96 protein-coding genes and 1 tRNA gene (1 of these 97 running past the window's edge) are annotated in these 115,343 nt (G+C 71.9%); 44 read left to right on the forward strand and 53 right to left on the reverse strand.

Features of this window, described 5'->3' with window-relative positions; translation table 11 throughout:
* Positions 1-939 precede the first annotated feature (939 nt).
* The 6 genes from AB4Y83_RS12030 to AB4Y83_RS12055 form a co-directional block, all read right to left on the reverse strand.
* Entirely contained in the window at positions 940-2,469 is a 1,530-nt protein-coding gene (locus AB4Y83_RS12030) for a hypothetical protein (RefSeq protein ID WP_442297020.1), read from the reverse strand.
* Positions 2,470-2,668: 199 nt separating this feature from the next.
* Positions 2,669-2,968 (reverse strand): hypothetical protein, encoded by a 300-nt coding sequence (locus tag AB4Y83_RS12035; RefSeq protein ID WP_442297021.1) that lies wholly within the window; start codon positions 2,966-2,968, stop codon positions 2,669-2,671.
* Between the two features lie 172 nt (positions 2,969-3,140).
* Positions 3,141-3,440: a hypothetical protein gene (locus AB4Y83_RS12040; protein WP_442297022.1), complete on the reverse strand. Its 300-nt coding sequence runs from the start codon at positions 3,438-3,440 to the stop codon at positions 3,141-3,143.
* Between the two features lie 284 nt (positions 3,441-3,724).
* A complete protein-coding gene (locus AB4Y83_RS12045) occupies positions 3,725-4,657 on the reverse strand; it encodes a hypothetical protein (RefSeq protein WP_442297023.1) in 933 nt (310 codons plus the stop codon).
* Complete coding sequence (locus tag AB4Y83_RS12050; RefSeq protein ID WP_442297024.1) at positions 4,654-6,423, reverse strand: caspase family protein; 1,770 nt, start codon at positions 6,421-6,423, stop codon at positions 4,654-4,656. Before AB4Y83_RS12050 ends, AB4Y83_RS12045 begins: the two co-directional genes overlap by 4 nt.
* A gap of 11 nt (positions 6,424-6,434) precedes the next feature.
* The gene (locus AB4Y83_RS12055) at positions 6,435-10,994 is read right to left on the reverse strand and encodes a hypothetical protein (protein ID WP_442297025.1); all 4,560 of its coding nucleotides are present in this window, start codon (positions 10,992-10,994) and stop codon (positions 6,435-6,437) included.
* A 237-nt stretch (positions 10,995-11,231) separates the two neighbouring features.
* Here AB4Y83_RS12055 and AB4Y83_RS12060 point away from each other — a divergent pair, with 237 nt between their 5' ends.
* The 6 genes from AB4Y83_RS12060 to AB4Y83_RS12085 all read left to right on the forward strand — a co-directional run bounded on the left by AB4Y83_RS12060 (position 11,232) and on the right by AB4Y83_RS12085 (position 15,046).
* Positions 11,232-12,209: a CpaF family protein gene (locus AB4Y83_RS12060; RefSeq protein ID WP_442297026.1), complete on the forward strand. Its 978-nt coding sequence runs from the start codon at positions 11,232-11,234 to the stop codon at positions 12,207-12,209.
* A complete protein-coding gene (locus AB4Y83_RS12065) occupies positions 12,206-13,198 on the forward strand; it encodes a type II secretion system F family protein (RefSeq protein WP_442297027.1) in 993 nt (330 codons plus the stop codon). The genes AB4Y83_RS12060 and AB4Y83_RS12065 overlap by 4 nt, the downstream gene beginning before the upstream one ends.
* Entirely contained in the window at positions 13,195-14,025 is an 831-nt protein-coding gene (locus AB4Y83_RS12070; protein ID WP_442297028.1) for a type II secretion system F family protein, read from the forward strand. The genes AB4Y83_RS12065 and AB4Y83_RS12070 overlap by 4 nt, the downstream gene beginning before the upstream one ends.
* Before the next feature lie 75 nt (positions 14,026-14,100).
* Positions 14,101-14,304, forward strand: coding sequence for a DUF4244 domain-containing protein (locus tag AB4Y83_RS12075; protein WP_442275802.1), 204 nt, complete (start codon positions 14,101-14,103; stop codon positions 14,302-14,304).
* 41 nt (positions 14,305-14,345) lie between these two features.
* Positions 14,346-14,669 (forward strand): TadE family type IV pilus minor pilin, encoded by a 324-nt coding sequence (locus tag AB4Y83_RS12080; protein ID WP_442275803.1) that lies wholly within the window; start codon positions 14,346-14,348, stop codon positions 14,667-14,669.
* Positions 14,666-15,046: an Rv3654c family TadE-like protein gene (locus AB4Y83_RS12085; protein ID WP_442297029.1), complete on the forward strand. Its 381-nt coding sequence runs from the start codon at positions 14,666-14,668 to the stop codon at positions 15,044-15,046. The genes AB4Y83_RS12080 and AB4Y83_RS12085 overlap by 4 nt, the downstream gene beginning before the upstream one ends.
* An 81-nt stretch (positions 15,047-15,127) precedes the next feature.
* Here AB4Y83_RS12085 and AB4Y83_RS12090 read toward each other — a convergent pair whose 3' ends face one another.
* The 7 genes from AB4Y83_RS12090 to AB4Y83_RS12120 all read right to left on the reverse strand — a co-directional run bounded on the left by AB4Y83_RS12090 (position 15,128) and on the right by AB4Y83_RS12120 (position 22,744).
* Entirely contained in the window at positions 15,128-15,592 is a 465-nt protein-coding gene (locus AB4Y83_RS12090) for an RrF2 family transcriptional regulator (RefSeq protein WP_442297030.1), read from the reverse strand.
* 379 nt (positions 15,593-15,971) lie between these two features.
* A complete protein-coding gene (locus tag AB4Y83_RS12095; protein WP_442297031.1) occupies positions 15,972-16,982 on the reverse strand; it encodes a sulfate/molybdate ABC transporter ATP-binding protein in 1,011 nt (336 codons plus the stop codon).
* Complete coding sequence (gene cysW, locus AB4Y83_RS12100) at positions 16,979-17,785, reverse strand: sulfate ABC transporter permease subunit CysW (RefSeq protein WP_442275806.1); 807 nt, start codon at positions 17,783-17,785, stop codon at positions 16,979-16,981. Before cysW ends, AB4Y83_RS12095 begins: the two co-directional genes overlap by 4 nt.
* On the reverse strand, positions 17,782-18,750 hold the full coding sequence (gene cysT, locus AB4Y83_RS12105) for a sulfate ABC transporter permease subunit CysT (protein WP_442275807.1): 969 nt from the start codon (positions 18,748-18,750) through the stop codon (positions 17,782-17,784). Before cysT ends, cysW begins: the two co-directional genes overlap by 4 nt.
* Positions 18,747-19,778, reverse strand: coding sequence for a sulfate ABC transporter substrate-binding protein (locus AB4Y83_RS12110; protein WP_442297032.1), 1,032 nt, complete (start codon positions 19,776-19,778; stop codon positions 18,747-18,749). The genes cysT and AB4Y83_RS12110 overlap by 4 nt, the downstream gene beginning before the upstream one ends.
* Before the next feature lie 201 nt (positions 19,779-19,979).
* Positions 19,980-20,198: a DUF5818 domain-containing protein gene (locus AB4Y83_RS12115; protein WP_442297033.1), complete on the reverse strand. Its 219-nt coding sequence runs from the start codon at positions 20,196-20,198 to the stop codon at positions 19,980-19,982.
* A 218-nt stretch (positions 20,199-20,416) separates the two neighbouring features.
* Positions 20,417-22,744 (reverse strand): DEAD/DEAH box helicase, encoded by a 2,328-nt coding sequence (locus tag AB4Y83_RS12120; RefSeq protein ID WP_442297034.1) that lies wholly within the window; start codon positions 22,742-22,744, stop codon positions 20,417-20,419.
* 176 nt (positions 22,745-22,920) lie between these two features.
* On the opposite strand from AB4Y83_RS12120, the gene AB4Y83_RS12125 reads away from it, so the two are divergent.
* The 5 genes from AB4Y83_RS12125 to AB4Y83_RS12145 all read left to right on the forward strand — a co-directional run bounded on the left by AB4Y83_RS12125 (position 22,921) and on the right by AB4Y83_RS12145 (position 29,640).
* The gene (locus AB4Y83_RS12125) at positions 22,921-23,292 is read left to right on the forward strand and encodes an anti-sigma factor antagonist (protein ID WP_020145193.1); all 372 of its coding nucleotides are present in this window, start codon (positions 22,921-22,923) and stop codon (positions 23,290-23,292) included.
* Positions 23,289-24,875 (forward strand): DUF7059 domain-containing protein, encoded by a 1,587-nt coding sequence (locus AB4Y83_RS12130; RefSeq protein ID WP_442297080.1) that lies wholly within the window; start codon positions 23,289-23,291, stop codon positions 24,873-24,875. The genes AB4Y83_RS12125 and AB4Y83_RS12130 overlap by 4 nt, the downstream gene beginning before the upstream one ends.
* Before the next feature lie 76 nt (positions 24,876-24,951).
* Positions 24,952-25,698: a TetR/AcrR family transcriptional regulator gene (locus AB4Y83_RS12135; RefSeq protein WP_442275811.1), complete on the forward strand. Its 747-nt coding sequence runs from the start codon at positions 24,952-24,954 to the stop codon at positions 25,696-25,698.
* Between the two features lie 85 nt (positions 25,699-25,783).
* Positions 25,784-27,514: an ABC transporter ATP-binding protein gene (locus AB4Y83_RS12140; protein WP_442297035.1), complete on the forward strand. Its 1,731-nt coding sequence runs from the start codon at positions 25,784-25,786 to the stop codon at positions 27,512-27,514.
* On the forward strand, positions 27,514-29,640 hold the full coding sequence (locus AB4Y83_RS12145; protein ID WP_442297036.1) for an ABC transporter ATP-binding protein: 2,127 nt from the start codon (positions 27,514-27,516) through the stop codon (positions 29,638-29,640). Before AB4Y83_RS12140 ends, AB4Y83_RS12145 begins: the two co-directional genes overlap by 1 nt.
* Positions 29,641-29,743: 103 nt before the next feature.
* Here AB4Y83_RS12145 and AB4Y83_RS12150 read toward each other — a convergent pair whose 3' ends face one another.
* The 3 genes from AB4Y83_RS12150 to AB4Y83_RS12160 all read right to left on the reverse strand — a co-directional run bounded on the left by AB4Y83_RS12150 (position 29,744) and on the right by AB4Y83_RS12160 (position 33,144).
* Complete coding sequence (locus AB4Y83_RS12150; RefSeq protein ID WP_156415490.1) at positions 29,744-29,899, reverse strand: hypothetical protein; 156 nt, start codon at positions 29,897-29,899, stop codon at positions 29,744-29,746.
* 101 nt (positions 29,900-30,000) lie between these two features.
* The gene (locus tag AB4Y83_RS12155; RefSeq protein WP_442297037.1) at positions 30,001-32,001 is read right to left on the reverse strand and encodes a hypothetical protein; all 2,001 of its coding nucleotides are present in this window, start codon (positions 31,999-32,001) and stop codon (positions 30,001-30,003) included.
* Positions 32,002-32,025: 24 nt separating this feature from the next.
* Positions 32,026-33,144 carry an AfsR/SARP family transcriptional regulator gene (locus AB4Y83_RS12160; protein ID WP_442297038.1) on the reverse strand — a complete coding sequence of 373 codons (1,119 nt, stop codon included), beginning with the start codon at positions 33,142-33,144 and terminating at the stop codon, positions 32,026-32,028.
* A 284-nt stretch (positions 33,145-33,428) separates the two neighbouring features.
* On the opposite strand from AB4Y83_RS12160, the gene AB4Y83_RS12165 reads away from it, so the two are divergent.
* Complete coding sequence (locus AB4Y83_RS12165) at positions 33,429-33,974, forward strand: murein hydrolase activator EnvC family protein (RefSeq protein WP_082619592.1); 546 nt, start codon at positions 33,429-33,431, stop codon at positions 33,972-33,974.
* A gap of 262 nt (positions 33,975-34,236) precedes the next feature.
* The gene (locus tag AB4Y83_RS12170; RefSeq protein ID WP_056773829.1) at positions 34,237-34,767 is read left to right on the forward strand and encodes a hypothetical protein; all 531 of its coding nucleotides are present in this window, start codon (positions 34,237-34,239) and stop codon (positions 34,765-34,767) included.
* 80 nt (positions 34,768-34,847) lie between these two features.
* Here AB4Y83_RS12170 and AB4Y83_RS12175 read toward each other — a convergent pair whose 3' ends face one another.
* From AB4Y83_RS12175 to AB4Y83_RS12245, 15 genes are all read right to left on the reverse strand, one after another.
* Positions 34,848-35,525: a peptidoglycan recognition protein family protein gene (locus tag AB4Y83_RS12175; RefSeq protein ID WP_442297039.1), complete on the reverse strand. Its 678-nt coding sequence runs from the start codon at positions 35,523-35,525 to the stop codon at positions 34,848-34,850.
* 135 nt (positions 35,526-35,660) lie between these two features.
* The gene (locus AB4Y83_RS12180) at positions 35,661-38,252 is read right to left on the reverse strand and encodes a hypothetical protein (protein WP_442297040.1); all 2,592 of its coding nucleotides are present in this window, start codon (positions 38,250-38,252) and stop codon (positions 35,661-35,663) included.
* Positions 38,253-38,434: 182 nt separating this feature from the next.
* Positions 38,435-38,866, reverse strand: a complete 432-nt coding sequence (soxR, locus tag AB4Y83_RS12185; RefSeq protein ID WP_442297041.1) for a redox-sensitive transcriptional activator SoxR — start codon at positions 38,864-38,866, stop codon at positions 38,435-38,437.
* Positions 38,867-39,430 carry an AAA family ATPase gene (locus AB4Y83_RS12190; protein WP_442297042.1) on the reverse strand — a complete coding sequence of 188 codons (564 nt, stop codon included), beginning with the start codon at positions 39,428-39,430 and terminating at the stop codon, positions 38,867-38,869.
* Between the two features lie 72 nt (positions 39,431-39,502).
* Entirely contained in the window at positions 39,503-40,396 is an 894-nt protein-coding gene (locus AB4Y83_RS12195; protein WP_442275815.1) for an FHA domain-containing protein, read from the reverse strand.
* Positions 40,393-41,691 carry a VWA domain-containing protein gene (locus AB4Y83_RS12200; protein WP_442275816.1) on the reverse strand — a complete coding sequence of 433 codons (1,299 nt, stop codon included), beginning with the start codon at positions 41,689-41,691 and terminating at the stop codon, positions 40,393-40,395. Before AB4Y83_RS12200 ends, AB4Y83_RS12195 begins: the two co-directional genes overlap by 4 nt.
* The gene (locus AB4Y83_RS12205; RefSeq protein ID WP_442297043.1) at positions 41,684-42,976 is read right to left on the reverse strand and encodes a protein phosphatase 2C domain-containing protein; all 1,293 of its coding nucleotides are present in this window, start codon (positions 42,974-42,976) and stop codon (positions 41,684-41,686) included. Before AB4Y83_RS12205 ends, AB4Y83_RS12200 begins: the two co-directional genes overlap by 8 nt.
* Positions 42,973-45,378 carry a tetratricopeptide repeat protein gene (locus tag AB4Y83_RS12210; protein WP_442297044.1) on the reverse strand — a complete coding sequence of 802 codons (2,406 nt, stop codon included), beginning with the start codon at positions 45,376-45,378 and terminating at the stop codon, positions 42,973-42,975. The genes AB4Y83_RS12205 and AB4Y83_RS12210 overlap by 4 nt, the downstream gene beginning before the upstream one ends.
* A complete protein-coding gene (locus AB4Y83_RS12215; protein WP_442297045.1) occupies positions 45,375-46,613 on the reverse strand; it encodes a hypothetical protein in 1,239 nt (412 codons plus the stop codon). The genes AB4Y83_RS12210 and AB4Y83_RS12215 overlap by 4 nt, the downstream gene beginning before the upstream one ends.
* Positions 46,610-47,596: a glutamate ABC transporter substrate-binding protein gene (locus AB4Y83_RS12220; protein WP_442275820.1), complete on the reverse strand. Its 987-nt coding sequence runs from the start codon at positions 47,594-47,596 to the stop codon at positions 46,610-46,612. Before AB4Y83_RS12220 ends, AB4Y83_RS12215 begins: the two co-directional genes overlap by 4 nt.
* Entirely contained in the window at positions 47,593-48,930 is a 1,338-nt protein-coding gene (locus AB4Y83_RS12225; protein WP_442297046.1) for a hypothetical protein, read from the reverse strand. The genes AB4Y83_RS12220 and AB4Y83_RS12225 overlap by 4 nt, the downstream gene beginning before the upstream one ends.
* Positions 48,927-50,588 carry an AAA family ATPase gene (locus AB4Y83_RS12230; protein ID WP_442297047.1) on the reverse strand — a complete coding sequence of 554 codons (1,662 nt, stop codon included), beginning with the start codon at positions 50,586-50,588 and terminating at the stop codon, positions 48,927-48,929. Before AB4Y83_RS12230 ends, AB4Y83_RS12225 begins: the two co-directional genes overlap by 4 nt.
* A gap of 53 nt (positions 50,589-50,641) precedes the next feature.
* Positions 50,642-51,202, reverse strand: coding sequence for a hypothetical protein (locus AB4Y83_RS12235; protein WP_442275823.1), 561 nt, complete (start codon positions 51,200-51,202; stop codon positions 50,642-50,644).
* 200 nt (positions 51,203-51,402) lie between these two features.
* Positions 51,403-52,662 carry a toxic anion resistance protein gene (locus AB4Y83_RS12240; protein WP_442275824.1) on the reverse strand — a complete coding sequence of 420 codons (1,260 nt, stop codon included), beginning with the start codon at positions 52,660-52,662 and terminating at the stop codon, positions 51,403-51,405.
* A 324-nt stretch (positions 52,663-52,986) separates the two neighbouring features.
* Positions 52,987-53,766 (reverse strand): dioxygenase family protein, encoded by a 780-nt coding sequence (locus AB4Y83_RS12245; protein WP_442297048.1) that lies wholly within the window; start codon positions 53,764-53,766, stop codon positions 52,987-52,989.
* A gap of 292 nt (positions 53,767-54,058) precedes the next feature.
* On the opposite strand from AB4Y83_RS12245, the gene topA reads away from it, so the two are divergent.
* From topA to AB4Y83_RS12270, 5 genes are all read left to right on the forward strand, one after another.
* Positions 54,059-56,857 carry a type I DNA topoisomerase gene (topA, locus tag AB4Y83_RS12250; protein WP_442297049.1) on the forward strand — a complete coding sequence of 933 codons (2,799 nt, stop codon included), beginning with the start codon at positions 54,059-54,061 and terminating at the stop codon, positions 56,855-56,857.
* A gap of 189 nt (positions 56,858-57,046) precedes the next feature.
* Entirely contained in the window at positions 57,047-57,520 is a 474-nt protein-coding gene (locus tag AB4Y83_RS12255; RefSeq protein WP_442275827.1) for a GNAT family N-acetyltransferase, read from the forward strand.
* Between the two features lie 12 nt (positions 57,521-57,532).
* Entirely contained in the window at positions 57,533-58,324 is a 792-nt protein-coding gene (locus AB4Y83_RS12260) for a PIG-L deacetylase family protein (protein WP_442297050.1), read from the forward strand.
* Positions 58,325-58,378: 54 nt separating this feature from the next.
* Entirely contained in the window at positions 58,379-58,846 is a 468-nt protein-coding gene (locus tag AB4Y83_RS12265; RefSeq protein WP_442297051.1) for an SCP2 sterol-binding domain-containing protein, read from the forward strand.
* Positions 58,847-58,857: 11 nt separating this feature from the next.
* Positions 58,858-60,069, forward strand: coding sequence for an acyl-CoA dehydrogenase family protein (locus AB4Y83_RS12270; protein ID WP_442297052.1), 1,212 nt, complete (start codon positions 58,858-58,860; stop codon positions 60,067-60,069).
* 81 nt (positions 60,070-60,150) lie between these two features.
* Here AB4Y83_RS12270 and AB4Y83_RS12275 read toward each other — a convergent pair whose 3' ends face one another.
* The gene (locus AB4Y83_RS12275) at positions 60,151-61,545 is read right to left on the reverse strand and encodes a GntP family permease (protein WP_442276928.1); all 1,395 of its coding nucleotides are present in this window, start codon (positions 61,543-61,545) and stop codon (positions 60,151-60,153) included.
* Positions 61,542-62,072: a gluconokinase gene (locus AB4Y83_RS12280; protein ID WP_442276927.1), complete on the reverse strand. Its 531-nt coding sequence runs from the start codon at positions 62,070-62,072 to the stop codon at positions 61,542-61,544. The genes AB4Y83_RS12275 and AB4Y83_RS12280 overlap by 4 nt, the downstream gene beginning before the upstream one ends.
* 158 nt (positions 62,073-62,230) lie before the next feature.
* Between AB4Y83_RS12280 and AB4Y83_RS12285 the strand changes: the two genes are divergently transcribed.
* On the forward strand, positions 62,231-62,935 hold the full coding sequence (locus AB4Y83_RS12285) for a FadR/GntR family transcriptional regulator (protein WP_442276926.1): 705 nt from the start codon (positions 62,231-62,233) through the stop codon (positions 62,933-62,935).
* 160 nt (positions 62,936-63,095) lie between these two features.
* Here AB4Y83_RS12285 and AB4Y83_RS12290 read toward each other — a convergent pair whose 3' ends face one another.
* Entirely contained in the window at positions 63,096-65,318 is a 2,223-nt protein-coding gene (locus AB4Y83_RS12290) for an NADP-dependent isocitrate dehydrogenase (RefSeq protein ID WP_442276925.1), read from the reverse strand.
* Positions 65,319-65,486: 168 nt separating this feature from the next.
* Between AB4Y83_RS12290 and AB4Y83_RS12295 the strand changes: the two genes are divergently transcribed.
* A complete protein-coding gene (locus tag AB4Y83_RS12295) occupies positions 65,487-66,893 on the forward strand; it encodes a serine hydrolase domain-containing protein (RefSeq protein ID WP_442276924.1) in 1,407 nt (468 codons plus the stop codon).
* Positions 66,893-67,492, forward strand: a complete 600-nt coding sequence (locus AB4Y83_RS12300) for a GNAT family N-acetyltransferase (RefSeq protein ID WP_442276923.1) — start codon at positions 66,893-66,895, stop codon at positions 67,490-67,492. The genes AB4Y83_RS12295 and AB4Y83_RS12300 overlap by 1 nt, the downstream gene beginning before the upstream one ends.
* Positions 67,493-67,795: 303 nt before the next feature.
* On the opposite strand, the gene AB4Y83_RS12305 is transcribed toward AB4Y83_RS12300, so the two are convergent.
* Positions 67,796-69,898 (reverse strand): MMPL family transporter, encoded by a 2,103-nt coding sequence (locus AB4Y83_RS12305; protein ID WP_442297053.1) that lies wholly within the window; start codon positions 69,896-69,898, stop codon positions 67,796-67,798.
* Positions 69,899-69,961: 63 nt separating this feature from the next.
* Here AB4Y83_RS12305 and AB4Y83_RS12310 point away from each other — a divergent pair, with 63 nt between their 5' ends.
* Positions 69,962-70,534 carry a MarR family winged helix-turn-helix transcriptional regulator gene (locus AB4Y83_RS12310; protein ID WP_442276921.1) on the forward strand — a complete coding sequence of 191 codons (573 nt, stop codon included), beginning with the start codon at positions 69,962-69,964 and terminating at the stop codon, positions 70,532-70,534.
* Between the two features lie 3 nt (positions 70,535-70,537).
* Here AB4Y83_RS12310 and AB4Y83_RS12315 read toward each other — a convergent pair whose 3' ends face one another.
* The 9 genes from AB4Y83_RS12315 to AB4Y83_RS12355 all read right to left on the reverse strand — a co-directional run bounded on the left by AB4Y83_RS12315 (position 70,538) and on the right by AB4Y83_RS12355 (position 78,696).
* Positions 70,538-71,470, reverse strand: coding sequence for an anti-sigma factor domain-containing protein (locus AB4Y83_RS12315; protein ID WP_442297054.1), 933 nt, complete (start codon positions 71,468-71,470; stop codon positions 70,538-70,540).
* A complete protein-coding gene (locus tag AB4Y83_RS12320) occupies positions 71,454-72,026 on the reverse strand; it encodes an RNA polymerase sigma factor (RefSeq protein WP_442297055.1) in 573 nt (190 codons plus the stop codon). The genes AB4Y83_RS12315 and AB4Y83_RS12320 overlap by 17 nt, the downstream gene beginning before the upstream one ends.
* A gap of 23 nt (positions 72,027-72,049) precedes the next feature.
* On the reverse strand, positions 72,050-72,808 hold the full coding sequence (locus AB4Y83_RS12325) for a class F sortase (RefSeq protein ID WP_442276918.1): 759 nt from the start codon (positions 72,806-72,808) through the stop codon (positions 72,050-72,052).
* Between the two features lie 30 nt (positions 72,809-72,838).
* Complete coding sequence (locus AB4Y83_RS12330) at positions 72,839-73,660, reverse strand: DUF4397 domain-containing protein (RefSeq protein WP_442276917.1); 822 nt, start codon at positions 73,658-73,660, stop codon at positions 72,839-72,841.
* Positions 73,661-73,781: 121 nt separating this feature from the next.
* Positions 73,782-74,459, reverse strand: a complete 678-nt coding sequence (locus AB4Y83_RS12335) for a fasciclin domain-containing protein (RefSeq protein WP_442276916.1) — start codon at positions 74,457-74,459, stop codon at positions 73,782-73,784.
* Positions 74,460-74,577: 118 nt separating this feature from the next.
* Positions 74,578-75,825 carry an NAD(P)/FAD-dependent oxidoreductase gene (locus AB4Y83_RS12340; protein ID WP_442276915.1) on the reverse strand — a complete coding sequence of 416 codons (1,248 nt, stop codon included), beginning with the start codon at positions 75,823-75,825 and terminating at the stop codon, positions 74,578-74,580.
* A gap of 168 nt (positions 75,826-75,993) precedes the next feature.
* A complete protein-coding gene (locus tag AB4Y83_RS12345) occupies positions 75,994-76,830 on the reverse strand; it encodes a TspO/MBR family protein (RefSeq protein WP_442276914.1) in 837 nt (278 codons plus the stop codon).
* A 72-nt stretch (positions 76,831-76,902) separates the two neighbouring features.
* A complete protein-coding gene (ddaH, locus tag AB4Y83_RS12350; protein ID WP_442276913.1) occupies positions 76,903-77,673 on the reverse strand; it encodes a dimethylargininase in 771 nt (256 codons plus the stop codon).
* Between the two features lie 48 nt (positions 77,674-77,721).
* Positions 77,722-78,696: a LysR family transcriptional regulator gene (locus AB4Y83_RS12355; protein ID WP_442276912.1), complete on the reverse strand. Its 975-nt coding sequence runs from the start codon at positions 78,694-78,696 to the stop codon at positions 77,722-77,724.
* 185 nt (positions 78,697-78,881) lie between these two features.
* On the opposite strand from AB4Y83_RS12355, the gene AB4Y83_RS12360 reads away from it, so the two are divergent.
* A complete protein-coding gene (locus AB4Y83_RS12360; RefSeq protein WP_442297056.1) occupies positions 78,882-79,643 on the forward strand; it encodes a MerR family transcriptional regulator in 762 nt (253 codons plus the stop codon).
* A gap of 91 nt (positions 79,644-79,734) precedes the next feature.
* On the opposite strand, the gene AB4Y83_RS12365 is transcribed toward AB4Y83_RS12360, so the two are convergent.
* A complete protein-coding gene (locus tag AB4Y83_RS12365) occupies positions 79,735-80,217 on the reverse strand; it encodes a hypothetical protein (protein WP_442276910.1) in 483 nt (160 codons plus the stop codon).
* A 192-nt stretch (positions 80,218-80,409) separates the two neighbouring features.
* On the opposite strand from AB4Y83_RS12365, the gene AB4Y83_RS12370 reads away from it, so the two are divergent.
* The 6 genes from AB4Y83_RS12370 (at position 80,410) to AB4Y83_RS12395 (ending at position 88,584) form a co-directional block, all read left to right on the forward strand.
* Positions 80,410-81,444: an aspartate-semialdehyde dehydrogenase gene (locus AB4Y83_RS12370; protein WP_442276909.1), complete on the forward strand. Its 1,035-nt coding sequence runs from the start codon at positions 80,410-80,412 to the stop codon at positions 81,442-81,444.
* A 90-nt stretch (positions 81,445-81,534) separates the two neighbouring features.
* Positions 81,535-82,194, forward strand: a complete 660-nt coding sequence (gene tmk / locus AB4Y83_RS12375; RefSeq protein ID WP_442276908.1) for a dTMP kinase — start codon at positions 81,535-81,537, stop codon at positions 82,192-82,194.
* Positions 82,191-83,351, forward strand: coding sequence for a DNA polymerase III subunit delta' (locus tag AB4Y83_RS12380; protein ID WP_056773724.1), 1,161 nt, complete (start codon positions 82,191-82,193; stop codon positions 83,349-83,351). The genes tmk and AB4Y83_RS12380 overlap by 4 nt, the downstream gene beginning before the upstream one ends.
* A gap of 189 nt (positions 83,352-83,540) precedes the next feature.
* The gene (locus AB4Y83_RS12385) at positions 83,541-85,094 is read left to right on the forward strand and encodes an alpha/beta hydrolase (protein ID WP_442276907.1); all 1,554 of its coding nucleotides are present in this window, start codon (positions 83,541-83,543) and stop codon (positions 85,092-85,094) included.
* The gene (locus AB4Y83_RS12390) at positions 85,088-86,896 is read left to right on the forward strand and encodes an alpha/beta hydrolase (RefSeq protein WP_442297057.1); all 1,809 of its coding nucleotides are present in this window, start codon (positions 85,088-85,090) and stop codon (positions 86,894-86,896) included. The genes AB4Y83_RS12385 and AB4Y83_RS12390 overlap by 7 nt, the downstream gene beginning before the upstream one ends.
* Complete coding sequence (locus AB4Y83_RS12395) at positions 86,827-88,584, forward strand: alpha/beta hydrolase (RefSeq protein ID WP_442297058.1); 1,758 nt, start codon at positions 86,827-86,829, stop codon at positions 88,582-88,584. Before AB4Y83_RS12390 ends, AB4Y83_RS12395 begins: the two co-directional genes overlap by 70 nt.
* A gap of 85 nt (positions 88,585-88,669) precedes the next feature.
* Here the strand turns inward: AB4Y83_RS12395 and AB4Y83_RS12400 are convergent, their stop codons facing one another.
* On the reverse strand, positions 88,670-89,596 hold the full coding sequence (locus tag AB4Y83_RS12400; protein WP_442297081.1) for an NADP-dependent oxidoreductase: 927 nt from the start codon (positions 89,594-89,596) through the stop codon (positions 88,670-88,672).
* Between the two features lie 246 nt (positions 89,597-89,842).
* Here AB4Y83_RS12400 and AB4Y83_RS12405 point away from each other — a divergent pair.
* The 3 genes from AB4Y83_RS12405 (at position 89,843) to AB4Y83_RS12415 (ending at position 91,861) form a co-directional block, all read left to right on the forward strand.
* Positions 89,843-89,916: transfer RNA gene (locus AB4Y83_RS12405), tRNA-Thr, on the forward strand.
* Between the two features lie 341 nt (positions 89,917-90,257).
* A complete protein-coding gene (locus tag AB4Y83_RS12410) occupies positions 90,258-91,388 on the forward strand; it encodes a hypothetical protein (protein WP_442297059.1) in 1,131 nt (376 codons plus the stop codon).
* Positions 91,385-91,861 carry a GNAT family N-acetyltransferase gene (locus AB4Y83_RS12415; RefSeq protein ID WP_442297060.1) on the forward strand — a complete coding sequence of 159 codons (477 nt, stop codon included), beginning with the start codon at positions 91,385-91,387 and terminating at the stop codon, positions 91,859-91,861. The genes AB4Y83_RS12410 and AB4Y83_RS12415 overlap by 4 nt, the downstream gene beginning before the upstream one ends.
* A 172-nt stretch (positions 91,862-92,033) precedes the next feature.
* On the opposite strand, the gene AB4Y83_RS12420 is transcribed toward AB4Y83_RS12415, so the two are convergent.
* Entirely contained in the window at positions 92,034-93,269 is a 1,236-nt protein-coding gene (locus tag AB4Y83_RS12420; protein WP_442297061.1) for an MFS transporter, read from the reverse strand.
* Between the two features lie 188 nt (positions 93,270-93,457).
* The gene (locus tag AB4Y83_RS12425; protein ID WP_442297062.1) at positions 93,458-95,953 is read right to left on the reverse strand and encodes an HAD-IC family P-type ATPase; all 2,496 of its coding nucleotides are present in this window, start codon (positions 95,951-95,953) and stop codon (positions 93,458-93,460) included.
* Between the two features lie 174 nt (positions 95,954-96,127).
* Here AB4Y83_RS12425 and AB4Y83_RS12430 point away from each other — a divergent pair, with 174 nt between their 5' ends.
* From AB4Y83_RS12430 to AB4Y83_RS12440, 3 genes are all read left to right on the forward strand, one after another.
* On the forward strand, positions 96,128-97,576 hold the full coding sequence (locus AB4Y83_RS12430) for an NAD-dependent malic enzyme (protein WP_442276900.1): 1,449 nt from the start codon (positions 96,128-96,130) through the stop codon (positions 97,574-97,576).
* A 17-nt stretch (positions 97,577-97,593) separates the two neighbouring features.
* On the forward strand, positions 97,594-98,925 hold the full coding sequence (locus AB4Y83_RS12435; protein ID WP_442276899.1) for an MFS transporter: 1,332 nt from the start codon (positions 97,594-97,596) through the stop codon (positions 98,923-98,925).
* A 132-nt stretch (positions 98,926-99,057) separates the two neighbouring features.
* Positions 99,058-99,420, forward strand: coding sequence for a hypothetical protein (locus AB4Y83_RS12440; protein WP_442297063.1), 363 nt, complete (start codon positions 99,058-99,060; stop codon positions 99,418-99,420).
* An 81-nt stretch (positions 99,421-99,501) separates the two neighbouring features.
* On the opposite strand, the gene AB4Y83_RS12445 is transcribed toward AB4Y83_RS12440, so the two are convergent.
* The 3 genes from AB4Y83_RS12445 to AB4Y83_RS12455 form a co-directional block, all read right to left on the reverse strand.
* On the reverse strand, positions 99,502-100,728 hold the full coding sequence (locus AB4Y83_RS12445) for an MFS transporter (RefSeq protein ID WP_442276897.1): 1,227 nt from the start codon (positions 100,726-100,728) through the stop codon (positions 99,502-99,504).
* Positions 100,725-101,186 (reverse strand): MarR family winged helix-turn-helix transcriptional regulator, encoded by a 462-nt coding sequence (locus AB4Y83_RS12450; RefSeq protein WP_442276896.1) that lies wholly within the window; start codon positions 101,184-101,186, stop codon positions 100,725-100,727. The genes AB4Y83_RS12445 and AB4Y83_RS12450 overlap by 4 nt, the downstream gene beginning before the upstream one ends.
* Positions 101,187-101,492: 306 nt before the next feature.
* Positions 101,493-102,041: a TetR/AcrR family transcriptional regulator gene (locus tag AB4Y83_RS12455; protein ID WP_056773673.1), complete on the reverse strand. Its 549-nt coding sequence runs from the start codon at positions 102,039-102,041 to the stop codon at positions 101,493-101,495.
* A 231-nt stretch (positions 102,042-102,272) separates the two neighbouring features.
* Between AB4Y83_RS12455 and AB4Y83_RS12460 the strand changes: the two genes are divergently transcribed.
* Entirely contained in the window at positions 102,273-102,512 is a 240-nt protein-coding gene (locus AB4Y83_RS12460; protein ID WP_056773671.1) for a hypothetical protein, read from the forward strand.
* A gap of 8 nt (positions 102,513-102,520) precedes the next feature.
* Positions 102,521-104,029 carry an MFS transporter gene (locus AB4Y83_RS12465; RefSeq protein WP_442297064.1) on the forward strand — a complete coding sequence of 503 codons (1,509 nt, stop codon included), beginning with the start codon at positions 102,521-102,523 and terminating at the stop codon, positions 104,027-104,029.
* Between the two features lie 251 nt (positions 104,030-104,280).
* Here AB4Y83_RS12465 and AB4Y83_RS12470 read toward each other — a convergent pair whose 3' ends face one another.
* Entirely contained in the window at positions 104,281-104,799 is a 519-nt protein-coding gene (locus AB4Y83_RS12470; RefSeq protein WP_020145122.1) for an inorganic diphosphatase, read from the reverse strand.
* Positions 104,800-104,955: 156 nt separating this feature from the next.
* On the opposite strand from AB4Y83_RS12470, the gene AB4Y83_RS12475 reads away from it, so the two are divergent.
* The 5 genes from AB4Y83_RS12475 (at position 104,956) to AB4Y83_RS12495 (ending at position 110,462) form a co-directional block, all read left to right on the forward strand.
* Positions 104,956-106,590, forward strand: coding sequence for a D-alanyl-D-alanine carboxypeptidase/D-alanyl-D-alanine-endopeptidase (locus tag AB4Y83_RS12475; RefSeq protein ID WP_442297065.1), 1,635 nt, complete (start codon positions 104,956-104,958; stop codon positions 106,588-106,590).
* Positions 106,591-106,713: 123 nt separating this feature from the next.
* Positions 106,714-107,820, forward strand: coding sequence for a zinc-dependent metalloprotease (locus AB4Y83_RS12480; RefSeq protein WP_442297066.1), 1,107 nt, complete (start codon positions 106,714-106,716; stop codon positions 107,818-107,820).
* Between the two features lie 21 nt (positions 107,821-107,841).
* Positions 107,842-108,840 carry a tRNA lysidine(34) synthetase TilS gene (gene tilS, locus AB4Y83_RS12485; protein WP_056773658.1) on the forward strand — a complete coding sequence of 333 codons (999 nt, stop codon included), beginning with the start codon at positions 107,842-107,844 and terminating at the stop codon, positions 108,838-108,840.
* 230 nt (positions 108,841-109,070) lie between these two features.
* Entirely contained in the window at positions 109,071-109,622 is a 552-nt protein-coding gene (gene hpt / locus AB4Y83_RS12490; RefSeq protein ID WP_020145118.1) for a hypoxanthine phosphoribosyltransferase, read from the forward strand.
* A 15-nt stretch (positions 109,623-109,637) separates the two neighbouring features.
* The gene (locus tag AB4Y83_RS12495; RefSeq protein ID WP_442276891.1) at positions 109,638-110,462 is read left to right on the forward strand and encodes a DUF1028 domain-containing protein; all 825 of its coding nucleotides are present in this window, start codon (positions 109,638-109,640) and stop codon (positions 110,460-110,462) included.
* 106 nt (positions 110,463-110,568) lie between these two features.
* Here the strand turns inward: AB4Y83_RS12495 and AB4Y83_RS12500 are convergent, their stop codons facing one another.
* On the reverse strand, positions 110,569-112,731 hold the full coding sequence (locus AB4Y83_RS12500; RefSeq protein ID WP_442297067.1) for a GTP-binding protein: 2,163 nt from the start codon (positions 112,729-112,731) through the stop codon (positions 110,569-110,571).
* A 346-nt stretch (positions 112,732-113,077) separates the two neighbouring features.
* On the opposite strand from AB4Y83_RS12500, the gene ftsH reads away from it, so the two are divergent.
* Together ftsH and folE are read left to right on the forward strand one after the other, a co-directional pair.
* On the forward strand, positions 113,078-115,180 hold the full coding sequence (gene ftsH, locus AB4Y83_RS12505; RefSeq protein ID WP_442297068.1) for an ATP-dependent zinc metalloprotease FtsH: 2,103 nt from the start codon (positions 113,078-113,080) through the stop codon (positions 115,178-115,180).
* A gap of 3 nt (positions 115,181-115,183) precedes the next feature.
* A protein-coding gene (gene folE, locus AB4Y83_RS12510) for a GTP cyclohydrolase I FolE (protein ID WP_056773646.1) crosses the window boundary here: on the forward strand, positions 115,184-115,343 show its 5' portion. 413 nt of this gene lie beyond the right edge of the window; 160 of the gene's 573 nt are visible here — the first part of the coding sequence; the start codon lies at positions 115,184-115,186; its stop codon lies off the right edge, out of view.

Consider the following 115,343-nt stretch of genomic DNA (forward strand, 5'->3'; position numbering starts at 1 on the left):
AGATCCTTCGCTACCTGGCGCTGCGGAACACCGTCCGCGACCAGCCGCCGGATCAGAGCCCAATCCTCCACTGAGATCACCCAACCAATCTGTCTGGGTGGCCTCGTTTTCGACCGTCGCTATGGCCTCGTTTTCAAGCGTCGTCGACAACCGTTGCCCTTAACGCGGTTCCAACTCCCGGGCAGTGCCCACATCGTCGCTGCAGGGTCGCTCCTGGGTGACTTGGCGACAAGGCCCACAGTTGCCGTATCGCAACATCGGAGGCCCTTCCGATGCGCGTCGAAGGCGCTCATCGACGCGAAGAGCTGGCCGCAGCCGGAGCAGCAGCCGATGCGCTCGCCGTGAGTGGCGACGCTCCCGCAGTGCGGGCATGGCTCGGTCATGATTCCTCCGGAGGGCGCTTCTTGGTGCTGCAACTCGCCTGTGCGGTCCTTGCAGCGCTGGCGGGTGTACGGATATCCCCCATGGTCTGTGCGGCGGTCTGACCCGACTTCGCGGTGCTCACTGGGACCACACCCGAGGTGCGGGCACGCGGCGGCCCTTCGCGATGGCACGCAACCTGCACGGCAAGCACGGCACCCGTGGGCCTGCCTGGCCCCGAATGCCGCGACCCGCAGTCCGGGCAGGCAGTCGGCGGCGTCTCAGGGAGAGGCTTCGGGTCAGGTGAAGCACGCTTCCGCTCGGGGTGCTTGGGTTCGGGCGACGCAGGCCCGGCCGGGGTGATCGCGAGCCCTGCGCATCGTCGAATCCCGCGGTGTCCACGAGCGACTGGGAAGCCAAGCCCTCTGAGTGCCAACCCGAGCTGCGTCGCGGTGCCGGTTGGGACGCCTTTGGCCTCAGCCCACGAGAACCAAGATGCCCACGCGTCTCCGGCGGGCTCCCACAGAAGCTCGTTGACGAGGCAGCGTGCGTCGACGAACCGGGCGACCTCGAGGGCGCTCACTGCTCGGCCGCCCTTGCGTTAGTCATGGTTGCTCCCGATCTCGTGGAAGCCGTTTGGGAGAGATCGGGGCTCAAGCGCCCGTAGCGAGCCGATGTGGGGGCGTCTGCCCTGTTGAGTCCTCGGATGTCAGTGCCAGAAATGTCAGTAGGTGAAGCCGTCAGGTGCGCGCACGCGTCACGCGCATGTGCGCGGTGGTGGGTACTGACATTTCTGGCACTGACTCTGAGCGCGGCCGGGTCGATTCCGTCGGCCAATCGGTAGCTCCACAGGGTCCCTGGGCTGCCCCCATGCATGATCTCTTGCTCGACGCAGGTCAGCACCCCGAGCATGTGGAGCGCCTGCAACTGTCGGTCGACCGTGGCTCGCGGCTTGTCAACACGCTTCCGCACCTCTGCCGTCGTGGCACCTGGGTGCGCCGCCACGTCGTCCACGATGAGCAGCCGCAGCGGCGGCATCGAGTCCCGAGCGCACCGGATCGCCAGCCGCAGCGCGTCCGTGCGTTCCATCCCGATTGCAACCCCGCCACGTATGAGCTGCTGTAACTGCCTGACGAACCGGGTCGGCATCTCAGGGGCCATCGCGTCGACCACGTGGCCCCGGTAGTCGAAGTCGACGGCGGTACGAGCCAACGTCACCAGATCGGCCGCAGCGATCAGGCGGTCATCCTCGTCTGTTGTCGTCCTCACCGGGGTCGTGCCGATCCCCGCAATCACCCCCGCGATCGCCGCAGCCAATTCGTCGCGCATCTGCACCTCGGAGCCGGTGTTGCCGAGCGTCCGTCTCGCAGCGGACTCCCGACCCAAGTGGGAGTCGATCCGCAGCAGCACGAACCGGTCACCCATCTGCGCAATCACGGAGTGCGCCGAGTCCCACGCCGTCGTCACCGCGCCAACAACGACGATCCGGCCCGCCCAGTCCATAGCCCTGCCCCCGTCGGTTCCGACGTTGCGTGTCCAGCGCCCGTCATAGACCTCCCTGAACGCCGCGAGGACCTCACCACGCATTTCTCGATTCATCGACAGGATCGACGTGACGTCCTTGATGACGAGGACCCCACGGTCACCGATCTGCCGCAGCAGCCCACCTGTCGCGTCCTTGGCGCGCTCCTTCTGGCTCGTGGCGGACAGCAGCGCACCGGGCGAGGAGACCGTCGATGTGACGTGTGCGCCGATCCCGGCGAGTGCCTGAACCGTCTCCGTCTTCGCGTTCCCCGAGCCGGACACGATGAGCAGCCAGAGGGGGTCACCGTCGAGTCGCTCGACCGCAGCAGCAGCAAGGACAGCGTCGATGGCGTCGAGGTCGTAGTCCGCCCCGAGCCAGCGCGTGAAGACGGCGTGCGCGTTCGCGAGGGACATGGTCGGGCCTTCCGGCTCGGGAACTTCCACGTCGGCGTAGTCCCGTCCGTAGAGGGGCTCGTTGTGGGGTCGGGGCAGCGGGACCGACGTGTCGTCGCCGCTGCCGACCGTGTCGACTACCGCTCCCCAAGCCGTGCCTTCGGTCGGGCCGGTTGCGCTCCTCGCGGTCATCAGTTCGCGCCTCGCACGCTGTAACGGGCATGCTCGAGCTCGGCTCGTACGCCGGGCATCCGTTCGTCATCGACGAACCACCCGCGGTTCACCGCGGACCAGGAGGCGGCGGCTTCTTGATCCATGAGCCCTTGACGAATCGGATTGCGCATCAGAGTGTTTCGCCAGTCGCTTGTGGCGATGGCGTAGTCAATTCGCCTCACGTGGACCATCGGGCCTCGCGTCGGGCGGCCACAGCGCGGTCGGCCGCGGCGTCACGCTCAGGGATCCGCGCCATGGTCTGCACAAGGGTGAATGCTCGGTGATGACGACGAGCGGCATCGTCGTCGGCCAGCCCGCGACCGCGCTCGATCCCGTGGCGCAACCCAGCCTCGTAGCCATCACACCAGATCAGGAATTCGGCCGGCGTCAGTCCCATGATGTCCGTCGGTTCATCGGCGACGTCGGCGGTCCGTGCGACTGTGGGAGCGCAGGTGCGGTCGTCGGCGGCGCCAGTCATAGCGGGTCACCACCGTCGACCTCAGCCCCGGGATGACCGTCGCGCTCCTCCTTCGCACGGCGTGAACGCCGGGCCAGTGTCAGGAGGGCAACGGCCCTCTCGACCTGGTCGTCGCTCAGGACATACAAGGGGGGCGCGATCGGGGACGCGACCGCCCTCGGCTGCTCGCCCATCACCGGGCCTCGATGTCGTCGGCGCGGTCGGGGTCGAGGATGGCGATTTGGGCGTCGGGGCCGAAGGCGAGCAACCCCGCCCTGACCCGCGTCAGCGGCAGCGCCGCTAGCGAGCTGCAGACTTCGTCGAGGTCGAGCCTCACGCCGCGCTGGCCGGGGACAACGTAGGCCCGGACGTACCCGCGGCGGACCCAGTTGCGTACGGAGTTCTCGTTGCATCCGAGCTGGTCAGCGACGGCGGCGACGGAGAGGAGGTTCGTGCTGTTGGAGAGTTCTGACAAGGGGATGCGTCCCTTCACGGGAGGTGTGCATCCGGCCCTACTGCCAGCAACGCTCGGTTCGAGATGTTCTCGCTGTCCCTCACATCTTACTGCTCGAAGCCCACTCCGAACGGAGGTTCCCGACCAATTGCTAAGTTACGCAAGGGAATTGGTGTCAGCTGGGCTGTGACATCCGGAAGATGTATGTATGCGGCTAGGTTTGGACGAGCCGTCGCACCCGGGAACACGCGTCCCCGTTCCGCTTGTCCACGAGCGCAGCCGGGTGACGCGAGAAGGCCTCGTCCGGCTGCGCTCCACAGTGGTCAGTCTGATGCGGTGAGTGCGTCGTAGATGGTCTTAGCGACGTCTGGGTCGTCCAAGTAGCCGCTGATACCGTGCCTGTTATCGGTGTGGTTGTCGACGTCGATTTTGTTACGCACTGCCGGCGTCACATTGACACGAGGCGGTGAGAGTGGCCACAGGGCGACGACGTCGCGAGGGTCTGCGGCGTTGAACCAGTCCGCGACGGGCGGCCGGCTCACAGGCGCGAGAGCCGTCCTGATGGCCTTGACGCCCAGCGGGCAGCCCACGGTGACCAGTAAGGGCACCTGCCACCCTTGGGTAGCGGCTTCCTTGCGCAGGATGTTGTAGGCGACCACGCTGCCTAGGGAGTGCCCCACAACGATGGTCTCGACGCCCGGGGTGAGGGCTTGGCGGACGCCGCTGTCGATGACGTCGCGGATGCCGGGGTTGCGCAGGTACTGGTAGACGTCGCGGGTGACTAGAGCGAGGGTGGCGGCGCCTGCGCCGGGCACGTGCTCGTCGAGCACCTGCAGCACCGCGTGCATCCACGCCGTCGGCCGGACGCCCTTCTCGACCGTAACCGGCCCGGTCGCCCGGAGTGAGTCGGCGCCGTCGCGTCGTGGAACCCCGGCTGCAGCCTCCTGGATCTGCTGGTCGGTGATTCCGACCGCCTGGCGGGCCTCATCTAGAACGTCGGCAAGGAAGTTCTGCTCGTCGGTATCGTCTTCGGTGCCCTTGATGACGACCGCGGCGGCGGTCCCGTCGGTCACGCCTCGGGACATCTGGTCGAGGGTGTCGCCGTAGTAGGGAAAACGCACCGACTCTGGGCTGGTCGGCAGTTCCCGACCGTTCGGGAGACCCCGGTTCAGTGCTTCGAGCCACTCGGTCTTGAGGGCGGCGGGGTCCTTGTCCTGTTGGGAGCGTCCATGAATCAGGACGAGCTCACGGGTCATCGGTCCTCCAAATCGGTCATGGCGCTGCGCAGGTGCTGGCGTGCCGTGGCGGCGAAGATGCTCCACGGCGAGGACATGAGGTGTGGCGACAGCCGGGCCAAGAGCTCTTGGTCGCCTGCCTGACGTGCGCGGGCCAGCGCCCAACCCTGTGACAGGGCCGGGTACATGGGGCTGGTCAAGATCGCGGCGTTGGGTTCGTCATCGAGTGAGGATCCCCTGCCGGAAGTGAGCATCGCAAGGTCGTACCAGACCACCCCCAGTTCGCGACTCAGGACTCGACGCATCTCGTCCAGACGGGGCCGCCTGCGGCTCAGGTCGTGGTAAGCGTAGGTCGCGTACAGGGCCAGCGAAGGGTCGAGACTCTTCTGGACCTGCATCTGGCGCGCCAGCGCGCCCGCGGACTCCTCGTCCTCAAGGTGGAATACACCCTGACGGGTTGCGGCGGCGATGACCGACCGCAGCCGCCTCAGGTCCCTCAAGCGATCCTCGTACGCGGGCCGCAACGACGTGTACAAGGCAGGCTCGTAGGACACGTCCACGAGCTCGTCCTCATCGAACAGCAGGCCGCCGATGAACTCCCCGATCGCGGGCAACATCGCCACGCTGCCGTTGTCGAACTCGAGCAACACGTTGCACGCGCCCCCCCGCTCCTGGTGCACCCGGACGAACTGCCCCCCGGGCAAGAGTTCGGTCGCGTTGCGCGGTGCCCACGCATCGACAACTCTCCTGCCCTCGACGGTGAACCCGCACGCCGTCTCGAAATGATCGCGGACCGGCGGCTGCTCCCCGCGCAGGACGTCTCGCTCGAAGACCGCCACCGCCGGGTCGACCGCTCGATCATTCTCGAGAACGTCGCTGACGCTTGGAGGTCTGCTTCGGCCAGGCGTCAGCACCGCATCCAGGACCTGCTCGCTATACACGTCGACGGGCATGGGGAGGTCGGCCACGTCCACGGAGCGTGCGGCCGGTGGGAGGCTGGCAAGTGCCAGCTGTGAGAGCCACGTCCCGTCGGCGCTGACCCGAGTCTCCGGGATCTGCCAGGTTGTCCAAGGCACCCTCAGCTCGCGAAGTCGTGCGGGCACCGCGGTTTTGAGGTACGTCTTCAACGGCGCCGGCCAGACCCGGCCCTGTCCGGGGTCCTCCCCCGGCTGAAGGACGTCCGGGGCGCTGCCCTGCAGCGCATCGACCAGCGTCTGCGTGTAGACCGCCATGTACGTCACGGGGGTCTGCGGCCCGCCGACTCCCACCTCGAGGGCGGGCCGTCCGAGTGTGCACGCATAGAACCGGTCAACCGCTGCCTCGTCCGACCCGCCGCCACGGTTCGGGAAGATCGGGGTCCCGGTGACCGCCTGGCCCACGATGCCGGCCGCGGGTGTCCGGCACGCGTCGGAGATCAGCACCACATGCGGGATCCCGCAGTACTCCGCCAGGTCCGCGCTCCCGCGCACGTTAACCGCCTCGGAGGCGTCGTCCGGCGCGTCCGACAGCAGCCAGTACTCGTTGTAGCCGACGTTGACCCCGTGGCCGCTGAAGTACACGATCAGCTGTTCCAGACTGGCCAGGTCCACCAGGTCGCGCACTGCGGACGAGATTGCCTTGACGTGCACCGGCCCGACCGTGTCGGTGATCCGGATGACCAACTCGTCCGGGATTCCCTGCCCCCGCGCCCACCCCGCCATCAGGTTCACCCCCGCATCGACCGCCTGCAGCACCGGTAGACCACCGCCGGTCCTCGAGACCCCCACCAACACCACGGCACGCTCCATGACAGCCCTCCTCAGTCGTTCTCGTCCGTACAGGTGGCGTCCGTGCCGCTGGAGAGTGTCTCGCTTGCAGTGGCGATCTGGTCGAGCACCGCTACGACCACGGCCGCAGAACTCTCGTCAAGTTCCAGAGTCAGGGGGCCGACGTCGCGTTCCCCGGCCAGGACCCGGCGCACGGCTGACGAAAGGGGTGCTTGGTGAGGGTCTTCGGTCATCAGATCGAGCATGGGGGTGAGCTTGGCCGCGGCGTCGGTGTCCCCGAGGGCGGCGGCGGCGGCGAGTCCGACGCCCAGAGCGACCTCAATCTCGTTGGCGCCTTCGCCCTCGCCAAGCGCGCCCAGGTGCGTGAGGGTGCGCCAAGCGTCAGGGTCGACGGGTTGGGTGCCGTCGAGGGCGGCCAGGGTGCGGGTCAGAATGGCGGCCTCGGCCTCGTCCAGATCGCCAGTGAGGGTGTCGGCGTCGCGGTTCCCGGCGGCCACGAGGCGCAGTGCCGCGGTCAGGGGGCGCCAGTAGGGAGACTCGGCCCATGAGTCGAGCGCGGCGTCCATGACGGTGGCAGCGTCGGGGTTCCCGCCTGTTGAGGCGACGACCGCGGATACGACCGGTCTCCACCGGCTCAAGTAATCCGCGGCACCCTGGTCCGGTGGCAGAGCACGGGCGGCGGCGAGCACCTCACCCATCGCTGTGTCCGGGTCGGCGGCGCGGGCCGGCAGCCGCCCGAGCAGGTCGGCCAGGTGCACGCCGGGCACCTGATCCACGATCTGGCACACGTCGGCGAACGTCGCCGGGACCGTCTCCGGGTCGGCGCCGGACATGAGCTGGGCCAGAGCGCGCAGGTGCTGATCGAGGCTCCCATCGCCGGCCTGGTACATGATGATCGCCCCGGCCAGTAGGTGTGCCCACGGTAGCGCGATCGGCTCGCCGGTGTCCTCGAGGTAGCCGGCGAGGATGTTGTGGCTGTCAGCCACGGCGCTCGGGTCTTGTATGGCATAACTCAGGCGCAGCGCGTCCGTCGCGAGCCGCACAGCGGCGTCGAGGTGCCCGAGCTGGTCCTCCACCTGCGAGAGGGCAGCGATCGTAATACCCAGGACAGCCATATCGTTGTTGGCGTCGGCTACCTCGCGGCACCACAACAGTAGGTTGCGGGCCTGCGTGAAACGCCCAAGCCACAAGAGCGCTTGGTAGTCGTTGACCGCCGACGAGACGATCTCCAGCTCGGGTGCACCACGACTCCGCAGGGACGCGAGCTTCTCGGCGTTGAGGTTCAGGGCGTCCTGCCAGCGCCCCAGGTTTGCGGCAGCGCTCCGGCCGATGCTCAGCAAGTTCTCGCGGACGCCGAACGGGAAGACCGCGCCGTCGGGGTCGCCCTCGGGGGGCAGTTCGACCATCCGCGTGCGGAGTCGGCTGACCTCCTTGAAGACTTCCTCGCTGCCTCCAAGGGCTTGAAGGAGCATAAGCCGCATGCCCTCGTCGAGGAGCTGGCTCCACGGCCCGTAGCCGGCTCGCCGGGTGTGCTCCTTCTTGGTCTCGACGAGTGCAAGCGCCTCCTCGAGGTGCCCGGCATCCCGGTACAGGATGACCAGGTCGCCGGCGATGGCCGAGGCCATGCCATGGTCCTCGCGAGTGGCGGCGGTCTCGAGCAGCGTACGCAGCAACGGTTGGGCCTCCGCCGGCCGCATCAGCGCGAGCAACCGCGCGTGGGTCCGCCCCAGGGACAGCTCGGCGTCAGTGCCTTTGGTGGCATCGGCGGCCGCCCGGAGGAGGGGTAAGAGGGCGGCTGCAGTCTGCGGGGAGCGGTCCCGGCCTAGGACTTGCTGAGCGACATTGTCGAGGTCGCCCCAGCGGTGCCGGCGGGAGAGGTACGGCATGGCTGAGCGCGCGGTGGTCAGCACCATCCGGCCGAGGCCCTCGCCCTCGCCGTGCGCAGCCCGGGCGACCTCCAGGACCTGCGCGAGCTTTAGGAATCGGGCGAGGACAACCTGCCAGAAGTCGGCGGCGAGCTCCTCGAGGGCGGCGGTGGCGTCCGGGGGTGTGGCGGCCCGGACCGCTTCGGCGACCCCGGGGTGGACCCGGTAAGTGATCGGGCGGTCCTCGGCCGCACCTTCACCGCCGCCACCGCCGGTGAAGGTCGGTGTGGCGTCGCCCGCGCTGGTATGGCTGGTCGTGGTGTCGATGTTGACCAGGGCCTGCTCTAGCAGCGGCGCCAGCGCCTGTTCGAGGGGTGGGGTCTCGCCGGACTGGCCGAGCGCGGACCAGACGACCGGCCACACGTCTTCGAGGACGGACGGGGTGCGGTCATCCTCCTGCAGGCACGCGAGCAGGGTGAGTAGGGCCGCGGCCGGCTCGGGCAGGTCCGCGGTGGTGGCGCGGGTCCAGCCCGCCAGCACGGTCAGGTAGTCGGTGTCGGTGGCGGTCGGCTCCCCGGTGTGCAGAAACGTCTCGAGTCGGGTGCCGGTGGTCAGCCAGGCCCGGTCGGCCTCGTCGAGCCGGGCGGCCAGCGTGGTCGGGTCGGCGGCCTGACCGTCGGCCAGCTCGATCAGCTTGGGGTGTCCCTGCAACACCGTCAGGGTGCGCGCCAGCAGCGCCGACGCCTCCGACCCGGAGAGCGCTCGGGTGCCGCTGCCGGCGTCGGGGGTGGCGGTGTCGAGCAGCGCGCGCAGGTGCGGCCACTCCCGGGCCAGCAGCACCGACTCGGCCAGCGACAGCGCGTGGACCGGCTCGACCACCAAGCCGGTGGCCGAGATCTGCGGTCGGGTCCGGCTCGTCATGACAACGCGCGAGCCTCCGGTGTGGCTGGTCACGGCGGTGACGAACTGTTCCCAGCGCGGGTCGCGCCACTGCCCGTCGCCGGTGAGCAGGTGCTCGAGGTTGTCCAGCACCAGCAACACCCGCGTCTGCTCAAGGAACTGGGTCAGCGTCGGCAGGAACGCGGCCAGCTGCTCCGGGCTGGTTACCAGGTGGACCATCGCCAGGCCCGGGATCTGACGTTCTAGGTCGAGTGCGAGGCCGGTGAACGCTGCTGCCACGTCGGTCTCCCCGAGGGGGCCTTGGTACCAGATCAGCCGCTGGAACGAGTCCTGGTGGGTGTAACTCAACTCGAGCGCGCAGGCAGTCTTCCCGGCGCCGGCCATTCCATGAAACAACACCCCGATCTTCCCGGACTGTGGCGCGAGCGCGGTGCTGGCCCGGGTCATCGGCCCGACCCGGCCGACGAACCGCTCCGGCTGGTCCGGGAACACGGCCAGCTTGATGCGCTCCGCATCGAACACGAGCGGCACACCCTCGGGGGCGGACAGCTTTAGTTCCAGCGCCCGGCGCCCGAACAGGGTCGGCGTCCCCACTGACAGCGCCGGTGCGCCGGTGGTGACCCCGCCGGCGGCAGGCAGTGCCCGGGGTAGCGCCAGCCCCAGCGCCCGCGCGACCGGCTGGCCCTTGCCGACGACCATCGAGAAGAACTGCCCGGTCAGGTCGATCGCGAAGTCGTCCACCACCGAGAACCGCATCGCGAGCACCGCGCAGTCCAGCCGGTCCACCAACGCCGCAGCCACCACCGGCAGCCCTGCAGTACCGGTACCGGCCCGGGCAGGGCGGACGCTGGTCTGACCGATCGTGGAACAGTCTGTGCCCCCACCGGTCATGTCCCTACCGGCGTGAGCTGCATCCGACGCCGGCGCGGCAGCACCCCCGCTGTCGTTGTCGCGGTCGCGGAGGCCGAGCAGCCGCAGGTGCTCGTTCGCGGTCACCGCCGCCGACTCGCACGACGCCAGCGTGATCAGCTTCAGCTGATCCGCGGTTGCGTCCAACAGGTCGACCAGGTCGCGGCTGCTCACCAGGTCGCGCTTGCCCGTGTCGGTTTCCAGCAGCAGCCCGTCCGGCAGCCCGTGCCCGGACAGGTGCACGATGTCCCACCCGGCCTCCTCCAGCAGCGCATCCTCCAGCCGGTCCCTGGTCGCCCCGTACTGCAGCACCTTCAGCTCCACCGCCCGGTTGTTCGCTGTGGCGATCTGATGCACCAGACGTGCCAGCGCGTACCGCTCCCGGCGCAGGTTCAACGCCCCGGCGTCCTCGGGCAGGCTGAACACCCCCAGCATCCGCAGCCGGGCGCCCACCGCCCGTTTGGCCCGCACCGGCCGGTCCGGGAACAGGTCGGTCACGAAGGTCACCCGCTGCGCGGCCAGTTTCCGACCCCCCACCCGGGCCAGCTCCCACGGCAGAAACGCCAACAGCCCGGCCCCGCCATCCTGGCCGGCGGTCGCGTCACCGGACGCGGCACCGGCGGGAACCATCAGACGCACCGGCCCCGGACGCGCCGCCAAGGCGACCGCCACTGGACCGAACAAGTTGTCGGTCACCCAGTCGCCTACCTGCGCGACGAGTTCCGCCTCCGAGGCCAGCCGCCGGTCGGGCGCCGCATGGGACCGCAGATACCACTGCAGATCCGTGAACGCCTCGAACTGCCACGCTGAGCGGTCCACATCCACCGTGTGGTCAGATAGGAACACCCCTGCGTCATCCGACAACCGCCACCGCCACCGCGTCGGACCCGCGAAGTCCAGAACCTCCAACTGCGACACAGCCTAACCCCCGTGCCCATCCGGCGGTCCGAGAGCCCGGGCGCCATATCTAGCCTCTCAGCAGGACCGCGAAATGGCTGTCCGAATGGCTAATTTCCGATAACCGCCCCTCGCGCTGCCAGCCCGTCGTTTGCCGCGACGAAGACGCGGAGCGCCCCCGGGTTGATTTGGAGACGGCGACGATCGGCGGGTGTCTGGTCTGCATCGCGCTTGGGACGCCCGGGGAGCACATCACGGATGTGTCAACAGCCGCATCGAAGCGATATATGTCCAAACCTTGGTTTCGACGAGGCCAGTCCGTGGGTCGACGGGCAGCTCCCGTCCGGCGCTCGGCTCCACGCGATGCTGCCGCCGCTCGTCGACGGTGGCCCGCACATCACGATCCGGGTGCCGCCCGCGGATCCGGTGTCCCTCACCGAGCTCTGCGGTCGCGCGATGATGCCCCCGGAGTGGGAGCCCGTGCTGCGCGCCGTGGTCGCCCGGCGGCTCGCGTTCGTCGTCTCGGGCGGCACGGGAGCCGGCAAGACCACCCTTCTGGCGGCACTCCTCGGCTGCAGCGACCCGGTGGAGCGGCTGCTCGTCGTCGAGGACGTGCGCGAGCTGACGGTCGACCACCCTCACCTCGTCCGGCTCGAGGCCCGACCAGCCAACGTCGAGGGCGCCGGCGAGGTCACGTTGACGACGCTTGTGCGGCAGGCGCTGCGCATGCGCCCCGACCGGATCGTCGTCGGCGAGGTCCGTGGGGCCGAGGTGCGGGAGCTGCTGGCCGCGCTCAACACCGGCCACGAGGGCGGGTGCGGCACGGTCCACGCCAACGCCCCGGCCGACGTCGTGGCCCGGTTCGAGGCGCTCGGTGCCCTGGCGGGCCTGGCGCCCGATGCGGTCCGGGCCCAGCTGGCGGCTGCCATCGACGTCGTCGTGCACGTGATGCGCGACCGCGGAGGGCGGCGCGTCGCCTCGGTGGCGGCGCTCTTCCGTCGCGACGGCAACCCCTGCATCGTGCCCGCGCTCGAGTGGGACGGACCCGGTCACGAGCCCCGGTGCGGTCCGGCGTGGCCGGCGCTCTCCGGCCGGCTCGGGCTGGAGGCGGAGCCCGTTCGCCCGACCGTGAGGACGCCCCCGGCTCTGACCTCGACCCCGCCGCCGGACCCGGTCTCGCGGCCCACGGTCCCGGCCGCGCCACCGATCCCGGCCTCGGCCGCGGAGGCGTCGTGAACGCCGGTGCCGTCGGGGCGCTGGCCGCGCTCCTGCTCGGTCTGGCCGTGCTCCTGTGGCCGAGCGGGGTGTCCGCTCGGGCGACCGCGGTCGACCTCTGGGGAGGTGAGTCTCCAGGAGGTGAGGCGGGCGCTGGGCTCTCCGGGGGCTTGGCCGGCGGGCCCGGTGGTGGGCCCGGGCGGCACGCCGTACTCGGCTCGGCAGCCGACGGGTTCGCAGCCGGCCATGGTGGAGCAAGCCTGTGGCAGCAGGACCCGGTCGACCTCTACCGGCGCTGGCGACTTCGCCGACGGCCGGGAGCGCTCGTCGACGACGTCCTCGACCTGCTGCGCGGCATCGGTCCGGCCCTCGGGGCGGGCCTGACGCCGAGCCGCGCCATCGAGCTCGCGGCCACCTCGACGCTCGGTGCCGAGCGGGTCCAGCTGGCCCGACAGGCCCAGGCCCGACAGGACCAACGGTCCCGCGCGCGCAGCAACCGGCACGCGGCCTCCCTCTCGGCTCCCCGCCGACCGTGGTCGTCCGGCGGCACCGCACGCGGCGATGACCGGCCGGCCGCCGACATCGACCGGCTCATCGGCAGCCTTCTCGACGCGAGCCACCGCGCCGAGCCGACCTCGCCGGTCTGGGCCGAATGGGCGGCCCGCAGCGCATCCGCTGAGCTGGCACTCGTCGCGGCTGCCTGGCGCCTGTCCGAGACCACCGGCGCCCCGCTCGCCTCCGCGGTMGACCGCGCGGTGGGTGGGCTCCTCGACGCTCGCACCCGTCGGGGCAAGGTCGCGGTCGCCGTGGCCGGGCCCCGGGCCACGGTCACCGTCCTGACCCTCCTGCCGCTGACGGGCCCGCTCTTCGGGCTGGCCTGCGGCATCGACCCGGCGACGCTCTACCTCGGGTCTCCGATCGCGACGGTGTCCGTCGTGGCGGGGGTTCTTCTCGTCTGGGTCGGGCGGGTCTGGTGCTCCCGAATGGTCCGTCGGGCGGTGCGGCCATGAGCGCACTCGTCGTTGCTCCTGCCGCCGATCCTGGCGTCGTCGAGGCGATCGCCGAAGCCGTGGCCCTCACCGACGTGGTCCTCGGCGGGCGTCTTCTCGGAGTCATGGCAGCCGGCCTCGCTGCCGGGGCCGTGCTCGTCCTGCTCGGCGGTCGCGGTCACCCGGTCGTCGGCGCCGGCCACGAGACGCCGAGCATCGCCGTCGGGTCAAGTCCGACAGACCCGACCCGCTCGACGGATCCGACCGGTTCGACCAAGGCAACCCGCCCGACCGCTTCGACCCACCCGACCGGTTCGACCTACGGCATCGGCTCTACGGACCGCTCCCCAGCCGCGAACCGCGGTGGCGCAGTGCCGGCCCCGTCCGGCAGCACGAAGGACGACGGGAGGCGGGCCACCGACGCCGAGGTGTCCTCTGCCCTCGCTCTGCTCGCCCTGGCGTACCGGTCGGGCCTGCCCACGTGGGACGTGCTCGAGGCGGTGGCCACCGGGCTGAGCGGGCGCGCGTCCACGGACCTGCGGCAGGTCGCGGCTGCCCTGAGGTGGGGAGCGACCGAGGCCGATGCCTGGGCCTCCGTCGGCCCCACGTGGTCGCCGGCCGCACGCGCGGTGGCCATCGCCCACCAGGCGGGCGTGCCGCCCGGAGCGATGTTGCTCGCTGCCTCGGACGACCTGCACTCCGCTGAGCTCGAACGCCTCGAGGTCTCGGCGGCCAAGGTCGGCGTCCGCCTCGTCGCCCCGCTCGGTCTCGTGCTGCTCCCGGCGTTCTGCCTGACCACGGTGGCGCCGCTCGTCATCGCCCTCGCGGGTGACCTGCTCGCTGCCTGACGTGGCACCCGAGCATCCCTCCACCAGGGGACACAGCGTCCCGGGCACCCTGCCCGGGCGAGGAGAGGAGAACCCATGACCCATCAGCTGATTCGACGGCTCACGCGTCGCCGGATGACCTCCGGACGCCGCGACCGCGGGATGACGACGGCGGAGTACGCCGTCGGCATCATGGCGGCCTGYACCTTCGCGCTCGTGCTGCTCGGAGTCGTCAAGTCCGACGCGGTGCGCGGAGCCCTGGCCGGCATCGTCCAGAGCGCCCTGGGGATCGCGGGGTGAGGTCGCGTCGCCCTCGACCCGCACCGGGTCGGGAGCGCGGGATGGTGACGGCGGAGCTCGCCGTCGCCATCCCGTCGGTCGTGCTCCTGCTCGGCATCTGTCTCGTCGCGGTCAACGCAGCCGTCGACCAGATCCGGTGCGTCGACGCTGCCCGGGTCGCCGCACGAGCGGCGGCCCGTGGCGACGACCCGGCGCGGGTCCGTGACCTCGCCGTCGAGACGGCGCCCACGGGCGCTCGCGTGCAGGTCTCCGGCGTCGGTGGGGGAGTCCGGGTCGTCGTCTCGGCCCGCACCGGCGGCTGGGGGCTGCTGCCCGGCTGGGAGCTCAGCGCCTCAGCCGTGACACCCGTCGAGTCGCCGTCATGACGACCGTGCCGATCGGGCGGGTCGGGCCGACACGTCCCCAGGGCGAGCGTGGCGCGGCGAGCGTCCTCGCGCTGTCGGTCGTGGCCGTGGTGCTGGTCCTCACCATGGGCGGTCTCGTGGTGGCGTCCGTGGTGGTCGCCAGCCACCGGGCTCGGGTGGCCGCCGACCTCGGCTCCCTGGCCGCCGCATCGGCGATGCAGGACGGTGCGGACGCGGCTCAGGCGTGTGCGGTGGCGCACCAGGTGGTTCGCGCTAACGGTGCAGCGACACAGTCGTGTTCGTCGATGGGGGCAGACGTCGAGCTGCGCGTCACTGTCCGGGCGCGACTGTGGCCCGCGCCTGCCACGGCCCGCGCACGTGCAGGCCCCCAACGCTGACGGCTGGGGGCTGACGTCCGGCACGATGACGGCGGAGCACTGACTGCCGAACAGTGACGGCAGAGCGCTGACGGTCGGACGTCAGCGGTTCTGCCAGGCGTCGGGGGCGGTGAGCAGCTGACGCACCCGGTCCGGTAGGTCGCCGGTGCGGAGGTCCTCGAGGGAGGTGTCGTCGAGCACCTCGCGCAGGCTCGCACGGACGGCCACCCAGAGGCTCGGCAGGTGGGTGGCGACACCTTGGTACTCCGTCTCGTGCGGTCGCAGTCCGCGCACCTCGGCGAGCGGACCGTCGACGGCGCGGAAGATGTCGGCGACGCTGATCTCCCCACGCGGCCGCCCGAGCACGTAGCCGCCGCGGGCACCGCGACGGCTCAGGACGAGGTTCCCGCGGCGCAGGTCGGCGAAGATCGCCTCGAGGAACTTGCGCGGCAGCTCCTGCCGGGTCGAGAGGCTGTCGATGCTGATCGGGCCCGAGCCCTCCGCGTCCGACTCGGCGAGGATGAGCATCGCGCGGACCGCGTAGTCGACTCGTGCCGAGATGTCCACCCATGCAGTCTGCCGCACCCGCGGTGACCTCCGTGCCAATCGGGCCCACCGGCGAGGTGGCGCCGGTGTCCGGGACCGCGGCGGGACGACAAGAAGTGGGGACGTGACCACTCGATGGGTCGCGAAGCATCGGGGTGTGACGACGGGGCCACTCGACGGTGCGGGTGTGACGACGGGGCCACTCGACGGGTGGCGACGCACCGGGTGTGACTGAGGCGGCGAGGTGTCGTCCCCTCGCCGCCTCAGTTCACTCGGTGACCCGAGCTGCCCGCCCGCGTCGCTCGGCGACGAGAGGGGCTTCACGGCATACGTTATGCCGTCGTCCGCGCCCGTGCGAGATCTGTCCCACGTTGGTCCAGCGGACCTGGACGCTCGGGCCTCAGATCGCGAGGGCCGGGTCGTGGTCGACGACGCTCGAGCGCCCGACGGCGCGCGCGTGGATCGTCTCCCCCTCCCGCAGCTGCAGCTCGGCGGCGTCGCGCCGGGTGATCTGCGCGGCGAACCGCTCGCCCGAGTCGGCCCGCAGGTCGACCCTGACCTCGAAGCCGAGGGGCACGACCCGCTCGACGACGGCGTCGATGACCCCGGGGGAGTCGGGCACCTTGGCGTCGAGGACGAGCGCCGTCGCGCGGTCGCGCTCGAGCGCGATGTCGTGCGGTCGCACGAGCTGCCCGCCGAGGTGCGCGACCGAGCCGAGGAAGCCCATGACGAAGTCGTTGGCGGGGCGCTCGTAGAGCGTGACGGGGTCGCCGACCTGCTCGATGCGTCCCTTGTTGAGCACGGCGATCCGGTCGGCGACGTCGAGCGCCTCCTCCTGGTCGTGCGTCACGAGCACCGTCGTCACGTGCACCTCGTCGTGCAGCCGGCGCAGCCACTGGCGCAGGTCGGTGCGCACCTTCGCGTCGAGGGCGCCGAAGGGCTCGTCGAGCAGCAGCACCTGCGGGTCCACTGCGAGAGCCCGGGCGAGCGCCATCCGCTGGCGCTGACCGCCGGAGAGCTGCGCCGGATAGCGGTGCTGGAAGCCGTCGAGCCCGACGATCTCGAGCAGCTCGTCGACCTTCTTGGCCGTCTCGGACTTGGGGCGCTTGCGGATCGTCAGTCCGAAGGCGACGTTGTCGCGGACGGTCATGTGCTTGAACGCGGCGTAGTGCTGGAAGACGAAGCCGATCCCGCGCCGCTGCGGCGGCTCGTCCGTGACGTCGCGGCCCTCGATCGTCACGGTGCCGGAGTCGAGCTCCTCGAGGCCGGCGATCGCGCGCAGCAGGGTCGACTTGCCGGAGCCGCTCGGTCCGAGCAGCGCGGTGAGCGAGCCGCTCGGGATGTCGAGGCTCACGTCGTCGAGCGCGGTGAACGAGCCGTAGTCCTTGCGGGCGCTGGTGACGGTGATCATCGGTCGCTCCTCTTGCGGTCGAGCAGGGTCATGAGCAGCAGCACGACGAGCGCGATGCCCATGAGCAGGGTGGCGGCTGCATACGCGCCGTAGGTGTTGTGGTCGTCGATGTAGCGGGAGTGCACGAGGAGCGTCAGGGTCTGCGAGACCCCGGGGAAGCCGGAGCTCACCATGATGACCGCGCCGAACTCGCCGAGGGCCCGCGCGACCGTCAGCACGACGCCGTAGGTCAGGCCCCACCGGATCGCCGGGAGGGTGATGCGCCAGAACGTCTGCCACCCGTTGGCCCCGAGCGTCGAGGCGGCCTGCTCCTGCTCCTGGCCGATCTCGTGGAGCACCGGCTCCACCTCGCGCACGACGAACGGCAGTGTCACGAAGATCGTCGCGAGCACCATGCCCGGGATGCCGAAGATGACCTGGAAGCCGGCCCGGTCGAGCGCACCGAACCACCCGCCCGCGCCCCACAGCATGATGAGCGAGACGCCGACGACGATCGGTGACACCGCGAACGGCAGGTCGACCACGGCCTGCAGCAGCCCTCGTCCGCGGAAGCGTCCGCGCACGAGCGTGAGGGCGGTCGCGACGCCGAAGACGACGTTGACCGGGACGGTGATCGCCACGATGAGCAGCGACAGGTTGAGCGCCGACTTCGCTGCCGGTGTCGAGATCGAGGCGATGAACTCCGAGAGCCCCGGCTCGAAGGTGCGCCAGAGGATGACGCCGATCGGCACGGCGAGCAGCACGAAGAGGTAGCCGAGCGCGACGACGCGCAGCGACAGACGGGTGCCCCGGGAGACCCTCATGCGTCACGCTCCTCGCGCCGCTGGCTGCGGCTCGACACGACGCGCAGCAGCAGCAGCGTGACGAAGGCGATGGCGAGCAGCGCGACCGAGACCGCGGCCGCGTTGAGCGGTCGGTCGATCTCGATCTGCTGCTGGATGTACTGCGAGGCCACCTGGGTCTCGCGGGGGATGTTGCCGCCGATGAGCACGACCGAGCCGTACTCGCCGATCGCGCGGGCGAAGGCGAGTCCGGTGCCGCTGAGGATCGCCGGAGCGAGGGTCGGCAGCACGATGCGGCGGAACGTCGTCCAGGTCGTGGCTCCGAGGGAGGCCGCAGCCTCCTCGACCTCGCGGTCGGCCTCGATGAGGACGGGCTGCACCGAGCGGATGACGAACGGCAAGGTGACGAAGAGCAGCGCGACGACGAGCCCCCAGCGCGTCGCGTTGAGCTCGACACCGATGGGGCTGTTGGGCCCGTAGAGGGAGAGCAGCACGATGCTGGCGACGATCGTCGGCAGCGCGAACGGCAGGTCGATGACGGCGTTGACGAACCGCTTGCCGCGGAACTCGTCGCGCACGAGCACCCACGCGACGAGCGTGCCGAGCACGGCGTTGATGAGCGCCACGACGGCCGACACGAGCACGGTCACCCAGAGGGACGCGAGCGCGGCGGGCGCGGTGACCGCCTCCCAGAACCCGGCCAGGCCCTCGTCGAACGCCGCGACGGTCAGCGCCGCGAGCGGCAGCAGGACGATGACGCTGAGCCACAGCGTGACGATGCCGATGCCGAGCGGTCGGCGCAACCCCCTCAGGCCCTTGCCGTGGCGTGTGCGTCGCGCCGCGCCACCGGACCCCGCACCGTGGGGCGCGTCGTCGCCCCGAGGACGTATGCCGTCCGGCGCGGTCGCGCCCGGACGCGGCGGCAGGGGCGCCGCGTCCGTCTCCGGATGCGGGCCCCTGCGCTGCTGGTCGGTGTCAGACGTCACTGGGTCGCCTGGTCGTAGATCTTGGCGATGTCACCGACGTCCTTCTTGAAGAGCGTGCTGTCGACGGTCTTCCAGCCACCGAGGTCGGCGATGGTCCAGAGCTTCGTCGGGGCGGGGAACTTCGAGGCGTACTCCTGGGCGACGCTCGGGTCGACGGGACGGAAGCCTGCCTCGGCGAGGAGCTTCTGCGCCTCCGGCGTGTAGAGGTAGTCGTTGAACGCCGTGGCCGTGGCGAGGTTCTTGCTGCCCTTGAGCACGGCGGCGGGGTTCTCGATCTTGAACGTCGTGGGCGGGGTCACGTGCTCGACGGGGTCGCCGTTCTTCTCGATGAAGAGGGCCTCGTTCTCGTAGCTGAGGAGCACGTCGCCGCTGCCCTGCAGGAACGTCTCGGTGGCCTCGCGACCCGACTTCGGCTGGACCTTCACGTGGTCCTTGACGAGCGCCGAGACGTACGCGAGGCCGGCAGCCTTGTCGACGCCGCCGTTGCTCTTGGCGGCGTACGGGGCGAGGAGGTTCCACTTGGCCGAGCCGGACGAGAACGGGTTGGGCGTGACGACCTCGAGGCCGGGCTTGAGCAGGTCGTCCCAGTCCTTGATGCCCTTGGGGTTGCCCTTGCGCACGACGATCGTCACGACGGAGCCGAAGGGAATTCCCTTGTGCTCGTTGGCATTCCAGTTCGGGTCCACGAGCCCGGAATCGACGAGGCGCGTGATGTCGGGCTCGACCGAGAAGTTGACGAAGTCCGCCTCGGCGCCGGCAGCGACCTTGCGACTCTGGTCGCCCGAGGCGCCGTAGCTCTGCTGGAACTGCACGCCCTGACCGGCCTTCGTCTTCTGGAAGGCCGGGATGACGACGTCGAAGCCCACCTTCGGGACGGCATACGCGTAGAGGTTGATGGTGCTCGTCGCGGCGGCGGCTGCGGTGCCCGGTCCCGCGGCGGTGTCGCTGGCCCCGCCACCGGCACACGCGGTCAGACCGAGGGTCGCGGTGACGGCGATGGCGGCGAGGGCGATCGAGGGGCGGCGCATGTCGGGCTCCTGAGGGGTGCGGTCCGGATCGGGGTCGCGCCGCGGGGTGCGGCGGGCCGGGTCGGTCGGCAGTCGACGGGTGGCTGCTTTCCTATCCGGTGCATGGGAGTTTCGAATAGCGATGCGTTACTGGTCAAATAACTCGGCATTATGTCTCAGAGTGTGGTCCGGCCCCGCGGTCCGGTCCGACGGACGCCGGACTCAGTCGCCTCGAGACAGGGAGCGCACGCGCAGCACCGGCCCCACCATCGACACCGTGGCGAAGTCGGTGGCGGCGTCCCCGCTCACCGTCACCCGGGTGCCCGGCTCGGCGTCGATCGCCCACCCGGGCGGGAGCATCAGCTCCCACGTCGTCCCGTCGTCGGCGTCCAGCACGAGAGGCCGCATCTCGACCTCGACCCGGCGCAGCGTCCCACGCACGACGACCGAGGGGGCAGGCCGGCCGGCGGCGCCCCCCGTGATCCCGACCCACGGTCCGGCGCCGGCGTCCGCCGGAGGACCCTGCGCGTCGGACGACCCGGACGACCCGGACGACCCGGATGACCCGGACGGGCCGGACGGGCCGGACGCCCGCGGCGGCCGAGACGGGCCCGGACGCCCCGGACGCCCCGGACGTCCGGGTCCGTCCGGTGGCCGGTTCACCGCGCGCCCCCGGCCGCTGGGCCCGCGTGACGCAGGACGAGGTCGAGCAGGGCCACGGCGCCGCGTTTGTCGAGCGGCTCGTTGCCGTTGCCGCACTTGGGCGACTGGATGCACGACGGGCAGCCCTCCGGGCACTCGCACGAGTCGATGGCGTCGCGGGTCGCGCTGAGCCACGGGCGGATCCGTCGGTAGCCGCGCTCGGCGAAGCCCGCACCGCCCGGGTGTCCGTCGTAGATGAGGATGGTCGGCAGCCCCGTGTCCGGGTGCAGTGCGGTGGAAACCCCGCCGATGTCCCAGCGGTCGGCGGTGGCGAAGAGCGGGAGCATCCCGATGGCGGCGTGCTCGGCCGCGTGCGCCGCCCCGGGTATGCCGTCCTCCGCCACCCCGGCGGCCGCTAGGTCCAGGGCGGGCATCGTCCACCACACGGCCTTCGTCGCGAGCGACCGGGGCGGCAGGTCGAGGGGGTGCTCGCCGAGCACCTCTCCGCCGGGCAGGCGGCGCAGGAACGAGGTGACCTGGTGGCGCACTGTCACGTGGCCGAACGAGCACCGGAGTGGCCCCCACTCCTCGTGCTCGGTCTCGTGGACGATCTGGAAGTCGCTGACCGACTGCGCCTGGGTCGTCCAGCCGGGGTCACCGCGCACCGCGAAGGCGGCATGGTCGTCGAGGTCGAGCTCGGTGATCACCCACGTCTGGCCCTGGTGCAGGTGCACGGCGCCGGTGTGCACCTGCGAGTGCGCGCTCGAGTCGTCGACGGTGCCGACGACGCGCCCGGTCCGGGTCTCGATGATCCGCACGGGCTCGCCGGCCCCACGCAGCGACAGGTGGTCGGCCGGCCGGTCCTCACGCCCCCAGAACCAGCCCCGCGGCCGCTTCTTGAGGATGCCGCGGGCGACGAGCGCGTCGAGCAGCACGCGCGTCTGCGGCCCGAAGATCTCGACGTCGGCCTCGGTCACCGGCAGCTCAGCGGCCGCCGCGGCCAGGTGGGGACCGAGCACGTGCGGGTTGTCGGGGTCGACGACGGTGGCCTCGATGCCGCGGCCGAAGATCGCCTCCGGGTGGTGCACGACGAACGTGTCGAGCGGGTCGTCGGCGGCGACGAGCACGGCCAGCGACCGCTCTCCGGAGCGGCCGGCCCGCCCGGCCTGCTGCCACAGCGACGACAGCGTGCCCGGCCATCCCGCGAGCAGCACGGCGTCGAGGCCGCTCACGTCGACGCCGAGCTCGAGGGCGTTCGTGGCCGCGAGGCCGAGCAGCTCCTTCGCGCGCAGGGACCGCTCGAGCTCGCGTCGTTCCTCCGGGAGGTAGCCGCCGCGGTAGGCGGCGACCCGGTGCTCGTCCGTGACGGGCACCCGCTCCTTGGCGATCCGCGCCACGACCTCGACGCCGGCCCGCGACCGCGCGAACGCCACCGTCTGCACGTGCTCGCGCACGCACCCGGCGAGCAGCTCGCCCGTCTCGGTGATGGTGCTGACTCGCGACGGCTGCCCGGTCTCGTCGACGAGCAGCGGGGGCTCCCAGAGGGCGAACGTCATCGACGCGCGGGGCGAGCCGTCCCGCGTCACCGGGGTCACCGGCATACCGAGGAGTCGGGAGGCGTGCTCCTCCGGCTCGGCCACAGTGGCGGACGCGAAGACGAAGGTCGGCTCGGAGCGGTAGCGCGCGGCGACCCGCCGCAGCCGTCGCAGCACCGCTGCCATGTGGGCCCCGAAAACGCCCTTGTAGACGTGGCACTCGTCGACGACGACGTAGCGCAGCGCCCGCAGGAACGAGCTCCACCGCTCGTGCCCGGGCAGCAGGGAGTGGTGCAGCAGGTCGGGGTTGGTGAGCACGAGGTTGGCGTGGTCGCGGATCCAGCGCCGCTCGTCGGTGGGGGTGTCGCCGTCGTAGGTCGCCGGGCGCACCGCGGGCAGCGCGAGCCGGTCGATGCGGCTCAGCTGGTCGGCGGCGAGCGCCTTGGTGGGGGAGAGGTAGAGCCCGGTGGCACCGCGCCCGTTCGGTGCGCCCGCCCCGGCGATGATGTCGCTGAGCATCGGCAGGTGGTAGCCGAGGCTCTTCCCGGAGGCCGTCCCCGTGCTGACGACGACGTGCCGGCCGGCGTGCGCGGCCTGTGCCACCTCGACCTGGTGCGACCAGGGTGCCTCGATGCCGGAGGCGAGGAGGGAGCCGAGGAGCGCCGGGTCGACCCATTCGGGCCACTCCCCGAGCACAGCACGGCGAGCGGGCACCTCGTGCACGTGCACGAGACGCTCGGGATGGTCGCCGACGAGCGTGCGCAGAAGGTCCTCCGGCACGGGTCCCGCGGGCGCTGACTCCCCGTTCATGTGGAGCAACCGTATGCCGTCGGGGTACGGTAACCGACGAGCGGGGCATGTTACTGCGCGGTCGGTCACGCGGGGGGAACGTGACGGATGGAGAACGGTCAGCACGACGTCAGGACCGGACCCGCGCAACCCGCGACCAGAAGCTGTGCACGTGTGGGCACAAGGAAGGGGCACAGGTGGATCTCTCGATCACCCGAGCCGACCACGGCGAGCAGACCGTGGTGCACCTCGGCGGCGAGATCGACGTCTACACCGCGCCACTCGTGCGCGAGAAGCTCGACGAACAGATCCAGAGCGGGCGCACGCAGCTCGTCGTCGACCTCACGGACGTGACCTTCCTCGACTCGACGGGGCTCGGGGTGCTCGTCGGGCGGCTCAAGCTCACCCGAACGCGGGGCGGTTCGATGCGCCTCGTCGGCACCGACGACCGCGTCCTCAAGGTCTTCTCCATCACCGGTCTCGACAAGGTCTTCGAGATCCACCCGACCCTCGACGCGGCGCTCGCCGCGAGCGTGGCCGGGGCGAGCGCGCCGGGCGAGGGGTCCTGAACGACACCCCCGTCGTCGATCGGTCCCTCGTCGCGCTGCTGCGTGCCGACCTCTCGGCGGCTCGTTTCACCGTCGACGGCATCGCCGACCGGCTCGGCCCGGTGGCGTCCGCGGCCCTGCACCGTGAGCAGCCGCTGCCGGCACTCCTCGCGACGGAGTCCTCAGCCACGTCGGTGGACGATGCGTGCGGCGTCCTCGTGCGCCTCTTCACCCTCGGTCGACCCGTGCGCGCGTCGGCCCTCGGCGCCGCCCTGCCCTCGCTCGGGGTCGAGGGGGCGGTACGCCTCGGGCTCGTGCGCCTCGAGGGCGGCCGCGCCGGCTTCRCCGCCGACCGGTGGGCGCCGCCCGAGCGCGACGTCGTCGCGACGTGCGACCTGCGCCCGTACGGCGACGACGCCCACGACTGGTGGGTCGCCTCCGACCTCTCCGAGCTCGTCCTCGGTGGGYCCCTGCGTCCCGACCACGTGCTCGGCATCGGCGGCGCCTCGACGACGCTCGCGTCGTGGACCGTCCGGCGTCCGGTCGACCGCGCGCTCGACCTCGGCACCGGCTGCGGCGTGCAGGCCCTGCACCTGACCGGCCACGTCGGCGCGATCGTCGCCACCGACATCTCGGAGCGGGCGCTCGCGTATGCCGGCTTCAACCTCGCGCTCGCTGCCTCCGAAGGCGTGGGTGCGGTCCCCGACGTCCAGCTGCTCTCCGGAGATCTGCTCGATCCCGTTGCGGGGCAGGAGTTCTCGCTCGTCGTCAGCAACCCGCCCTTCGTCATCACACCCCGCGACGAGGGTGTGCCGCTCTACGAGTACCGCGACGGTGGTCGCGCGGGTGACACCCTCGTCCGCTCCCTCGTGCGCCAGGTCGGCTCGGTGCTCGAGCCCGGAGGCGTCGCCCAGTTCCTCGGCAACTGGGAGGTCCCGGCCGGGCGCACGTGGCGCGACGTCTGGGGTGACTGGCTCGACGAGCAGGCCCGGGACGGGATCGCCCTCGACGCCTGGGTCATCCAGCGCGAGTCGCAGGACCCCGCCGAGTACGCCGAGCTGTGGGCCCGCGACGGCGGTGCCCAGCCCGGCAGCGAGGCCCACTCGCTGATGTATGCCGCGTGGCTGCGTGACTTCGCCTCGCGCGATGTCGAGCACGTCGGGTTCGGGGTCGTCACGCTCCAGCGGCCGGCCGCCGACCGCGGCACGTGGCGCTCCCTCGACGAGGCGCACGGGCCCGTCGCCGCCCCGATGGGACCGGCGATCGATGCGGGGCTGCGGGCCCGGACGTGGCTCGCCGAGCACTCCGACGAGGACGTCCTCGACGTCGCGTGGTCGTGCGCCCCCGACGTGACCGAGGAGCGGCACGGGGTCCCGGGTGCCGAGGACCCGAGTGTCATCCTCGTCCGGCAGGGCGGAGGGCTGGGACGCGTCGTCCGCGCGGGGACGCTGCTGGCGGCATACCTCGGCGTGGCCGAGGGCGAGCTGACGGCGGGGGCGGCGCTCGACGCCATCGCGACGGTGCTCGGGCTCGACGCCGCCGACGTGCGCGCGGAGGTGCTCCCGCAGGTGCGCGACCTCATGGCAGACGGGCTGCTCGTCTGACGTGCGCGGGCCGACCCGGGGGCTGGTCTCGCCAAACCACTTGTGAGTGAGCGCTCACTCATTCATGATGGACAGCGTGTCGACACGTGTGGAGGGCCAGCGACCCGGTCAGCGGGCGGCCCCGATGAACCCCGACGACCGCCGGGACGCCCTCATCGAGGTCTTCGTCCGGCTCGCCCACCGTGAGGGGCGCAAGCCGACGACGAGCGAGATCGCCCAGGAGGCCGGCGTTGCCGAGGGCACGATCTTCCGGGTCTTCCCGACCAAGGAGGTCCTCGAGAAGGAGGCCGTGCAGGCGGCGTTCTGTCCGGCCCCCGTCCGGCGCCGCATCTCGGCCATCGACCCCGAGGGATCGCTCCGGGACCGGCTCGTCGACTTCACCCGCATCATGCAGCTGCGCTTCACCGAGGTCTTCGGCCTCATGGGTGCCCTGGGCCTGAGCCAGCCGCCCAACCGCGGACCGCACCAGGCCTGCTACGACGCGGGGCGGCACCTGCGCGGGCACGCGGACGAGGAGGAGGAGCACGTCGCCGCGCACCAGCCCCTCCTCGAGACCATCCACCACCTGGTCCACGACGATGACCTGCTCGTCGTCCCGGCCGCCGACCTCGTCCACCGGATCCGGCTGCTCACCTTCTCGGGCAGCCACCCCGGCATCGCCGACGGACAGGTCCTGACCCCCGAGGAGATCGTCGACACCGTCCTCTTCGGCCTGATGCGGCGGCCGAGCACCACAGAGAGCGGCCTGTCGATCGCCGAGCTCCACGCGCAGCTCGGCGGCGACCCGCGGGTGCTCGCCGCCGACGAGGGGTCGCGGCCGTGAAACACCAGTTGACCCTCACCCCGCGTGAGTCCCTAGCGTTCCCGAGCGACACCACACCACCCGTCGCGCACCGAAAGGCACCGACATGCTGATCCGACTGCTCCGCAGTCACCTGCGTCCCTACTCGGGCCAGATCGTGCTCATCTGCCTGGCCCAGCTCGTCAGCACCATGGCTTCGCTCTACCTGCCGAGCCTCAACGGCGAGATCATCGACCAGGGCGTCGCCAAGGGCGACACGGCCTTCATCATCAGCCACGGCGGCATCATGCTCGCCGTCAGCCTCGTGCAGATCGCCGCGTCGATCGCCGCCACCTTCCTCGCGGCCCGCGTCGCGATGGGGATGGGCCGCGACATCCGCGGCAACGTCTTCGGCACGGTCGTCGACTTCTCGGCGCAGGAGGTGACGCGCTTCGGGGCCCCGACGCTCATCTCGCGCAGCACCAACGACGTGACCCAGGTCCAGATGGTCGTCTTCATGGGCTTCGCCCTGCTCGTCACGACGCCGATCATGATGGTCGGCGGCATCATCATGGCCCTGCGCGAAGACGTCGGGCTGTCCTGGCTCGTCGCCGTCGCAGTGCCCCTGCTCGGCCTCGTCGTCGGCCTCGTCATCTCCCGGATGGTGCCGTGGTTCGGGCGGATGCAGACCTCGCTCGACGGGGTCAACCGCGTCATGCGCGAGCAGATCACCGGCATCCGCGTCGTGCGCGCCTTCGTCCGCGAGGAGCACGAGGAKGCCCGCTTCGCCGAGGCCAACGGCCTGCTGACCAACGCCGGCCTCCAGGTCGGACGCCTCATGGCGCTCGTCTTCCCGATCGTCATGGTCATCTTCAACCTCTCGACCGTGGCCGTCATGTGGTTCGGCGGGCACCGCATCGCGTCCGGTGACATGCAGATCGGCGAGCTGACGGCCTTCCTGTCCTACCTCGTCCAGATCCTCATGGCCGTCATGATGGCGACCTTCATGGCCACGATGATCCCGCGTGCCGCGGTCTCGTCCGGCCGCATCCAGGAGGTCCTCGACACCGAGTCGTCCGTCGTCGAGTCCGTGCAGCCCCTGAGGATGGCGCCCGCCGCCGCGGGCCTCGAGCTCGCCGGTGTCGACTTCCACTACCCGGGCGCCGAGGCGGCCGTGCTGCACGACGTCAGCTTCCGGGCCGACCCGGGTCGCACGACGGCCATCATCGGCTCGACGGGTGCCGGCAAGACGACGCTCCTCGGCCTGATCCCGCGTCTCTTCGACGCGTCCGCGGGCAAGGTGCGGGTCGGTGGCGTGGACGTGCGCGACCTCGAGCTCGACGACCTGTGGAGCAAGATCGGGCTCGTCCCGCAGAAGCCCTACCTCTTCAGCGGCACGGTCGCGACCAACCTGCGCTACGGCAACCCCGACGCCACCGACGACGAGCTGTGGGACGCCCTGCGCATCGCGCAGGGCCAGGACTTCGTCGAGGCGATGGGTGGGCTCGACTCGGCCATCGCGCAGGGCGGCACCAACGTCTCCGGCGGCCAGCGACAGCGTCTCGCCATCGCCCGGGCCGTCGTCAAGCGCCCCGACATCTACCTGTTCGACGACTCGTTCTCGGCCCTCGACCTGTCGACCGACGCGCGCCTGCGCCGGGCCCTGCGGCCCGCCACGGTGGGCAGCACCGTCGTCATCGTGGCCCAGCGCGTCTCGACCATCGTGGACGCCGACCACATCATCGTGCTCGAGGACGGCCGCGTCGTCGGCCAGGGCACGCACGACCAGCTCCTCGACTCCTGCGTCACCTATCAGGAGATCGTCGAGTCCCAGCGCAGCGCGGAGGAGGCGGCCTGATGGCCGAGGGAGTCAAGACGGCCGAGGAGAAGGCCGCAGAGGTCCGCCGCGGACCCGCACGCCGGGGCGGCCCACCCCACATGCAGATGGGCCAGCCGGGCGAGAAGTCGCTCAACTTCGGCCCGTCGGCCAAGCGCCTGCTCGGTCGGCTGCGGCCGCACCGCGTCAAGGTCGTCGTCGTCCTCGTGCTGGCCGTCGCGAGCGTCGCGCTCAGCTCGATCGGGCCGAAGATCCTCGGGCGCGCGACCGACCTCATCTTCGCCGGTGCCATCGGCAGCACCATCGAGGCGCCGCCCGGCACCACCAAGGAGCAGGTCGTCGACAGCCTGCGTGCGCAGGGACAGACGACGTATGCCGACCTGCTGAGCAACGTCGACTTCACCCCGGGTGTGGGCATCGACTTCGACGCCCTCGCTCGCGTGCTGCTGGTCGTCGTCGCGCTCTTCGTCGCCGCGTCGCTGCTCATGTGGATCCAGGGATGGATCCTCCAGGGCGTCCTCCAGCGCACGATGTACGACCTGCGCCTGGAGGTCGAGGCCAAGCTCAACCGGCTGCCCCTCCCGTACTTCGACAACCAGCCCCGCGGTGAGCTGCTGAGCCGCGTCACCAACGACATCGACAACGTCGGCCAGTCCCTGCAGCAGACGATGTCGCAGCTGCTCACGTCGCTGCTCACGGTCGTCGCCGTGCTGGGCATCATGTTCTGGATCTCCTGTGAGCTCGCGCTCATCGCGCTCGTCTCCATCCCGATCTCGATCGTCGTGACGGCACTCATCGCCAAGCGCTCGCAGAAGCTCTTCATCCAGCAGTGGCGCAACACGGGTGAGCTCAACGGCATCGTCGAGGAGACCTTCACCGGGCACGGGCTCGTCAAGGTCTACGGCCGCCAGAAGGAGACCCAGGCGAACTTCAAGCAGAAGAACGACGAGCTCTTCGAGGCATCCTTCGGCGCCCAGTTCATCAGCGGCATCATCATGCCGGTCATGATGTTCGTCGGGAACCTCAACTACGTCGCGATCGCCGTCGTGGGTGGCCTCCGCGTCGCGTCGGGCACGATGAGTCTCGGTGACGTCCAGGCCTTCATCCAGTACTCCCGGCAGTTCACGCAGCCGCTGACGCAGGTCGCGTCGATGGCCAACGTGCTCCAGTCCGGCGTGGCCTCGGCCGAGCGCGTCTTCGAGGTGCTCGACGCCGACGAGCAGGAGCCCGACGCCGCCACACCGTCCCGCATCGACGACCCGCACGGAGCCGTCGCCTTCGAGTCGGTCGCCTTCTCCTACACGTCCGAGAAGCCGCTCATCGAGGACCTCGACCTGTCGGTGCAACCCGGTCAGACGGTCGCCATCGTCGGTCCGACCGGCGCCGGCAAGACGACGCTCGTCAACCTCATCATGCGGTTCTACGAGCTCGACGGTGGACGCATCACCCTCGACGGCGTCGACATCCGCGACCTGACCCGCCACGACCTGCGCGCGCGGATCGGCATGGTGCTGCAGGACACGTGGCTCTTCGGCGGCACGATCCGCGACAACATCGCGTACGGCCGTCCCGGCGCCACCGACGAGGAGGTCATCGCGGCCGCCAAGGCGACCTACGTCGACCGCTTCGTCCACTCCCTGCCCGACGGCTACGACACCGTGCTCGACGACGAGGCGTCCAACATCTCGGCCGGCGAGAAGCAGCTCGTCACGATCGCGCGCGCGTTCCTCTCCGACCCGGCGCTGCTCATCCTCGACGAGGCCACGAGCTCGGTCGACACGCGCACCGAGCTGCTCGTCCAGCACGCCATGGCGGCGCTGCGGTCCGACCGGACGAGCTTCGTCATCGCGCACCGCCTGTCGACGATCCGCGACGCCGACCTCATCCTCGTCATGGAGGACGGACGCATCGTCGAGAAGGGCACGCACGCCGAGCTGCTCGCGACCGGCGGCGCCTACGCGACGTTGTATGCCGCCCAGTTCGCGGGTGCCGCGGCCGACCTCGACGAGACGGCGGGGGCACCCGGCGCTGCGGACGGCATGCCCGAGATGGCGACTGTCGGGGCCGGTGCGCCCGGCCCGGCCGGCGGACCCGGCGTCCCGACGCCCGACTCCGCGGTGCCGGCGGACGGGGGTCCCACGAGCTGAGCCGTCACGGGCCCACGTGGGCCCGCGAGCACGGACACGACTGCCGCGCCGACCACGAGGTCGGTGCGGCAGTTGCGTCCGGCGTCAGACCCGGTGGGGTGGGTCAGGCCGTCTGGGGCGGCGTGGGGTGGCAGGAGCCGTCCACGCTCTGGAAGGCGCACCAGCTGGGCGGCGCGGCCTGGGCGGTCACGGAGGCACCCGTCATCCCGAAGAGACCGGTGACGACGACGGCGGCGGCGACGCGAGCGACAAGCTTCATGAGGTGGCTCCCCTGGTTCTCGAGGCCCGTCGGGTGAGGGCCCTTCCTGGTGCAACGGACCTTACGGAGGGTGCGCCAACAAACGGCTAACAACGGCGGCGTCAGTGCCGGAGATGGGCCGGCAGGCGCAGCGCACCGGGCTCCAGGTCGAGCCGCTCGAGGATGGCCCGGCACTCGGTCCGGGTGGGGTCGTCACCGCTCGCCGGGTCTCCGTCGGCCGGCTCGCCGGCATCGAGGTGCGCGGCGCACCGGGCCTCGCGAGCCAGGTCGCAGGCCAGCTCGAGCGGGTCGCCCGCCGCCCGCCGCGCGGCCACCAGTCGCTCCACCCGAGGGCGGGCGTCGTGCCACCGTCCCGCCGCGGTGTCGAGGTCGACCCGCAGGCGCAGGACGTCGAGGTCCTCACCCGACCGGGCGTGGGCGTCGAGCCGCGGCCGCGCCGACTCGTACTCCGTGGTGGCGTCGACGAGCGCTCCACGACCGAGGTGCACCCGCGCGAGAGCCAGGTGGCAGTGTGCCTCGCCCAGGTCGTCGCGCACCTCGCGGGCCAGCGCGAGGGCCTCGTCGAGCAGGGCCCGGGCCTCGTCGAAGAGGTCGAGGTCGACGAGTCCCTCGGCGCGGGTGACGAGCCAGATGCAGGTCGAGCGGCGGGAGCCCAGCTCGCGCGACTCGGCCACCATCGCGGCTAGGAGCGGGTCACCCTCGGCGGGTAGCCCCATGTTGCGCAGGAGCACGCCGCGGTGGGCATCGGCGGTGGTGCGCGCCGCGCGGTCATCGCGAGCGACGGCCAGCTCGGCTGCCTGCTCGTACCAGCCCAGCGAGGCCGCGAAGTCCCGTCGCACCATAGCCGCCCACCCAAGCTGCGACAGCGCGCGCTGCTCGAGGGGTCCGTCGCCGACGCGCCGAGCCGCGTCGAGGAAGCGTCTCGCGACGTCGGGCAGCTCGTCGTGGCGGTGCTCCTGGGCGAGGACGCCGAAGAGGGCGGCGAGCAGCTGCGCCGAGAGACGCTGGTCGGCCTCCTCCGGATAGTCGTCGAGCGCGATGCGCAGCACCCGCTCGCGCTCGTCGTCGTAGGCCCGGATCGTGAGGAACGTGCGGATGGCCAGCGCGATGCGTGCCGCGAGCTCGCGGTCGTCGCGGGCGACGGCCGCGTGGACGGCGCCTACGAGGTTGAGCCGCTCGGACTCGAACCAGTCGGCGGGCGACTCCGACGCGGCGCGCACCGCGGCGTCGGTCGTCGGACCCGCCGGGTCGTCGGAACCCCGGACTCCGCCGGGGTCCAGCCGGGCGTCGGCGACGTCGCTGAGGGCGAGCCACTGCCGGGCCAGCTCGATGGCGAGCGCGTCCGAGTCCGAGACCGGCTCGGTGTCGGCCAGGGCCTCTGCGGCGAGCTCTGCGACGAGGCTGTGCACGCGGAAGCGCGGCTGCCCCGCCGTGTCCCGCCCGGTCGGCTCGACGAGGTGGCAGTCGATGAGCTCGTCGAGCGCTCGGGCAGCCCCACCGGCGCGTGCGCCGCGACCACCCCGGCCACCACCGTGGACACCGTCCGGGGCGCTAGGCCTGCCGCCGACGCTTCCGCTGACCCTTGAGCCGGACGGGGCCGAGCCGCGTTCGAGGAGCAGGGCGGCCACCCACCCGGGCCAGTCGCCGGAGGGGGCCAGCGCGAGGCGACGGAAGAGGACACCGGCGGCGGGGGACAGGTCCGTCACCGACGTCGTGATGCTCGCCCGGACGTCGATGTCGCCGACCGACAGCTCGTCGAGCCGGGCGTGCTCGTCGCTGAGCCGGTCCCGGAGGTCCTCCAGCCGGAGGTGCTCGTTGGTCGCGAGCTTCGCGGCCGCGACGCAGAGGGCGAGCGGCAGGTGCCCGCACAACGTGCCGATCTGGACGAGGACCCCGGCCCCGTCGACGTCCTGCGCCCCCGACAGCTCGGCGAGCATCGACGTCGCGTCCTCGGGCAGCAGCGGGGGGATCGTGTGCCGGTGCACACCCGGCAGTCCGGCCAGCTTGCTGCGCGAGGTGACGAGGGCTGCCGACCCGGCGGACGTCGGGAGGAGGCGGCGCACCTGGGCCTCGCTCGAGGCGTCGTCGAGCACGACGAGCACGCGCTTGCGGTCGACCGTGCTGCGTTAGAGCGCGACCCGCTCGTCCGGGTCGGCCGGGATCGACGCGTGCTCCACGCCGAGGGCCCGGAGGAAACGGCCGAGGACCTCGTGGCCGTCGGCGACGCCCGATGGGCCGGCCCCGAGCGAGGCGTGCAGGGTCCCGTCGGGGAACGCGTCGGCGATCTGGTGGGCGGCGGCCACGGCGAGGGCCGTCTTGCCCACCCCGCCGACGCCGGCGAGGACGACGATCGCGGGCGGGGCTGACGCCGGGGCGTCCCCGCGACGCCGGGTGAGCTGCGCCAGGACCGAGCCGAGGATGGGCTCGCGTCCGACGAGGGTCCAGGTCATCGCCGGCAGCTCGCGCGGCACGGTCCGTGGCCGCGGCCGGGTGGGCGCCAGTGGAGCGCCGCCGAGGATCTGGGTGTTGAGCTCGCGCAGGGCACGGCCCGGCTCGACCCCGAGCTCGTCGAGGAACTGGCGACGGACCTGGCGGTAGGTGTCGCTGGCCTCCTGCCGGCGCCCGGTGGCCGCGAGCGCCCGGATGCGATGCTCGTGCAGCCGCTCGTTCCACGGGTCGGCCTGCAGGTGCTGCGAGGCTGCGCTGAGGACCTCCTCGTGGCGTCCACCGGCGGCGAGGGACTCGAGGAGCAGCTCGACGGCGGCGATCCGCTCCTCGGACAGCCCCTGGATCAGTGCCTCGGTGCCGGTGTCCGAGCTCGCCGGGACGGCGTCGCTGAGTGGCGCGCCCCGCCAGAGCTCGACGGCGCGGGCGATGGTGTGGGCTGAGTCCTCATCGCCGGCGGCGCGCTGGGCCCGGGCCTGCATGAAGAGGCTGCGGAAGTCGGCGAGGTCGAGCCGGTGCCGCGTCATCCGCAGCTCGTAGCCGAAGGGCCGGGTCGTCACGAGGGCCGGGTCGTGGGCTGCCAGCCTGCGCCGCAAGCCCGCGATGAGGTTCTGCAGCTGCTGGCGGGCCGTCGGCGGTGGCTCGTTCCACAGGGAATCGATGAGCTGCTCCGTGGGCACGAGCCGGTCGGCGCCGACGAGCAGGAGGGCGAGGACGAGCCGCTCGCGGCCGCTGCCCAGCCGAATGGGGGCGCCGTCGTCGTCGAGGGCCTCCACCGGCCCGAGCACCCGGAACTGCACAGGGCCATTGAACCCGACCTCGGCCGTGGCCGCCCACCACGCGGGCGTCGTCTTCGGGGAAGGCCCCGAGAATTCACCTCACGACACCGTGCGGGAAAAGGGGTTAACGAATTGTTAGCGCCCCCGTGGACATTCATCCCAAGCCACGGCGCGGTCATCCCCGAGCGCGTCTGGCGGTGGGGCGACACCCSTCGCCCCACGCCCCCGCACCTTTCTCGTCCGCCCGGTCGAGTCGTCGCGGAACCAGCCCCGGGGGACCGCCAGGAAATGAAGGAGTCAATGTCATGAACATGTCCACGCGAATGAAGCGCACCGCCGTCGCCGTCGCCACGCTCGCCGCCGTCGGAGCCGGCACGGCAGTCAACGCCGTCAACGCCGACGCTGCAGGCACGCGCCCGCTGCTCAAGGTGCCCTTCACGTGCCAGCAGGAGTGGCGCGGCCAGACGTGGCAGGGCCACAACCCCGACCGCGCCATCGACTTCAACCAGGGGTCCGGCGACTTCGACCTCGGCAAGGCCGTCAAGGCGAGCGCCGGCGGCCGGGTCTCCGCGGCCGGAAACGTGGGCAGCGGCTACGGCAACCGCATCATCATCGACCACGGCAACGGCTGGAGCACGCTCTACGCCCACCTCAACTCGATCAACGTCAGCGTCGGACAGAACGTCGCCGACACGACGACGATCGGCACCGTCGGCAAGTCCGGTGGCCAGGCCACGTCCCACCTGCACTACGAGCAGCGCGCCGACGGCAGCCCGGTCAGCATCAAGTTCGGCACGAGCACGTGGGTGGCCTACTACACGACCGACTACTTCACCCGCACCAACTGCTGAACGGTGCTCCCGCTGGCTCAGGGGTCTCGCGGGAGACGCGTCTGACGGCGTATGCCGCTGGGTGGGCTCGTGCACGGCGAGCCCCGCCCGGCGGCATACGACGTTTCGTGGAGGTCTTTCTCCAGCTCGTTCGCGACCGTTCTCGACGGGATTTCGGCTATTACCGGATTGTTAGTCGGGAATGGCATTTTGTGCATCATCAGAAACCTGAAGCCGCATCGTGAGAAGGGCTCGCGACGGCACCGGATAAGGAGACGAAGAAATGCCGACGATGTCCCGCCGCACCATGCTCCGATCGGCCCTGGCCACGACGATGATCGCCGCTGCCGTCACCGCGGCACCCGCCGCGCCGGCCAGCGCGGCCCCCAACGACCCCATCAGCCGGGCCGACGTCATCGCCCGGGCCCAGAACTGGATGGACCGCAACGTCCAGTACAGCCAGACCGGCACGGCCACGGGGCCCGACGGCGTCTACAGCTGGCGGCGTGACTGCTCGGGCTTCGTCTCGATGGCCCTCAAGCTGGGCCCCACCGGGCTCAGCGCCCCGAACACCTCGGCCCTGGCGACGTCGACCTACAGCTTCGGCATCTCGCGGGCCAACCTCAAGGCCGGCGACTTCCTCGTCGACCCGGGCAACCACACGGTCCTCTTCCAGAAGTGGGCCAACGCCGACCACACCCAGTTCTGGCTCTACGAGGAGTCCAACTCCACGAGCGACATGAACCACCGCATCGCCAACCTCAGCACCTACGCCGGCTACCTCGCCCGCCGCGCGAACAACATCCGCGACTGACGCCGGTCGCCGGCTGACAGGACAGCGCCCGCCCCGAGGAGGGGCGGGCACTGTCCTGTCGTGCGTGCGACCCGCGAGGACTAGCGTCCGGTGCGCTCGAGGGCCTGGCGCACCGAGTCCCGGATCGAGACCATGTCCCAGTTGTAGGGGTCGATGGCGCCGGTCGGGCTTGTCTCGCGGTGGGCACGCACGTGGTGCTGGTCGCGACCCAGGCGAGCGACGATCGCCGCTGCGGCGACGATCGCGTTCGACTTCTGCAGATTCGTCGCGTACTGCGTGGGCTCGTGGTCGGTCGCTGCGTACTCGACCTCGATGCCGACGTAGACCGCGTCGCCGTCTCCCTCGGGCAGCGGGCCGCTCGCGTCGGCCCGGCCGGCGTGGCTCGCGCGTCCGGCGGCGACGACCCAGGCCTCGCCGTTCCGGTCGACGAGGACGTGGCACAGCGGCCCGACGTGGCCGGAGCGTCCGTCGACGAGGCCGTCGAGCGACGGGTGCGGGTCGGACGTCGTGGCGAAGGCCGCGGTGTGGTGCAGCAGCACTCCGCGGGGATCGAAGTCGCCCGGACGCGTGCGCGTCGTCCAGCCCGAGGACTCGTGCACGACGAGGCCTGCGTCGCGCAGAGCCTTCGCCAACCACGTCAGAGCTCCGGTCTCGTGCCGGGCCGGGCCGGCTTCCGGCTCCGTTGGCGAGGGGGTGGGCCCGGTGCCGGCAGCGTCGTCGCTCGCGGCCCCGGACCCACCGAGCGGCAGCGTGCGCATGGAGGTCTCCGTTCGGGTGCGGACCGGGCGGTCCGGTCACGACCCGACGATCCCAACTCCCAGTAACAACGGGCTAACCCGCTCGGGACGTCGGCCCATGGCGTTCAGGTGTCTCCGGCGGCCACACCGGCCGTGTCAGTACGGACGGCGCAACCAGGCCCGCAAGTGCTTGGCCAGCCCGGTCTCAGCGGTGGCATCGGTGTCAGCGGCCGGCCTGCATGCGCGGACGACCGTGTTTGCCACATCGGTGGCAAGAGCAGCACGTTCGGTCTTCGTCAGGGACGCGAGGAGGGCGAGACGGGCCATCCCTCGACGGTCGAGGTCGTCGAGGATCTCGATCGACCACGTGCTCAGCGCCACCGACCGTTGCGTGAGTCCCTCGTGGAGACAGGCGAGCTCGCGTACTGCCGCGCATGCAGCCAGCGGGGCGTAGGTGTCGACGCAGAGCTTGCCGACCGTGGCGCGGGCGACGACCCGGGGCGTGCCGTAGCCCATGGCCTTGAGGCGGTCGGCCAAGGGCTCGACCGTGGTCAGCTCGAACCAGTTCGTTCGCGGGGGGCTGAGGAAGGCGGTCCGGTACGCCGGGCGCAGCTTGAAGGCGGTGAGCTGGGGGTCATGCTCCGCCCAGTCCTTCAGCTTGCCGGCGAACGCGACGTGCTGCAGCAGCCTCACGGCCTGTAGGTCATCGACGTCGTACCCCAGACCGGGTGCGCCTGACCACATGAGGTCGTTGCGGGACGCGAACGTGCAGGCCTCGTTGTAGATGCCGTAGATCCCCGTGGGCCCCTCCGCGTCCGCGGTGGACCTCGGCAGTCCCATGAGCCTCAGGGAGCCCTTGATGTCGTCACGGTACTGGGCCTTGAACGCGCTGATGCCGTCGGTGTCGGCCGGGTCGGGCTCCACCGTGACCGAGAACTCCTTGAGCGCCGTCTTGGCCGTGACTCGGTAGTCRTCCTGCGACGGCAGGACCGTCACCTTGAGGTTGTGCTGGGCGTATGCCGCGTTGACGAGCGTGAGCGCGCGCGTGTACTCGGCGCGGAGCGCGAGCGCATCGATGTCGAGCTCGCCCTCGAGACCGACGAGCCGCCGGCGGTAGTGGACGAGGAAGCTCTCGTAGTCGCGCAACGTCGACAGGTCGTCCGTGCCCCGCTGCTGGGTGTGACGGAAGGCCAGCGCGGCGGCGAGGTTGCCCGGGTCGTCCGAAAGGGCCCGGCCGAGTAGCTCGCCGGAGCGTGAGACGTCACGACCGGTCTGCGGCAGCGTGGTGCCGATGTAGTGGTAGCCAAGGCTCTTCCACGACGAGGTCCCCGCCATGCCGCGCCTGATCGATCGATGGCTGGAGGCCATCGTGACGAGGACGAACGCGGCCGCCATCCGCAGGGTGGGGTCGTCCGGGGTGCCGTCGGGCGTCGCGTCCGAGTCCCCGGATGCCGCCTCTGACGACGCTGCGGCAGGGGTCGGTGGGGATTCGGCGACGAGACCCAGGACCATCGGATCGATGATCGCCGAGCCCGCTGAGCGACCGTTGCGGACCACGGTGACGACGCGAGCGCTTGAGTCGCCCTCGATCGTCGCGGTCCACGGCGTCACTCCGGAGAGGCTGCGCACGAGGTCCTTGAGCACCTTGAGAACGGGGTTGTCGGGCAAGGTCGAGAAGGCACCGTCGAGAGCCGTCACGTCAGCACCACGCGGCACCTCCAGTCCCTTCGGAGCCTCCGCGCCGAGCTCGCTGAGCAGGGCGACGACCGTCCCGATCTCCGCCGCGTCCTTGGGACCGGTGACGTTGAGGCGGATCCGGGTGGCCAGCCACCAGGAGGTGAGCCAGACCGACAGGGTTGCGGCCAGCGCGGCGAGACCGATCACCGAGGCGAGCTCGACCGCGGGTGGCTGGTTGTCTCCCCACAGCAGACGCACCGCCAGCCCGACGAGCGCCAGGCCCCCGGTGAGCGTCGCGAGCAGCAGAAGCGCGCTGGAGCCATCGAGCTTGCGCTGGTCGGCTCGTCGGGCCGCCACCACGGCGGCGACCGACCCGATCATCGTGGTGCCGAACACCGTCCAGGTCATGAGCCTCGACGTCGGCGGCGTGGCCGCGTCTGCAACGGCGAGCGAGGCGAGCACCGCGGCGGCCAGCATGAGCGCTATTCCGGCGCGAAGGACGGCGCCGCGGAGACGGTCGTTCGGGAGGTCGTCAGCATCGGGCCACTCCCGGACGGCGAGGGCTGTCAGTCTTGCCACGACGAGGAGCAGCAGCGGAACGGTGAGCACGACGAGCAGCAGCCCACCGAGGGGCGACAGCTGCTCGTCGACGAACGCGTTCCACTCATGCTGGAGCCGGGCGATCGTCGGCTCTGCGGCAGCGACATCGGTGAGCACGGCTGCCGCTTCCGCGTTCTCCTTGTCGTGCGCGAGTGCGGCCGTCGCGTAGTCGCCCGCCGAGTCGACCTTGCCGGCGAGGAGCTCCACCTCGGCCTTGGTGGCGAGTGACACGGCGGTCTGTGTCTCGGTGCGGGCCAGGGCCGCCTCCTTGACGCACCCGACCGCGAGCTCGAGGGCTCGTTGCGGTAGTCCCTGTTTGACGAGTGCCGCGGCAGCACCGCAGTCGCTCGGCGTCGGGGGGGCTGCTCGGGCGCTGGACGCCGACGCGCCCACAAGCGTCAGCAGGAGCAGCAGCGTCGCAGTGCCGATCGCGCGGCGCGTGCGACGATCTCGGCCGATGTGCGTCTCCACGGTGTCCCCTGTTCGCTCGGTCCCGTCCGGCGATCGTGGTGTCCTCTCGATGGTCCCGCGTACGAGGAGCATGCGCACAAGAACGACAAAACCCGGTCGAGGCACGTGCCGGACGAATCGCGGGACGCCGGCGTCATCGCCCGGCGGATGGCATACGCCCTCGGTCCGACCAGGCGACGGGCTCAGGGCTCGAGGAGGACGGCCCCGGGGCCGTGGTCGGCCAGCACGTCGGACGGGTTGTTGAGCGCGCACGTGCGCAGGCTGAGGCAGCCGCAGCCGATGCAGGAGTCGAGCTGGTCGCGCAGCTTCTCGATGCGGCGGATCTGCTCGTCGAGCCGGCCGCGCCAGGCGCGCGAGAGGCGGGCCCAGTCCGTCGCCGTGGGGGTGCGCGCGTCGGGGAGGGTCGCCAGCGCGGCACCGATCTCGTCGAGGGACAGCCCGACCCGCTGGGCCGCCCGGATGAACGACACCCGGCGGATCGTGGCCCGCTCGTAGCGGCGCTGGTTGCCGGTGGTGCGCACGGAGGTGATGAGCCCGAGGTCCTCCCAGTAGCGCAGCGCGGAGGTGGCCGCGCCGGTGCGCTCTGCGACCTGTCCGATCGTCAGGCCGGACACCTAGGAGATCCTCGCCTCGGCCAGGCGGGCGAGGATCTCATCGACCGTCTCGTCCGGCGTCTGCTGCGAGCTGTCGAGCCACAGCCCGATGTGCGGCGTCTCGGTGCGCACCTTGTGGTCGAAGTCGCGGATCGACCAGAGGTCGCCGTAGCCGACCTTGACGCGCTCGGACTCGCGCTGCATCACGGTGCCGACGTCGGGCGCGAGCATGACGAGGCTGAGCGGTCGCGCCGTCAGCCGGTCGAGGAAGGGCTGCAGGGTCGTGCCGACGAAGAGGTCCTGGACGACGACGGTGAAGCCGGCCGCGGCGTACTCGTCGGCGGAGTGGGCCGCGATGGCGTGGCGCAGCGCGAGCTGGCGTTCGGCCTCGGGGTCGCCGTGCGGCGACATGTCGACGCGGCCGCGCACAACGACGCGGCGGAACTCGTCACCGCGCAGGTGCACTGCGCGCGTGAAGCGCTCCGCGAGGAGCTGGGAGACGGTCGACTTGCCCGCAGCCATGACGCCGGTGACGACGATGACCTGCGGGATGTCGACGGCGGTGTGGAGGGCCCGGTCGCTCACATCGCACCACCCTAGGCGCCCCCGGGCGAAAAGTCGTCAGAGTTCATGTGGCGTTCAAGTAGCGGGCAGGCGTCAGGCGTAGGCCTCGACCTCGTCGGGCGTGGCACGACGCACGACGACGCGGGTCCACGCGCCGACGTAGAGTCGGTCGTCGTCGCCGAGCTCGGTCTTCGGGCCGACCGCGATGGCGCGCTGGGGGAGCGGTCCGGACGCGGGACCGACGAAGGTGCCGTTGGAGCTGCCGAGGTCCTCGACGAACCAGCGCGAGCCGTCGGTGGTCAGCTGGGCGTGTCGACGGCTGACGCCCGGGTCGGACGACAGGTCGATCTCGGGGTTGGTGTTCTTGCTCGTGGACACGCGACCGAGCAGGACGCTCCGGTGCCGCAGCGGCATGATCGTCGGCAGGCCGGGCGAGGGACAAGGGTCCTCGGCCTCCTGCGTCTGGTACCAGTCCGGGTCGACCCAGACCTCGGCCAGCCACTCGAAGGACGTGGACGCCTGCTCGCCGGCGGCGGCACCCGCGGCACCCGCGGCGACGCCGGCAGAGCCGGCAGCCGCGGGGTCGACGGCCTCACCGTCGGGCTCGGTGTCCTCGAGGTCGCCCGGACCGGCCGACGGATCGCGCGGCATCGCGCCGGTCGTGAAGTCGTAGCCGCAGGCCTCGCAGAAGAGCGCGCCGTCGGGGTTCTCCGTCTGGCAGTTGGGGCACACGAGACCCACCGGTGCAGCCGGGTCGGCGGGAGCCGTGGTCGCGGGGGCTGCCGGGGCCGGAGGGTCGAGGTCGAGCGAGGAGCCGGACGTGCCAGCGCCGTTCGCCGCCTCGGACGGTTCGCCCCTCGGGTCGGTGGCACCGGCCCCGACACCGCCGCCTGCCGCCGGCTGGGCGCTCGCGTCGATGGGCGAGCCGCAGGTGTCGCAGTAGTCCTCGGCCTCGGACGTGTGCCCGTTGGGGCAGACAGCGCTCACCGGCGCACCCTGCTCGTCTTCGTCGACGCCGTGTCGAGCGACATCTCGTCGATCTTCGAGGCCCCCTTCTTGAGCCGGACGGTCCCGGTGTCGGCGTCATCGATCTCGACGACCTTCCGCAGACGCGAGGTCATCTCCTCGTTGCCGGTCTGGTCGGCGAGCTGGACGGCCCGACCGAGCTTCGAGGTCGCGACGTCGTCCTGGCCGGCGGCCTTGGCCGCGAGTCCCTCCTGGATGACGGTGGCGAGCTCGGCCTGCCCGGTGTAGGCGGCGACCGCGGGGTCGATGCGGGTCGTCAGCGAGTCGTCGTTGCTCCACTTGGCCTTGACGAGGGCCTGGGCGACAGGGTCGCCGCCGAGCGAGAACTGCACGCGGGCCGCGAGCTGCTCCTGGCCGAGCGTCCGAGCCGGGAGGCGGACGGCCACGTGGTAGTCGCGGCTCTCGTCGGACCACGCCCCGGTCGGGTAGGCGCCGGTGAGGGGGTTGACGACCGTGCGTCGCGACGTGAGGTCCTCGAGCGTCGGCGACACCTGCTTGACGAAGAGCAGCTCGGCACCCTGCGGCACCCAGACGCGCAGCTCGGAGTTGGCGACGCCCCGGGACATCGAGGCACGCATCATGGCCTCGAACTCGGCGGCCATCTCCTCGGGCGCCGGGATGAGGTCGACGGTGCCGAGCAGCGCTGAGGCGATGCCGCGCACCTCGTCGACGCGCCACTGGTCGCCGACGCCGCGGCAGTCGCACTGGAAGGCGCCGACGCAGCTGCGGACGGCGGCCTGCAGCGACTGGGGCGTCTCGCCCTCGTTGACGCCGTCGGTGAGCAGGATCGCGTGGCGCTTGGTCACGTGCGGCACGGTCTCGAAGATCTGCCGGGCGAGGGTGAGCCAGGTGCCCATCGCCGTGCCGCCGTTGGCACGCAGGCCATCGATGGCCCGGTTGGCCTCACCGCGGGTGTGCGCCGACATCGGGACGAGCGCGCCCTGGTGGCTGTAGGGGTAGACGATCTGCGCCGTGCCGTTGCCGGACACGATCGAGAAGAGCGTGCCGTCGACGATCTCGGCGAGGGCTGCCTTCGCGGCCTCGCCGGCGGCCTGGACGCCGCGGCGGCCCATCGAGCCGGAGGTGTCGATGAGGATGACCTCCGCCGCCGAGCCGGGGTCGGCGAGCCCGGCCGAGGCGCCGGCCGACGCACCTGCCGAGGCGCCGGTCGAGGTCACGCGGACGATCGCGTGCACGTCGGTGCCCCCGTCGGGCAGGAACTCGTTCTGGAACACCTCTGCCGTGAAGTCAGCCATCGGTCGGGTCCCCTTCCACCGGCGCCGCCGCTGCGGTCGCCTCGGTCGTCGTCGTGCTCGATCCTCGCCCAGCCAGTCTGGCGAGGGCAACCGTGATGTTGTCGCGTCCACCCTGCTCGTTGGCGAAGTCGACGAGGGCCTGGGCCACCGTCGTGGGAGTGGCGTCGTCGAGCTGGGCCGCGGCGTCGGTCAGCAGGGTGCGCAGCGCCTCGGCCTCGGAGCAGTAGTTCCACAGCCCGTCTGAGCAGACCATGAGCCAGCCGGGCGTCGCCGTCAGCGTCGTCAGGTGCGGCGTGAGGTCGTCGGGGGCGTCCTTGCCGAGCCAGCGCGTGATCGAGTGCGCGTGCGGTCCGGTCTCGGCCGCGAGCCTCGGGACGCCCGCCGCCATCTGCTCCTGGGCGAAGGAGTCGTCGCGGCCGAGCTGGCGCGCGGGCTCCGTCGTGTCGTCGGGCAGCCAGTAGACGCGGCTGTCGCCCACGTTGCCCGCGACGATGACGTCGTCCTCGACGACCGCGGCTGCGAAGGTGCACGACGGCGGGTTGGGCACGTCCTCGACGACCGAGGCGGCGACGGCCTCGTTGGCGCGGGTGACGGCGCTCGTCAGCGCGCGCCCGGCGCCGGCCGCCCAGGCGTCGGGTGTGCCGACGCCCTTGGGGAAGGGCTGGTCGAGGACCGCCCGGGCGGACGTCGCGGCCGCGAGCGAGGCGATGTGCGAATCGGTGGCCATCGAGACGCCGTCGCAGACGACGAGGACCGCGCGCGACCCTGCCGGCTCGCTGGCGCTGAGCGACATGGCGTCCTCGTTGCGGGCGTGGCGCCTGCCGATGTCGCAGACGCCGCCGACCCAGGCCGTCGGGGACTCGACGAGGTGGTCGCGCGGGTTGGGCGGCGGGGTGCCGCAGTGGTCGCAGTAGCCGTCGACGATGTGCCCCTCGCCACAGGCGTGGCACGTGAGGTCGTCCGCCACGGGGGCGACGGCCGCCGACGGGACGGCCCCCGTCCAGCCGACGTCGAGGGGGGACTCCTCGCCGGCGGGCGCCGTCTGCGGTGTCGCCGAGGCGAGCACGGTGCCGTCCGAGACGTCGGYCGGCGGCTGGGCCCCGTTCGAGGCGCGGGCCGCGACGACGAGGTCGGCGCCGCACGCCTCGCAGAAGGTCGAGTCGGCCTGGTTGGCCGTGCCGCAGGCGGGACAGTCCCGCGAGGCGGTCGCCCCGGACGAGGCCGCGGACGAGGCAGCGGGCAGCGGAGCGGGCTCTGCTGCTCCCGTGGTCGGGATGTCGGTCACCAGAGGCTCCAGGGTCGGATGGCGTTGGCCTCGTCCACGAGGGGGACGCGCTCGGACAGGTCGGGGGTGCGCTTGGCCAGCTCGCGCAGGGCCTCCTCGAGCCCGAGACGCAGGCCGTTGGGGGTGCCCTTGTGCTCGCCGAGGCGGACATCGGCCTTGTTGCCACTCTTCTCCACGGTGACGAGCGCTTCACGGTAGATCAGCGTCGTGAGCTCGGCCCGGCGCCGCGCCGACAGCGAGGTGTCGTCGAGCGTGCGCAGTGCCTCGGCGAGGTCGGGCAGCCCCCGGTTCGCCTTGGTGAGCAGCTCCGCGAGGCCCGCGCGTGCCGTGCGGTAGGCGCTCGACTGGACCGGGACGAGCCGGTATGCCGCCACGGCCCCCTCGACGTCGGACCGCGCGGCCCGGATACGGGCGAGGCCGAAGGCCGACATGGGGACGTACGTGGCGTCGGTGCGTGCGCACGCGACGTAGAGGTTCTCGGCGACGGCGCCGTCACCGGCCTGCTCCGAGGCCTGCGCGAGCGCGAGCTTGGGCGCGAGCTCCCCCGGCACCTGGCCGTAGACGGCGTTGAACGCGGCCTGCGCGGCTCGTGAGTCGCCCTGCTCGAGCGCGGCCAGGCCCTGGATCCACACCGCTCGCCACTCCCACGGGTCGGCGCTCAGCAGCTCGCCGGCCGTCGACTCGGCGACGTCGGGCCGGTTGGCGTCGAGCGCGGTACGGGCCTGCTCGAGGAGCACCTCCGTCGTGCGCACGGCGGCCCGCTTGAGCGTCGCGAGGCGCTCCTCCGGTGAGCCGGAGACCGTGGTGAGCCATCCGGTCTGCGGGTCGTGCGGGTCGCGGCGCATGGCCGGGAGGTTGCGCCAGTCGTCGGGCTCGACGCCCGGCGTCGGCACGTCGAAGAGCAGCGAGCTGACGGTGGTCGCCGCAGCGCCGGACCCCCGGTCGAGGGCGACGACCTCACGGAGCACCCCGACCATCTGGGAGCGCAGCTCGTCGGCCGAGACGAAGCGGTCGTCACGGTTGGGCGCGCACGCCTTGGCGACGAGCCGGTAGAACGAGTCGTAGCGCTGGAAGACCGGCACGGTGTCCTGGGCCGGAAGGGTGTTGAGGAAGGTCGTCTGGTAGCCACGGAACTCCATCGTCAGCACGACGAGCGTGCGCCCGATCGTGTAGATGTCGGAGGCGGCGGAGACGCCGAGCTCGGCCACCTCGGGGGCCTGGTAGCCGACGGTGCCGAAGATCGCCGAGTCGTCGTCGTCGGCGCGGCGCACGCCACCGAGGTCGATGAGCTTGACCTCGTCGCCGACCTGGATGATGTTGTCGGGCTTGAAGTCGCAGTAGACGAGCCCGAGGTCGTGGAGGTACTGGAACGACGGCAGGATCTCGAGGATGTAGGCGAGGGCCTGGTCGACGGGCAGCGGGTCGTACCTTCCGGCGGCCTGGAGGCGCTGCTTGAGGATCGACTTGAGCGAGGTGCCGCCGACGTACTCCATGACGATGTAGCCGGCGTCGTCGTGCGTCACGAAGTTGTAGATCTCGACGATGCTCGGGTGCGACACCTGCGCGAGGAAGCGCTGCTCGGCGATCGCCGCCGCGAGGGCATCGGGGTCGGCCGAGTTGAGCAGGCCCTTGAGCACGACCCACCGGTCCGAGACGTTCTTGTCGCGCGCGAGGTAGATCCAGCCGAGGCCGCCGTGGGCGAGGCAGCCGGCGACCTCGTACTGGCCCGCGACGAGGTCGCCGGCCTTGAGCTTGGGGTCGAAGGAGAACGGGTGGCGGCAGTTGGCGCAGAAGCCGGTCGTCCGGCCCGGCTTGCCGTCGCGGCCGCGGCCGACGGGCTCGCCGCACTTCGGGCAGAAGCGCTTGTTCTCGGGCACGGACGGGTTGGTGAGCAGGGCCTTCTCGGCGTCGATCTCGGGTGCCGGGCGCACCGAGGTGATGCCGCCACCGAGACGGGCCGAGCGCAGGCGCTGCGAGCCCCCCGTGCGACGCGTGGCGATGGACCCGGCCTCGCGGGCACGCTTGGAGCCCAACGCTGCCGATGCGAGGTTGCTCGAGGCAGCCGAGCGCGTGGAGATCTCGGGGCCGACACCACCGGTGGCCCCTGTCGCCGCGGTGGCGCCGGCCGTGGCGGCAGCGGCGGACGGCGCGGAGGGGGCGGCATACCCGGCGACACCGAGCTGGTCGGCCGGGGTGCCGCAGACGTTGCAGTAGCCCGCGTCGATCGTTCCCGCGCATCCGGGCTGCTGGCAGGCGCCACCCTCGGGGATGGACGGACCGGCGGCGGCCGCAGCCGGTGCAGGTGCTCTGACGGCGGCGGGGGTGGAGCCGGCGGCCATGCCGCACACGTCGCAGTAGCCGTCGACGATCGTTCCGGTGCAGCCCGGCTGCGTGCAGTTCATGGTCGGGGCCTCTGGGGTCGGGGTGCGGACGGACGGGGGGCGGCGCGACCGGCACGGGGCTGCGGGCGGGTGGCTGCGTCGACGTAGGCCGAGAAGGCCGCGGCGAGGGCCCGGGCACGGGAGATCGGCAGCGGGCGGGCGGCGAGCGTCTCGTCGAGGCGGCGCCGCAGCTCGGCCACGTCGGCTCCCGCCTCGGGAGCCAGCGTCGCCGCGGTGGCCATGGCGCCGACGGCACCCACGAGCCCGACGACCTCGTCGCGCTCGGCCAGCCCGGCGGCGTACGTCTCGTGGGCCAGGTCGAGCGCCCGGGAGACCCGCTCGAGCTTGTCGCGGTATGCCGTGAGCTCGGCTGCCGCCTGCGGCACCGGTCCCAGCGCGCGGACGTTGGGGATCGCGAGATGCGGTGCCGGCGTGATCGCCTCGAGGCAGGCGCGTTCGAGGGCGCGGATGGCGGCGGCGCGCGCGTCGAGCTCCTCGACCTGCTGCTGGGTGCGCACCCGGCTGCGGGCGGCGGAGGCGCGCTCGGCCGCCGCGACGATGAGGTCGCGCTCGATCACGGCCACGTCGATCTCGAGGGGGCCGATGATGCCGCCGACGTCGGCGCCACGACGGGCGCGCTCCACGAGGTCGTCCATCCGGCGGTCGAGCCGCGCGAGCTTCTCGGTGGCATCGTCACGCTGCGTGCCGGCCGGGACCAGCGGGATCTGGTCGCGGGTGCGCTCGATCCCGGCCCGCACCATGGTGATCCGCTGCGTCGCCTCGGCCGCCCCGGGGGCGAGGGAGGCTCGCGCCTGGAGGGTGCGGGTCAGCGAGTCGAGCAGCCGACACGCCTCCGGAAGGCTCACCGCGAGCGAGCCACTCGACGGCAGCGCGAGGTGCTCGGTCGTGTTGGAGTCGAGCCGTCCGTGGATGAGGGTCGAGAGCCGCTCGGCCTCGACGGGACCGACGCGGCCTCCGTCGAAGGTCGTCTCGAGCAGGGTGAGTCGGTCGCTGACGGCCTTCCAGAAGGTCAGCGCCACGGTGAGGTCGGTGGTGATCGCGACCTGCTCGGCCTGAGACAGCTTGAGGACCGCGCGGTCGACCTCGCCGAGGTCGGCGCGGCGCTGGCCGACCCACTCGCGCAACGCGTTGAGGTAGGTCTGGGCCTCACCGGCCTGGACGGGCACGCCGAGACGCCCGGGCGCCGTCGGTGCGACGGTGCCCGGGTCGGGGTGGCTCTGCGGCACTGCGCTCATCGTCCGTAGACCGGGGTCGGGGGTGCGGGGGCGGGCCCGAGCGGCGCTGCGAGCCAGCGGTTGTAGATCGTCTTCCACTCACCGTCGGCCTCGAGGTCGGCGACGACGCGGTTGATGTAGCGGGCCAGGTAGACGTCGGCCTTGTTGAGGCCCAGGCCGTAGGGCTCGACGGTGATGGCCTTGGCACTCGTGATGACGGTGTTCGGGTCCTGGGCCGCGAGGCCGGCGAGCACCGTGTCGTCACCCGTGATGGCGTCGGCCTTGCCCTGCTGGAGCAGCACGAGGCAGCCGGTGTGCGTGCCGGCCGTCACGACGACCGGTCCCGGCACCTGCTGGAGCTTGGTCAACGAGGTGGTGCCGTTCGGGGCACACACCCGCTTGCCCTTGAGGTCGGCGAGACTGAGGTCCTTGGCGCCGGGCAGGGCCTTGCTGACGAGGACCTTCTGGCCGGAGCGGTAGTACTCGGCCGAGAAGCCGATGTCGTTCCACCGCCCGCACGTCATCGACATGTTGCGGGCGACCATGTCGATCTCGCGATCCTGGAGCAGCGGGATGCGGTCACCGGCCGTGATGACGCGCAGCTGCACCTTGCTCGGGTCGCCGAAGATCGCCTTGGCGACGGCGCGTGCCATGTCGATGTCGAAGCCCTCGATGCCGCCGGTGAAGGCGTTGCGGGCCCCGAAGAGGTACGTGTCGGCCGAGACCCCGACGGTGATGAAGCCCTTGTCGAGGATCTTGCGCATCGTGCCGTCGCTGATGTCGGCGCGGGCCGGCAGGCTCGGCAGCGGGTCGTAGGACTGCGTCGCGTTGGTGCACGTCGGTGCGGCCACGGCAGGCGCGCTGCTCGACGGTTTCGGTGCCGGGGTCGTCGGCAGCTGGGTCTCCGCGTACGTGACACCGGAGCAGCCGGCGAGGGCGCCCAGTCCGGCCACGGCGACGAGGGTGGAGAGGCGGCGCCGCAGCGTCGAGCTGATGGTGCTCATCGGTACTCCTCAATCCGCTGGCCGACTCCGCGGACGATGAGCCACGACGCGACGAGCGCCACGAGGGCGACGACGACGGCGACGAGCGGTGCGCTGCCGCCGAGCCCCTCGAGCGTCGTGACCGTGGCCTTGCCGGCGCTGTCTCGCGCCTGCGTCACGGCGACGTCGAAGGTGTCGAAGGTGTTGGCGGCCCCGCCGTCGGCCGTGCTCGTCGAGAGCTTGACCGCATCGTCCCAGTGGCCGCCGTTGTCGAGCGTCCGCACCTTGACGTGGGCGTCGACGTAGGCCTGCCACGACCGCGTCAGCTCGCCGGACTGGTCGGTCTTCGCGAGGCCGGCGTCGACGGCGGTGCGGTTGGTCTTCCACGCGGCCTCGTTGGCCGCGCCGGACCCGCGCTTGATGAGGGTCAGGCTCTCGTTGGCGCGGGCGTCGTTGGCTGCCGTCGTGACGTTCGCGAGGGCGACGGCCTGCTCGTAGTCGCCGCGGGACACGTCACGGGTCGCCGTGCTGATGCCCGTGATGACGGTGGCGGTGACGAAGAGGGCCACGAGCAGCAGCGCGATCGCGCCGGTCAGCGACGGGTTGAGGTAGCGGTGCGTGCGCCTGGCGAGCCACACGGCGAGGCCCACGAGACCGATGAGCGAGACGACCCCGACGAGGAGCTGGACGCTCGAGTTGCTGCGCTCGAACTCCATCGTCGCCCGCTCCTCGTTGGCCGCGACCACCTGCGTGATGATGGGGATCGCGTCGGCCCGGAGCCCGGTGCTCGCCTGGGTGAGGTACTGCGCGCCGACGGGCAGACCGAGTCGGTTGTTGGATCGGGCCTGCTCGACGAGGGCGGCATAGGTCTGCACGCGCTGGGACAGCACCCCGAGCGCGTTGCCGTCGGCGGGCTGGGCAGCGGCCGCCTCGGCGATGCCGGCGGCGACGCGCCCCATGGCGCCTTCGTACTTGGCCCGTGACTCGGGCGACTCGAGACCGCCGACGAGGAAGGCGTTGGTGGCGACGGCGTCCGCGCGCAGCAGGTCGACGTGGATCGACTGGGCGTGGACCACCTGGGCGCTGTTGTTGGCAGCACGTTCGACCGCGGACTGCGACGCGAGCAGCGCGTTGACGCTGATCGCGCCGAGCAGGAGCGCAGCGAGGACGCCGAGGAGGCCGAAGAGGCGCATCCGGCCGGGGGTGCCGTGGAGCAGCCGGCTCGCGAGGCCCCGGGCGCCGGGGAGGCCGCCGGAGAGGCTGCCGGCGATGGTGCGCGGATGCTGGCCCGCGGGCGCGCCGGACGACGCACCCGCCGGGATGGCGACGGGGATGTTCGTCGTCGGTGCGCTCATGCGGTGTCCTCGTGCTCGGTCGCGCTCGTGTCGTCCTGCTCGTCGTACTCGTTCGAGACTGCCTCATCGGTGCCCGCCGGACCATCAGGGTCTGCCCTGAGCGCCGCCGGATCCTCGGGAGTCGCCTCCGGTGCAACCGGTGAAAAGGGCTCCCCCTGTGGCTCGGCTGGCGCGCCGGCGGGTTCGTCGTCGGGTTCGTCGGGCTGGTCGGTGACGTCGTCTGCGGTGAGTAGACGCAGCTCGTCGCGCGTCGGCTCCGTCGCGTCCTTGAGCCGCCACGCGTGACGGCCGACGGCCTGCTCGAAGAGGTTGCGCGAGAAGCGGCCGTTGCCGAAGGCCGAGGTGCGCGGCGTGGCCTGCAGGATGTGGCGCACGCGGGTCTGGGCCTCGGAGGTCAGCTCGTAGTCGGAGCCCGTGGCGATCGAGTCGAGGATGTCGAGGAGCTCGTCGTCGGAGTAGTCGTCGAACTCGATCGTCGTCGTGAACCGGCTGGCCAGACCGGGGTTCTGGGCGATGAAGCGGACCATCGGGTCGGGGTAGCCGGCGACGATGACGACGAGGTCCTCGCGGTGGTCCTCCATCTCCTTGACGAGGGTGTTGACCGCCTCTTCGGCGTACTGGTCGCCGGTCAGGGCGTAGGCCTCGTCGATGAAGAGCACGCCTCCGGTGGCCTTGGCGCAGACCTCTGCGGTCTTCAACGCGGTCTGCCCGACGTAGCCGGCGACGAGCTCGCTGCGGTCGACCTCGACGAGCTGCCCGGTGGGGAGCAGGCCGAGCGCCTTGTAGATGCCACCGACGAGCCGTGCCACGGTCGTCTTCCCGGTGCCGGGGTTGCCGACGAAGATGAGGTGCCGGCTCATCTTCGGGGCCTTGAGGCCGGCGTGGGTGCGCATCTTCTCGACACTGAGCAGGGCGACCTGCCGGTGGATCTCCTTCTTGACCCGGGCCAGCCCGATCATCGCGTCGAGCTCGGCGAGGAGCTCCTCGACCGACTTCTCGGGCTCGGCGGGCTTCTCGGGTCCGGCCGGCGGATCGGCGGGGGCGGCTGTGGCCGTCGCGCCGGGAGCGGGGATGCCGTCTGGGTCGCCTTGCGCCCCAAGGCTGCCGGGGCGCGTCAGCTCGAGGAGGCGGGGGTCGATCGGACCGGGGACGTTCGGACGCATCGTGTCGGGGGAGCCGAAACCCATCTCGGGCACGCCGCCGAGAGGGCCACCGGGCAAGCCGGGCAGCCCGTGCGAGGGGAGGCGCGCCGCGGCGAGGTAGGCGCCGGAGGCGGCGGACGCGTTGGCGATGACCCAGATCGGCGCCGTGCCGAGCATGACGGCGGACGAGGCCACCTCGGTCAGCGCCTCGGCGTACTCGGCGGCGAGGGAGTGCCGGGAGGCGACGAGGGCGTCGAGCAGGTCGGTCGGGGCGCCGCGCCAGCGACGCCCGGACGAGGCGGCGTCGAAGAACGCCTCGTTGATGCGGGCGACGTCGGTGAGGCCGGGGTGCGCGACCTCGGCCCAGGCGGGGGCCGCCCCGGGCACGGCCTCGGCCAGCGCGGCCGCGACGCGCAGCCCCTCGTCGCGGGCGGCGGCGGGGTCGAGTCCTGCCTCCGCGGCGACGTCGCTCAGCTGCTCGAGGCTCTCGGCGAGGCGTGACTCGTCAGTGGTCATGATCCGCACTCAGCTCGGCACTGGGGTCGGCGTTCACGGTCGGCGTTCATGCATCACTCCGGCGGGGCCAGCGGGTGGGGGGACGATGACGTGCTGACGGCACCGGACGGGTCCGCGGTTCCCGACGAGCCCGTGCCGGGTGGTGGGGCGACCCGCACCGGGTCCGGACCGAGACCCAGCACGCCACCGTCCGACGCCTGGCCGAACTTCTGCTCGAGGAACGCCCCGTGCACGATGATCGCCTCGGCGTCGGCACGGCACACGGCGTCGTAGACCTTGTCCATCGTCGTACCGAGCAGGTCGAGCTGGTCGACGAGGAGCATGACCGAGCTCTTGCCCGCCGCGATGGGGCGCGTGTCGGCCCAGTCGCGTGGGAGGCGCAGGTAGTTGCCGATGGCGACCGGCAGGTAGTCGGTGGCGGTGGCCATGACGCTGAAGCCCTGGCTGCTGCCGAGGCCGAGGTTGGACAGGCGGGGCAGCGTCTGGCGCACGATCCGGGTGACCCGCAGCAGGCGCGAGAGCACGACGCCGGGCACCTTGCCCTCACGGGCCTGGGCCTCGATGGCGTCGAGCGCCCCGAGGAGCTGCTCGGTGGTCGGCGGCCCCGAGCGCACGGGCTCGGGTGCCTCGGGCCTGTCCAACCCGAACCACGACCGGATTCCCACTGCGTTGTCCCCTCTGGTGTGTCCCGCGCGCCGACCGTCGGCCGACCACGCACATCCTGCTCCACGGGTCGCGCCACGGCGATCCCGCCTCACCTCACCCGCGTCGCGGGCCCGTCACCTCCCGCTCGGGCCTCCAGGCGCAGCCACCCTCACCGGCCGGAGCCGAGGTCGAGCAGCCCGGGAGCGGCGTTCTCGGCGCGGCGGGCGTCCTGCTTGGACACGCGGTCGAGGTAGGTGCGCGACTTGGCGACCTCGGTCTCGAGGGTGCCGATCGTCGCGGCCATGTTGTCGAGCGCCCGCACCTTGAACTGGTCGATGGTGTCCATCGTCTCGTAGATGTTGGCGAAGGCCTTCTGCAGCGACTCGATCGACAGCGTCGCGCTCGCCGACTGCTCCTGGATGCGGGCGGAGTTCTGCTTGAGCGCCTCCGACGTGCGCTCGATGATGCCCGAGGTCGTCGTGTTGAGGGCCGTGATCTGGTCGAGGACGAGCTGCTGGTTGTTGAGCGCCTGGGCCACGATGACGGCGGTGCGCAGGGCCGAGACGGTCGTCGTGGTCGCGCGGTCGACGCCCTTGATGAGCTCGATGTTGTTCTTGATGATGATGTCGATCGCGAGGTAGTTCTGGATCGAGACCGCGAGCTGGGTCAGCAGGTCCTGGTGCTTCTGGCGCACGTAGAAGAGGACGTCCTCGCGCAGCGCCTTGGCCCGCTCGGGGTCGGTCGCCTCGAGGGTCGCGACCTGGGCGGCGAGCTTGGCATCGAGCCGCTCGGCGACGTAGACGTACTGGTTGAGCCGGCCCATCGACTCCCAGAGGTTCTTCTTCTCGAGGTTGAGGGCGACGTTGTCCTTGACGAGCTCGTCCTGCCCCGACTGGAGCGAGTGGAGGATGCCGTTGAGGTGGCTCTGGGCCGACTGGTACTTGCGGAAGTAGTCGGTGACCTTGTCGCCGAAGGGGATCATGCCGAGGAACTTCTTCGCGCCCGCGGCCTGGCCCGGGTCGAGGTCCTCGACGGTGCGGCGCAGGTCGAGCAGGGTCTTGCCGACCTTCGAGTTGCCGGACAGGCCGCCCTCGTTGAGGGCCTTGACCGGCATCTGGAGCATCCGGTTGGACGACTCGGCGGCGAACCGCACCTCGTCGTTGCCCATCATCCGCACGTCGGCGGCCTTGGTCTCCCACTCGGGCGAGCGGGCCGCGGCCTTGGTCAGGGAGTCGAGGTAGGTGTCGACCTTGGCGTCGAGGCCGGGTAGGGCCGCCTCGGGGACGGCCGGGGCCATCTTCGGCGCGGCGGTCTCGGCGACGGCGGCCGTCGGCGCGGGAGCCGTGAGGATGAACGCGTCGCCGGGCGGCGGCTCGAGGGGAGCGACCTGGGCGGGCGCGGCTGCCTGGGCGGCGGGCTGGTCAGTCATGTGGAGCGGGTCCTTCCCTCGCGTGCCGGCCACGTCGGCGACGCGACCGAAGTCCCTCGCCCGTCGGCACCGCGGACGGCGCACGAATCACGCCTGCGGCGCGCTCGTCGGGCGTACGGCCACTCTACGTGCCGTGCGCCTGCGACGGGTGGGCGAACGCGTGGGTTCCGTCGCTCGGACGACCCCTCCGGAGAGGGGAGCGGCCGCGGCTCGGAGTCAGGGGAGGTTACGAGCCGCGGCCGCGTGCGTGGGGCACCCACATCCGGAGAACGGATGGGGTTACCCGCCGGTTCCCACCTCCGGAGACCGGGGGCGTCCGACGTCTCAGTCGAACTGCCAGGAGCGCTTGCTCAGCCCGAACCAGAAGCCGTCGATGACGCTCTTGTTGTCGAGGCCGCCGGACTCGTAGGCGGCGCCGAGGGTGACGAAGAGCGGGGCGAAGTGCTCGGTGCGGGGGTGGGCCTCGCGGGCGGCCGGGGCCTTGTCGAGGAAGTCGAGCAGGCTGTCGACGTCCTGGGCCTTCATGGCCTCCTGGGCCCAGTGGTCGAACTCGGCGCTGGCGCGCGGGGGCAGGCCGTCGGCTCCGGCGTGCGGGTTGAACCAGCGCAGGTTGTGGGTCGTGAAGCCGGAGCCGACGATCATCGTGCCCTGCTCGCGCAGGGGGGCGAGGCGCCGGCCGATCTCGAAGAGGCCGCGCGGGTCGAGCGTCGGCATCGACATCTGGAGCACCGGCACGTCGGCGTCAGGGAACATCTCCTTGAGCGGGACGTATGCGCCGTGGTCGAGGCCGCGCGCCTCGTCGCGGTGCACCTCGTGGCCCGGCCACGTGAGCAGCCGCGTCACGTCGTCCGCGAGCCCGGGGGCGGCAGGGGCGTCGTAGGTCACGTCGTAGTACTTCTGCGGGAAGCCCCAGAAGTCGTAGGTCAGCGGTGCGCCGGTCGTCGAGCCGAGCGTCGTCGGTGCGTCCTCCCAGTGGGCGGAGACCATGAGGACGTTCGTGGGCTTCGGCAGGTCCGCTGACCATCCGGCCAGCTCGGCCGTCCAGCGCTCGTCGTCGGCGAGCGGCGGGGCGCCGTGGCTGAGGTACAGGACGGGGGCGGACATGGCAGTTCCTTCCGAAGTTGTTGAAGTCTAAACTATCATGGGGAACGAGTATTGGATCGCCATCATTCCCGAGGGCGTATGCCGGGTGGCCCCTTTTCGCCGCACCCGCGGCAGGTGCCCGCACCACCCACCCGAGCGAGCCCGAGGACCCGGGCTGCGGCGGACGGCATACGCCCCCTCCGGTGGATGTCGTGAGACCGCACTCGGCGCGGGCTGTTACGGTCGGTCCGCGTCCACGTCGGGGCAGCGACGAATCCGCTGCACGTGAGATGCGGGAAGTTGAAGGTGCACCATGGCCGCAGGCAAGGGCCGCAAGCTCGTCATCGTCGAGTCGCCCGCCAAGGCGAAGACCATCGCCGGATACCTCGGAGGCGACTTCGAGGTCGAGGCGTCCGTCGGTCACATCCGTGACCTGCCGAACCCCTCCGAGCTGCCGGCCGACATGAAGAAGGGCCCGTTCGGCAAGTTCGCCGTCGACGTCGACAACGGCTTCGAGCCGTACTACGTCGTCGACCCCGACAAGAAGAAGAAGGTCGCCGAGCTCAAGCGCCTCCTCAAGGACGCCAGCGAGCTCTACCTCGCCACCGATGAGGACCGCGAGGGCGAGGCCATCGCGTGGCACCTGCTCGAGGCGCTCAAGCCGCGGGTCCCCGTCAAGCGCATGGTGTTCCACGAGATCACCCGCGAGGCGATCCAGCGGGCCGTCAACGACACCCGCGAGATCGACACCGCGATGGTCGACGCCCAGGAGACCCGCCGCATCCTCGACCGCCTCTACGGCTACGAGGTCAGCCCGGTCCTGTGGCGCAAGGTCCGCCAGGGCCTCTCGGCCGGCCGCGTCCAGTCCGTCGCGACCCGCATGGTCGTCGAGCGCGAGCGTGAGCGCATGGCGTTCGTCCGCTCCTCCTACTGGGACGTCGAGGGCGACTTCACCCCCGACAGTGTGAGCCAGCAGTTCACGGCCCGGCTCTCGTCGGTCGACGGCGTCCGCGTCGCCACCGGTCGCGACTTCGCCGACGACGGCCGCCTGACCGGCAAGGGCGTCGTCCACCTCGACGAGGCCCTCGCGACCCGGATCGCCGAGGCCTGCCTGCCCCTCTCCGGCGCAGAGCGCCGGCTCCAAGCGCGCGTCACCGACGTCCAGGAGAAGCCCTACACCCGCCGCCCGTCGGCCCCGTTCACGACCTCGACCCTCCAGCAGGAGGCGTCCCGCAAGCTGCGGATGTCGTCCAAGAACGCGATGCGCGTGGCCCAGCGGCTCTACGAGAACGGCTACATCACCTACATGCGTACCGACAGCACGACGCTGTCGGACGCCGCGATGACCGCCGCGCGCAGCCAGGCCCGCGACATGTACGGCGCCGAGTACGTCCCGGACAGCCCGCGTCGCTACGAGAAGAAGGTCAAGAACGCGCAGGAGGCCCACGAGGCCATCCGCCCCGCCGGCGACCGCTTCCGCAGCCCGGCCCAGGTCGCCGGGTCGCTGCGCGGCGAGGAGTTCGCCCTCTACGAGCTGATCTGGAAGCGCACCGTCGCGTCGCAGATGGCCGACGCCCGTGGCTCGACCGCCACCGTCAAGCTCGCCGTCGACACGGCGCTCGAGGGCGCCCAGTCGGTCGAGTTCAGCGCGAGCGGCACCGTCATCACCTTCAAGGGCTTCCTCGCCGCCTACGAGGAGGGCCGTGACGACGAGTCCGCCGCCCGCGCCGACGCCGCCGCCGAGGAGCGCCGCCTGCCCAAGCTGAGCGCCGGCGTCCCGCTCGAGGTCGTGCGCGCCGAGGCCGACGGCCACGAGACGAGCCCGCCCGCCCGCTTCACCGAGGCCACCCTCGTCAAGGCGATGGAGGAGCGCGGCATCGGCCGCCCGTCGACGTACGCCTCGACGATCGGCACCATCCAGGACCGCGGCTACGTCTTCACCAAGGGCCAGGCCCTCGTGCCGACGTGGCTCGCCTTCGCCGTGACCCGGCTGCTCGAGGAGCACTTCGGCAACCTCGTCGACTACGAGTTCACCGCCTCGATGGAGGAGGACCTCGACCGCATCGCCAACGGCGACGAGGGTCGCGTCGCGTGGCTCAAGCGCTTCTACTTCGGCGAGGAGGCCACCTCGGCCGCCGGTCTGCGCAACCTCGTCGAGGACCTCGGCGAGATCGACGCCAAGGAGATCAGCACGATCCCGATCGGCGACGGCATGGTGGTCCGCGTCGGCCGTTACGGCCCCTACGTCGAGGAGCTCGTGCCCGCGGGCGTCGACCTCGCGACGGGTGAGCTCGCCGACGGCGCCGAGGTGCCGTCGACGCCGCGCCGCGCGACGATCACCGACGACATCGCGCCCGACGAGATGACGCCCGAGAAGGCGCGCGAGCTGCTCGAGGTCGCCGCCGACGACGGCAAGGTGCTCGGCACGGACCCCGAGACCGGCCGCGAGATCATCGCACGCGCCGGGCGCTACGGGCCCTACGTCACCGAGGTCATCGAGGACGACGCCGCCGCCGCGGCCGGGGCTGACAAGCCCAAGGCCAAGAAGACCGCCAAGGTCAAGCCGCGCACGGCCTCGCTCTTCAAGGACATGGAGCTCGCGACGCTCGACCTCGAGTCGGCGCTCAAGCTGCTCTCGCTGCCGCGCGTCGTCGGTGCCGACGCCGAGGGTGTCGAGATCACCGCGCAGAACGGTCGGTACGGCCCGTACCTCAAGAAGGGCACCGACTCGCGGTCGCTGACGACCGAGCAGCAGCTCTTCGACATCACGCTCGACGAGGCGCTCGCGATCTACGCCCAGCCCAAGCAGCGCGGTCGTGCCGCGGCCGCCCCGCCCCTCAAGGAGCTCGGCGCCGACCCCGTCAGCGGCAAGCCCGTCGTCGTCAAGGACGGCCGCTTCGGTCCGTACGTCACCGACGGCGAGACCAACGCGACGTTGCGCAAGGACGACGACCCCGAGGCGATCACGCCGGAGCGGGGCTTCGAGCTGCTCGCCGAGAAGCGCGCCAAGGGCCCGACGACCCGCAAGCGCGCCGTGAAGAAGACGGCGAAGAAGACCGCGAAGAAGGCGACGACGCGCACGACGAAGAAGGCCACCGCCAAGAAGGCCTGACCCACCCCGTCGAGTGAGCGCTCCGTCCCACTCGAGTGAGCGCTCCGTCCCACCTTCGTGGGGTGGGGCGCTCGCTCGTCTGTGACCGCGTGCTCACTCGAGTGTGGTTGGGCGCTCACTCGAGTGGCTCATTGGGTATGCCGTGTCGTGGCCCTGCCGGGGACGGTGCCGTCGCGCTAGCGTCGGGTCGTGATCGAGACCCGACGTCTGGAACCCGCCGACCGGGACCGGTGGGAGACGCTCTTCCGCGCGTACATCCGCTTCTACGAGCGCGAGCTCAACCAGGCGGCATACGACAGGGCGTGGCGCGAGATCGCGTCTGACGCAAGGCTGCACGGGCTCGGGGCATGGCTAGACGGCGAGCTCGTCGGGATCACCCACTTCCTCGTGCACCCCAGCTCGAGCGAACCCGACCTCTGCTACCTCGAGGACCTCTTCACCGACCCGGCGGTGCGGGCCCGGGGCGTGGCGAGCACCCTCATCGCAGCCGTGCGCGACTGGGCGCGCGCGCAGGGCTGCGGCAGCGTCTACTGGCAGACCCACGAGTCCAACGCCGTCGCTCGCCGGCTCTACGACGAGCTCGCGACGTTCGAGGGCTACGTCGTCTACACGCTGCCGGTCGCGCCCGGTGGCGCTGGTGACGGGAACGTCGGCCCGCGGTGAGAGGCTGAGTCCATGTCAACCGTTGTCTTCGTCCACGCCCACCCCGACGACGAGGCCTCGCAGTCCGCGGGCTCGATGGCGCGCGCCGTCAGCGAGGGCCACCGCGTCGTGCTCGTCGTCGCGACGAACGGCGACCACGGCGACGCGCCCGACGACCTGGCCGAGGGCGAGACCGTCGTCGAGCGGCGCCGGGCCGAGGCCGCCGCCTCCAACGCCGTCATCGGCACCCACCGCGTCGCGTTCCTCGGCTACGCCGACTCCGGCATGACCGGGTGGGCCCAGAACGACCACGAGGAGAGCTTCGCCCGGGCCGACACGGAGGAGGCGGCGCAGCGCCTCGCGGCCGTCCTGCGCGAGGAGGCGGCCGACGTTCTCGTCGGCTACGACTGGCACGGCGGCTACGGCCACCCCGACCACGTCAAGGTGCACGCCGTGACGAAGCGTGCCGCCGAGCTCGCCGGCACGCCTCGCTACCTCGAGGGCTCGATGAACCGCGATGCGATGATCCGCTCGCACCAGGCCGCGATGGCCGCGGGCCTCGACGTGGGGGAGTGGGACCCCAGCCAGCCGATGGACGACGGCAACCCCCTCGGCAGCCTCGAGAGCGAGCTGCACTGGGCGTGCGACGTCAGCGAGTTCCTCGAGGTCAAGCGCTCGGCGCTCAAGGCGCACGCAAGCCAGTCCGACGCGCAGGGGATGCTCCAGATGCCGGTCGAGATGTTCGCGGTGGCCTTCGCCCACGAGCACTACATCGAGCCCGGCCGTCCCGACGGGATGGTCGCGGGTTGGTTCCTCGACGGCTGAACCGTCCGGTAACCTACTCGCGGTAACCATGCCGTTTCCTCCGGAGGGACCCTCATGCCCGAGATCGACTTCACGACCGCCACTGCCGAGCAGCTCGCTGCCGTCGAGCCCGGCGACTTCATCCGCATCGTCAAGGAGATGTCCGACAAGGACGTCAAGGAGGTCATGGAGAGCGCCAACCGCGGCCCGATCGTCGACGCGATCTTCCGTCGGATGCCCGAGCTCTTCCGCCCCGACCGCGCCGGATCGACGACCGCGACGACGCACTGGAGCATCACCGGCCGTCCCGACGGCGGCGCCGACGAGTGGACCGTGCGCTTCGCCGACGGCACGTGCACGTCGGTGCCCGGCCACGACGGCGACTCGACGCTGTCGCTCGCCATGTCGCCCGTCGACTTCACCAAGGTCATCACCAAGAGCGGCAACCCGGTCATGATGTTCATGACCGGCAAGATCAAGGCCAAGGGCGACCTCGGTCTCGCAGCCAACATCGCGAACTTCTTCGACATCCCCAAGGCCTGAGGCACGTCGTGGTGGAGTTCTCGCTCGCCCTGAACGACGACCAGACCGAGCTGCGCGACTGGGTGCACGGCTTCGCCGCCGACGTCGTGCGCCCGGCCGCCTCCGAGTGGGACGCGAGGGAGGAGACGCCCTGGCCGGTCATCCAGGAGGCGGCCAAGAACGGCCTCTACGGCTTCGAGTTCCTGGCGCAGTGCTGGTCCGACCCGACCGGTATCTCGATCAACCTCGCCAACGAGGAGCTCTTCTGGGGTGACGCGGGCATCGGGATGTCGATCTTCGGCACGACCCTCGCGGTGGCCGCGATCTACGGCTCGGGCACCCCCGAACAGATGGTCGAGTGGCTGCCGCAGTGCTACGGCGACGCCGACGACCCGAAGCTCGGGGCCTTCGCGACGACCGAGCCGCAGGCCGGCTCCGACGTCGGCGCCATGCGCACGCGGGCCCGCTACGACGAGGCCGCCGACGAGTGGATCCTCAATGGCCAGAAGGCCTACATCACCAACGGCGGCATCGCCAACGTCCACGTCGTGACGGCCGTCGTCGACCCCGACCTCGGCTCGCGAGGGCAGGCCGCCTTCGTCGTCCCGCCCGGCACGAAGGGGCTCGAGGGCGCCAAGAAGCTGCGCAAGCTCGGCCTGCGCGCCTCGCACACCGCCGACGTCTTCCTCGACGACGTGCGCGTGCCGGGCTCGTGCCTGCTCGGCGGCAAGGACAAGCTCGACGAGCGCCTCGCCCGGGCCCGCGAGGGAGGGTCGTCGAGCGGACAGGCGGCCATGCGGACGTTCGAGATCTCGCGCCCCACGGTGGGTGCGCAGGCGCTCGGGATCGCCAGGGCGGCATACGAGTACGCCCTCGACTACGCCAAGGACCGCGTCGCCTTCGGTCGGCCGATCATCGAGAACCAGGCGATCGCGTTCGCGCTCGCCGACATGCGGACCGAGATCGACGCGGCCCGGCTGCTCGTCTGGAGGGCGTCGTGGATGGGGCGCACGAACCAGCCGTTCACCGCGGCCGAGGGCTCGATGAGCAAGCTCAAGGCGGGTGAGGTCGCGGTCGCCGTGACCGACAAGGCGGTGCAGATCCTCGGTGGGGCCGGCTACGTCACCGACCACCCCGTCGAGCGGTGGTCGCGCGACGCGAAGATCTACACGATCTTCGAGGGCACGTCCGAGATCCAGCGACTCGTCATCGCGAGGGCCATCAGCGGCGTCCGCATCCGCTGACCCGCCCAACCCTGAACCGTCGAGAGGCCACGGTCTGCGCCTCTCGACGGTTCAGGTGGGTGTGCTGGGCTTCCGAGTCGGCTAGACGACGAGGTCGAGGAGCAGGACGAGGACGAGACCGGTCACAGACAGGATCGTCTCCATGACGGACCACGACTTGATGGTCTGGCCGACCTTGAGCCCGAAGTACTCCTTGACGAGCCAGAAGCCGGCGTCGTTGACGTGCGAGAAGAAGACCGAGCCGGCGCCGATGGCGAGCACCATGAGCGATACCTGGGCCGTGGGCATCCCGGCCGCGAGCGGGGCGAGGATGCCGGAGGCCGTGACGGTCGCGACGGTGGCCGAGCCGGTCGCGAGGCGGATCAGGACCGCGACGAGCCAGGCCAGCAGCAGCACCGACAGGCCGCTCTGCGCGATCCAGTCGGCGACGAGCTGGCCGATGCCGGTGTCGACGAGGGTCTGCTTGAAGCCGCCGCCGGCGGAGACGATGAGCAGGATGCCGGCGATCGGGCCGAGGGAGGCCTCGAGGGACGACCCGACCTCCTTGAGACCCATGCCGGCGCCGCGGCCGAGCGTGAACATCGCGAGGATGACGGCGATGAGCAGTGCGATGAGCGGCGTGCCGAGGAAGTCGAGGACGGTGCGGACGGCCGTGCCGTCGGCGGTGAGGATGTCGGAGAGGGCCTTTCCCATCATGAGGGCGACGGGGGTCAGGACGGTCAGCAGCGTGACGGGGAAGGACGGACGCGGTCCGCTCTCGGACGCACGCGACTCGAAGAGCTCGGGCGCGGGGACGTCGACCCAGCGGGCGGCCACGCGGGCGAACCACGGGCCCGCGACGGCGATCGTCGGGATCGCGACGAGGATGCCGAGGCCGAGGGTGACTCCGAGGTCGGCCTTGAGGGCGTCGATCGCCACGAGCGGGCCCGGGTGGGGAGGCACGAGGCCGTGCATGGCCGACAGGCCGGCGAGTGCCGGGATGCCGACGCGGACCAGGGACAGTCCCGAGCGGCGCGCGACGAGGAAGATGACGGGCATCAGCAGGACGAGGCCGATCTCGAAGAACATCGGCAGGCCGATGAGGGCGCCGACGCCCGCCATCGCCCACGGCAGGGTGCGCGGACCGCTGCGGCCGATGATCGTGTCGACGATCTCGTCGGCACCGCCGGAGTCGGCGAGCAGCTTGCCGAACATCGCGCCGAGGGCGATGAGGATGCCGACGCCCGCGGCGGTCGATCCGAAGCCCTTGGTGAAGCTGTCGAGCACGTCGGCCATCGGGACGCCCGCGACGGCGCCGACGGTGAGCGAGCCCAGCGTCAGGGACAGGAACGGGTGCAGCTTGAACCGCACGATGAGCACCACGAGGACGGCGATGCCGAGCAGGGCCGCGGGGACCAGCCGGCCGGCCGGGATGGCGGGGAGGTCGTCGGCGGCGAGCGCCGACATGGGCAGGATCGAGAGCAGGTCGGAGGTCATGAGCGGGTCGCTTCCGGGTCGCGAGGATCGATGAGGGTGAGGGACTGGCCGACGAGGTCGTCGACCGGCTGGTCGACGTCGAGGACGGCTCCGCGCTCGCCCGGCTCGAGGGGCTCGAGGGTCGTGAACTGCGACTCGACGAGGGCCGTGGGCATGAAGTGTCCGGGCCGGCCGGCGACGCGGGCGGCGATGACGTCGGGGTTGCCGTGCAGGTGCACGAAGAAGACGTGGGGCGCCGCGGCCGCGAGGACGTCCCGGTAGGCGCGCTTGAGAGCCGAGCAGCTCGCCACACCACCGCTCTCCGCGTGCTCACCGAGCCACGCGGCGATGGTCGCGAGCCACGGGCCGCGGTCGTCGTCGGTCAGCGGGATGCCGGCCGACATCTTGTCGATGTTGGCCTGGGGGTGGAAGTCGTCGGCGTCTGCGAAGGGGACGCGTAGGCGCTGCGCGAGGGCCGCGCCGACGGTGGTCTTGCCCGAGCCGGACACCCCCATGACGACGACCAGGGGAGGTGGGTGGTGCTGCATGTCTCCGTGACTCCTTCGTCCGGCTCGAACGACGTCTTCGTCGAGTCGCTCGCACTAGGGTGCAGCAACAAGAGCGTCTTATCAAGCCATGAAGGCTAATAAAACCGTTTTAATGCTGGGTGAGCCGGATGACGACCGCCGTGTGTCAGGCTGGGTCCGTGCCCACGGACCGTCGCCCCGCCCTGCATGCGAGCGTGCTCGACGACCTCGGCCGACAGGTCGCGACCGGCGAGCTCGCCCCGGGCACCGTGCTGCGCATCGACCAGCTCGACGAGCGCTACGGGGTGTCCCGGTCCGTCGTGCGCGAGGCCGTCCGGGTCCTCGACTCGATGGGACTCGTCGAGGCCCGCAAGCGCGTCGGCGTGCGCGTGCTGCCCAGCACGTCGTGGAACGTGTTCGACCCGCGCGTCATCCGCTGGCGCCTCGACGGGCCGGGTCGTGAGCAGCAGCTGCTCAGTCTCGGTGACGTGCGCCGAGGCGTCGAGCCCGTCGCGGCCGAGCTCGCCGCGGCTCGCGCGACCCCCGACCAGTGCGGGGCGCTCATGGGCGCCGTCATGCAGATGGCGGTGCACGCGAAGTCGGGCGACCTCGAGGCCTACCTCGTGGCCGACCAGCTCTTCCACTCGACCCTGCTCGCCGCCTCCGGCAACGAGATGCTCGCAGCGCTGTCCGACGTCGTCGGCGAGGTGCTCGCGGGCCGCACCCACCACGACCTCATGCCGGCCACGCCCAACCCCCTCGCGGTCCGCCTGCACGGTGACGTCGCCGAGGCGGTCCAGTCCGGCGACGGTGCTGCCGCCGCGGCTGCCATGCAGGCGATCATCACGGAGGCCAGTGACGCCCTGCGCGACGCGGACGGCTAACTGCCACAAGCGTTCTCATCAGCAGTCGACGTGGTGGAGCATGTCGTTCCGCCCGCCCCGTGCTCATGGATCGTCCGGCGTCCGACGTGCGTGACGGCATACGCGACGTGCCCACGCGACTCCGTGAGTCGGGTGGGCACGTGCTGCGCGGGGGACGCGGTCAGGCGAGCGCGTCGATGATCTCGTTGAAGGTCTTCGACGGACGCATGACCGAGGCGACCTTGGCCGCATCGGGACGGTAGTAGCCGCCGATGTCGACCGAGTGTCCCTGCGCGTCGACGAGCTCCTGGGAGATCGTGCCGATGTTGTCGGCGAGGGCCTGGGCCACGGGGCCGAACGTCTCGGCCAACGCGGCGTCGTCGGTCTGCCGGGCGAGCTCCTGGGCCCAGTAGAGGGCCAGCCACACGTGGCTGCCGCGGTTGTCGATCTGGCCGACCTTGCGCGCCGGTCCCTTGTTCTCGTCGAGGAGCGTGCCGGTGGCCCGGTCGAGGGTCTCACCGAGCACCCGCGCGCGGGGGTTGTCGGTGACGTCGGCGAGGTGCTCGAAGCTGACGGCCAGGGCGAGGAACTCGCCGAGGCTGTCCCAGCGGAGGTAGTTCTCCTGGACGAGCTGCTGCACGTGCTTCGGGGCCGAGCCGCCGGCGCCGGTCTCGAAGAGGCCACCGCCGTTGATGAGCGGGACGACCGACAGCATCTTGGCCGAGGTGCCGAGCTCGAGGATCGGGAAGAGGTCGGTGAGGTAGTCGCGCAGCACGTTGCCCGTGACCGAGATCGTGTCCTCGCCCTTGCGGATGCGCCCGAGCGAGTAGGCGATCGCGTCGGTCGGCTTCATGATCTCGATCGTCAGGCCGTCGGTGTCGTGCTCGGTGAGGTACTCGTTCACCTTGGTGATGAGGTTCGCGTCGTGGGCGCGGTCGGCGTCGAGCCAGAAGATCGCCGGCGTCCCTGTGGCGCGGGCTCGCGTGACGGCGAGCTTGACCCAGTCGCGGATCGGCACGTCCTTGGTCTGGCAGGCGCGCCAGATGTCGCCCGCCGAGACGGCGTGCTCGAGCAGCGCCGCGCCCGAGGAGTCGACGACGCGCACGGTGCCGTCGGCCGGGATCTCGAACGTCTTGTCGTGGCTGCCGTACTCCTCGGCCGCCTGCGCCATGAGCCCGACGTTGGAGACCGAGCCCATCGTCGACGGGTCGTAGGCGCCGTTGGCGCGGCAGTCGTCGAGGACGACCTGGTAGATGCCGGCGTACGAGCTGTCGGGCAGCACGGCCAGCGTGTCCTGCTCGCCGCCCTCTCGGTCCCACATGTGACCCGACGTGCGGATCATCGCCGGCATCGACGCGTCGACGATGACGTCGCTCGGCACGTGGAGGTTGGTGATGCCCTTGTTCGAGTCGACCATCGCGATGGCCGGGCCGTCCTCGAAGCCCTTGGCCACGGCGGCCTCGACCTCGGCGCGCTCGTCGGCGGGCAGGCCCTCGACGGCCTTGAGCACGGCGCCGAGCCCGTCGTTGGGGGACGCGCCCACGGAGGCCAGCGCGCCGGCATACGTCTCGAAGACGTCGGGGAAGAAGGCGCGCACGACGTGACCGAAGATGATCGGGTCGGAGACCTTCATCATCGTGGCCTTGAGGTGCACCGAGAAGAGAACGCCCTCGGCCTTGGCGCGGGCGACCTGCTCGGAGAGGAAGTCACGCAGCTTCGCGACGTCCATGAACGTCGCGTCGACGACCTCGCCGGCGAGGACGGGGATCGACTCCTTGAGGACGGTGGTGGACCCGTCGGCGCCGACGAGCTCGACGCGCAACGTGTCGTCGGCGGGCAGGACCACAGACGTCTCGTTGTGGCGGAAGTCGTCGGCACCCATCGTCGCGACGTTGGTCTTCGAGTGGGCGCTCCAGGCGCCCATCGAGTGCGGGTGCTTGCGCGCGTAGCTCTTCACCGACGCCGGGGCGCGGCGGTCCGAGTTGCCTTCGCGTAGAACGGGGTTGACGGCCGACCCCTTGAGCTTGTCGTACGCCGCCCGAGCTGCCTTCTCCTCGTCGGTGGACGGGTTGTCGGGGTAGTCGGGCAGGGCGTAGCCCGCGGCCTGGAGCTCGGCGACGGCGGCCTTGAGCTGTGGGATCGACGCCGAGACGTTGGGGAGCTTGATGATGTTGGCCTCGGGCGTCTTGGCGAGCGCCCCGAGCTCTGCCAGGGCGTCACCGATCCGCTGCTCCGGCTTCAGGGCGTCGGGGAACGCGGCGATGATGCGACCCGAGAGTGAGATGTCACGCGTCTCGACCTCGACGCCGGCCTGCTTGGCGAAGGCCGAGACGATGGGCAGCAGCGAGGCCGTGGCCAGGGCGGGCGCCTCGTCCGTGTGCGTGTAGATGATTGTCGAGTCCAACGCTGGTGCTCCGTTCGGGTTGCTGTTCGTGCCGGGATCCGGTCTTCGAGGATCCCCGAATAAATCTTGATGTCAAGATATCCGATGCGGGGCGACCGTGGGGCCGCCGTCCCATCCTGCCGGGGTGGCCTGCGCCACGCCAGAGACCCCCGGCCTAGGCTGGAGCGGGTGAGCACCGACCCGCGCAGCGACGCCGACGTCCCGGCCACCGACGGCGAGATCGACCCCGTGACCGCCCGCCACCTCCACCACCTGCTCGCGGCCGAGCAGCGTCGCGGGCGCCTGCCCTCGGTCGCCGCCGGCGTCGTGCGTGACGGCACGCTCGTGTGGTCCGACGCCATCGGCACGCTCGACGGGCGCCTCGGCGGGCAGCCGGCCGACACCGACACGCAGTACCGGATGGGCTCCATCACGAAGACCTTGGTGGCCGTGGCCGTCATGCGCCTGCGCGATGCCGGACGGCTCGACCTGCTCGACCGGTTCGAGGACCACGTGCCCGGCTCGCGGTTGGGCGGCGCCACGATCGCCCAGCTGCTCTCGCACGGGGCCGGGGTGCAGGCCGAGACGAACGGCCCGTGGTGGGAGCGCACGCCCGGTGGGGACTGGGAGTCGCTCGCAGGCCCTGTCGCGGGCTCGCCTGTGGGGCAGCGCTTCCGGGCCGGTCGGCGTTTCCACTACACGAACGTCGGCTTCGCCGCCCTCGGCGAGCTCTTGGCCCGAGCGCACGGGGTCGACTGGTTCGAGGTCGTCCGGCGTGACCTGCTCGACCCGCTCGGCATGTCCCGGACGACGACCCGCCCCAGCGGCCGCGCCGCGCAGGGCCTCGCTGTGCACCCCTTTGCCGACGTCCTGCTGCCCGAACCCGAGCACGACGCAGGCGCGATGGCCCCGGCCGGACAGCTCTGGACCACGGTGCAGGACCTGGCACGCTGGGCCACCTTCGCCGGGGGCGACACCGGCGGGCTCCTGTCGCCCGACACCCTCGCCGAGATGTACGAGCCCCACACGGTGAACGACAACCCGGGCCAGCCCTGGACCACGGCCCACGGGCTCGGCTGGCAGGTCTGGAACGTCGACGGCACGAGGTATGCCGGTCACGGCGGCTCGATGCCCGGTTTCCTCGCGGGGCTGCGCGTCGAGGTCGAGAGCGGTGACGGTGTCGTCGTCGTCACCAACACGACGAGCGGGATGGGCCCGATCGCCCCCGAGCTGCTCACGGCGTTCGTCGAGCGCGAGCCGCGACCACCGGAGCCGTGGTTCGCGTCGGGCGACCCGTCGGCGCTCGAGCTCGTCGGCACGTGGCACTGGGGGCCGTCCGTGTCCATGGCGAAGGTCGTCGGAGAGCACCTCGTGCTCGGTGAGCCCGGCCAGGCGCGGGGCTCGCGCTTCGTCGCGGACGGCCCCGACGCCTGGGTGGGGCTGGACGGCTACTACACGGGTGAGCCGCTCCGCGTCGTGCGCGCCGCTGACGGCACGCCGTCGCACCTCGACCTCGCGTCGTTCCGCTTCACACGCACGCCCTACGACCCGGCCGGCGACGTGCCCGGCGGGGTCGCCGCGGACGGCTGGCGCTAGTGCAGGCGTCCCCGGACCTGTCCCGGCTCGTGTGGCCGCGGCTCACCGATCGCCTCCTGCTGCGTCCGCTGACGCTCGACGACGTCGATGCCGTGCACGCCTACCGCTGCCTGCCCGAGGTCGTCGTCCACCTGAGCCACGACGTCCTGAGCCACGACCAGGTGCGCGAGCGCATCGCCCAGCGCATCGAGCGGGGACGGCTCGGTGCTGCCGAGCCACTGCTCGGCCTCGCCGTCGAGGAGCGGCGCACGGGTCGTGTCGTCGGCGACGTCATGCTGCGGCTCGAGCCGTGCCACAGCATCGGCCGCGCGCCGGCACAGGAGTGGGAGGGGACGATCGGCTACGCGCTGCATCCGGACGCCCAGGGCCGCGGGCTGGCGGCCGAGGCGGCCGCCGAGCTGCTCGTCATCGGCTTCCGCGACCTGGGGCTGCGCCGGATCACGGCCGACGCCTACGCCGACAACATCGCCTCGAACCGCGTCCTGCGCCGCATCGGGATGCGGCACGAGGCCACGATCCGGGCGAAGTCGCTGGGCAAGGACGGTACGTGGCTCGACGACAACACGTGGGCCCTGCTCCGCGAGGAGTGGCCGGTCTGAGCCGAGCAGCGGGACGCAGATGGCGTATGCCGTCCGCGTCCGATCCGGGGGTCGAGGCGACTCCCGCACACGCAGATGTGGGCCACGCACCGGAAGGGAGTCCGGCGCGTGGCCCACGGTCTGCCTCGATCGACGGGGAGGGAGTCGATCGAGACCGCACGGGCTGTCGAGAGGGGTGGCGGCGTGAACGGTGATCGGGGGACGCGAGGTATGGACGAGGGTTTCGCCTGAGGCATCGGCCCGGTTTGTCCATGGTTTGTCTAATGTTGGCACTCCCGATTCAACGGCGGCGGCCGCTCCATGTCAAGAGCTTGTCCCGACTTTCGTCAGAGCATCGGCATCGGCATCGACAGGGGCGGCCGGGGCGGCGTCCTCGGTCGCCGACCGGTCCGACACGGAGTGGTGCGTTCGGCGGGGCCACCAGAAGCGGTCGCCGAGGACGACCGCGATGGCCGGGACGAGGAGCGTGCGCACGACGAGGGTGTCGAGCAGGACGCCGACGCAGATGATGACGCCGATCTGGGCCAGGACGACGAGCGGCAGGACGCCGAGCACCGCGAAGACCGCGGCGAGCAGGATGCCGGCGCTCGTGATGACGCCGCCCGTCGCGGCGAGGCCCCGCAGCATCCCCTGGCGGGAGCCGTGCAGGCGTGACTCCTCTCGCGCCCTCGTGACGAGGAAGATGTTGTAGTCGACGCCGAGCGCCACGAGGAAGACGAAGGCGAAGAGCGGCGCGCTGTCGTCGAGGCCGGAGAAGCCGAAGATCTTCGTGAAGATCCACCACGAGGCGCCGACGCTCGCGAGGAACGTCGCGACGACCGTCGAGACGAGCACGAGCGGGGCGACGACAGATCGGAGCAGCAGTCCCAGGGCCAGCAGGACGAGCGCCAGCACGATCGGGAAGATGACGAGGCGGTCGCGCGACGACGCCTCCGCCTGGTCGAGCGCGACGGCCTCGGTGCCCGCGAGGTGACTGTCGGGGAGCTGGGTGAGTGCGGCCCGCAGGGAGCGCACGGTGTCGGTCGCCTCGTCGGATCCGGGCGCCGCCTGGATGACGGCGTCCACCTCGGCCACGCCGCCTGCCTGCTTGACGATGCGGGCGCCGGCGATGCCGGGGACGTCCTCGGCGGCGCTCGTCACGGCCTGCGGGTCGGCGGTCGTGACGATGACGGCGGGGTCGGCGCTGCCGGCAGGGAAGGACTGCGCCAGGCGTTCGCTCGCGGCGATGGCCTCGGGCTTGCTGAGGAACTGGTCGGCGGGCTTGAGTCCGGTGTCGATCGCCGCGATGCCGGCCGCCATGACGGCGAGCACGACGAGCGTCACGCTGATGATGCGCTTCGGGTGGGCGGCGACGCGGTCGCCGACGCGGCGCCACAGCGAGTGGCCGTCCGCGAGAGCCGCCTCGCCCTCGCGGGGCACCCTGGGCCAGAAGATCCAGCGGTCGAAGACGACGAGCGCCGCGGGCAGCACGAGCAGGACGAAGGCCGCGGCGACGACGACGCCGACGGCGCAGGCGAGACCGAGACCACGCGTCGCCGGGAAGAGCGAGAGGAGCAGGGTCAGCAGACCGATGACGACGGTGACGGCGCTCGACAGGACGGCCTCGGACGTGCGGCGCAGGGCCAAGGACATGGCCTCGCGCCGGTCGGCGTGGCTGCGCAGCTCGTCCCGGTAGCGCGAGATGAGCAGCAGCGCGTAGTCGGTGCCGGCGCCGAAGACGAGGACCGAGAGGATGCCGATGGTCGACTCGTCCCAGACGATGGAGAATGCCGCGAGCGTGTGTGTCGCGACCACGGCTGCGAGTCGGTCCGCGACGCCGACGACGAGGAGCGGGAAGATCCAGAGGATGGGGCTGCGGTAGGTCAGCACGAGCAGCAGGGCGACGACGGAGGCGGTGGCGATGAGCAGGCGGGTGTTGGCGCCCTCGAAGACCGCAGCGAGGTCGGCCTGGACCGCGGCGGGTCCGGTCACTTGTGCCGTGACGCCCTCGGGCAGGTCGGCCTTGACCACCTCGCGGATGTCGCCCACGAGGGCTGCCGTGTCCGTCGCGTCCGTGACGTCGACGGGCACGATCGCGAGCGCGGCGGTGCCGTCCTCGCTGCGCTGGAGCGGGGCCCGGCCGGCACCGGGGACCTGGGCGACGCGTCCCTCGACGGCTGTCAGGTCAGCGTCGGTCAGCGTGCCCGAGTCCTTGCTGAAGACGACGACGGCCGTGGAGCCCTCGGCCTCCGGCAGCCGGTCGCGCATCTCGAGCGCCGCTGCGCTGTCTGAGCCGATCGGCAGGGCGTCGGTCGAGGCCGAGGTGCGTTGCGCCTCGCCCACGGCGCTCACGACGCCCATCGCTCCTGCCAGGGCCAGGACGACGATCGCCACGGCCCACCACTTGCGCGTGATCCTGTCGGTCACCGAGCGCACGCCACACCTCCAGTTAAGATGGTTCATCGGGTTACTCAGTAGATTACTAAGTTGGTGAGTGACATTAGCAGCAAACAGACCGTCGGCCAACAGCCGGCCCCGAGGCGTGCCCGCGCCCCGAAGGATGCGTCCGTCGATGAAGGCCAGCCCGTTCGGGGAGACGGGCCGCCCGAGGTCGGCCTCGTCCCCGGCGTGCCCGAGTGGCGCACGTCGGGCACCCTCACGGCCCTGCAGGAGCTCGTCGAGGTGTCCGAGACCGTCCCCGCCGTCGTCGCCCGCAAGGCGGGCCTCAGCACGTCTGAGCTGCACTCCCTCCGGCACCTCATGCGCGGCCCCATCGGTCCCGTCGACCTCGCCAAGGTGCTCGGCGTGACGTCGGCCGCCTCGTCAGGCGTCGTCGACCGTCTCGTCGGCCACGGGCACGCCGAGCGTCGCTCGCACCCCGGCGACGGCCGCCGCACCGAGGTCGTCATCACCGACAGCGGTCGCGCCGAGGTGCTCGCCCGGATGACGCCGATGTTCGAGAGCCTCGCCGCCCTCGACGCGACCCTGTCGGAGGGGGACCGCGACGTCGTCGAGCGCTACCTCAGGGGCGCGACCGCCGCGATGAAGAACCTCATGACCTGAGGCTCAGGCGGGCAGCTTCCCCCTGAGCAGGCTGTCGCCCGAGTGCGCCGGCTTGTCGTCGAACTGCTCCTTGGAGATGTCGACGACGACGTACCCCTGGTCGATGAGCGCCTGGCTGATCGGGAAGGTGCCCGTCTCGCCGGGTCGCAGCACCCCGACGGAGACCATCCGCTTGCCGTCGGCGTTGATGAGCCAGACCTCGAGGTAACCGTCGCCGGCGTCGAGCGGACGGTCGGTGACGACGTTGAGGTCGAGCCCGTCTCCGGCCCGCACGACCGAGGCCTGTCCCTCGCGCTGGCGCGTGTCGAGGGTCTTCAGGGCGACCTGCGAGACGCTCCCGCTCTCGTTCGGGCTCCAGATGGCCCGCCCGGCGAGCAGTCCCACGACGAGGCTGGCCGCCACGAGAGCGGCGCCCCACGCCGCGGCTCGTCGGCGCGTCGCACGAGCAGCGCCCGCCGTGATCGGCGTGACCGTCGCGTCCGCGGGGACGGGTTCGGGGGCGTATGCCGTCCCCGCCGTTGCCGCGGGACCGGTCGGGCTCGCGGGTCGGTCAGATGGGTCAGGTCGGTCAGGTCGCTCTGGAGCGTCCGTCCCTGACGGACGCTCGTCGTGAAGCAAGGAGGTCTCCGGAGGAGTGGGCGCGGGTCCGGCGTCAGGTCCGGCGTCGGAACCCCCCATGGTCGCGGGGGCCGGCCCGGCACCGACCGGGGCGTCGGGCTGCGCGTCGATCTCGGCGGTCACGCGCGCCCAGACGGCGTCGTCGGGAGCCTGCCAGTCGGCATACGCCAGCGGTCCTGAGGTCAGGCGCAGGGTGCGCCGCAGCTGCTCCACCGACGCGGAGCACACGGCACACTCCTCGACGTGGGCGGAACGACTCGCGTCGACGGGCTCGCCCAGGGCGAGGTCGACGAGCTCGTCGTCAGTCGGATGCGACACGTTCCACCTCCTGGAGTCGGTCTCTCAGCTCGAGCAGTCCCCGCCTGACGTGGCTCTTCACGGTGCCGAGGGGCATCTGCAGCATGCGGGCGATGTCATCGTGCGTGCGGTCCTCGATGAAAGCCATTCGGAGCACGGTCGCTCGCGGATCGCCCATCCGCTCGAGCTCGTGGACGAGGAGCAGTCGTTCGGCCCAGTCGGAGTCGTGCGTGGTCGTCGGCTCGGTGACCACCTCGGACGCGAGCGCCTGCAGGTTGCGGTGGGCGCGGTAGCGCTGCGTGCGCACGTCGGCGACGCGGTGCTTTGCGATGCCCACGAGCCACGCCGCCGGCGACCCACGGTCGGGTCGGAGAGTGGCGCGTCCCCGCCAGGCGGCGACGAACACCTGCTGGACGACGTCCTCGGCGTCCTCCCTGGTGCCGAGGGCGCGCAGGGCGATGGTGTGCACGAGGGGGGACCAGCGGCGGTACATCTCGGCGAGGGCCTCGCGGTCCCCACCGACCAACCGGACGGCGAGCTCGGCGGACTCGACGTCTGGGTCGTCGTGCACGTGCACGGACCCACCTAACCACGTCCTGCTCACGCGAGCGGCTCGGCGGTCACGACGACGTTCTCGTCGTAGCGGCGCTGCTCGCGGTCGAAGTCGCCCCCGCAGGTCAGGACGTGGAGCAGTGCAGGTCCGTCGCGGGCGAAGAGGGCGGCGAGGTCGAGCGTCGTCTTGCGGACCTGGCTCACCGACGTCACGGCATACCTCCGGCTCACCTCGCCCGACCGCACCGTGATGACGTCGCCCGTGCGCAGCTCCTCGACGGCCGCGATGGGGCCGATCCCGTAGCCCGGCATGTCGAGGTGCGCCGCGAGGACCGTCGACCCGGCGTCGTCTCCGGGCCGCGGGCCGTAGCGGTACCAGCCCACCTGGGCGGGCGTCTCCGGCAGCGCCATCTCGCCGTCACGGGCGACGCCCACCGGAACGACCCGCATGTCGATGCCGAGGCGGCGGATCGTCAGGCGGTCGGGGGCCGCCGCGGTCGGGCCCGCCTGCTGCGTCGCCGGGCGGACCCCCGGTTGTGACGGACCGGCCGAGCCGTCCGTCCCGGCCGGCGACCCCGGCGACCCCGGTTGTGGGGCAGGGGTCGTGGGGGCGCCGGCTGCGGGTGCGGCGGTGCTGGTGACGCCCGCCCCGGACGCCGCTGGGAGGGCGGTGTCCGAGGCACGCGTCAGCCACGCCACGCCCACGCCCGCCAGGAGGGCGGCCGCGAGCGCGGCGGCCACCCCCCTGGACGGGCTCGACGCCCGGGCCCGGGAGCGACCCGGTCCGGGGTCGACGGTGCGGTTCATCTCGGTCGTTCGCGACGGGTGCGTGGCGGGTCAGCGGACCCCGGTGGCGCGCCGGCGGGACACGAGGACGAGCCCGCCCGCGGCGGCAGCGGCACCGATGACGGCCGCGTAGCGGGCCACCTCCGAGGACTCCCGGGCCGCGGCGGCCTGGCCGCCCGCCCCGGCCGGGACGCCACCCGGGGCCGAGTGCATGCCGGAGAGGGTCTGGACCGCGAGCTTGAGGTTCTTGTCAGCGGCGCTGCCCCATGCGTACACGATCGTGTTGCTGCCCTCCTTGAGGTCGAGGTCGGCCGGACCGATCGCGACGGTGTCGGTCCCCGCGAGGACGACGTCGGCCGAGATCGTGCCGGCCGGCAGGTCGGCCTTGGCCTCGTTCGGGTTGGTGAGGTTCTTGAAGGCCACCGTGCCGTTGGCCCGGACGTCGACCGCGGGGGCGGCGGCCGTGTGGCGCACGGTGATCCGCGCCTTGCCGGCATCGATCTTGGACGTGTCGTTGACGAAGGGCGTGAGGACCGGCTTGCCGGCCTCGGACAGGTGCGCGACGACGGTGACGTTGGCGCCGCCCGGCACCTTGACGTCGTTGGCCTCGATGACGGCTGCGCCACCGGCGCCCGCGCCGGCCTGCGTGACCTTGAGGTCGTAGGTGCCCTCGGGGAGCATCAGCGGATCGGTCAGTGTGCCCGGCTTGAAGTCCGTCAGCAGGGCCTTGCCGTTGGCGTAGACGTCGACCGTCGCGCCGGGCACGGCGTGGAGGATCGAGACCGTGGCGTCGGCCGCGTGGGCCGGGGCCGCCAGGAAGGCGGCCGGGGCGAGGGCGAGGGTCGTGGCGGCGACGATGCGAAGCGACTTCATGGTCGTTCCTTTCCAGAGGGGTGAGTGCTCGAGTGCGACGGGGGCCGCGCTCGGGTGGAGGCGAATCCGGGAGGGGGAGTGGTGGTGTGCGGTGCGGACCTCGGGGGCCGCGCGGAAGGCGTCAGAGGTCGGCGGGTCGCAGGACGAGGACGATGCCGTGCGCGATCTGCCGGTTGCCCTTGTTGATGTCGAGCGCCCGCGGGTTGAGCAGCGGGTCAGCGTCGTTGCGGTCGCCGTCGACGAGGCGGACGAGCTTGAGCCAGCGCGACAGCACGTCGACCTTGATGCTCTTGCCGGGAAGCGCCGTCGCCAGCATCGCGCCGTCGGACCGGAGGGCCTGCGACGAGGTGACGGGGCCGCCGGGGACGACGTGATAGAGCAGGACCTGCTCCAGGGCGTCGATGCCGACGGCGCCTGCGAGCGCCTGGAAGACCTTCGTCTCGGATCCGTACCAGCGCCCCGTCAGGTCGGCGGCGAGGACCTGGAAGGCCCGGTCGTTGGGGATGAAGGCCGTCAGTGCCACATCGCCCTTGGTCAGCAGGCCGACAGGGCTGCTCGGTTTGGCCGCGAGCACGGCGAGGACCGCTTCGGTGACGATGTCGTAGTCGTACCAGTTGCGGTCGAACCGGTTGCCGTCTGCCGTCAGCACCGCGGCCAGGCTTCGGGTGCCCGTCGTGGGGGGCACGGAGGCCGTCGTCGGGGCGGCTGCTGGGGACGCCGCGGGAGCGGCGACGGCGGCCGGGACGGCGAGCACGCCGGCCAGGGCCGCGACGACGGGGACCAGGTGACGCTTCTTCACGGTCTGTCCTCTCTTCGGGAGCGACGGCCTGGTGTGCCGTCTGCCCCTACTTCCGAGGACGTGCCGTGCCGGGATGCACCTGCGGCGAACTTTCTTCTCGCGGCGGGGGCGTGCCGTGTCAGAGGTGCGCGTTGACCGCCTCGGCGGCTCGCTGGCCCGAGACGAGCGCGCCCTGGATCGACGCGGTATCGCGGTGGTCGCCGCAGACGAAGACGCCGTCGCCGAGCGTGACCGGTGACCGCACCTCGAGCGGCGGTGTCATGGCGGGCAGCGCCGCGTCGACGCGGTGTCGTGTCACGACGCGCCAGTCCGTCGTGTCGCAGCCATAGATCTCGCCGACGTGGCGCAGGACGTCGGCCTCGGACGCGTCGCCGTCGGGACGGTCGAGCAGGCACGTCGCCTCGACGAGGTGCTTCGTCGGCGGGGCGTAGCTCGGGGCCGCGGCCGTCATGACAGCGGTGTTCCACACCGGGCCGGGTGGGACGGAGTCGCGGCGGCGTCCGTCGACGGCCACGAGCGGGAGGGAGTGGGGCGGCTCCGGCGCGTCGAACCACCACGTGACGAGGCCCTTGGTCGGCGGCTCGGGCAAGCTGGTGAGGGTGGCCGCGCCGATCGGGTCGGTCGCGACAACGGCGCTGCGGGCCCTCAGGCGCTGACCGTCGACCAGCACGTCCACGCCCCCGGGCACGGGTGTGATCGACTCGACGCGGCTGTTCAGCCGGACGCGGTCGCCGAGCGGCTTCGCGACCTGCTCGGGCAGGGCCTGCATGCCCGTCGCCGGGACGGCCGGGCGGCCCAGGGCGAACATCCGCACGAGCAGCTTCGTGAAGTTGGCCGACGAGCCGCCGTGGCTGTCGACGAGGACGCCGGCGAGGAAGGGATCGAGCACCTCTCGGCGCAGCCGACCCGTGACGCCGGCCTCGTCGAGAGACTCTGCCAGGGTCGAGTCCTTCTGGGCCAGAACGGTCTTCGGGTCGGCAATGACGCGAGCGGTCCACCGCGTGACGCCTGCCAGCTCGCGCGGGTGGAGGTAGCCGCTGCGCATCGTCTGGGCGAGCAGGCGTGGCTCTCGTATCGGGTCGGCGAGCACCTGGAGGCCGTTCGTCCGCCGCACCAGCACACCGGACCCGAAGGGCTTGAGGTCGAGCGTCGACACGTCGACCCACCGCCGCACCGCCGGGTAGGCGGGGTTGAGCACCTGGAAGCCCCGGTCGCACCGGAAGCCATCGATGACGTCGGTGCGGATGCGCCCGCCGACCCCGTCGCTCGACTCGAGGACGACGACCTCGTGACCGAGCTCGGTGAGCCGTCGCGCGCACCGCAGCCCTGCCAGCCCTGCACCGACGATGACGACGTCAGCGTCCACGAAAGGATCACCCCACTGCTCGAGTCCGGCCCCCGTCGCAGCGTAGACCTCACGGGTCGGTCGCGGGGTGGCTGCGAGGGCCGTATGCGAGTCGGGCACCCGGCCGGCTCGCGACGGGCCGCCGGACCGTCGCGACACGCCGTTCCGACGGCGCGGTGCCGAGGCCCGTCAGACCGTGCGCAGCCGTCGCGACGTCTGCGGCGTCGCCGGCCGTCGGGTGTGCCAGCGCCCGGCGGCGACGACGACGACCACGGCGGCGACGACCGCCGCGATGCCGGTCACGACGGAGCTGGGCTCGTCCCCGAGGCGGCCGACGGCGATCCAGGCGAGCCCCCAGGCCATCGCGGCGGCGACCGACCAGCGGCCACCGAGGCGACGGGCGAAGACGATGCCGAGTCCGGCCGCGACGGCCAGGACGACCACCGCGGCCGCCTGGTTGGCGGTGGCGCCGAGGTCCACGCCCGAGTCCACCAGTGCCGCAGTGATGTTGGCGCACGTCGCGACGGCGACCCAGCCGAGGTAGAGGCCGAACGTGCCGTCGAGGATGACCTGCTCCCACATCGACCTGGCGGGCTCACGGGTCAGGCGGCGCAGGAGGACGCCGAGGGTCAGCGCGAGCGCGACGATGACGACGACGCTCGCCCAGATCCAGCCCTGCTGCGTGACGAGGAGCCACGTCGCGTTGAGCACCATCGACGCGGCGGCGAGCCACCCGGTGCTGCGCACCCGCTCGCGAACGGCGTTGGCAGGCAGGGCCTGCCACACGGCATACGCGAGGAGGCCGAGGTAGATCGGGGTCCAGATCGAGAAGGCCGGGCCGGCGGGCGCGATGAGGGTCGCGGTCGCGGCCAGGGCTCCTCCCGAGGACTCCTCGACGCGCGTGCCGAGCACGCCGACGCCGACGAGCGTGCCGACCACGCAGAAGATCTCGGCGGCGATGACGGCCACGCGACGCACCTGGTCGCTGCTGGTCAGGGCGGCGGCCGGCGTGGTGGATCCGGGCATGTCGATCACCTCAGTCGCTCGGGAGATTGCTCATCCAGTTAGCGACCCTAACAGAGTGGCGCCGCCACGGGTCTATCCCCGCAGGCGCACCGACAGGCAGGTGACACAGCCCTCGAGCTTCTCGAACTCGGAGATGTCGACGGTCGTCACGTCGTGACCACGGGCGGCGAGCAGCTGCGCGCTGCGCGGCGCGGACGCGGACATGAGCACCGACATGCCACCGAGCAGCACGACGTGGGCGCCGGACTCCTCTGGCACAGCGAGGAACCGGGGCCACGTGCTCACGTCGTCGACGAGCGGTGGGTAGCCCAGGACGGTCCCGTCGGGCAGAGCCGTCACCGCCGACTTGAGGTGGAGGACCTTCGAGACGGGCACCGCCACCACCTCGACGCGATGGCCCTCCCACGCGCGCCGCAGCTGCTCGATGCCGGCGAGGTTCGTGCGGCCGCCGACACCGACCCACACGACGTGCCCGTGCTTGAGCACGTCCCCGCCGTCGAGGGTGCCGGGCTCCTCGACCTCGACGACCCGGTAGCCGTGTGCCTCGACGGCCTCGCGCACCCCTGCGCGCTCGCCGCGGCGTCCGGGTGCGCCGGAGCGGCACAGCACCGCGACGTCGCCGTGCACGACGACCTGGTCCTCGATGAAGACGCCGTCGGGGCAGTCGTCGACCGGCGGGGCCTCGACGACCGACCAGCCGCGACGGCGGAGCACGTCGACGTACTCCTGCCACTGCCGCAGGGCCAGCTCGCCGTCGACGGCTGCCGAGCGCTCGATGTGCGTCACGATCCCGTCCGCGAGACGAGGGGAGGGTCGACGGACGAGCGCGAGGCGACGGTGCACGCGCTCACTCTAGGGTCGCGGCGCTCACCGGTCAGAGGTCGCGGCCCGTCAGGGCGCGAGGATCGGCTTCTCGTCGGAGCGCGCCGTCGGCCACCAGCCCTGGGTCTGCGCCGTGTGGGTCAGCTGCTCCCGGTAGGCCGAGCCCGCCGCGCGCACGCACCGCTCGACGTCCTCGTCGTCGAGCGCCCCCACCCGCCAGCGGAGCAGGCGTCGGGCCGTGATGGGCTGGTCGCAGAGCGGCCGCAGCACCCCGCCCGGCGGCGCGGACGCCGTGGGCACGGCGAAGGACACGGCCCGGCCGGCGACGACCGCCGGCCACAACGGCCCGAGGTCGTGCGGTCCGTAGGACGAACGGAGGGTGACGCCGAGGCGGGCGAGCACGGTGCTCGTCGCCTCGGACCCGGGGTCGACCTCGGTCGGCGGCAGGATCCAGTCCTCGCCGGCGAGCTCCCTGATGTCGACGCACCGCTGGGCCGCCAGCGGGTGAGACGCCGACAGCGCGACGAGCAGCGGCTCACGCTCGACGATGACGCGCTCGCCGATCATCGACCGCGCCCGCTCCTCGCGCCGGTCGGCCACGAGCGCGATGACGACGGCGACGTCGACCCGGCCGTCGCTGATCGCGTCGGTCGTCGTCCCGCCGGACAGCGGTGGCACGGGCATCAACGGTCGCCGCATGTCCGTCGCGTAGGCGTGGCTGACGAACGACGTGAAGTAGCGCATCGAGTCCGACGTGAGGCGCAGCGGGGCGTCGCTCGCGCGGTGGGTGCGCACGTCCTCGCGCAGCGCCGCCACCTCGTCGAGGACGGTGCGAGCCCGCGACACGACGCGCTCGCCGATCGCGGTGCACGCGATCCCGTCTCCGCTCGGCCGGAACAGCGTGCAGCCGAGGGCGCGTTCGATGCGACCCACCTCGGACCCCAGGGTCGCCGCAGACACCCCGAGGGTGGCCGCGGCGGCAGGGATGCTGCCCTGCTGCGCGACCACCGCGACGACGCGCAGGTGACGGACCTCGAGCTCCACGTGTCGAGAGTAGGCCGCCTGCCCGACGGCGCCACCCGGGACGTCCGGCGCCTCCGGGCGCCTCGGCACCTCCCGGCGCCTCGGCACCTCCCGGCACTTCCCGCGCGCATGGGCGCTTCAATGGGGTTGACCCTCACGTCGCGTGAGGCGTCACGCTCGATCCCATGACCGGAAGGACGCAGGAGATGACCACCTGGACGGTGGGGCAGGTCGCCGAGCTCTTCGACGTGACGGTGCGCACGCTGCACCACTACGACGAGATCGGACTGCTCGTCCCGAGCGAGCGCTCGCGAACGGGCTATCGGCTCTACACCGACGAGGACCTCACTCGCCTGCAGCAGGTCGTGGTCTACCGACGGCTCGAGATGCCGCTCGACGAGATCGCGACCCTGCTGCGCGGCGGCGAGGACGCAGCCGACCACCTGCGCCGGCAGCGCGCCACCGTCATGACCCGGCTGGACGAGCTGCGCGAGCTCGTCTCGGCCATCGACCGAGCACTGGAGAGAGCGATGAACGACCAGCCCGCCACGACCGAGGACCTCAAGGAGCTCTTCGGCGACGGCTTCACGGACGAGTACGAGCAGGAGGCGCAGGACCGCTGGGGTGAGACCGACGCCTGGAAGCAGTCGCGGTCGCGCACCAAGCGCTACACGAAGGCGGACTGGGAGCAGGTCAAGCAGGAGGCCGACGCCGTCAACGCCGCCTTCGTCGCAGCCCTGCACTCGGGCGCGCCCGCGACGAGCGAGGCGGCCATGGACGCCGCCGAGCAGCACCGCCGACACATCCACGACCGCTTCTACGACCTCGACCACACCTTCCACATCGGGCTCGCCGACATGTACGTCGCCGACCCCCGCTTCACGAAGACGTACGAGGACCTCGCACCCGGGCTCGCGGCATACGTCCGCGACGCCATCCACGCCAACGCCGACCGCCACCGCGAGTGACGTCGGGGGCCCACCGGGCCGGGCGACCGCTGCGCCGCCCGGTCCGGTGTGCCCGATGTGCGCTGTGCCCGGTGGTGCGCGACGCACCCGCTCAGGCGCAGGACATGTGGTCGAACGAGACCGTCACGGTGCCGTTCGCGTTGAGCGTGGCCTGGGCGTTGTCGTGGAACTGCAGGTGGGACCCGTCCGTGCCCGTCGCGTTGACGTTGAACGTGCTGTGCTCGACGCCGTTGCGCAGGTTGTTCTCGTCGCCGAACCAATTGGCGAAGTGTCCCGTGTAGGTGATCTTCGACGGGTCGTCCGGCGTGAACGTGAACTTGCCCTCGGCCGTGCCCGTGAACCACGAGCCGGTCTTGTTGATGGTGCCGTGGAAGATCTGGTTCTCCACGGCGCTGACCGTGCCCGGGTCCCCGGTGCACGGATTCATGTCGTGGAACACGTCGACGACCGAGTGCTGGTTGTCGGTGAACGTGACGGCTCCCTGGCCGCCGGCACCGGCGGACACGGCACTGACGACGAGAAGCGGAGCGACGGCGGCCATCGCGCAGGTGGCCCGAATGCTGAGTCGGCTCATACGACTCTCCCTTGAAGATGTGTTCCTGTGGCGCCCGAGGAGGACTGTGGCCCCCTGGTCGAGGGTGCTCCCACTCCGCACGGCAGGTCGGTGGAACGGGAGAATCACAGCCACCTCCCAGCCCGCGCGGCCCAGGCGCCCACCAGTTGAACGCGGCCCGGTGCCGGTCGGCGGCCGCCGTAACCTTGGGCCATGCGAGTTGGTGTCTTCGGTGCAACGGGTCAGGTGGGTGGCGTCATGCGCGCCCTTCTCGAGGAGCGGGACTTCCCGGTCACGCAGGTGCGGTTCTTCGCGTCCGCGCGCTCGGCCGGCACGACGCTCCCGTTCAAGGGCGAGGACGTCACGGTCGAGGACTCGGCGACGGCCGACTTCGCCGGCATCGACATCGCCCTCTTCTCCAACGGCGGCGCCGCGAGCCGAGAGCTCGCGCCGAAGGTGGCCGCCGCCGGCGCGACCGTCGTCGACAACTCGAGCGCCTGGCGCAAGGACCCCGAGGTCCCGCTCGTCGTCTCCGAGGTCAACGCCGCTGACCTCGACGACATCCCCAAGGGCATCGTCGCCAACCCCAACTGCACGACGATGGCCGCGATGCCGGTCCTCAAGCCGCTCCACGACAGGGCGGGCCTCGTGCGCCTGCACGTCTCGAGCTACCAGGCCGTGAGCGGCTCCGGCGGCGTGGGCGTCCGGGAGCTCGACCGCCAGCTCAAGGGTGCGTATGCCGCGGGCGACCCCACCGGGCTCGCCCTCGACGGCCGCGCGGTGGCCGTCCCCGAGGCTCAGCTGTATGCCGTCCCGGTCGGCTTCAACGTCGTGCCCCTCGCGGGGTCCATCGTCGACGACGGCTCGCTCGAGACCGACGAGGAGCAGAAGCTGCGCAACGAGTCGCGCAAGATCCTGCACGCCCCCGACCTCCGGGTCTCGGGCACGTGCGTGCGCGTCCCCGTCTTCACGGGGCACAGCCTCGCGATCCACGCCGAGTTCGCCGAGGACATCTCGCCCGAGGAGGCGCTCGACCTGCTCAAGAACGCCCCGGGCGTCATCGTCACCGACGTGCCCAACCCGCTCGAGGCCGCCGGTCGTGACGAGGTCTTCGTCGGCCGCGTGCGCGCGGACCAGGCGGCGCCCGAGGGCAAGGGGCTCGTGCTCTTCGTCGTCGGCGACAACCTCCGCAAGGGCGCGGCCCTCAACGCCGTCCAGATCGCCGAGGCCCTGGTCGCGCGTCGCTGAGGCGTGGGCGCCGTCGTCACCCGCTTCCTCGGTGCCGGGGGAGAGCGGGGACGCGGGGCTGGTGTCCGGACGCTGGCATAGGGTCGGGGCGTGACGGAGAACCTCGCGGCTGCGACCCATCGACAGGGCACCGCTCCCGGGCTCTTCGTCTGTTTCGAGGGTGGCGACGGTGCGGGCAAGTCGACCCAGGTGCGCCTGCTCACCGAGGCGCTCGAGCTGCGAGGGCGCGAGGTGGTCGTGACCCGCCAGCCCGGAGGCACCCCGCTCGGCGAGCAGATCCGCGAGCTCGTGCTGCACGGCGACCACGTCGCGGCGCGCGCCGAGGCGCTCCTCTTCGCGGCCGACAAGGCCCACCACGTCGACCAGCTCATCAAGCCGGCGCTGGCGCGCGGTGCCGTCGTCATCACCGACCGCTACGTCGACAGCTCGATCACCTACCAGGGTGCCGGCCGCGAGCTCGGCCGCGACGAGATCACCGCCTTGCAGCACTGGGCCGTCGGCGGCCTGCTGCCCGACCTGACCATCGTCCTCGACGTCTCGCCCGAGGTGGGTCGCGCGCGTCGCGGCACCGTGCACGACCGCCTCGAGTCCGAGGCCGACGCCTTCCACGCCGCGGTCCGCCGGGGCTACCTCGAGCTCGCCGCGGCCGACCCCGAGCGCTACCTCGTCCTCGACGCGACCGAGTCGGTCGAGCGGCTCCACGCTGGCGTCGTCGACGGCGTCGACCGCGTCATGGCGGGTCGCCGATGACCGTCTGGGCCGACCTCGTCGGCCAGGAGCCGACGATCGAGACGCTCTCGCGTGCCGTCAGCGACGAGTCGGCGATGACGCACGCGTGGCTCTTCACAGGTCCGCCCGGCTCGGGCCGCTCGACCGCAGCCCGGGCCTTCGCCGCCGCCCTCCAGTGCCCCGACGGTGGCTGCGGTCAGTGTCGCGAGTGCCGCACGGCCCTCGACGGCAGCCACGCGGACGTCAAGGTCGTCGCCACCGAGGGCCTGTCGATCAAGGTCGCCGAGGCCCGGGCGCTCGTCCAGGAGGCCGCGCTGCGCCCGTCGGTCGGCCGCTGGCGCATCATCATCATCGAGGACGCCGACCGTCTCACCGCCTACACCGACGCCCCAGCCGACGCACTGCTCAAGGCCCTCGAGGAGCCGACGCCGCGCACGGTCTGGATGCTCTGCGCGCCGAGCCTCGAGGACGTCATCGTCACGATCCGCTCGCGGTCGCGACACGTCCGTCTGCGCACACCCCCGGTCGAGGCCGTCGCCGAGCTGCTCCAGCGACGCGACGGGGTCGATCCCGCCATGGCGTTGTATGCCGCCCGCGCCGCCCAGTCGCACGTCGGCCTCGCGCGTCGGCTGGCTCGCGACGAGCAGGCCCGCATCCGCCGTCGTGACGTCATCGCCATGGCCACGAAGATCCTCGGTGTCGGTGACGCCATCGGTGCGGCTGCCGACCTCGCCCAGATCGCCGACGAGGAGTCGACCGCCTCGAGCGCCGAGCGCGACGCCGCCGAGCGCGCACACCTCATGGAGACACTCGGCGCCGACCCGACGGCGCGCACCCAGCCGCCCCACATCCGCTCGCAGGTCGCCGCGCTCGAGCGCGAGCAGAAGACCCGCGCCACCCGGTCGGCCCGCGACGTCGTCGACCGGGCCCTCATCGACCTCACCTCGATCTACCGCGACGCGCTCGTGCTGCGCCTGCGCTCCGACGTCGACCTCGTCAACCCCGACGCCGTCGACAAGGTGCGCGCGCTCGCCGGCGTCTTCGGCCCCGAGCAGCTGCTCGCCGCCATGGACGCCATCAACGAGGCCCGCGACCGCATCAACGCCAACGTGTCGCCGCTGCTCGCGCTCGAGGCGATGGCCCTGCAGCTCCGGGTCCCGCGCGACCTCGGCATCTGACCCACTCTCGCGCGGCGGCGGTGTGAGGTTCCCCATGCGTGACCGGGGAGCGCCCGGCGGGCCCGCGAGCCGCCCCGTGCGCTAGCCCGCGCGGCCGACGGTCCGGGCGACACGGCACACGGCCTCGATGCGGTCACGACCTGTCGTCCGTGGCGGCCGCCTACAGGTCGACCGGTTACGGTTTCGGGCATGACGACACGCCCTGCCGCCATCTCCCGCGCCCTCACCGCCACCGTGGCGACGCTGGCGCTGGTGCTGGCTGCTACGGCCTGCACGACGAGCGAGCCACCGGTCGGGCCCACCTCGAAGACCGGTCTCCCGCCTGCCACGGCGGCGCCGAGCGCGGCGCTCGCCTCCTACTACACCCAGAAGCTCGACTGGAAGAAGTGCGGCGACCTCGAGTGCGCCGACCTGCGGGTCCCGCTCGACCACGCGGCCCCGGACCCGTCCAAGGACCTGACGATCAAGGTCGCCCGGGTCAAGGCCCGCGACCAGGGGAAGCGCCTGGGCTCGCTGCTCGTCAACCCCGGCGGCCCGGGCGCGTCGGGGATCGACTACGTACGCGGTGGAGCCGAGACGATCGGCGGCCCCGAGGTGCGCCGCTACTACGACCTCGTCGGCTTCGACCCGCGCGGCGTCGCGAGCTCCGACCCGATCGACTGCCTCGACGACAAGGCCCTCGACCGCTTCCTCGCAGCCGACCCGACACCCGACGACGCCACCGAGGAGCAGGCGCTGCTCACGCAGGCCAAGGCCATGGCCGACGGCTGCCAGAAGGACAACCCCGACCTCGTCAAGCACCTCTCGACCGCCGACGCTGCCCGCGACATGGACATCCTCAGGGCCGCGGTCGGGGACACCCAGCTGAACTATCTCGGCAAGTCCTACGGCACGTTCCTCGGCTCGACGTATGCCGACCTCTTCCCGCAGCGCGTCGGCCGCGTCGTCCTCGACGGCGTCGTGCCGCCCGACCTGACGAGCGCCGAGCTCGGCGAGGGCCAGGCTCGCGGCTTCCAGATCGCGACGCAGGCCTACGTCGAGGACTGCGTCACCGAGGACTGCCCCCTCGGCTCGACCCCGGAGGCCGCACTCAAGGGCCTCGACGACTTCTTCCGCCAGGTCGACCGCCAGCCCCTGCCGACCGGCGACCCCAGCGCCCCCTTGCTCACCGAGGGCTGGGCCCGTCTCGGCGTCGCCGTCGCGCTCTACGACCAGGGCTCGTGGGGCTTCCTCACCGACGCGCTCCGGGAGGCCAAGTCCGGCAACGGCCAGTCCCTCATGCAGCTGGCCGACGCCTATGCAGGCCGACGTCCGGGTGGCGGCTACGACGGCAACCTCATGGAGTCGATCTACGCCGTCAACTGCCTCGACCGACCGGACAGCCCCGACGTGTCCGCCTACGAGACCTACGCCAAGGACTTCTCGGCCAAGGCGCCGACGTGGGGTGCCAACCTCGCGTGGGGCGCCCTGCCGTGCGGCGTGTGGCCGGTGAAGTCCGCCGTCGGCCCGCACACGGTGGCGGCCCCCGGCAGCGACCCGATCGTCGTCGTCGGGACGACGCGCGACCCCGCCACGATCTACGAGTGGTCCAAGCGGCTGCGTGACCAGCTCGACAACGCCGTGCTCGTGTCCTACGACGGCGACGGCCACACCGCCTACGGTCGGAGCAACACGTGCGTCGACAGCGCCATCGACGCCTACTACGTGCAGGGGCGCGTGCCCAAGGACGGACTCAAGTGCTGAACGAGGACCCGCGTCCCGACGACCTTCCGGACGCACCGACGGGGTATGCGGCCCTGCCGCCCGCCTACCCGGCACCCGCGCCGGGTGCCCGGAGCGGTGACGCGGGCGGGCCCGGCGGGTCCGGCGGGTCCTGGGGATCCGGGGGGGCCTGGGGCTCTGGGGGCTCCGGGACGGGCCGGCCGCGCCGGTCGTCGGTGCGACCGGTGCTCGCGGCCGTCGCCGTGGTGGCCGTCGTCGCAGCCCTGGCCCTCGCCGTCTGGCGCATCGGCAACCCGCCGACCGTCGCCCAGCCCCGGGTCACGGCACCGGCGTCGGGCTCGCCGGCACCGAGCGCCACGGACCCGGCGCCCGCGACGCCGGCGCCGAACGGCACCGTCACGGCGGACTACCCGGCCGCACTCGCGCCCTTCTACACCCAGCAGCTCGGCTGGTCGCCGTGCGCGGACAACGCCAAGCACGAGTGCGCCACGATGGAGGTGCCCGTCGACTACGCCAAGCCGACCGGCGACCGCTTCACCCTCGCGCTGCGCAAGGCCCCGGCGACGCAGCCGTCCAAGCGCCTCGGCTCGCTCGTCATCAACCCCGGGGGGCCCGGCGGCTCCGGGGTGGAGTACGCCCAGTACTCGTCGTTCGTCTTCTCTCCCGGGGTGCGAGCGGCATACGACATCGTCGGCTTCGACCCGCGGGGGATCGGGGCATCGAGCCCCGTGCGGTGCCTGAGCAACTCCGACATGGACCTCCTCTTCAGCGCCGACCCGACACCCGACTCGGCGGCCGAGCGTTCGACGCTGCTCGCCGACGTCGACGGGGTGACGAAGCGCTGCGCGGCGCGCGGGGGCGCCAGGGCGATGCACATGAGCACGACCGAGGTGGCCCGCGACATGGACGTCATGCGGGTGCTCCTCGGCGACGAGAAGCTCAACTTCTTCGGCGGCTCCTACGGCACGTTCCTCGGCGCGATCTACGCCGACACGTTCCCGAAGAAGGTCGGCCGGATGGTGCTCGACTCGGCGATGTCGCCGAACCAGACCGAGCAGCAGGAGATGACCTACGACATCCAGGGCTTCGAGTCCTCGATCGACGCCTTCATCGACTGGTGCGTCGCCCGGCCCGACTGCGCACTCGGCAGCGACAAGGCCGCCGCCCGCCAGAAGATCGTCGACCTGCTCGACAGCGTCGAGAAGAACGGCCTGACGACGACCAAGCCGGGTCTGCCCCGGATCGGCGAGGGCTGGGTCGGCTTCGCCATCTTCATGTGCCTCTACTCAGACCAGTCCTGGCCGACGCTCGACAAGGGGCTCGCGCAGGCGTTCACCGGCAAGGGCGACATCCTCCTCGCCAAGGGCATGTCGGTCGTGGAGCGCGGCATCACGGGCGACTACGCGCCGAGCACCTACCTGCAGGCGATGATCCCGGTGCGGTGTGCCGACTGGCCGCGGTCGACGGCCGACCCCACCCTGGTGGCGGAGCAGAAGAAGGCGAAGGCCGCGCACCCGCTGTGGGCCCGGATGACCGGTGAGCTCTACGACAACTGCCGCACGTGGCCGACGGCTGGGCGCACTCCCGAGGGAGCGACGCTCGCGGCCGGCGCCGACCCGATCCTCGTCATCGGCAACGAGCGTGACCCCGCGACGCCCATCGGTGGCACGAAGCAGCTCGCCAAGGACCTCGCCTCGGGCATTCTGCTCACGTCGGACCACGACGGGCACGGCACCTACTACGCTGGCAACTCGTGCGTGGACTCCGCCGTGGACGGGTACCTGCTCAGGGGAACGGCGCCGGCCGACGGCACGACCTGCTGAGCCGACTGCTCGCGCCCCTCGTCTCCGTCGCGGTCCTCGCGACACTCGTTCTGCTCGCCGCGAGCCCGGCCCACGGGCCGGGTGAGACGGTGCCCGGTGGCGCGGTCGCCGCCGGCTCGCCGGCCTCCCCGGAGCCAGGGTGGTCGGGCACGGATTCGCGCCGGCCGGCCGGGGCGGACGGCGACGCGTCGCCGCGTGACACGGTCGAGCTCGGGACACCGACGTCGAAGCCCGCCCAGGGTCTCGACGTCTTCTACGACCAGACGATCAGCTGGCGCCCCTGCGACGTCACGGGTGACGGCCGGGGCTCAGCTGACGACCGCTGCGGCACGGTGCGCGTCCCCGTCGACTACCTCGCCCCTCGCGGTGAGACGGTCGAGATCGCCCTGCGCAAGGTTCCGGCCGGCAACCCCGAGGCACGCAAGGGCACGCTCTTCATCAACCCTGGTGGTCCCGGCGCCTCCGGCCTCGAGTTCGCGATGGAGGCCCGGGACTTCTTCTCCGACGACGTCCGCGAGGTCTGGGACGTCGTCGGCTTCGACCCGCGCGGCATCGGCGAGTCGGGCGGCTTCGCCTGCCTGCGCAGCAAGGACCTCGACGCGATGTACGCCGCCGACCCCACCCCGGACACCCAGGCCGAGAAGGCGGCCGCCGCGTCGTCACGGACCGCTCGGCTCCAGGGCTGCCTGGCCCGAGGCGGTGCGCTCGCCCGCAACATGGGCTCCGAGCAGGTGGCCCGCGACCTCGACGTCATGCGCGATGCCGTCGGCGACGTCCATCTCAACTACTACGGCATCAGCTACGGCACGCTCATCGGGGCGCTCTACGGCGCCCAGTTCCCCGACCGGATCGGGCTCATGGTCATCGACTCGGCCGTCTCGCCCGACTACGTCGCGGCGGACTCGGCGTCGCAGGACGACGTCGACGGTTGGGCCGAGGAGGAGGCCGCGACGGTGGAGGACGGGCTCGACGCCTTCCTGGAGGACTGCGTCGACCAGGGTGACTGTGCTCTCGGTGACGACGTCGACACGGCACGCACCCGGCTCCTCGCCTTCCTCGACCGGCTCGAAAACAAGCCGCTCCCGAGCGACGCGCAGGGCATCCCGCGCCTCACCGAGGGCTGGGCCGTGACGGCCGTCAACTCGGTGCTCCTCTATCCGGACTCGTGGGAGGACGTCGAGGATGCGCTCCACGGGGCGCTCGAGGACGGTGACGGCACCGACCTCGTGTGGGCCGCGATGGACACGGTCATGCGCGACGACGACGGGTCGTACGTCGGTGGCTACGAGGCGAGCCACCTGCCGATCCACTGCGCGGACTGGCCGCTCGACGCGACGTCGCAGATGGAGCCGAGTGCCTCCGTCCTCGACGAGCACCCGGTCTACGCGCACCTCCACGGCGTGGCGACGGACTCCTGCGCGGGTTGGGTGGGCACCCAGCGCACCAACCTCATCCTCACCGTGGACGCCACCTCGCCGGTCCTCGTCCTCGCCAACGAGCGCGACCTGACGACCCCTCCAGACGGCACGCGGGAGATGGGTCACGGCATCTTCGGGTCGCGCCTCGTGCTCGTCGACGCGGACGGCCACGGGGTCTACGCCAACGGCAACGACTGCGCCGACGGGATCGTCGACGACTACCTCGTGCGGGGGCTCGCGCCGCGCAACGGCGAGCTCTGCGACGCCTGACGCCGCAGGGCCCAGACCACACGTCGAGGGCACTCTCCGACGCGGAGAGTGCCCCTCGACGTCATGATGGCGTGTGCCGGCTCGATCAGTCGGTCGAGACCCGGACCACGATCTTGCCGGCGGTGTGCCCCTCCTGGTTGAGCCGGAAGGCGTCCGCCAGCTCCTCGAGCGGGAAGGTCTGCGCGACCGGCACCGTCAGCGTGCCTCCCTCGAAGAGCGCGGTCAGGCGGGCCAGCTCGGCGCCGTCCGGTCGCACCCAGACGTAGTGGCCGTCGGCCTCGGCGACCGACCCGTCGGCGATCGAGGCATGGCGTCCACGGTCGGCGATCACGGCCGTCGTCACGTCGAGCACGTCGCCCACGAAGTCCGCGACGGCGTCCACGCCGTCGGGAGCCAGCGCGCGGACGCGCTCGACCAGGCCGTCGCCGTAGGTCACCGGCTCGGCACCGAGCTCGCGCAGGCGGTCGTGGTTGCGCTCCGACGCCGTCCCGATGACGCGGGCGCCGAGCGACCGGGCGATCTGCACCGCGAGCGAGCCGACGCCACCCGCCGCGGCGTGCACGAGCACGGTGTCGCCCTCGCCGACCTCGAGGCGCGTCAGCAGGCGCAGGGCGGTGAGGCCTGCGAGCGGCAGGCCGGCCGCCTCGTCCCACGACATCGTCGCGGGCTTGGCGGCGACGGCGCGCACCGGCACGCTGACGAGCTCGGCGAAGGTGCCGCCGTGGACGTAGTCCTTGCGGGCGTAGGCCAGCACCTCGTCGCCGGGCGAGAACTCGGGGGTGTCGAAGCCGACGGCCTCGACGACCCCGGACACGTCCCAGCCGGGGACGACGGGGAACCGCACGTCCATGACGGCGTCGAGGCCGCCCGACATGAGCTTCCAGTCGACGGGGTTGACCGACGCCGACCGCACTCGCACGAGCACCTCTCCGGGCCCGACCTTGGGGCGCGGCTGCTCGGTGAGGGCGAGCACCTCGGGTCCGCCGTAGGTGTCGTAGGTCATGGCGCGCATGGTCGGGTTCGTGGCGTTCGACTCGGTCATCGTGGTCCTTTCTGGGGGAGTGGCCGGTGGGGTTCCGCGGTCTCCTGAGGTCAAGGCCGAGGGGTCGGCGCGGCATTCCCAAGGGTCGCGACCGGCTCGGGCGCGGCCGGTGGCGACGTGCCGAAGGCCTCCTCGGGACACGATTTTTCTCCGGCAGGGGTCGTGCGTATACTCAACCTCCGTGTCCGGTCGCGCTCGCCGCGCCCCTCACGACCAGCCGCTTTAGCTCAGTCGGCCAGAGCGATTCACTCGTAATGAATAGGTCATCGGTTCGATTCCGATAAGCGGCTCGGCTCGAGGCCCCGTCACCTGCGTTCGTCGCAGGAGGCGGGGCCTTCTCCGTGCCCCGACACGCGACGGCGCCGGGCCCCATGGCACGCGGGACGGCATACTCCCGGGAATGACGAAGGAGCCCACCTGCGCGCGCAGGACGGGCTCCTTCGAGGCTGGTGCGGATGGGGGGGTGCGTGCCAGCCGTGGGGGTGTTACAGGTGTGACAGTAATCAACCTGTAGCCACGTGTACGGACTTTCGACAATTTTGTGGTGAGAAGTTTTGGAATGGTGTGTCGTGGGGCTTTTGTCGACATCCCGACGGAGCCCGGGCCGTCGTCGATCTGGCACAGTGACCCGGTGAGCGCGACCCCGGCAGACGTGGACCAGGATGTCCTGGCCGAGACGCTGGCCGTCGCGGCCCGCCTCGTCGGAGGCCCGCTGCGAGCCGTGGGTCAGCCCTTCCCCGGCAGTCGTCGCACGCTCGTCGTGCGAACCGTCGACCCGTCGGGCCGCTCGTTCGTGGTCAAGCGCTACCACAGCGAGGAGGGGCGGGAGGCGTATGCCCGCGAGGCGTCCGCGCTCGAGGCGCTGACCGGGGTCGCTCAGACGCCGACGCTCGTGGCCGAGTCCAGCGACCCGCGCCTCGTCGTCATGGGCGACCTCGGGGACGGGACCCACTTGGCCGACGCGCTCCTCGGTGACGACGCCGACCGGGCCGCGGCCGCGCTGTCCGGGTGGGCCACGGCGGTGGCGGGTCTGCACCGGGCCGGGCACCAGGTGCGCGACACCTTCGAGGCCGGCGTGCTGGCCCGCTYGTCGGGGCCGCTCGACGTCGACTACCTCCCGGCGCATCTCGTCGAGGCCGTCTCGGTGTGGGACCGCCTTGCCACTGCCCTCGACGTCGCTGCGCCTGACGGGACGTTCGACGTGCTCGCAAGGGTGCCGGACCGTTTCCGGGTCGACGCCTGCAGTCTGTCCGCGGCCGACATGTGCCCCGACAACAACCTCGTCGGCGACGCCGGCCTCGTCCTGCTCGACTTCGAGTTCGCGTTGTGGCGACCGATCGTCTGGGACGCGGCCTACCTCAGGGTGCCGTGGCCGACGTGCTGGTGCGCCTGGTCGCTCGAGACCTCTGCCGCGGAGGCGGCACTGAAGCGATGGCGGGACGCCGTGGCGGTGGAGTGGCCCGAGGTGCAAGGTGCCGACTTCGACCACGACCTCGACCTCGCGACGGAGGCGTGGGCCTGGCTCGCCGGCAGCTGGTGCCTCGCCGGACTCGTCGACGGGGAGCCGCAGCGGGTCAACCCGGTGAAGCCGATGCCGCGCATGCCCGACCGCGTGCTCCGCTTCCTGCGCACCGCGTCGGCGGGGCGGGCGCTGCCCGAGCTCACCGAGGTCGCGCTGCGGCTGGCGCGTGCCGTCGAGACGACGTATGCCGCCACCGACGTGCCGCTCGCCCCCGCGTTCACCGGTGGTGCGTTCCGGTGACCGCCTGGACGACCCGGCGGGCGACCGCCGCCGATGCCACGGTCGTGGTCGGGCTGCGGGCGCTGATGTTCTCGGCGATGGGCGTGCCTGGCGTCGACGACCCGGGCTGGCAGGAGGCCGCCACCGCGTGGTTCGAGCGGGAGCTCGACGGCGGACGTGCCTGCGTCGTCGTCGCCGAGGTTGCCGACGGCGAGGTCGTGGCCGGGGCGATGGCGGGGCTCCGCTTCGAGACGCCCTCGCCGGTCAACCCGAACGGCGTCTGGGGTCTCGTCAACAACGTCGCGACCCACCCTCGGGCGCGCCGGCAGGGGCTGGCCCGGGCGTGCGTCGTGGGCGTCCTCGACTGGTTGCGCGACGAGACGGAGGCGACGGTCGTCGAGCTCTTCGCGACGGGGGAGGGGGCAGGGCTCTACGAGGAGCTGGGCTTCACCCCGACGGCTTGGCCCGCGATGCGCCTCCGCCTCGACCGCTGAAGAACCGCCGGTTCGGGGGCCGCGGCGCCGGGGTGGCTGGGGGTGCTGGCTGGCCCCAGAGGTGTGCCCTCGCCGCAGGGGTGCGCGGTGCACCGCGCACGCCGGGGTCGAGCGCGCACTCGTGGTGCGACCGCGCACTCGTGGTGCGACCGCGCACTGGTCGGCTCCCGGCTCAGGGGACGGGCGCTGGCGCGGCCTCGTGGGGCTGGGCGTGCTCGAGGACCCGCCGGAAACCCCACGACACGAGGACGGCCGCGGCGCCGGCACCGACCGTGACGGCATACGCCGGCGTGTGCCCGCCCCAGTCGGCGAGGCGCCCGGCCAGCGCGGCCCCGAGCGCGTAGCCGAGCCCGGTGGCCGCGGCGAGCGCCGTCATCGCGGCGCCGGTGCGGGACGGCGGCGTGACGCGCTCGCCCAGGGTGAACGTCGTGATCATGTAGGGCGCGACGGTGAGGCCGAGCACGAGCAGGACGGGGACGAGAGCGGGCAGCGACCCGACGAGCAGGAGCGGCGCCGAGAGGGCGAGCAGGCCGACGGCGAACCATCGCAGCCGTGCCGACAGCGCGAACCGCGCGGGCAGTCCTGCGACGGCGAGACCGGCGATGACGCTGCCGACGCCGAGCAGGGCGTGGAAGTAGCCCGTGAGGCCGGGGGAGCCCGCGGCGGTGGCGAGGACGGACGTGCCGGTCTGGACCGACCCGAAGACGGTGCCGACGAGCAGCTGGGCGGCGCACAGGACGACGACGGCGGGTGTCATCAGTCGGCCGACGGCGCCGGCCGTCCGCGACGTCGCGGCGTGCGTGACCCCTGCGGTCTCGTGCAGGGCGAACCACGTGCCGAAGACGGCGAGGCCCGCGGCCGCGAGCGCCAAGGCCGCCGTGGGGCTCGCGACGGAGACGCCGAGCCCGACGAGCGCCGGGCCGAGGACGAAGGAGGCCTCGTCGGCCGCGCCCTCGTAGGAGAAGGCGGCGTCGACGAGCCGGTGCTGGCGGGCGCCGGTCTCGGCGGTGATGGGGCGCCAGCGCACGCGGGCCAGCGGACCGATCTGCGGCAGAAGGAGACCCGCGACCGCGCTCGCGACCGCGGCCATGCCCCAAGGGAGTCCGGCGTTGACCACGAGGAGGATGCCGACGAGGCCGGCCGCCCCGGCGAGCGACTGGAAGGCGACGACCCGGCGCTGGCCGAGCCGGTCGGCCCGGGCACCCCAGAAGGGCGCCCCGACGGCGTTGGCCACGGCGAGGGCACCGGCGCAGAAGCCGCCCGCGCCGTAGCTGCCGGTGGCGGACGACACGAGCAGGAGGGTGCCCAGCTGGCTCATCGCGAGCGGCATACGAGCCAGGAAGGCGACGACGATGTAGGTGCGCCCGGTGAGGCCGAAGAGGTGGCGGTAGGAGTCGATGGGTGACACGTGAGCAGCTCCGGATCTGGTCGCGGGGTACGCGACAACGGGTGCGTGCCTACCCGCCCAACAGGTCACGCCAGATCCCTGTGCAGCTCCCAGTGTAGGGCGTCGCGGACCGGAGCCCGGTCGCTGCTCACCGGCCAGGGCGGGCGGAGGGCGGCGGGCGGAAGGCGGCGACGATCCGCCCAGGTGCGTCAGTCGCGCATGTGGTGGGCCTGGCGCACCGACGGCGAGAGCCGGTAGATCACCTCGACCAGCCCCGCGCCGACGGCACCGACCGCAAGCGACTGCCAGACGAGCGGCAGCGGCGCGTCGAGGTTGAAGAAGGACGCGGCGGACGGCCACGCGAACGCCGTGACGGCGAGCCCGACCATCGCGGCGACGAGGACGGCCTTCCACAGGCGGAAGGGACGGGCGAGCACGACGAGGATCCAGAAGAAGACCGTGAGGAGCGTGATCGTCGCTCCGCTGCCCGGCTGCCAGCACGCGACGTCGGCGACGGTCTTCGCGCCGGCCTCGACGGCACACCGGGTCGAGAACTCGTCCGGCGGCACGCCGTAGCTGCTGCCCGCGAGCAGGTAGGACGTGATGACGGCGACTCCCGCGACGGCGCCGGACGGCACGGCGAAACGCAGGATGCGTCCGAGGAAGCCGGAGAGGTAGCGGCGCTTGTTGGGTCCGAGGGCGAGGAAGAACGCCGGGATGCCGATGGTCACGGCCGACACGAGCGTCAGGTGGCGCGGCAGGAACGGGAAGGGCACGGCGATGAGCGCTGCAGCGAGGATGGCGACGAGGCTCATCGCGTTCTTGGCGAGGAAGAGGTTGGCGACGCGCTCGACGTTGCCGATGACCCGGCGTCCCTCGGCGAGCACGTCGGGCAGGTGCGAGAACCTCCCGTCGAGCAGGACGAGCTCGGCGACCGCCTTGGTGGCCTGGGCCCCGTTGCCCATGGCCACGCCGATGTCGGCGTCCTTGAGGGCGAGCGCGTCGTTGACGCCGTCTCCGGTCATCGCCACGACGTGACCGTCGGCCTGGAGCGCGTGGACGAAGGCGCGCTTCTGCTCGGGGGTGACCCGGCCGAAGACCGTGTGCGTCGCGAGGACCTCCCGCAGGGCGTCCTCGTCGTCGGGCAGGGTGCGCGCGTCGACGGGCTCGCCGACGTCGAGCCCCACGGTCCGGGCCACGGCGGCGACGGTGACGGGGTTGTCGCCCGAGATGACCTTGATGGCGACCCCCTGCTCAACGAAGTAGTCGAGCGTCGCCTTGGCGTCGGGGCGCACCTGCTCGGTGAGGGTCACGAGGGCGGCCGGGGTGATGTCGGCCGGCAGCGTCGACTCCGTGAGGTGCGCCTCGCTCCGGGCGAGCAGGACAACGCGTCGCCCGGAGTCCGCGAGCGCGGCGACCCGTGCCCGGATCGCCTCGAGCACCTCGGGCGGCGACGGCTGCGGGTCGGCGGCGAGCAGCACCTCCGGCGCGCCGAGCACCCAGGTCGAGCGCTCGGCGAAGCACGCCGCGCTCCACTTGCGGGAGGAGTTGAAGGGGATCGTCTCCGTGCGCTCCCAGCCGGGCGCCTCGATGACCGCGGCGACGGCGGTCAGGGTGCCGTTGGCGTTCGGGTCGTCGGCGAGCGCCCCCAGCGCGCAACGGATCTCGTCGGCATCCTGCCCATCGAGGGTGTGCGCGTCCTCGAAGGCGATCTCGCCCGCGGTCAGCGTCCCCGTCTTGTCGAGGCAGACGACGTCGACCCGGGCGAGGCCCTCGACGGCCGGGAGCTGCTGGACGAGGACGTTGCGGCGCGTCAGCTGCACCGCTGACAGCAGGAACGCGACCGAGGTGAGGAGCACGAGACCCTCGGGCACGAGGCCGACGACGCCCGCCGCCGAGCGGATGACGACCTCGCGCCACCCCTGGTCGCCGACGGTGCGCCACTGCGACCAGATGGCGATGGGCAGGGCGCCGACGATGACCCAGGTGATGTAGGTCAGCAGGGTGTTGATCGAGTCCTGGATCTCCGAGCGCGTGCGCGTGAACTTCCTTGCGTCAGCGGCGATCCGGTTGACGTAGGCGTCGGCGCCGACCTGGCTCGCGTGGTAGCGCCCCGACCCCGCGACGACGCTCGTGCCCGACATGATGCCGTCGCCCTCGCCGTGCGGCACCGGGTCGGACTCCCCGGTGAGGTTCGCCTCGTTGAGCTCGAGCCCGGCGCTCGCCAGGAGGGTGCCGTCGGCAGGCACCTCGTCGCCCGTGCGCAGCTCGATGAGATCGTCCTGCACCACCTCGGTCGTCGGCACCACCCGCACCTCGCCGTCGCGCACGACCCGCGTCGTCGGGGCGTTGAGCAGCGCGAGCCGGTCGAGCTTCCGCTTGGCGAGGTACTCCTGGACGATGCCGATGGCGGAGTTGACGACGAGCACGATCCCGAAGAGCCCGTCGGCGAACGACCCCGTCACCATGACGAGGACGAAGAGAGCGCCGAGGATCGCGTTGAAGCGGGTCAGCACGTTGGCCCGGACGATCTCGCCGATCGAGCGTGACGTCCGCTCGGTCAGCGCGTTGACGGCGCCACGCGAGACGCGCTCGGCCACCTCGGCACCCGTCAGCCCCCCGGGCCGGGTCAGGGTCGCCCCGCCAGGGGTCGGGCCGTCCGTCGTCCCGTCCGTCGTCCCGTGTGTCGCCCCGTCTGTCGTCACCGGCCCATTGTCGTATGCCGGGTGCTGGCCTCCGCGGTGGAACGCGCGCGAGCGCTGCGGAGGCGTCTCGGGAAGGCGGTGCGACGGCATACGACCGCCGTCGCCCCGGTGGTGGACAAAGGTTACTGATCGGTCTTCGGACGAGGTCCGGGGCGCTTCTCCGGTCGTGGGACGATGGGGCGCGTGACTGAGTCGATCCAACGTGCCCGCGCCACCACTGCCTCCTACTCGATCACGATGCGGATCCACGCCGGCACCGACCCGGCGGTCATCGGGGCCCTCGCGGTGAAGGTCGCCGAGAGCGGTGGCATCACCACGGCGCTCGACATCGTCGACTCGCACCCCGACCGGCTCGTCATCGACCTCACCTGCTCCGCCAGCAACGCCGAGCACTCGACCGAGGTCGTCGACGCCGTGGAGACGCTCGAGGGCGTCCGCGTCCACAAGGTCTCCGACCGCGTCTTCCTGCTGCACCTCGGCGGCAAGATCTCCGTCGAGTCCAAGGTCAACCTGCGCAACCGCCAGGACCTCGCGATGGCCTACACGCCCGGCGTTGGCCGCGTGAGCCAGGCCCTCTTCGAGCACCCCGAGGACGTGCCGCGCCTGACGATCAAGGGCAACTCGGTCGCCGTCGTCACCGACGGCTCGGCCGTGCTCGGGCTCGGCAACATCGGCCCGATGGCGGCGCTTCCGGTCATGGAGGGCAAGGCGGCGCTCTTCAAGCGCTTCGCCGACATCGATGCGTGGCCGATCTGCATCGACACGACCGACGTCGACGAGATCGTGCGCACCGTCGAGCTCATCGCCCCCGGCTTCGGTGGTATCAACCTCGAGGACATCGCCGCCCCGCGCTGCTTCGAGATCGAGGCCAAGCTGCGTGAGCGCCTCTCGATCCCCGTCTTCCACGACGACCAGCACGGCACGGCCATCGTCGTGCTCGCCGCGCTGAAGAACGCGCTGCGCTGCATCGACAAGAAGCTGCCCGACGCGCGCATCGTCGTCTCCGGTGGCGGCGCGGCCGGCTCGGCGATCGTCCAGCTGCTGCTCGCCGCCGGCGCGGTGGATGTCACCGTCTCCGACCGTCCGGGCCTGCTCAACCAGGACGACGAGTCCCTGACACCGGCGTGGCGCGACCTCGCCGAGAAGACCAACCCGCGCGGCCTCACCGGCACCCTGCGCGACGGCCTCCAGGGCGCCGACGTCTTCATCGGCGTGAGCGCACCCCACATCCTCGCGCCCGAGTGGATCGACGAGATGGCTGAGAAGCGCATCGTCTTCGCGCTCGCCAACCCCGACCCCGAGGTCGACATCTACGAGGCGACGCAGCGCGCCACCGTCGTGGCCTCGGGCCGCAGCGACTACCCGAACCAGATCAACAACGTGCTGGCCTTCCCCGGCGTCTTCCGTGGTCTGCTCGACGCCCGGGCGACCGACGTCACGACCGAGATGCTCATCAAGGCCGCCGACGCCATCGCCTCGGTCGTCACCGATGAGCAGCTCAACCCGAACTACATCATCCCGAGCGTCTTCCAGCCCGACATGAGCAAGACCGTCGCCAAGGCGATCGTCGACTGCGTGCCCAAGGCCCCGGCGATGAACATCCCGATGACCGGCGCCAACTGAGGAGCACGACCCACCGGATGACGAGCACGACCCATCCCGGACAGCGCTATCCGCTCGACGGCCGCCGCGCCTGGGCGGTGTGGGCGGCCGCCATCTCGGTCTACGTCCTCGCCGTCTTCCACCGCACCTCGCTCGGCGTCGCCGGTCTCGAGGCCGCCGACCGTTTCGGCATCAGCAGCTCGCAGCTGTCGACCTTCACGATCGTCCAGGTCTTCGTCTACGCAGCGATGCAGCTGCCGGTCGGGGCGCTGCTCGACCGCTACGGCAGCAAGCGCATGCTCGGGGTCGGGCTCACCCTGCTGACGCTGGCCCAGTTCGGCTTCGCGTTCGTCCACGCCTTCCCGGCCGCGCTGCTCTGCCGGGTGCTGCTCGGCATGGGCGACGCCATGGTGTTCATCTCGGTGCTGCGCCTCGTCGCGCTGTGGTTCTCACCGCGCCGCACGCCGATGGTGACGCAGCTGACCGGCGTCCTCGGGCAGCTCGGGGCGTTCGCCGCCGCCGGGCCGCTCGCGGCCGCGCTCCACCACTTCGGGTGGACCCCGTCGTATGCCGTCGCGGCGTCGGTCGGTGTGCTCACGGGGGTCGCGCTCGTCGTCGTCGTCAAGGACAGCCCCTACGTCGACCACCACCGGGACGAGCTGCGGCTGCGGGCCATCGCGCGCACCCTTCGGGCGGCGTGGCTCGTGCCGGGGACCCGGCTCGGGCTGTGGTCGCACTTCACGTCGCAGTTCGCCGCCAACATGTTCACGATGTTGTGGGGCTTCCCGTTCCTCGTTGCAGGACAAGGAGTCTCGGCGTCGACGGCAAGCGTGCTGCTCATGCTCATGGTCGTCACGACGGTCGTGTCGAGCCCCGTCATCGGCACGCTGACGATGCGCTACCCGTTCTCGCGCAGCACCCTCGTGCTGTGGATCGTCGCCGCCGCGATCGCCGCCTGGACGGTGGTGCTGCTCTGGCCCGGACGCGCGCCGCTGTGGATGCTCGTCGTCCTCGTCGTGCTCATCGCCATCGGCGGCCCGGGCTCGATGATCGGCTTCGACCTCGCGCGCACGTTCAACCCGCCGACCCGCATCGGCAGCGCCTCGGGCATCGTCAACACCGGCGGCTTCATCGCGACGTTGACGGCGGTCGCCCTCGTCGGTGTCGTCCTCGACCGGGTCGCTCCGGGCGGGCCGCCGACGTGGGACGTCGACGCGTTCCGGGTCGCGATGACGGTGCAGTACCCCGTGTGGGCTCTCGGGATCGTGCAGATCCTGCGCTACCGGCACAAGGCGCGGCGCGCGGCCCTCGAGGCCGACCCCGACGCGTACGCCGCCATGCAGGCCGGCCGCTCCGTCACCTTCCACTGACCGGGGCCGCCCCTCTCAACCGTCGAGAGGCCACGTTCTGCGGGTCCGCACCCGTCGAGAGGCCACGTTTCGTGGGTGCCGACCCCTCGAAAGGCCACGTTCTGCGGTCTAGCCTGCTCGGGAGGAGGAGCGATGGCGACGTGGGCGGACGTGGACGAGCTGGCCGGTCGCCTGCCCGGCGCGGTGCTCGGGGTCGCCCACGAGGGCTCTCCCGCCTGGCACGCCGGACGGCATACGTTCGCGCGTCTGCGCTGGGACGACGACGGGCGCGAGCTCGTCCAGGTGTGGACCGGCGAGATGGACACCGAGCAGGCGCTCGCCGACCGGCGCGACACGTTCGTGCGGATCGACACGTTCCGCTACCGCGTCACGACGTGGGCGCGCCTCGACCGCCTCGACCGGGCCGAGCTCGCGGAGCTGCTCGTCGACTCCTATGACATTCGCGGCGGGCCCCGCCGGCGGGGTGACACCGACCTGGCGGACCTCCTGCGCTGAACCGTAGAAGGCCACGAACCGGGCCTCGCCCTGCGGGGGCGGCCCGGTTCGTGGCCTTTCGACGGTGGAAGAGGGTGGGCCTCAGGCGTCGCCGACGGTGAGGGCCTCGGCCTCGGTGCGGGACGTGACCTCCTCGGCGCCGTGTCCGGGCGCCTCGTCGAGCGCGCTGATGATCCGGCGAGCGGTGAGGAGCACGAGGACGGCCAGCACGACCGCGGCCGAGCCCACCCAGAAGGGCAGGTGGATCGACTTCTCGCCGAGGTTGCCGGCGAGCCACGGGGCGACGGCGCCGCCGCTGAAGCGCACGAAGGAGTAGGCCGCAGACGCGACCCCGCGCTCGACGGGGGAGACCTTCATGACCGTCTCGGTGATGAGCGTGTTGTTCACGCCGAGGAAGGCGCCGGCGAGGATGACGCCGACGACGAGCACGGTCTTGTTCTCGGTCCACATCGCCATGGCGGCGAGAATGACCGCGAAGCCGAGCAGCGCGCCGACGATGCCGGCCAGCGTGCCGAAGCGGCGCTGGATCATCGGGGCGACGAAGACCGACGTGATGGCGAGCAGCACGCCCCAGCCGAAGAAGATGAACCCGATCTCGTGCGCCCCCATGGCGAGCGGGAAGGGCGTGAAGGCGAGCAGGGTGAAGAAGCCGAAGTTGTAGAGCAGCGCCGTGATGCCGACGGTGAGCAGGCCACGGTGGCCGAGGGCACGCAGGGGCGCCGTGATCGAGGTCGGGTTCTCGGCCGGCGGGGTCTTCGGCAGCGTGGTCAGCGTCGCGATGAACGCGACGGCCATGAGCACGGCGACGCCGTAGAACGGCCAGCGCCAGGAGATGCCGCCGAGCCAGCCGCCGAGCAGCGGGCCGGTCGCGATGCCGACACCGAGAGCGGCCTCGTAGAGGATGATCGCCTGCTTGACCGAGCCGGCAGCCGCGTTGACGATCGTCGCCAGGGCGGTCGCGATGAAGAGCGCGTTGCCGAGGCCCCAGAGGGCGCGGAAGGCGACGATGCCGCCGACGGTGTCCTGGCTGCCGGCGAAGGCGGCGCCGACGATGATGAGGGCGAGGCCGAGCAGCAGGGTGCGCTTGGCACCGACGCGGCTGCTGACCCAGCCGGTGCCGAGCATCGCGATGCCCATGACGGCGAGGTAGCTGGTGAAGAGGAGCGAGACCTGCGACGGGCCTGCACCGAGCTCGTCGGCGATCGGCTTGAGGATGGGGTCGACGAGGCCGATGCCCATGAAGGAGATCACGCAGGCGAAGGCGATCGACCAGACGGTCTTGGGTTGGCGCCACATGGTGGTGGTCATCCGTCCTTTCGGGTGGGGTGCGGGACAGGGGCGTCCGCCGCGGCGGCGAGCAGCTCGTTCATGACGTCGATGGCGACGCGGACGCGGTCGAGGGCCGGTCCGTCGAGCTGGTCGAGGGCGGGGGACAGGACGGCCAGTCGGGCCCGACGCACGGTCTCGAGCGCGGCGTGGCCCTCGTCGCTGAGGGAGATCACCGTGGCGCGCGCGTCGTCGGGGTCGGACGCGCGGTGCACCCAGCCCGACGCCTCGAGGCGCTGGAGCTGGGTGGTGATCGTCGGCTGGCTGCTGTGATCGGCGGCCGCGAGGGCGCTGACGCGGGAGGGTCCGAGCTCGTCGAGCAGGGCGAGGAGGCGGGCCTGCGCGAAGGGCACGTCGAACGACGCGTGCCGGCTGGCCCAGCGCGAGAGTCGCGCGGCCGAGCGCAGCAGGTCGTTGCCCAGGGTGGTCGGTTCGGTCACTCGCTCCAATTTACATAGACAACCTATGCATATCAAGTCGAGTTCATGGGACGGGGGCGGAGCGCTCACTCGAGTGGGACGGGGCGCTCACTCGACTGGGACTCAGCTGAGCTGGCCGAGCACGGCGTCGGCGCGACGCCCGGCATGCCTCGCGGCGAGCGCCGGGGTGCGCCGCGTGCCGCCACCACCGATGGTGATCGGCACGCCACCGGGGCAGGCGGTAGGTGGTGGAGGTGACGAGCGTGCCGAGGAGGATCGTCGACGTCTCACGCGCCAGGTCGACGGTCATGCCCCTGCAGCGACGTGTCAGCCGCGGACGATCCCGTCGACGACGACCTCGAGCATGGGCCGGACGTCGAGGTCGGCGTGGCTCGTGTCGGCGACGCTCGCGACGCCGCTGACGAGGCGCATGACGTTGGCGGCGTCGACGCCCGGGCGCAGCTGGCCCCCGGCGTCGAGGTGGTCGATGACGCGGCGGTTGGCCTCGCCCATGACGCGGCACTTGCGGTACATCGGGGACGCGGGGTCGTCCATGGCGGCGCAGATCTTGCTGGCCGCGCCCCGGTGCAGCGTGATGTGGTCGATGAAGTGCTCGAACCAGCCGAGCAGCATCTCCCGGGCGGGCTGCCCCGTGGCGATGGCGGCGTCGGCGTCGGCGGACACGCGGTCGGTCCAGTCCTGCATGAGGGCGTCGACGAGGGCCTCGCGGGTGGGGAAGTGGCGGTAGAGCGTGCCGGGGCCCACCCCGGCCCGCTTCGCGATCTCGTCGAGCGAGGAGTCAGTGCCGCGCTCGGTGAAGACGATGCGGGCGGTCGCGAGGATCTTGTCGTAGTTGCGCCTGGCGTCGGCGCGCATCGGGCGAGGCATTTTCTCGGGGCTCTCCTGAGCCGGTCCGTCAGCCGAATCCCCTTGGGTGGCAACAGATCCCGGCGACGACTCGAGCGTCGCACTGCCAGCTTCGGCAGGCCTCACGAGAAATCTCCCTTGCTAAAACGGAGACAGTCTCCGTATTGTGGGTCAGGCAGAACCGGAGTGGTTCTCCGCTAATCGTAGCGCCGATCGTCGTCACAGAGGAGTCCGGCACCCATGACCACCACGATCCAGCCCACCCGACAGGCCCGACGCGTCCACCTGTCGCACCTCGCCACGACCCACCGTGCCCCGCTCGTGCCCCGCGGCACCCACGGAGCCGAGGGCACGCACGGCACGCAGGGTGCCAGCGACGGCGAGCGCCGACGCCGCACCCGCGCCACCTCCTTCACGCCCATGGCCCGCGACCTCACCGACGAGAGCTCGCACCGCCCGTTCACGCACCACGAATCCTGAGGTCAGAGATGTCGACCAGCACCACCGCATCACCCGTCACCCGACAACCTGAGCGCTCCACGCGGGAGCGGGCCGCCCGACGCGGCGCCATCGGCCTCGGCGTCGTCCTCGTCGCCCAGCTCATGCTCGTGCTCGACGCGACCGTCGTGAACGTCGCGCTCCCGCACATCCAGACCGACCTCGGGTTCACGCCCGCGGGCCTCTCCTGGGTGCTCAACGCCTACACCCTCGCCTTCGGCGGGCTGCTGCTCCTGGGCGGGCGCCTCGGCGACGTCTTCGGGCGACTGCGCATCTTCGAGATCGGCCTGGCGATCTTCACCGTCGCGAGCCTGCTCGGTGGCCTCGCCACGTCCCCCGCCTGGCTCATCGCCGCGCGCACCCTCCAGGGAGTCGGTGCCGCGTTCGCCGCGCCGAGCGTCCTCGCCCTCGTCACGACGAGCGCCCCGAACGAGGCCGCGCGCAACCGCGGGCTGGCGCTCTTCACGGCCGTGTCGTCCGCCGGCGCGTCCATCGGCCTGCTCCTCGGTGGGATCCTCACCGACTACGTGAGCTGGCACTGGACGCTCTTCGTCAACGTCCCGATCGGGGCCGTCGTGCTCGTCCTCGCGCGCCGCTACGTGACCGAGACGCCGAGGATCCGAGGCCGCTTCGACGTGGTCGGCGCGATCACCGCCACCCTCGGCTCCGTCTCCGTCGTGCACGGCTTCATCAGTGCGGCCGACCGCGGCTGGGCGTCGCCCGTGACGATCGGCTCGTTCGTCGTCGGCGTGCTCCTCATCGCGCTCTTCGTGCGCACCGAGGGTCGGGTCAGCTCCCCGCTGCTGCCGCTCGCGCTCGTCCGCAACCGCACCCGCGGGGGAGCCCTCGTGCTCATGGCGCTCGTCGTCGGCGCGCAGTTCTCGACGTTCTTCCTCGTGACGCAGTACCTCCAGCTCGTCCTCGGCTTCAGCCCGGTCGCGACCGGCGCCGCGTTCCTCCCGCTCAGCCTCGCGATCTTCGCGACGTCGCGGGTCAGCGCCCGCCTCGTCGCCAAGGTCGGCCCCCGGCCGATGCTCCTCGTGGGCACGCTGGGCCTGACCGCCAGTTTCGTGTGGCTGAGCACCATGTCGACGACGAGCACGTATGCCGCCCACCTCCTGGGTGCGCTGGTGCTCAACGGCGTGTCGGCCGCGCTCGTCTTCATGCCGGTCACGGTCGTCGTCCTCGGCGGCGTCGACCGCGCCCAGGCCGGCACGGTCTCCGGGCTGCTCCAGACCGCGCAGCAGCTCGGTGGCGCCGTGGGCCTCGCCGCGATCGTCAGTGTCTACGCCTCGCAAGCCGTCCCGGGCCAGTTCGTGCCGGGCGTCGAGCCGGCGTTCCTCACGTCGGCGACGTTCACCCTCGTGGCGCTGCTCGTCGCGGCGTTCGTGCTCCGGCCGCGTCCGGCCCAGGCGGTGACCGCATCGTCCGAGCCGACCCGTGAGCCGACTCGAGAGACGGTGGCCGTCGCCGCAGCAGACGGCGCCGAGGCCCAGTGAGGGCACCAGCGGCCTGACCGGACCCGATCCGCCCCGGCCCGGCCCGTCCTGGCCTGGCAGATCGACCAGCAGATGGACCGGCGTCCGGTGGGGTAAACACCCCACCGSACGCCGGTCCGACGCGCATTTCACGTGCAGGCCCGCCCTGGTGCCGCACCCGCCGCCGGAGACGGCTGACCCCCGCGACCGGGACGGCGGCGGGGGTCAGGCACACGGCATACGAACGCGTGTGGGCAGGTGTTGCGGGAGGCTCAGTGCCCCTGCGGCATCGCCCAGCGGGCGGTCGAGGTGCCCTGCTCCTTGGCGCGGTCGAAGGCCTCGCCGATGATCTTCTCGGCGGCCTCGCGGTTGCCCCAGTCGGATCCCTCGACGTGCTTGCCGGGCTCGAGGTCCTTGTAGCGCTCGAAGAAGTGCTGGATCTCGTCGAGGGTGAACGTGCTGACGTCAGAGATGTCCTGGACGTCGGCGGTGCGCGGGTCGACGGGCACGCAGAGCACCTTGTCGTCACCGCCGGCCTCGTCGGTCATGTGGAAGACACCGATCGGGCGCGCCTCGACGACGACGCCGGGGAAGACCGGCTCGGGCAGCAGCACGAGCGCGTCCAGGGGGTCGCCGTCCTCACCGAGCGAGTCCTCGATGTAGCCGTAGTCGGCGGGGTAGGCCATCGGCGTGAAGAGGTAGCGGTCGAGGCGGATCCGACCGGTCTCGTGGTCGACCTCGTACTTGTTGCGCTGTCCGCGCGGGATCTCGATGGTGACGTCGAACTCCACGTCTTCCCCTTCTTCACGGTCTTCGGGTGCTGTCTCGGGTGCGGCTCGGGTGCCGGAGCACCCGTCGGCGGCTGACAGAATCGTCCGCGACAGTGTGTCAGCAAGGGCGGTCCTTGCGCGAAACAGCGACGGACGACGGACAGGGGGTGACGCGACGTGGCGCACGAGACGCAGCCGGCGCGGCGCGGTCCCCGCCTGACCTACGGCATGGCCGCGGTGTGGTCGGTCGTCGCGATCCTGCTGGGGTATGCCGTCCTCGACGTCGCCGACGCCGCGCCCGGTGCGCTGACGGTGCGGCCGCTGCCGCCGCCCCCGCCCACCGAGACGGTCGCGACGCGGACGCTGCCCTCGGTCCCGCAGCCGACAATGTCGACCTCGGTCGCGCCGCCCCTGCCCTCGCTCGCCGGCGACACCGCCGCCCCGTCGGCCGCCGGCATCGAGCAGGCGCTCGCGTCGGTGCGTGCGCTCCCGGCGCTGGGCGACTCGGCCCTCGTCGTCCGTGACGGGCAGACCGGCGACGTGCTGCTCGACCAGGGCGGCGACGAGCTGCGCATCCCGGCCTCGACGACCAAGCTGCTCTCCGCCGCGGCGATCGGCCAGACCTTCGCACCCGACGAGACGCTGCGCACCGTCGTGCGCGAGGGGGACACGCCCGACGAGATCGTCCTCGTGGCGGGCGGCGACTCCCTGCTCAACCCCGGCACGGGCGACCCCGACGCGGTCGCCGGCCGAGCCGGACTGCGCGACCTGGCCGAGCAGGTGGCCACGGCCCTCAAGGGCAGCGGCACCACCAGCGTCACCCTCTACGTCGACGAGACGTATGCCGCCGGGCCGACGACGGCGCCGACGTGGGCGTCGACCTTCCGCAGCTCGGGCATCACCGGCGCGGTCGCGATGCTCGGGCTGTCGAGCCAGCGCGCCCATGGTGGGGCGCCCGGCCCGGCCGACCCCGTCGCCGCCGTCCGGTCGGCCTTCGCCCGGCAGCTGGAGGGGCGCGGGATCGACGTGAGGCTGGCCGCGCGAGGTCAGGCACCCGGCGTCCCCGGGTCGCCGATGCCGACGCCGGCTGCCGACGGTGGAGCGTCCGCCACACCGTCCGACGGGACGACGCCGTCCGACGGGGCCACCCCGTCCGACGGGGCCACACCGTCCGAGGGGGCGACGCCCGACGGCGCGCAGGCCCCGACGACCGCGGCCGTGACGCCGACCGCGCCCGCGAGCGGCCCGGGAGCGGTCCTCGGCAGCGTCGAGTCCGCGCCCGTGCGCGAGCAGCTGGCCCTCGCCCTCACCGACAGCGACAACGCGCTGACCGAGATCCTCTCCCGCCAGGCGGCCTACCGCTCCGGCGCCGGCACCGACTTCGCCGAGGTCGGCGCGTGGGTCGTGTCGCAGGTGGCCGCGCTCGGCCTCGACACGGCCGGCGTGACCCTCTCCGACGCGAGCGGCCTCTCCCGCGAGAACCGGGTCCCCGCCTCGCTCCTGTCCGACGTGCTCGTGCTCGGCTACGACGGGAAGCACGCCGTGCTGCGGCGAGCCCTCGACGGACTCCCGATCGGTGGCCTGACCGGCACCCTGGCGGACCGGTTCACCGGCGCCCAGCACGACGCCGCAGGACGCGCCCGGGCCAAGACGGGCACCCTGACCGGGGCCAACGCCCTCGCCGGGAGCGTCGTCGACGACGACGGTCGGCTCCTCGTCTTCGTGGGTATGGTCGCCGGAGTGGGAACCAACGACGCGCGAGCGGCGTTGGACCGTTTTGTAGCGGCGATCGCCTCGTGCGGGTGCCGCTGACGGGCCGGTGGGCCGCTCGGGGTCCTGGTGAGCGACGGTGGTCGTGACCTCTCCGTGTTGCCGGCTGGGCTTCCCAGACACCTCGAGCGACGTCGACACCGTCACGGCACCGAAAGGGCTGGCATGACCGACACGACCCTCCCGACTCCCGTGGACGCCGGACGTCCCGATGGCTCGAGGGGTGGTGCGCCGGCCGCGTTCGTCGACTACGAGTTCGCGAAGCGGACCGGTCGGGCGATCGTCAACCCGGGCCCCCAGGTCTCGAGCGACGAGGCCGCGGCGATCGTCGCCGACCTGCGTGCAGCTGCCGCGTCCGCCGTGGCTCCGGTCGCCGAGACGAGCGCGCTGACCGCGCCCGCCGACGCGCCGGCGCCCCTCGTCGTCGACCGTGCGGGCTGGATCAGCGCCAACGTCGACTCGTTCAAGTCGATGCTCGACCCGGTCGTCGACAAGCTGAACGCGACGAAGAAGTCGTCGACGAACGCCACCGCCGCGGCGATCGGCGGCAAGGTCACCGGCGCCGAGATGGGCGGGCTGCTCGCCTTCCTGTCGAGCAAGGTGCTCGGGCAGTACGACCTCGCACCCGGCGGCACGCCCCGGCTCCTCCTCGTCGCCCCGAACATCGTCGCCACCGAGCGCCGCCTCGAGGTCGACCCGACCGACTTCCGCCGCTGGGTCGCCATGCACGAGGAGACGCACCGGGTGCAGTTCACCGCGGTGCCGTGGCTGCGCGACCACATGGTGGCCCGCACCCAGGCGCTCGCCGTCGACCTCGCGCCGACCCCCGAGGACCTCTCCAAGCGGTTCGAGCAGCTGACGAAGAACCTCCCCGAGGTGTTCAGCTCCGGCGAGGGCATCGGCCAGCTCTTCGCGACCCCGGAGCAGAAGGCCCAGATCGCCGAGCTCACCGCCGTCATGTCGCTGCTCGAGGGCCATGCCGACGTCGTCATGGACGCCGTCGGTCCCCAGGTCATCCCGAGCGTCGGCGAGATCCGCCGCAAGTTCGACGAGCGCCGCAGCAGCTCGGTCGGCATCGACCGCCTGCTGCGCAAGCTCCTCGGTCTCGAGGCCAAGATGCGTCAGTACCGCGACGGCGCCGTCTTCGTCCGGGCCGTCACCGACCAGGTGGGCCGCGACGGCTTCAACGCCGTGTGGTCCTCCCCGGAGACGTTGCCCCGGGCCGCCGAGATCCTCGATCCGGGCGCCTGGGTGCGTCGGGTCCACGGGTGAGCGATGCGAGGTCCCGCAGACATGCCCGGTCCTGACCCCGCCGTCGCCGCCACCCGGCTCGCGGTGCGTGAGCACCTTGCCGACGTGCCCGAGGGCGGTGTCGTCCTCGTCGCGTGCTCGGGCGGCCCCGACTCCGTGGCGCTCGCCGCCGCCCTCGCCTTCGAGGCCCCGCGCTCCGGTGTGCGTGCCGGTGCCGTCGTCGTCGACCACGGCCTCCAGGACCGTTCGGCCCAGGTCGCCGAGGACGCGGCAGCCCTGTGCCGCGAGATCGGTCTCGACCCCGTCGAGGTCGTGCGCGCCGACGTGCGCACGAGCGGCGCCGGCCTCGAGGCCGACGCCCGGTCGGCCCGCTACGCCGCCATCGAGGGTGCGGCCGACCGCGTCGGCGCGTCCATGGTGCTCATCGGCCACACCCGCGACGACCAGGCGGAGCAGGTGCTCCTCGGCCTGTCCCGCGGGTCGGGAGCGCGGTCGCTGAGCGGTATGCCGGTGCGCCGCGACCGCTTCGTCCGTCCCCTCCTCGGCCTGCCGCGCGCCACGACGCTGGCCGCCTGCGCGGCCTACGGCATCGACCCGTGGGACGACCCGCACAACAGCGACGACTCGTTCCGTCGGGTCCGCGCCCGCCGGCTGCTCGCCACCCTCGAGTCCGACCTCGGCCCCGGCTTCGGGGCAGCCCTCGCCCGCAGTGCCGACCTGCTGCGCGAGGACGCCGACTACCTCGAGAGCCTGGCCGTCCGGGCCCGGGCCGACCTGCCCGGCGGTCCTGGCGGTGAGGGCGTCGACCTCGACGCGCTCGCGGCCCTGCCGCGGGCGATCCGCACGCGTGTCTGGCGGATCCTCGCCGCCGAGGCCGGCGCACCGCTCGCCGACGTCAGCGCCGCCCATGTCGAGTCGCTCGACGCGCTCCTCACGTCGTGGCACGGACAGGGCCCGCTCCACGTGCCCGGCGGCATCGCCGTCGCGCGCACCGGTGGTGCCATCGTCTTCAGCCCGCTGCGACAGACCGCCAACGCCTGAGCCGGCTGGCCGCGACGGCCCCGCTGGTTTCGGGGCCGTGGCGCCCGAACCCGCGGTTTCATCGTCACGGGACCGACGGCATACGACCGCTCAAAGGCGTGGCTCGGGCGGCTGCTCGGCTGAGCGGGCCCGGCCGCATCCCGGCGGGGACGGCACCCGGCTGAGTGCGGTTGAATGGACCCGCCCCGCACGACCCTGCACCACCCCCCGCAACGCACTGAGGAGCCTTCGTGGACCACGAGCACATGGGAGATGACCTGGCCAAGGTCCTGCTCACCGAGGAGCAGATCCAGACCCGCCTCTCCGAGCTCGCCGCCGACATCTGGAGGGACTACGAGGGCAAGGAGTTCCTCCTCGTCGGCGTCCTCAAGGGCGCCGTCGTCGTCATGGCCGACCTCATGCGCGCCCTGCCCGGCACCGCACCGATGGACTGGATGGCGGTCTCGTCCTACGGCTCCGGCACGAAGTCCTCGGGCGTCGTGCGCATCCTCAAGGACCTCGACACCGACATCAGCGGCCGCCACGTGCTCATCGTCGAGGACATCATCGACTCCGGCCTGACGCTCTCGTGGATCAAGTCCAACCTCGAGTCGCGCAAGCCCGCCTCGGTCGAGATCTGCACGCTGCTGCGCAAGCCCGACGTCGTCAAGGTCGACATCCCGGTCAAGTACGTCGGGTTCGACATCCCCAACGAGTTCGTCGTCGGCTACGGCCTCGACTACGCCGAGAAGTACCGCAACCTGCGTTGTGTCGGCACCCTCGCCCCGCACGTCTACGCCTGACCGCGGCGGCCTCCGGTGACCTTCTCCATCGTCGCCCGCCAGGGTGACGCCCACGGCATCGCCGTCGCGAGCAAGTTCCTCGCGGTCGGGGCGGTCGTCCCGGCCGCCCGTCTCGGCGTGGGCGCGGTCGCGACGCAGTCCTTCGCCCGGGTCGCCTACCTCGACGAGCTCCTCGGCCGCCTCGCTGCCGGCGAGCCCGCGGACGAGGCGCTTGCGGCCGCGACCGCGCTCGACGAGGGTCGCGAGACCCGCCAGGTGGGCGTCGTCGGGCTCGCCTCGGCCGCGACCTTCACGGGCTCGGAGTGCAACGACTGGGCGGGCGGCGTCGCCCGCGATGACGGCCACACGGCATACGCCATCCAGGGCAACATCCTCACCGGGCCCGAGGTCGTCGAGGAGATGGAGCGCGCCTGGCACGAGACGGCAGGGCAGCCGCTCGCCCGGCGTCTGCTCGCCGCCCTCGTGGCCGGCGACGCCGCCGGTGGCGACTCCCGCGGACGCCAGAGCGCAGCCATGTACGCCGTCGAGCCGGGTTCCGGCTACGACGCGTGCGGGGTGCTCGCCGACCTGCGCGTCGACGACCACGCCGACCCGGTGACCGAGCTCGGGCGCCTGCTCTCCGACTGGGAGATGTACTTCGGCAAGCCCGAGGACGTCGCGCCGCTCGAGGGCGAGCTCGCCGACGAGGTGCGCGGAAGGCTGGCGCAGGCCGGGTTCAGCGAGGCCGACGTCGCGACGGCTCTCGCCGACTGGGCGGGCAACGCGAACTACGAGGCGCGCCTGAGCCCCGACGGCATCGACGGCCGGGTCCTCGAGGCCCTCCGCGCCGCCACCGACTGACCCACCACCCCGCGCGCCGCGGCCCCCGAACCGGCGGCCTGGTGGGTGGGGTGTCGACCAGCCGCGCGCCGTGCCCCCGAACCGTCGGGAGGCGGTGTTCGGGGGCTCAGAGCTTGCCGGCGAGGCGGAGGAGGTACTCCCGACGGTGGAGCGGGTCGAGGTCGGTGCGTGACCGGGTCGGCGCCGGTCCGACGACGGGCCGGTAGCCGTCGAACGCCGTCACGAGGTCGCCCAGCCCGCTCGTGAGGCCGGGCACCCGCTGCTGCAGCTCGTGCAGCCGCCCGGCCGGCACCTCGCCCCGCAGCCGCGTCACCGGGCCGAGCACGGCCGTCTCGCGTGGGGTCGCCCGCACGTGGCCGAGCATCGAGAGCGCCGCACCGAGCACGTCGCTCGGCACCTCGAGATCGAACCGGTGCGCCGGTTCCTCGACCGCCGTGCCCGCGAGGCGCAGCGCCTMCATGAGCACGAGCGGCGTCAGGGCACGGAAGTCGCCGGCCGTGCTCGACATCGACTTGTCGAACTTCTGGTGCATGTGGCTCTGCCGTGGCCAGTAGCCCGAGTGCGTCATCGTGACGACGCAGTCGGTGACCGGCCACCCGTGCAGCCCCTGTCCGAGCGTCGCCCGGACGGTGTCCTCGACGGCGGTGAAGAACGACGCCGGCATCGAGCCGAGCTCGACCCCGAGGGCGAAGCAGACGCCGCTGCCCGGAGGGCCGGGGTCGACGCGCAGACCGACCGTCGCGAGGAACGGGTTCGGCGCCACGTCGATGACCTCGAACGCGCCCCCCGAACCGGTGACCCGCTCGCGACAGATGACCGTCGTCGTGCTGAACCGCGCCGCCACGGCGTACTCCGCCTCGAGCGTCGCGCCGATGACCTCCTTCTGCACCTCGCCGTAGAGCGACAGGTGGGTCTCGCCGCGCACCTCGTCGTGCCGCAGGTCGATGAGCGGGTCCTGCTCCGCCAGCCGGGTCAGCGCCGTGTGCAGGGTCGCGCGCTCGGCGGGGTCGCACGCCTCGACGACCGTCTCGAGCGTCGGCGGCGAGAACTCGTGGACGAGCGGCCGCGCGAGGGCGGCATCGCCGACGAGGTCGCCGATCCGGGCCCGCTCGAGCCCGACGACCCGCGCGATGCGCCCCGCAGGTACCCGCGCGACGCGCTGCACCCCGCCGCGAGCGTGCACCGAGAGCCCGGTGACCCGCTCCTCGCGGCACCGCACGTCGTCGCCGGAGACCGAGGGCGTATGCCGTGTGCCCGGGTCCGATGCCATGGTCCCGACGGTGCGACCGTCGTGGACGAGCACCCGGTCGCGCACCGCCAGGCAGCCCGACGTGACGCTGACGAGGGCCACCTTCTCACCGGCGCCGCCGCGCTGGACCGCGAAGACGGTGGCCGCGAGCGGCGCCTCGGGGTCGGGTGTCCGCGCCGGCAGCAGGTCCGGCAGGGCCAGGGCGAGTTCCTCGACGCCGGCCCCCGTCATCGCCGAGCCGAGGAGGACGGGGCACACGAGACCTCGGCCCGTCTGCTCACCGAGGGCTGCTCGCAGCCGAGAGCCGTCGACCCGGTGCGGGGCGTCGAGCCAGTCCGCGAGCAGGCGGTCGTCCGCCCGGCTCAACGCCTCGACGACTCGCTCGCGGGCAGCTGCGGTGGCCCGGTCCGCGCCCTCGCGCTCGGCCGGGCGCCGCGCCGCTAGGCTCAGGGCCATGAGGGCGTCCGGGACGACGGCGGCGCCGCGCGTGCCCTCGTCGACGACCCGGACGAGTGGCACCGGCGTGACGCCGAGACGGTCGACGACCTCCTGCAGGACCGCGTCGGTGCGGGCGCCGGAGCGGTCGACCTTGTTGACGAAGAGCACCGTCGGGATGCTCAGCCGCTGCAGGGCCCGCATGAGCACGCGGGTCTGGGCCTGCACGCCCTCCACGGCGGAGACGACGAGCACGGCTCCGTCGAGCACCGCCAGCGAGCGCTCGACCTCCGCGATGAAGTCCGAGTGGCCCGGGGTGTCGACGAGGTTGACCGTGACGGGGTCGTCGGGGCCGCCGAGCTCGAAGGAGACGACGGCGGCCTTGATCGTGATCCCGCGGGCGCGCTCGAGCGCGAGGGTGTCGGTCTGCGTGCTGCCGTCGTCGACGCTGCCGAGCTCGGTGATGACTCCGGCGTGCAGGAGCAGACGTTCGGTCAGGCTCGTCTTGCCCGCGTCAACGTGGGCGAGGATCCCGAGGCCGAGGGTGCGTCCGGGACGCACGGGTGGGGTGGGTGGGGTGTCCAAGGTGCTCCATGTCCTGTGCGTAGGTGTGGGTGACCTGCTCGGGTGACATGAAGCTGCGGCGCATCCCGGTGCCTCTCTCCTCGGCCGTGCCTGACGTCGACGGGACCGTCGACCGCTCCAGTGCAGCAAGGCGGAGGAGCGTGCGGCAACCGGTTTTGGGCCGGGAGCACGGCACACGGCATACGCGAGCGGCGCCCGCCCGCGGACGGGACCGTCCAACCCTGCGTGGGCTGGTTCGTCACCGGCCCGCCGCATGCGGAACACTGGTAGTCCGCCGGACGTTGTGCCGGTGGACAAACTCACCGGACGAGCAGGAGGACCGGGGCCCCACAGGCCCCGCACGTACATGGACGCTAAGCGGATTCTGCGCACACCACTGTTGTGGATCTTGGTCCTCATCAGCGCGCTCGTCTTCGGCATGATGTTCTCCGAGTCCGGGCCGCCCCGGATCGACACCTCGGCTGCCATGAAGCAGATCACCGACGGCAACGTCGAGTCGGCCAAGCTGCTCAACAACGAGCGCATGGAGCTGACCCTCAAGACCCCCTACACCTCGCCCGACGGCACGGTGAAGGACGCGAAGTCGGTCTACGCCTACTACGTCGACGCCCGCGGCACCGACGTCGTCGAGGCCCTCAACGCCAAGCCGCCGGCACAGGGCGTCGACGACCAGATCGACGAGCCCAGCTGGTTCGGCTCGCTGCTCTTCTCGATCCTGCCGATCATCATCATCCTCGGCCTCTTCTGGTTCCTCATGGGCCAGATGCAGGGCGGCGGCAACCGCGTCATGCAGTTCGGCAAGTCGCGCGCCAAGCTCGCCACCAAGGACACCCCGAAGGTCACCTTCGCCGACGTCGCCGGCTGCGACGAGGCCATCGAGGAGCTCCAGGAGATCAAGGAGTTCCTCCAGGAGCCGGCGAAGTTCCTCGCCGTCGGCGCCAAGATCCCCAAGGGCGTGCTGCTCTATGGCCAGCCCGGTACCGGCAAGACCCTCCTGGCCCGCGCCGTCGCGGGTGAGGCCGGCGTGCCGTTCTACTCGATCTCCGGCTCCGACTTCGTCGAGATGTTCGTCGGTGTCGGCGCGAGCCGCGTCCGCGACCTCTTCGAGCAGGCCAAGGCCAACGCGCCCGCCATCGTCTTCGTCGACGAGATCGACGCCGTCGGACGCCACCGCGGCGCCGGCATGGGCGGCGGCCACGACGAGCGCGAGCAGACGCTCAACCAGCTGCTCGTCGAGATGGACGGCTTCGACGTCAAGACCAACGTCATCCTCATCGCGGCGACCAACCGCCCCGACATCCTCGACCCGGCTCTGCTGCGGCCGGGCCGCTTCGACCGCCAGATCGCCGTCGACGCGCCCGACATGATCGGCCGCCACCGCATCCTCGAGGTGCACGCCCAGGGCAAGCCCGTCACGGCTGACGTCGACCTGCTCGCCGTCGCCCGCCGCACGCCCGGCTTCACCGGCGCCGACCTCGCCAACGTCCTCAACGAGGCCGCCCTGCTCACCGCCCGCGGTGACAAGAAGGTCATCGACAACGAGGCCCTCGACGAGGCCATCGACCGCGTCATCGCCGGCCCGCAGAAGCGCACCCGCATCATGTCGGCCAAGGAGCGCAAGATCACGGCCTACCACGAGGGCGGCCACGCCCTCGTCGCCGCGTCGCTCAACCACACCGACCCGGTGACGAAGGTGACGATCCTCCCGCGTGGACGGGCCCTCGGCTACACGATGGTCATGCCGATCGACGACAAGTACTCCACGACGCGCAACGAGATCCTCGACCAGCTCGCGTACGCCCTCGGTGGCCGCGTCGCCGAGGAGATCGTCTTCCGCGAGCCGACCACCGGTGCCAGCAACGACATCGAGAAGGCGACCGGCATGGCCCGCAAGATGGTCACCGAGTTCGGCATGTCCGAGCGGGTCGGCGCCATCAAGCTCGGCCAGAGCACCGGCGAGGTCTTCCTCGGCCGCGACATGGGGCACCAGCGCGACTACTCCGAGGAGGTCGCCCGCATCGTCGACGAGGAGGTCCGCTCGCTCATCGACGCGGCCCACGACGAGGCGTACGCGGCGATCAACGCCAACCGCGACCTGCTCGACCACCTCGTCCTCGAGCTGCTCGAGAAGGAGACGCTCAACGTCCACGAGCTCGCCGAGCTCTTCAAGCCGGTCGTCAAGCAGCCGTCCCGTCCGACGTGGCTCTCGTCCCAGACGCGCCAGCTCGGAGACCGTCCGCCGGTCCTGACGCCGGCCGAGATCGCCGCGCAGAACGGCTCGGGCCAGAACGGCCACCTGCCCCCGCCGGTGCCCGCCGACCGCGTCATCGAGGACAAGATCGACGAGGCGGCCGCCGTCGGCGCGCACCCCCTCGCCGAGGAGCACCCCGTCGAGCAGGTCATCGAGGTGCCGGACGACCGCCCTGTCAACCCCACCGAGAAGAGCTGACGCGTGTCGATCGACCAGCCGCGCGCCGAGGCGGCCGTCCGGGAGCTGCTCCTCGCCATCGGTGAGGACCCCGACCGCGAGGGCCTGCTCGACACCCCGGGCCGGGTGGCCCGGTCGTTCGCCGAGATCTACGCCGGCCTCGACATGACGGCGGCCGACGTGC

It is taken from the genome of Terrabacter sp. RAF57 (genome assembly GCF_052113925.1).
In the GTDB taxonomy this organism is placed as follows: Bacteria; Actinomycetota; Actinomycetes; order Actinomycetales; family Dermatophilaceae; genus Terrabacter.

What these genes read in the sequence shown, in the direction of transcription:
- AB4Y83_RS12030 (WP_442297020.1), bottom strand. Translation starts at nt 2,469, where the DNA reads ATGACCGCGAGGAGCGCAACCGGCCCGACCGAAGGCACGGCTTGGGGA.
- AB4Y83_RS12035 (WP_442297021.1), bottom strand. Translation starts at nt 2,968, where the DNA reads ATGACTGGCGCCGCCGACGACCGCACCTGCGCTCCCACAGTCGCACGG.
- AB4Y83_RS12045 (WP_442297023.1), bottom strand. Translation starts at nt 4,657, where the DNA reads ATGACCCGTGAGCTCGTCCTGATTCATGGACGCTCCCAACAGGACAAG.
- AB4Y83_RS12050 (WP_442297024.1), bottom strand. Translation starts at nt 6,423, where the DNA reads ATGGAGCGTGCCGTGGTGTTGGTGGGGGTCTCGAGGACCGGCGGTGGT.
- AB4Y83_RS12060 (WP_442297026.1), top strand. Translation starts at nt 11,232, where the DNA reads ATGTGTCAACAGCCGCATCGAAGCGATATATGTCCAAACCTTGGTTTC.
- AB4Y83_RS12070 (WP_442297028.1), top strand. Translation starts at nt 13,195, where the DNA reads ATGAGCGCACTCGTCGTTGCTCCTGCCGCCGATCCTGGCGTCGTCGAG.
- AB4Y83_RS12080 (WP_442275803.1), top strand. Translation starts at nt 14,346, where the DNA reads ATGGTGACGGCGGAGCTCGCCGTCGCCATCCCGTCGGTCGTGCTCCTG.
- AB4Y83_RS12085 (WP_442297029.1), top strand. Translation starts at nt 14,666, where the DNA reads ATGACGACCGTGCCGATCGGGCGGGTCGGGCCGACACGTCCCCAGGGC.
- AB4Y83_RS12095 (WP_442297031.1), bottom strand. Translation starts at nt 16,982, where the DNA reads ATGATCACCGTCACCAGCGCCCGCAAGGACTACGGCTCGTTCACCGCG.
- cysW (WP_442275806.1), bottom strand. Translation starts at nt 17,785, where the DNA reads ATGAGGGTCTCCCGGGGCACCCGTCTGTCGCTGCGCGTCGTCGCGCTC.
- AB4Y83_RS12110 (WP_442297032.1), bottom strand. Translation starts at nt 19,778, where the DNA reads ATGCGCCGCCCCTCGATCGCCCTCGCCGCCATCGCCGTCACCGCGACC.
- AB4Y83_RS12120 (WP_442297034.1), bottom strand. Translation starts at nt 22,744, where the DNA reads ATGAACGGGGAGTCAGCGCCCGCGGGACCCGTGCCGGAGGACCTTCTG.
- AB4Y83_RS12145 (WP_442297036.1), top strand. Translation starts at nt 27,514, where the DNA reads ATGGCCGAGGGAGTCAAGACGGCCGAGGAGAAGGCCGCAGAGGTCCGC.
- AB4Y83_RS12150 (WP_156415490.1), bottom strand. Translation starts at nt 29,899, where the DNA reads ATGAAGCTTGTCGCTCGCGTCGCCGCCGCCGTCGTCGTCACCGGTCTC.
- AB4Y83_RS12165 (WP_082619592.1), top strand. Translation starts at nt 33,429, where the DNA reads ATGAACATGTCCACGCGAATGAAGCGCACCGCCGTCGCCGTCGCCACG.
- AB4Y83_RS12170 (WP_056773829.1), top strand. Translation starts at nt 34,237, where the DNA reads ATGCCGACGATGTCCCGCCGCACCATGCTCCGATCGGCCCTGGCCACG.
- AB4Y83_RS12175 (WP_442297039.1), bottom strand. Translation starts at nt 35,525, where the DNA reads ATGCGCACGCTGCCGCTCGGTGGGTCCGGGGCCGCGAGCGACGACGCT.
- AB4Y83_RS12200 (WP_442275816.1), bottom strand. Translation starts at nt 41,691, where the DNA reads ATGGCTGACTTCACGGCAGAGGTGTTCCAGAACGAGTTCCTGCCCGAC.
- AB4Y83_RS12210 (WP_442297044.1), bottom strand. Translation starts at nt 45,378, where the DNA reads ATGAACTGCACGCAGCCGGGCTGCACCGGAACGATCGTCGACGGCTAC.
- AB4Y83_RS12215 (WP_442297045.1), bottom strand. Translation starts at nt 46,613, where the DNA reads ATGAGCGCAGTGCCGCAGAGCCACCCCGACCCGGGCACCGTCGCACCG.
- AB4Y83_RS12220 (WP_442275820.1), bottom strand. Translation starts at nt 47,596, where the DNA reads ATGAGCACCATCAGCTCGACGCTGCGGCGCCGCCTCTCCACCCTCGTC.
- AB4Y83_RS12225 (WP_442297046.1), bottom strand. Translation starts at nt 48,930, where the DNA reads ATGAGCGCACCGACGACGAACATCCCCGTCGCCATCCCGGCGGGTGCG.
- AB4Y83_RS12230 (WP_442297047.1), bottom strand. Translation starts at nt 50,588, where the DNA reads ATGACCACTGACGAGTCACGCCTCGCCGAGAGCCTCGAGCAGCTGAGC.
- AB4Y83_RS12240 (WP_442275824.1), bottom strand. Translation starts at nt 52,662, where the DNA reads ATGACTGACCAGCCCGCCGCCCAGGCAGCCGCGCCCGCCCAGGTCGCT.
- AB4Y83_RS12245 (WP_442297048.1), bottom strand. Translation starts at nt 53,766, where the DNA reads ATGTCCGCCCCCGTCCTGTACCTCAGCCACGGCGCCCCGCCGCTCGCC.
- topA (WP_442297049.1), top strand. Translation starts at nt 54,059, where the DNA reads ATGGCCGCAGGCAAGGGCCGCAAGCTCGTCATCGTCGAGTCGCCCGCC.
- AB4Y83_RS12260 (WP_442297050.1), top strand. Translation starts at nt 57,533, where the DNA reads ATGTCAACCGTTGTCTTCGTCCACGCCCACCCCGACGACGAGGCCTCG.
- AB4Y83_RS12265 (WP_442297051.1), top strand. Translation starts at nt 58,379, where the DNA reads ATGCCCGAGATCGACTTCACGACCGCCACTGCCGAGCAGCTCGCTGCC.
- AB4Y83_RS12275 (WP_442276928.1), bottom strand. Translation starts at nt 61,545, where the DNA reads ATGACCTCCGACCTGCTCTCGATCCTGCCCATGTCGGCGCTCGCCGCC.
- AB4Y83_RS12280 (WP_442276927.1), bottom strand. Translation starts at nt 62,072, where the DNA reads ATGCAGCACCACCCACCTCCCCTGGTCGTCGTCATGGGGGTGTCCGGC.
- AB4Y83_RS12325 (WP_442276918.1), bottom strand. Translation starts at nt 72,808, where the DNA reads ATGAACCGCACCGTCGACCCCGGACCGGGTCGCTCCCGGGCCCGGGCG.
- AB4Y83_RS12330 (WP_442276917.1), bottom strand. Translation starts at nt 73,660, where the DNA reads ATGAAGTCGCTTCGCATCGTCGCCGCCACGACCCTCGCCCTCGCCCCG.
- AB4Y83_RS12345 (WP_442276914.1), bottom strand. Translation starts at nt 76,830, where the DNA reads ATGCCCGGATCCACCACGCCGGCCGCCGCCCTGACCAGCAGCGACCAG.
- AB4Y83_RS12360 (WP_442297056.1), top strand. Translation starts at nt 78,882, where the DNA reads ATGACCACCTGGACGGTGGGGCAGGTCGCCGAGCTCTTCGACGTGACG.
- AB4Y83_RS12365 (WP_442276910.1), bottom strand. Translation starts at nt 80,217, where the DNA reads ATGAGCCGACTCAGCATTCGGGCCACCTGCGCGATGGCCGCCGTCGCT.
- AB4Y83_RS12370 (WP_442276909.1), top strand. Translation starts at nt 80,410, where the DNA reads ATGCGAGTTGGTGTCTTCGGTGCAACGGGTCAGGTGGGTGGCGTCATG.
- AB4Y83_RS12380 (WP_056773724.1), top strand. Translation starts at nt 82,191, where the DNA reads ATGACCGTCTGGGCCGACCTCGTCGGCCAGGAGCCGACGATCGAGACG.
- AB4Y83_RS12385 (WP_442276907.1), top strand. Translation starts at nt 83,541, where the DNA reads ATGACGACACGCCCTGCCGCCATCTCCCGCGCCCTCACCGCCACCGTG.
- AB4Y83_RS12400 (WP_442297081.1), bottom strand. Translation starts at nt 89,596, where the DNA reads ATGCGCGCCATGACCTACGACACCTACGGCGGACCCGAGGTGCTCGCC.
- AB4Y83_RS12430 (WP_442276900.1), top strand. Translation starts at nt 96,128, where the DNA reads ATGGGGCGCGTGACTGAGTCGATCCAACGTGCCCGCGCCACCACTGCC.
- AB4Y83_RS12435 (WP_442276899.1), top strand. Translation starts at nt 97,594, where the DNA reads ATGACGAGCACGACCCATCCCGGACAGCGCTATCCGCTCGACGGCCGC.
- AB4Y83_RS12440 (WP_442297063.1), top strand. Translation starts at nt 99,058, where the DNA reads ATGGCGACGTGGGCGGACGTGGACGAGCTGGCCGGTCGCCTGCCCGGC.
- AB4Y83_RS12445 (WP_442276897.1), bottom strand. Translation starts at nt 100,728, where the DNA reads ATGACCACCACCATGTGGCGCCAACCCAAGACCGTCTGGTCGATCGCC.
- AB4Y83_RS12455 (WP_056773673.1), bottom strand. Translation starts at nt 102,041, where the DNA reads ATGCGCGCCGACGCCAGGCGCAACTACGACAAGATCCTCGCGACCGCC.
- AB4Y83_RS12460 (WP_056773671.1), top strand. Translation starts at nt 102,273, where the DNA reads ATGACCACCACGATCCAGCCCACCCGACAGGCCCGACGCGTCCACCTG.
- AB4Y83_RS12465 (WP_442297064.1), top strand. Translation starts at nt 102,521, where the DNA reads ATGTCGACCAGCACCACCGCATCACCCGTCACCCGACAACCTGAGCGC.
- AB4Y83_RS12480 (WP_442297066.1), top strand. Translation starts at nt 106,714, where the DNA reads ATGACCGACACGACCCTCCCGACTCCCGTGGACGCCGGACGTCCCGAT.
- tilS (WP_056773658.1), top strand. Translation starts at nt 107,842, where the DNA reads ATGCCCGGTCCTGACCCCGCCGTCGCCGCCACCCGGCTCGCGGTGCGT.
- ftsH (WP_442297068.1), top strand. Translation starts at nt 113,078, where the DNA reads ATGGACGCTAAGCGGATTCTGCGCACACCACTGTTGTGGATCTTGGTC.